Genomic DNA, 115,343 nt, shown 5'->3' on the forward strand with positions numbered 1-115,343 from the left:
TTCCAGATACGGGACGAGCCATTGCTCAAGATCCGCTTGCCAGTCTTCTTCCAATACCAGCCTCCGTCAAAGCTGGCTCCCCATGAATCACGCAATCAGCAACATGGGAATCCTAAAAATCTTACTTCTGCCAAAGTAGTGCTAGATAGGCTCTGCCCGGCGACGCAGCCAGACTGTCAGAACGAAGCAGACCGTCGCCAGCAACACACCCCACCAAAGTGAAGGCATCGAAAACAGAGCTAGAAAGTCCAGATGTCCGGTTACGATCTTATCTGTTGGCGTATGCTGTACATCAAACCCATCAGACTGGGTGGCGATGATCTTCATCTGGGCATCGTGGAAGCCAGTCCCGGGAAAATGCAAAAAGCGGTCCCATATGATGCCCGTAATATGGTTCGTACGCAGACCAATGGCTTCCACAATGTAAAGACCCGCCAGTCCCCCTAATACCCAGACCGCAGGAACGGTTCTGACACTGGCTGAGACCAGGAACAGAACGGCATAAATCGGTAACCACCACAGAGTATTCAGCACGATATAGGCAACATCATCGATCATCAGATGACCTACACTGGCTTGTTCTGCCAGACCCACCGGAGAAATTCCGTATGCCTGCGCAGTCGCGACAATAAGAACGATCGTCGCCACCCAGCTTAAAAACAGCGATAAAATAGGGCCGATCGCAAGCACAACACTCGCCTTGGCCGCCACACTTAATCGGTCCGAGACAGGCAGAGACTTCCAGAAAAGCACCGACAGGTCCTTACGTTCATTATAGAACGTACCGAGCGCATAGATGCACCCCACCGTCAGGGCTGCGACATTGGCGATCCCAAACAGCATTTCCGCCGTGATCCTGAACAACAGGGTTGGTGGAACAATTTCTGCCGTCCCTTTTATGACCTTGAGGTGGCTCGTGTGCAGCTTCAAGCAGAGAAGAACCAATGGCAGACAAACCATTACCAAAGGGCCGAGTATCAAAAACCGGTTTCCCCAAAGCTCTCGCCTGACAGACCAGACGTATTGCTTCAGCGTCCACGTCATTTTTCCATATCCGCTCATGCCCCTGCCCCTTTCCTGTTCCCACGGTTCTGTCCCATCAGCACCAGAAACAGATCGGCCAGTCGCGGCTGGCGTGTTTCGCCAAGGGGCGCCAGTTCACTGTGCGGCACACCATCGAAAAGCATGATCGGCTGCCCCATGATGAGCCTTTCACTGATCGGCCCCAGATGTCGGGCAGCGTCCGAAGTCTCCGCTCTGGGTTTCAGTTCCACGAAACGCTGCGCCAGATTTTCCATGCTGTCCTGTAGGGTGATGCGACCATCCCCGATCAGGATCACATCCGTGAGGATATCCTCGATTTCCTCGACCTGATGGGTCGTCACCAGAATGGTGCGGTCATGGTCGAAGTAATCATTAAGAAGCGTGATGTAGAATTCGCGACGATACAGCAGGTCCAGCCCCAGCGTCGGCTCATCAAGTACCAGCAGCTTGGCATCAATAGCCATGACCAGCGCCAGATGAAGCTGCGCGACCATACCCTTGGACAGATCCCGCACGCGGGAACGCTTCTGAATGTCTGTCCGGGAGAGAAAGTGCTCTGCCCGGCTCCGGTCAAACCGTGGGTGAACGCCTTCGACATAGTCCAGAACCTGCCAGACCTTCATCCAGCGCGGCAGCAAAGCCACATCGGCAATAAAGCAGACATCCTGCATCATCGCTTCGCGCTCACGCCAGGGATCACGCCCCAGAACCCTGAGAGAACCTTCATAAGGGACAAGACCAAGAATGGCATTCAGAGCCGTCGTCTTGCCTGCGCCATTAGGCCCGATCAGGCCAACAATCCGGCCTGATGGAATACTGAGGTCAATGCCCAGAACACCTTTGCCGCCGCGATGCACTTTTCGCAGACCCTGTGCTTCAATACAGATCATGCGACATCTCCCTCTTTGAGAAGATCATCCAGGCTGAGACCAAGACGACGGATTGTCCGTAGCGTTTCCGGCCATTGTTCCGTCAGGAATTTCTGACGTTCGCTCTCACCAAGACGCGCCAGTGCACCCTGCGCCACGAACAGTCCAAGACCACGACGCTTCTCGACCAGCCCTTCATCAGAAAGCTGCTGATACGCCTTCATCACGGTCAAAGGATTCACCTGACATTCGGCTGCAACCTGTCGAACCGACGGGATCGCATCACCCTCAGCGACAGCGCCGTCCAGCATCATGCCGACCACCCTGTCCCGGAGTTGCTGATAGATCGGCTGGCTCTCATTCCACGCACCATCCACAACACACCTCCTCAAATCTCTCTGCCCGGGACTCCATTTCGTACGCCTCATTTCCGTTCTAGTGATTTACATAACTATATCACCAAATCGGAAGCAAGGAGATTTCCGCACCGGCCTGCCCGCGACGTATCCAACCGCAGGTCAGGTCCTTTCAGGTTTGGACAAAAATAAAGCGCCATCTCCCAAGAGACGACGCTCTAAAAAACCTCACATCCAGCCATGCTGGCAGATCAGAACATGGCGCGATCTGGAATTGTATTTCCGTACGGTGAAATATTCTCAATTGTCTGAGAAAATTTTTCGTTCTTTTTAGAAGACTCGGAGAATCCACTACCAGAACATGCAGATATCACCAGAAATAATGGAATAAATGCCAGAGAAAATACTGGTTTTACTGCCTTGTTTTTTGTCATTTTCTCGTCCTCTTCTTGTTTTTTTCGGACCATACTCCTTAAAAAAAATATTAGAATTAGATATTTTGGATCATGAAAACATATTTATAAAAAAATTTATAAAAGAACTTGGCGCTACAAAAGCACATCTGCGTTGAAATTATTCTGTTTGTTTTCATGCCTTTAGAGGCAACAAGCGCACTTTGATAAAGACTCAGAAGGCTCTCCATCTACGCATTGAGGTACGATTTCGCGGTAAATACTCGTAGGTTGAGCGAGCAACCTTCGCATGAAAGTATTTTGCATATTATTTCTAAAATATTGGTATTTTCGGAGCGAGCGCAAAAAAAAAGCCTGCCTGAAAATCAGGCAGGCTTTAATTCTTAAACGCGGATTAGTCTGGCGGCAAAGAAGCCGTCCATTCCGCCCCGATCCCACCAGAGACCGGGATGTGTTCGGAAAAATCCTTCCGGAGTCCGGGCAATCGCCATGTCCGCCAGTTCTTCATCCGTGAACGGCACATGCTTCCAGCCCCCGCGTTCAAGCGCGGCTGCGATGCGATCCGGACCCTCTTCATCCTGAAGAGAGCAGACGGCATACATCAGCATGCCACCCGGCTTCAGCATGTCACGCGCTGCGTCAATGAAAGCGTCCTGACCTTCCGCCAATGCCGTGACATCACGCGGGCGTTTGATCCACAGCACATCCGGATGACGGCGGAACGTCCCTGTTGCTGAACACGGCGCATCCAGCAGCACCGCATCAACCGGTGCTTTCGGGCGCCATTTCAACCCATCTGCAACAATCGTCTCAGCGGTTGCGCGCATCCGGGTGATGTTCTCACGCAGGCGAACTGCGCGGGACTCTTCCTTTTCGATGGCCGTGACATCTGCGCCCGCAGCAGAAAGCTGAGCCGTCTTGCCTCCTGGGGCCGCACAAAGGTCAATCACCGTCTTCCCGGCGACATCCCCCATAAGCTTTACAGGCATGGCAGCAGCCACATCCTGTGCCCAGAACTGCCCCTCTTCGAAGCCTTCCATTGTCGCAATCCGTGTCCCAGCCGGATAACGCACAGTCCCCGTCGGCAGGACATCGCCACCTTCAGGAGCCGTTGCCCCCGGGCGCAGGCTCAAATCCAGCGGCGCCTCACGATGCAGCCCGCGGGAAATGGACCGTGCGCGATGGCCCCAGGCGCTCCACAACCACGCCGGAACATCCAGTCTGGCGTCATCGAGCCCTTCCAGAAGATCGCGCCCTTCACGCGCCACACGCCGAAGCACGGCATTCGCCAGCCCGGCGAAAGGCGCCAGACCGCGACGACGCAGCAGGTCAACAATCGTGCCTACCGCTGCATGCGGTGGCGTTTCCAGATGCAACAGCTGCGCCACCCCCAGAAGCAACGCACACCGAACAGGCTCGGGCGGTTCACGGCGCAGCATTGGCTGAAGAATTTCAGTCATGCTCCCCATGTACCGTAGCGTTGTTGCCGCCAGACGATGCGCAGAAGCACGATCCCGCGGGTCCATCGGCCCGGCACGGTCCAGCGTCGTTTCGAGCATACGGCGATGTTCGACCACACCGCAGACAATGTCGAAGGCAAGATCACGTGTCGGATCTGGACTAGGGCGGCGCTCCTGTCCCGGCTTCGGACGGCGTCCTCCCTGGCGGGACGCGGACGGGTTCTTCGGACGGCCGGAGCCGCGAGGGGGCGTATTCTGTGTCATTATCGGGCGTTGATCTCTCGCATGCTGCCGAAATCGCATCTTGCGGCGCCGGACGCAATGGAGTCTTCTGCCGCAATGTCCGATCAGATTGCAGAAAATCTCTCCGCCATCCGTAGTCGCATCATTCAGGCCTGCGAGATATCAGGCCGCCCTGCCACGGATGTGGGCCTCGTTGCCGTTAGCAAATTTCATCCGCAGGATGCCGTGGAAGCGGCCTTGAAGGCCGGTCAGCGCGTCTTTGGTGAGAACCGCGTTCAGGAAGCGGCCTCCAAATTTCCAGCGCTTCGTGAGACCTGGCCAGACCTGCGCCTGCACATCATCGGTGGCCTCCAGACCAACAAGGCCGTAGATGCCTGTCGCATCGCAGATGTGATCGAGACTCTGGATCGCCCCGCCCTTTCTGATGCGCTGGAAAAGGCTGCCGAGAAGACAGGCCGCCTTCCAGAGTTGCTCATTCAGGTCAACACAGGGAACGAGCCACAGAAATCTGGCATCCCCCGCGATGAAGCGGACGCGTTCATCAAGGCCTCAATGCTGCGCTTTGGAGCGAAGGTGCGTGGGTTGATGTGTATCCCGCCAGAAGATGAAGACCCCGCTCCGCATTTCCACTTCCTGACACAGCTTGCACAGCGCCACGGGCTCCCCGTGGTGTCCATGGGCATGTCGGCTGATTTCGAGACAGCCATTGCCGAAGGCGCCACTCTTGTAAGGGTTGGAAGTGCCATTTTTGGTTCCCGCCCCATGACCGGATCCTAACGCGCACCTTGCATCCCTGTAAGAAATCTTGTCATGAGGGGGAATAGACCACGCTTCGACACATCCCTGTGAGGCGATGGTTTCCTGCGATGCCCGTAAATGGAACCACCGATGCCAGAACACGACGGCGATCACGCTTCCCCTCCTTACCCCGGCGCCGGGGTTCCGGTGGACAGCGGCGAAGTCCTTCAGACCATCGAACAGGCGCACAAAGACGGAAACACTTCTGAACTCGGTGACACAGAGGGCTCTGGCGGCCACAAGAAGCCCGGCGGCTTTGGCGCACTTCTGGCTGTTCTGGGTGTCGTGTATGGCGATATCGGAACGAGCCCGCTCTACGCCCTTCAGTCTTCCGTCGGCATTGTAGGTTCTGCCAAGCATCCGGCAGCAGCCTGGGAAGTCATGGGGCTGGCCAGCCTGACGTTCTGGGCGCTCATGCTGATCGTGACTTTCAAATACGTCATCCTCATCATGCGGGCAGACCATGATGGTGAAGGTGGCATCATTGCCCTGATGTCCCTCGCCCAGCGCGTCTGCAAATCCCAGAAATTCCGATGGCTATTCGGTCTCGTCGGCATTGCAGGCACCTGTCTTTTCTTCGGGGACAGCATCATTACGCCGGCCGTGTCGGTGCTTTCTGCCGTTGAAGGCATCGAAATCGCCGTTCCCTCTGCCAGCCATGTCATCATCCCGATCGCGATGGTAGTTCTGGTCGCACTCTTTGCGGCGCAGGCCCTCGGAACGGGCAAAATCGGCAAGGCGTTCGGGCCGATCATGGTGCTCTGGTTCACCGTTCTGGCGATTCTCGGTGTCCGGGGCATTCTGCTTTACCCGCACATTCTGCTGGCGCTTTCGCCCACCTTTGCCCTCGAATTCATTGTCCTGCACGGATACCTGTCGTTTATCGCGCTGGGATCTGTCGTGCTGTCCGTGACGGGTGCCGAGGCACTTTATGCTGACATGGGCCATTTTGGCCGCGCCCCCATCCGCAAAGCATGGCTGTTTTTCGTTCTGCCATCCCTCACCCTGAACTATTTCGGCCAGGCGGCTTTGCTGATCCATGATCCGGCAACACTGGCCAACCCGTTCTATCATCTCGGGCCACACTGGGCGCAGATCCCGCTTCTGATCCTTGCCACCTTCGCGACCGTCATTGCGTCTCAGGCCGGGATTTCGGGAAGTTTCTCGCTTTGCCGCCAGCTCATTCAGCTCGGTTACCTGCCCCGTACCCGCATTGTGCACACCAATGCCTCAGAAGAGGCACAGATCTACCTGCCATCTTTGAACTGGATCCTCGGTTTCGGCGCACTGGTACTGGTTCTGTCCTTCCGGTCCTCCGCTGCACTGGCCGCCGCATACGGCATCGCAGTGACCGGTACGTTCCTGTGCACCTGCGTTCTGGCAATGGTCGTGTTCCGCCGCACCTTCAAGTGGAGTGCCGCTGCCGTCGGCGCTGTGTTCGGTCTGTTCTTTGTCGTGGATGCGGTGTTCTTCTCCGCCAACGTCCTGAAGATCCCGGATGGCGGCTGGGTCCCACTCGCCATCGGTATTATCAGCACCATCGTCATGACCACCTGGAAGCGCGGACGTGGCCTGATTGCTGCCAAGCAGCAGGCTGACTCCATGCCCATGGCCTCGTTTCTGGCCCGTCTGCCACAGTCCCGGACCATCCGCGTTCCGGGTCTTGCGGTCTTCCTGACAGCCAATCCGGATGTGGTCCCGAACTCGCTGCTGCATAATCTGAAGCACAACAAGGTCCTGCATGAGCACGTCATGTTCGTGACCGTGCAGAACCTTGATCAGCCAGAGGCTGAGCGTGGCCACCGCACGATCGTTCAGGAACTGGCCCCGAACATCAATCGCGTGATCGTCCGGTACGGCTTCATGGAAATGCCAAACCTGCCGCGTGCGCTCATGGAGCTGAAGGCACTTGGTGTGGCGTTTGATGCCATTCAGGCCTCGTATTTTACGTCCCATGAGCTCGTCGTTCGCTCCCGCGTTCCCAAGATGCAGCTCTGGCGGATGTGGCTGTTCCTGCTTCTCCTGCGTAATGCTGCCTCGACCACGGAATTCTTCCGTATCCCGCCTGATCGCGTGGTGGAGTTTGGCGTCCGGATTGCAATTTGACCGAACCTCTTTCTCTCTACATTCACTGGCCATTCTGTCTGGCGAAGTGCCCTTACTGCGACTTTAATTCCCACGTCCGGGATGAAATTCCGCAGAAGCGCTTCGCCGCAGCCTTGCGTCGTGAACTGGCGCATGACGCGGCCCGTCTTGGCCGCCGGCCACTCCGCTCCATTTTCTTCGGCGGCGGCACACCGTCCCTGATGGCTCCGGAAACGGTCGCAGCTCTTATCGAAGATGCGCATCAGCTTTTTGATGCCGAGCCGGATCTGGAAATTACGCTCGAAGCAAATCCGACCAGCGTCGAAGCCGGAAAATTTGCCGCTTTCCGTCAGGCAGGCGTAAACCGCGTCTCGCTCGGCGTGCAAAGCCTTCGCGACGACGCCCTGAAAATGCTCGGTCGGGAACACTCTTCAGGACAGGCTATTCGTGCACTCGAAATTGCACGCACGCTGTTTCCGCGTATTTCGTTTGATCTGATCTACGCCCGCCCCGGCCAGAGCGATGCTGATTGGCAAAATGAATTGTCTACCGCGTTGGATCTGGTGGCAGACCATCTGTCGCTCTATCAGCTCACAATTGAGCCCGGCACGAAGTTCGAAGCCCTGCACCGGCGTGGAGAACTGACGCTCCCGGATGCCGAAGACGCTGCGCGCCTTTATGACCTCACCGGTGATACGGCCGCAAAGCATGGCCTCCTCCCCTATGAAGTTTCCAACTATGCGCGACCCGGCGCGGAAAGCCGCCACAACCTGACGTACTGGCGCTACGCCGATTATATCGGCATCGGCCCCGGCGCGCATGGTCGCCTGACTTTGGATGGAGAGCTTTACGCAACCCGTCGTCACCGCGCGCCCGAACCCTGGGCGGACCGCGTTGAAAGAACGGGTTCTGGCAGTACGGACGAAACCCTTCTGTCTGCGGAAGAACGTGGCCGGGAAGCGCTTCTGATGGGGCTGCGTTTGTCTGAAGGCATCAATGAAGCCAGATTTGCCGAACGCACTGGGAGACCGATGGAAGAGTGCGTCGATACGTTCATGCTTGAGGCTTGTCTGGAAGAAAACTACCTCACCCGTGACGGCGGAATTCTAAAGGCAACGGGCGAAGGAAGACTTCGTCTTGAAGCATTACTGGCAAGATTGGTCACATGAAGGCATGATCGGGCGTTAATTAACAGGACGAGACCATGCGCCGATCCATTCTCTCTGCCCTCCTTGCTGCCTGCGCTCTGACCGGCATTGCGTCCGCTGCCCCTGTGGCTCCGGGATATTATATTCAAGATAACGACTATCTCGGCCCAGGCGGCTCAGATATCCAGTCCGTCATCCCGCTGCTCAACCGCGAAAACGTCAATCTTCTGGCTCTGACCGTGACGATCGGAGACGACTGGGAGAACGCTGAATCCGCGCATCTCCGTCGCTTCCTAGAAATTGCAAAGCAGACTCAGGTTCCCGTAGCGGATGGCGCTACCATGCCACTCGTCAACACCGTGGCGGCAACGAAGCTTCGTGAGAAGCAGTACGGCACCATTCCCTGGAAGGGCGCATGGGGTGGTCTGGGCTCCATTGACCACACTCCAGAAACACAGCCCGCACTCGGCAAGATGGCCGAAGGCACGCCACATATGGCTGTCGATCCGCTCCCCGCGGCGATGGTGCTGATCAAGGCCGTTCATGATCACCCGCATCAGGTCACGATCATCGCGGCAGGTCCTTTGACCAACCTTGCCCTTGCCATCCGTCTGGACCCCACCTTTGCCGCTACGGCCAAGCAGCTTGTCTTCATGGGTGGCCTGCTGGACTCCAGCATGATGTCCATCACAGGCAATGCGGACTTTGCCTCAGACTTCAACATGATCGGCGATCCGGAAGCAGCCCACATCACACTGACCGCGCCGTGGGCTGCCATCACATGCGTCGGCAATGTCTCCAACGACATCATGATGACGCATGAGCTGATGAACCGCATCGCGGAGAAGAAAACGCCGGTCACGGAGTATCTTCAGAAGTTCTACGGCCCGCTTCCGCTGTGGGATGAACTGACTTCTGCAATTGCTGTAGAGCCAGATCTGGTTACGAAGTCTGTCGATGCCTATATGGACATCAATACGGCACCCGGCATGGATTACGGACATGCGCATGTCTGGCCGGACGCGACTGCACCCAAGGGCATGGGCCTTCGTAAGGTGAAAATCGTCCAGTCCGTGGATACGAAGCGCTTTATCAACGAGTTCGTCGCCCAGGCTCAGAATGCCATGGGAACGCACTGACACCAGACTTTCCGGAAGGGCACCCGACATGCTGAACATCATCAAGCTGGCCGTCGGTTGCCCGACCATCGAGGTGCTGCGTGAGCGCATGCAGCACCCGCGTGTGAACGGTCATGGCGCCGTCCCCACGCGAACAATGCCCAAACGTGCAGCCGAAGTTCTGGACGGCGGCTCTCTTTACCGCGTGATGGACGGCATGATTCTATGCCGTCAGCCCATCATAGGGCTTGAGGCCTGCCGTCGCCCGGATGGGACGGAAGGAACGCTGATTGTAGTCTCAGACGACATCATTCCTGTTCAGCCCCGCACCATGCGCCCCTTTCAGGGATGGCGATATCTGGATCCGAAAGATGCGCCCCCTGATCTCGGCCAGTCGGCAGGCAGTGATGGGGTTGCTGATCTTCCGCCTCAACTCCGCAGAGAACTGGCGGAACTCGCTTTAATCTGAAAACGCTCTCTCAAAAGGGCCGATATGGAACAATACAGTCATTCAAGCGTTCAGCCTGAACGCCGAGACTGCATTGCAGGCTCTCTCCTGCCCTGAAGGAGATTTTCCTTGCCTCCGTTCCATTCAATTCCTCGCAAAAGACTGCGTCACGCGTCCCTGTTCCTGGCCGGAAGTCTGTGCCTGGGTGCGGCTCCTGCGCTTCAGGCCGCTGATGCACCTGCGACCGCCAGTGCCCCGTCAAAGGCGCAACTCCTGCCAGGCAAAATTGTGTATGCCCAACTCACAACGCCAGACCTCAAAAGCGCCAAGGCTTTTTACGGGTCGCTTCTGGGTTGGACCTTTCAGGACGTTCCCGTCTCAAAAGGGCAATATGCACAGGCGTTGGTGAACGGAGCGCCAGTCGCAGGCCTGGTCGAGCTTCCACGCATGGCACATCATGGGGACCCGCTTTGGCTCCCGTTCATTTCCGTGTCAGACGTAAAAGCAGCCGCAGAAGCAACGAAAATCTGGGGCGGCCATATTCTCTTCAAACCTCAAATGGTTGAAGGACGGGGCCACGAGACTGTCCTGGCAGATCCGCAAGGAGGCCTGTTCGCCGCACTGCATTCCAGCGCAGGTGATGAGCCGGATGTTGAGACGCCACCCGCTCAGGGAACATGGATCTGGAGCGCCCTGCTGACGAACAATCCCTACGCAGCGGCCGGATTTTACCAGAAGCTGTTTGGTTATACGGTCGAAGCAGTCCAGGACGCCAAGCGTGGCACGGCTTATTTGCTGGAATCCCAATCCTTCGCGCGCGCTACAATTAATCCGCTCCCCACTCGCCTCCCTGAAGGGGCGCATGCACGCTGGATGAACTTCGTGCAGGTGGACAGCGTGGATGCTGTGGCCCAGAAAGCCGTGACGCTTGGCGGGACAATTCTCGTACAGCCGCATCCAGACCGGCAAAACACCACCATTGCCATTGTCGCCGACCCTGCAGGCGCGGCCTTCGGGCTGATGGAGTGGCATGACCCCAACGCATCGGGGGACGCAAAATGATCAGACGTTTATCTCGCACACTGGCCCTCATGGGCGCCTTTTCCCTCGTCCCACTTCTGTCAGGCTGCGTCGGTTATGACGGCTACGACGGATATTATGGCGGGGGTGGCTACGGCGGCAGCTACTACAACACTGGCTGGGGCGGCGGTGGCTGGGGCGGCTGGGGACCGGGCTACGCTGTCGGACCGGCCGGAGGCGGCCGCTGGAGAGGTGGATACCGCGGTGGTGGCCGCCCTGGGGGTGGCTCACCACTAGGCAGACCCGGAGGGGGCGGTCGGCCAGGCGGAGGCTTCTCTGGTGGTGGCCGTCCCGGCGGCGGTGGCTTCCATGGCGGAGGTCCGGGCGGCGGAGGAGGCCCTGGAGGGGGCGGACATGGTGGGGGCGGTCACGGTGGCCCCGGTGGGGGTGGACGCCACTGACGCCCCCTTCAGGGGCCGGAGAGAACCGGTCCCTGAGCTTCTTCGCTGGCAGCGGGTCGATCAGAACGCTTCAGTGCCGCAATGCTCGACATAATCTCACCACTCTCAAGCTGCCCCGCAATTTCCGCGAGTGGCTCTCTTGCTTCAAGAGCTTCGGCCTTTTCCTTCCAGAACTGGCCGGTCTGAGGATCAGGCGCACACAGCCCGGCAGCCATATCAAACCGAAGCAGCGTGACTTCTCCGCTCAGGCTTCTGAGCGCGCGTAACAAGGCATGCATGCGCTCCGCCCCCGGCCCCACACCAGAAAGCCCACCAAGAAGCGGAAGCGAGCCACGGGCAAACTCCGCCCGTGTGGTGTCAATCCCTGCCTGACGCTGCGTGCGATCAGTAGAAACCGTATCATTGCCATTCAGCACGGCGGACAGATAACGGATGTTTCCCACAATCGCGGCGCGCAATAGACCGTCCATGTCCTGCGTCTGCCGTTGGGGAAAAAGTGCAAAAGCGCAGCCAAGGCCAATTAGGCTACCAAGCGTATTATCCAGAATACGGAGCCATGCGACACCGTCAGACGGCATCGTCATTTCCGTGACGATAATGAAATGTGCGCTCAGGAACAGAACCAGAAGCGTATAGTTGACCGCGCGCATAGCAATCGCGCCAATCACGAACAACGCAAGCGCGACCATCATTTCGGACGGCCCCGGCAGGAACGGCGTTGCCAAAAGTGCCAGAACACCCCCGCCGATTGTTCCCAGAACGCGTTCCAGAGCTCGCACCAGGGTTGTCTGGCCGGAGGGCTGGATAACAAGCAATACGGCCACAAGAGCCCAGAAGCCATAGCTCAGGCCAAGCCACTGCGTTGCCAGATAGGTCCCCAGAAGACCAACGACCATGCGGAGGGCATGACGCCAGATCACAGGCGTCAGCCGGGCAACGTGCTTGGGCGCATCAGCATCAAAAGGGAGTCGGGCTTTCTCAGCCAGACCGTCCGCGAGCGTGCCAAGCGTCCGTGCACTGGTCGCCACCAACTCTCCGATCGTGCCAGACCGCACACGAATACGATCAGCTAAACCGAGCGCCTCCCCGGAAAGACGCTTTAAGTCCGGATTGGGCGACAAAGCAGCCTCACTGGCATGCTGACAAAGCGCCGAAAATGCTGCGAGTGTTCCCCGTGCTTCAAAATCCAGTCCGCGCGTTTCAACAAGATGCTCAACAGCGAGCATCGCCGTGAAAAGACGTTCTGCGCCGGCAAGAGAGGCAATCAGGCGACCACGCATACTGTAACTGGCATGGCCTGCATCAATCTGAAGGGCAACACCCCTCGCGCGCTCAATGGCCGTGCGGATCGTCTGGCGGTGAACCGTCTCCTGAAGACGACCTGCGGCCAATTCTCCGGCCATCACGGCAAGAAGCTGATAGCAGCCCCCAACAGCCCGCCGTGCAGGCGCATAGGGATGCTGCGGCCACAGGATCAGGCACAGCACGATCGCCCATGTGCCACCGCCACCGAAGGCGAGCGCAATCGTCAGGGCGTCGTTGAATGAATGCGCCGGAAACCCGATCCCGGCGAGCATGACGCAGCCCAGCAACGCGCACAGGAGCGCCATGCTGGGGACTAAGGCACGCGCCAGCCCCGCGAACAGACCTGTCACGATCAACCAGGGAATGACACCCCAATATGGGAATGTCGCAATCAGGGACGTCACACCGCCTAGTACCGCACCCGCAACCGTGAAGATGCCGAGGATGCGCAACTGCTCACGCGGTGTGCCACCGGGTTCAATCAGGCAGCACCAGAATGCTGCAAAGGCAGCCCAGGCAAAAACAGCCTGATGAAAATAAAGAGCAGGAAGAAGGGCAACAACTGTTGCAAGGGCCGCCCGAACACCCTCAGCAGGAGCAAGTTGCTCCGGGCTGAGGGGAACGGAATGACGGGCCAGAAACTGTGACAGGAAAGTCAGATGACGGGTGCGGTTCAATGAAGCCTGTCGCGCCAGTGGATCACGCACCGTCATGTTATCGTCCTGTCAGAATACGCTCCACGAGCTGACCAACTGTAGGAACAAATCCATTCGCATAGAAAGGATCAGTTCCGAAGCGCCAGGCATTCGTGCCACCAAACATCAGGTTGTGGTCAACCACATCATCCGCATGCTCGTCATTCGGAGCATGCGCAATCGTCTGAAGCGTCTTTTGGATGCAGAAAGACCGCGGGTCAGCTTTTTGACCGTTGGTGTAGGGCTCACGCTGCATCCAGTTGGAGAACTTGCACGCCGACAGGCAGCCCATGCAGTTTGTCTGGTCAGCCAGGATTTCACGGGCACTGTCGGGAGTGACAAAAACCAGCGTGTCATCAGGCGTGCGCAGCGCCTCGGTGAAGCCCGCTGCCTCCCAACCTGCAATATGCTGACGGTCGGTTGAGGACACAAACACTTCGCGCTTGCGTGCACCGACGCCGTAAGGTGCATCCAGCTCTGCCGTGGCTTCCGGGCTGTACGCAACCTGACGCTCCGAGCGGCCTCGCAGGTCATGCATGAAGCTGTTGTTGACTGCAGAGGAATAAAAGCCAGTCGGAGAGAAGCGGTTCAGATAAACATCCCCCTTCTTCAGCGTCAAAAGACGGCGCTTCCAGGCCTCCGGAATCGGGCTTTCCTTCGTCAGCAGAGGGCGCGTTCCGAACTGGAAGGCAATCGGCCCCAGATCCGGGTTGCCGATCCAGTCCTGCCAGTCTTCCAGAGCCCAGACGCCACCGGCCATGATGATAGGCGTTTCATCCAGACCATACTGACGCATGACCCGACGAAGCTCCAGCACGCGCGGGAACGGATCTTCCGGGTGCAACGGGTTTTCCGTGTTGGAGAGACCATTATGGCCGCCTGCGCGCCACGGATCTTCATACACCACGCCACCCAGCAGTTCCGGAGCCTTGCTGTACGCACGGCGCCAGAGCGCGTTGAATGCACGCCCTGAAGACACGATCGGGTAATAGGGAATGCCGTACTTGATCGCGATATCAGACAGGCGATACGGCATGCCTGCACCACAGGTCAGGCCATTGATAACGCCCGGCGCGCCCTCAAGGATACCCTCGATGATTTCTTCGGCGCCGCCCATTTCCCAAAGGATATTGGCATGGAGGCGTCCTTTGCCACCTGAGATCTCACGGGCAATCTTCGCTTGGGCAATGCCGCCATCAATGGCGTAGCGGATCAGTTCGCGCTGCCGTTCACGGCGGGTCCGTCCGTGGTAAATCTGGGGAACAGGACGCCCCTGCTCGTCGTAGCTGTCAGCGTTGACGGCGGAAATGGTTCCAATTCCGCCGGCAGCGGCCCAATGACCTGCCGAAGTACCGGTGGAGACAGAAACACCTTTGCCCCCCTCGACGAGAGGCAGAACATCCTGACCACCAAAACGAAGGGTGTCGATCAACTTCATGGGGACTCGATGTCTCCGATACTCACACAAAAAAGGCGGGGCCTTGCGAGCCCCGCCCGAGGACTCACTCGGCGTCGCGACGGGGCGGACGGCCGGCCTTGGCCCCCACACTCTCCGTGATATCGGCACCAGTTTCCTGATCGACAACCCGCATGGACAGCTTCACCTTGCCGCGGTCATCAAAACCGATGACCTTGACCTTCACGGCATCGCCCTGCTGGACAACGTCGGACGTCTTGGCAACGCGACCCTGCGTCAGCTCGGAGATGTGCACCAGGCCATCACGCGGCCCAAGGAAGTTCACGAACGCACCGAAGTCGGCCGTCTTCACAACCTTACCATCGTAGATGCGGCCGATTTCCGGCTCAGCCACGATGCCTTCAATGCGGGCGATAGCCTTCTGGGCCTGCTCGTCATTGGACGCAGCGATCGTGATCGTGCCGTCATCCCCGATGTCCACCTTGGCACCGGAATACTCGACGATCTCGCGAATGACCTTGCCACCGGAACCGATCACATCGCGGATCTTTTCCTTCGGCACGGACATCGTCGTGATCTTCGGCGCATTGCCGGACACATCCGTACGGCCTTCCGTCAGAGCCTTGGCCATTTCGCCGAGGATGTGGATACGACCGCCACGAGCCTGCTCCAAGGCAATCTCCATGATTTCCGGCGTGATGGACGTGATCTTGATGTCCATCTGAAGGGCCGTGATGCCCTGATCCGTACCGGCAACCTTGAAGTCCATGTCACCCAGATGATCTTCATCACCCAGAATGTCGGACAGAACTGCAAAGCCACGATCTTCCTTGATCAGGCCCATTGCGATGCCAGCAACCGGGCGCGGCAGCGGAACACCGGCATCCATCAGCGCCAGGGACGTACCGCAGACGGTTGCCATGGATGAGGAGCCGTTGCTCTCCGTGATCTCGGAGACGACACGCATCGTGTACGGGAACTGCTCCTTGGACGGCAGCAGCGGATGCAGCGCGCGCCATGCCAGCTTGCCGTGACCAATCTCACGACGGCCCGGAGAACCCATACGACCACACTCGCCCACCGAATACGGAGGGAAGTTATAGTGAAGCAGGAAGTTCGAGCGGTATTCGCCTTCCAGCGCATCAATGATCTGCTCGTCCTGGCCAGTGCCAAGCGTTGCAACGACCAGAGCCTGCGTTTCACCACGGGTGAACAGGGCAGAACCATGGGCGCGCGGCAAGATACCGACTTCTGCAAGGATCGGGCGAACCGTCTTCAGGTCACGGCCGTCGATGCGAATACCGCTCTTGAGAATGGTTCCGCGAACAACCTGAGCTTCCAGCTCCTTGAGCATCGGCTTGGCCAGCTCAACGTCGAGACCTTCTTCAGCAAGGATCTCGTTGATGCGGTCCTTGGCTTCAGCAACCTTCTTGTAGCGTGCCTGCTTGACGCGCTCCTTGTAGGCATCGGCCATCAGCTTGTTGCCGACCTTTTCGACGCGCTTGCGAAGAGCAATCTCTTCCTTCGTCAGCGTCGGCAGATCCCACGGAGCCTTGGCTGCGTGTTCGGCCAGAGCGATGATGGCTTCAATCACAGGCTGGAAAGACGTGTGACCCAGGGTCACGGCTTCCAGCATGGTCTCTTCCGAAAGCTCGCTGGCTTCGGACTCAACCATCAGCACGCCTTCAGAGGTACCGGCCACAACGAGATCCAGCGTGCTGTCCTTAACTTCGGACAGCGTCGGGTTCACGACGAGCTTGCCATCGATGCGACCAATGCGAGCAGCAGCAACCGGACCGAAGAACGGAATACCAGACAGCGTCAGGGCAGCAGAGCAACCGATCAGGGAAACGATCGCCGGATCGTTTTCCATGTCATGGCTCAGAACCGTAGCTGTAACCTGAACTTCATTGCGGAAGTTGTCCGGGAACAGCGGACGGAGCGGACGGTCAATCAGGCGTGCATTCAGCACTTCTGCTTCAGACGGACGACCTTCGCGCTTGAAGAACCCACCTGGGATCTTGCCAGCGGCGTAAGCCTTTTCCTGATAGTTGACTGTCAGCGGGAAGAAGTCCTGTCCCGGCTTGACGCTCTTGGCACCAACAGCCGTACACAGAACGACCGTGTCACCATAGGTGATCATGACAGCGCCGTCAGCCTGACGGGCAATCTTGCCGGTCTCAAGAATAAGCGGGCGTCCGGCCCACTCGATTTCCTTACGGAAATAATCGAACATATCGTTCTCCTAGATTAGGAACGAGCCATCATCTGGACATCCGGCAGGTGACGGAGCAGCGTTTCGGACGGCATGGCGGTGGTGGCGGGAAGCCCCCGGCACGACACCATGTGGCCTGAAACGCCGGTCGCGCACCTCACCCCCGGAAAGACCGATGGCAGGGGTGTCCGGGGGCAAGCCCCCGGACGACGTATCAGCGACGCAGGCCGAGACGCTCGATCACGCTCTGGTAACGAGCCTGATCCTTGCGCTTCAGATAGTCCAGCATGCTACGACGCTGACCGACCATCATCAGAAGACCACGACGGGAGTGGAAGTCCTTCTTGTGGGTCTTCAGGTGCTCGGTCAGGTTAACAATGCGCTCGGTCAGGATCGCAACCTGAACTTCCGGCGAGCCCGTGTCGGTCTCGTTCTGGCGGTATTCAGCGATCAGAGCCGTGCGGCGTTCTGCAGTAATCGACATCGTGTTCTCCAAAAAACTCGTGGTTTTCCAGCATCCGTGCTGCCCTGAGCCGTCCATCGCGGATCTGACACAGGCCAATCACGTGCTCTCCGATCATCGCACGCCACAAATGGTCTCCCTCCTGTGACACGGCCGGCAGAGAATATGTGAGATCCGAAGGGTCAAGAGACTGGCCCCAGATCAATATTCTTCCCTCCGCTTCGGTAACGGCCAGCGCCGGGATGTCGACCAGCGCGGTCGCTACATCCAGCAGAGGAGCCGGAAGAGCATCGGCGTTGTCCACAGTTTGAGTCGATTTGTCCAGTGCTATCTCGTCAATCGTCATGGCATGGGACAGATCAAACGGCCCGCATTTCGTTCGACGCAGGACAGAAATATGCCCCACCGTTCCGCACGCAAGAGCGATGTCTCGCGCCAGAGACCGCATATAAACGCCCTTGCCAGACTGCACTTCAAAAACCGCAGTATCCGCATCCGGACGTTCTACCAGCGTTATCGAATCTATCCGGGCCGGGCGTGGCGGAAGCTCCGGCGGACGGCCAGCACGCGCGAGATCGTAAGCCCGTTTTCCACCAACTCTCAATGCAGAGAACACGGGAGGAATCTGCATTACGTCTCCCGTCAAAGCGGGGAGACAGGCGCGTAGATCATCATCTGTTGGACGATGAACCGACGTTGCAAGAACTTCTCCCTCGCGATCATCGGTTGTGCGGCTTTCCCCCAAAGAGAGGGTAAAGCGGTAACGCTTTGTCGCATCCATAATATAGGGAATAGTCCGCGTGGCCTTGCCAAATGCGATCGGCAGGACGCCTGAGGCCAAGGGGTCGAGCGTGCCGCCATGGCCCGCTTTTTTCGCGTCAAATTCCCAACGCAGTTTATTGACCATGTCCGTAGACGTTGGGCCAAGCGGCTTGTCGAGAATCAGCCATCCGTCAATCTCGCGTCCGCGTTTTCTTGCCACTGGTCCAGCATCCCTCACTCATGATCGGGCGCTGATAGACCAGTCTGGCCTGTAAATGCAAAAACACCCCTGACCCGAAGGCCAGAGGTGTTGTGCAAAATCAGTCTTCCAGATCTCGGCTGACTTCCGGTGAACGAAAGAGCTGATCCAGTTCCATCGCATTATCCAGCGCCGTATCTGGCTGGAAATGAATTTCCGGAACACTTCGCAGCCGAAGCACCTTGGCCAACCCGGAGCGAAGGAAGGGAGAAACCCGCTTTAAAGCAGGAAGAACTTCTTCCACATCGCTTCTGCCCAGTCGGGTCACGAACACTGTCGCGTGACCAAAGTCTGGGGAAACCCGCACTTCCGTAACTGTGATGCGAACATCCAGCAGGTCAGGATCACGAAACTCCGTGCGGGCGAAGATGTCCGCCAGAGTCCGGCGAACCTCTTCTGCCACCCGAAGCTGGCGAGTGCTCGGCCCTTGGGCAACAACGCCGGCCGGGCCTTTCAGGTCATTTCTGGAACGTGAGCTCAAGCCGGGATCACTTCCATCTCGTAGCACTCGACGACATCGCCTTCGCGCAGATCATTGTAACCTGCAAAGGAAAGACCGCACTCATACCCACGAGCCACTTCCTTGACGTCGTCTTTGAAGCGCTTGAGCTGGCTGAGTTCACCCTGATGGATGACCACGTTCTCACGCAGCAGACGCACGCCACAGCCACGCTTGACGAGGCCTTCGGTGACGTAGCAACCAGCGACCTTGCCAGTCTTCGTGATGTTGAAGACCTGACGGATCTCCGCATAGCCCAGGAACTTCTCGCGATGCTTGGGCGCAACCTTGCCCTTCACGAGCTGCTCTACGTCGTCCGCCACCTGGTAGATGATGGAGTAGTAGCGGATATCCACACCTTCACGCTGCGCCAGTTCACGAGCCTGCGTCGTCGCACGAACGTTGAACGCCACGATGATGGCATCAGAAGCCTTGGCGAACTGGATATCGCTTTCCGTGATCTGACCGACGCTTGCGTTCAGGACACGAATTGCAACTTCCTCATGAGCCAGCTTCTGGACGGTCGTTGAGATTGCTTCCGCAGAACCCTGAACGTCCGCCTTGATGAGAAGGGCAACTTCCTTCTGATCACCAGCCTGAATACGGGCAAGCATCTGATCAAGTGTGCCACGGGCAGCAACCTGCGTCGCAGCCTGCTTTTCCTTGATGGTACGCTGACGGAATTCGCTGATCTCACGAGCGCGGACGTCATTTTCAACAACAACGAACGGCTCACCTGCACCCGGAACGCCCGTAATGCCGAGGATCTCGACCGGCATGGACGGCCCTGCATCCTTGAGCTGACGTCCACGATCATCGAGAACCGCACGAACACGGCCCCACTCTGCACCAGCGACAACAATGTCACCGCGACGCAGGGTGCCCTTCTGAACAAGAACGGAAGCCACAGGGCCACGTCCACGATCCAGACGGCTTTCGATCACCGTACCTTCGGCCATACGATCCGGGTTAGCCTTCAGGTCAAGCATTTCAGCCTGCAGCAGAATAGCTTCTTCCAGCTTATCCAGACCCGTACGCTTGAGTGCCGACACTTCGACATCCTGCGTATCGCCGCCCATGTCTTCCACTACGATCTCGTGGCTCAGGAGCTCCTGGCGAACACGTGCCGGGTTAGCGCCTGGCTTGTCCATCTTGTTGATGGCCACGATGATCGGAGCGTTCGACGCCTTGGCGTGTTTGATGGCTTCGATCGTCTGAGGCATGACACCGTCATCCGCAGCAACGACCAGCACGATCACGTCCGTCACGGATGCGCCACGGGCACGCATGGACGTAAACGCCTCATGGCCCGGCGTATCGATGAAAGTGATCTTCTTACCAGACGGTGCCGTGACCTGATACGCACCAATATGCTGTGTGATGCCGCCGGCTTCGGCGCCAGCCACATCAGCAGAACGCAGGGCGTCCAGCAGGGACGTTTTACCATGGTCAACATGGCCCATCACGGTAACGACCGGAGCGCGAGGCTTCAGGTCTTCCGGACGATCTTCAACACCTTCGATACCGATCTCCACGTCGCTTTCAGCAACGCGCTTCACGCGGTGACCAAATTCTTCAACGACCAGCTCTGCCGTATCGCCATCAACACTCTGGGTTGCCGTCGCCATAACGCCCATCTTCATGAGCGACTTGATGACTTCACCCTGACGAGCCGCCATACGGTTAGCCAGTTCAGCAACCGTGATGGTTTCCGGAACGATCACGTCCCGCACAACGCGAACCTGATCAGAACGCAGACGCTCGAGCTCTGCCTGGCGACGCTCGCGATCGCGCTGACGACGAACTGAAGCGAGCGAACGGGTCTTACCGTCGTCACCTTCAATCGCTGCACGAACATCGATACGGCCGCTGCGACGATCATTGCCGCCAGGGCTCTTGCGAGGAGAAGGCTGGGTAGAACGACGCTGAGCCGGCCCACTGGGTGCACCACCGCTCCGGCGAGCAGGAGCACGACGCTCTTCTTCCCCACCGGCTGCTGCGGCCGGAGAACGCAGATGAAGCGTCTCACCCCCACGAGGCTGTGCAGGTGCTGCAGGCGCAGGACGCGCAGTCTGAACCGGGCGCTCCGGCATGATTGCACGTTCTGCGAGAGGGCGCAGACGCTGTACAGGGGCTGCAAGCTGCACACCACCTGTTGAATGTGTCCGCGGATCAAGCGGGGCAGCACGCTGCGCTTCTTCAGCTTCGCGTTCTGCCTGACGTGCAGCGCGCTGGGCTTCTTCTTCAGCGAAGATGCGCGCGTCTTCTGCGGTTTTGATCGCCTGACGATCACGCTCGATGCGCGCAGCTTCTTCAGCCTCTCTTGCCTCTGCGGCAAGGCGCTGCTCTTCCTCGGCACGACGCGCTGCTTCTGCAGCCGACATGATCTGGATCTTTTCGGCTTCGCGGCGCGCAGCCTCTTCAACCGCAGCTTTACGCTGTGCTTCCAGAACGCGCTGACGCGTTGCAAGCTCCGCAGCCGTCAGGGCGCGACCGCCAGCACCAGCACCACGACCACCACGTGCACCGCCAGCAGCCGAGCCACCCGGGCCGGAAGCTGCACGCTTGGGCTTGCGAACTTCAACCTGCACGACCTTTGAACGGCCGTGGCTGAAGCTTTGACGCACGGAGCCAGCGTCGACTGTACGACCGACCTCCTGACGTCCTGCTGGGCGTAGGGACAGGCGGCCAGTCTTGTTCTGTTCGCCGCCCTGTGATGGGGTCTGTGTTCCGTCCTGGTTGCGCTCGTTGCCGTCGCTCATAGTTCCGCCTGTTCCTTACTGACCCCTTTGGGGTCTGGGAGTGAACGTCCTGCCACTCCCGAAAATCTCTCATGTTCGGCGATCAGGCGCTGTGCCAGCGCACCCGGCGCCATCACCGCATAGACCGCCCGGTCCCGGCCGAACGCCGAAGCCAGGACGCGATCGGGAACTGTCACCACCGGCAGAGATCGCCGGCCCGACACCAGTCTGGAGAACTCGTCCAGGCTTGCACCTTCGGAACGGATCACCACCCCTGCCCTACCGGAAATGAGCCACTCCCGGCATTTCTGAAACCCGCAGACAACCTGCCCCGCTCTTCGGGCCAGACTGACAGCGTCCAACATCCTCTGCCCCAGTGCCGCCTCGACGAGATCCGCCAGACAGTCCGGTACAGACACCTGGGCCTTTGCAGCACGTGCAAAAGCCTGTCGGGTGCGGGGGCTATCTAACACATCCCGGCTGGCACTCAACCACATTCCCCGACCTGGCAGCTTTGCGGCCAGATCTGGCACAACCCGATTATCCGGGCTGACCACGAAACGGATCATGCTTTCAGGCGGCCTCTGCTCTCGGGTCACGAGGCAGCGGCGCTCTGAAGCGCGGCGCCCTAAAGCACCGCGAATGGGACCATTATCAGTATCAGAAATATCAGACGTCGGTCGACTCCCCGTCCTTCTTTTCGGCTTCAGCCGATTCGTCACCTTCAAACCAGTGGGCACGGGCTGCCATGATGACCTCGTTCGCGGCATCTTCATCCATGGCGTCTGCGCCAAGAATGTCCACGAGTTCATCACCTGCCAGATCCGCCAGATCGTCGAGCGTTTTCACACCCTTCTCACCAAGCGTCACCAGCATCTGGTTCGTGAAGACTCCGAGATCGACAACATCGTCCGTCACGCCAAGCTCTTTGCGCTTGTCGTCCAGCTCGTGTTCCTTGCCAGCCAGATACTCGTTTGCACGCAGCATCAGCTCTTCGGCAACACTCTCATCGAAGCCTTCGATGTCATGCAGTTCGCCCGGCTCCGTATAAGCCAGTTCTTCGATGGAGTGGAAGCCCTCTGTAACCAGAAGGCTGGCAATCACATCGTCCACATCCAGCGAGTCAACGAAGAGGCCAGTCCGCTTGCGGAACTCTTCCTGACGACGCTCCGATTCCTCGGCCTCCGTCAGAATATCGATGTCCCAGCGGGTCAGCTGGCTGGCCAGACGTACGTTCTGTCCGCGGCGACCGATCGCGAGCGAAAGCTGCTCATCCGGCACCACGACTTCAACACGCCCTGCTTCTTCATCCATCACCACCTTGGTGACTTCAGCAGGTGCCAGCGCATTCACAACGAATGTTGCAGCCTGCGGGCTCCAGGGAATGATGTCGATCTTCTCGCCCTGCAACTCAGCCACAACGGCCTGAACGCGCGAACCGCGCATACCAACGCAGGCACCGACCGGATCAATTGCAGCATCACGGGAAATGACAGCCATCTTGGCGCGGGACCCCGGATCACGGGCAACAGCCTTGATCTCAATGATACCGTCATAAATTTCCGGCACTTCCTGGGCGAACAGCTTGGCGAGGAATGCCGGATGCGTCCGTGACAGGAAGATCTGCGGGCCGCGCGGCTCGTCACGTACATCATAGATATACGCGCGAATACGGTCCGAATTTCGGAAAGACTCGCGGGGGATCAGCTCGTCACGACGCAGAAGGCCTTCGGCATTGCCGATTTCAACCATCATGTTGCCGTACTCGGTCCGCTTGACGGTACCGTTGACGATCTCGCCTACGCGATCCTTGAATTCATTGAACTGGCGCTTGCGTTCATATTCACGCACGCGCTGCACAATGACCTGCTTGGCCGTCTGCGCTGCAATACGACCAAAGTCGATCGGGGGCAGTGGATCAACGAGATGTTCGCCAATCTGAATTTCCGGCTGGAACTTACGAGCAATGTGAATGGGGATCTGCGTGTCCTCATTCTCCACCTGCTCGACAGCTTCCGTCCAGCGGCTGAGACGAACTTCGCCCGTCTTGCGGTCGATGGTCGCGCGAATGTCCTTCTCGTGACCATACTTGGCGCGGCCAGCCTTCTGAATGGCCTGCTCCATCGCTTCCAGCACTTCTTCGCGGTCGATGTTCTTCTCGCGCGAGACTGCGTCTGCGACCAGCAGCAGTTCAGGGCGGATAACAGATGTGTCCATCAGATCGGACCTCCAGCCAGCATGAGACGGGTCATTGTTTCTTCTTCCCCGGCTTCTTCGGATTCAGTTTCGGAACGCGAGGCGTCTCGCCGTCACTCTCCGCTTCAGGTGTGATACCCGAAAGGGCAGCACTTGCCTCAATCAGGGCATCCGTCAGGATCAGACGGGCCTTGCGAACTTCCGCCAACGGCAGCTCCGCTTCAGTCCCGTCGTCCAGACGAATCACGCCCTTGCCATCCCGCGTGCCCATCACCGTTCCAGAGAAACGACGACGGCCATTGAGCGGAACATCAAGCTCAGCCTTGGCCAGATGTCCGGCGAATCGTTCCCAGTCCTTTGCACGGGTCAAAGGGCGGTCGATTCCAGCTGATGATACTTCGAGCATCCATGCGCCTGGAATCGGGTCATCCACGTCAAGGATGGCACCGACGGCGTGACTGATCTGCTCGCAGTCCTCCACGGAGATCAGGGAGCCGTTTGCACGGTCCGCCATGATCTGAATGGTCGGGGTGTCGCGCCCGAGAACGGAAAGACGGACGAGCTCGTAGCCCAGGTCCGCCAGCGTCGGCACGATCCGCTCCGCAATGCGGGCTTCAAGGCCCGTCAGATGAGGCAGTTCGAGACCGGAAGATGTGTTCTGTTGAGACAAGACAAAAAAGGCGGCCCGTCAGGGCCACCCCCCGAAAAGAAGCGGAAGATGAATGGAATGACCTCTATCTAGGCCCTCCACCCTCGCAATGCAAGTAGAACGACAGGGATACAGCCCCATAAGCATATCGAAAGATTTGTTTACATTTATCAGTGCGGAGAATGCTTGCCTTGAACGGGTAGTCAGGGTGAGATGAGGCCCTGATGACAGCCGAACCCGAGCCTAAACCGCATCTCCTTCCGCAGCAGGATGCTCCCCGGAGCCGACCTCTCTGGGCGGGAGGTAGTCTTCTGGCCGTGGTCACCATTGGGGCCGGGGCATTTTTCTACACTCATGCCACAACGCCCAAGGCGGCAGTTCCCGCTCCTTCGCCAGACAATGCTGCCGTTGGCACAGCACCAGCGCTTCAGGCGGCGGTTCAGCTTTCCATGCTCTCCGCACAGAATGCCCCTAAAGCGCTTGCTGCCACCAGCTTCAATGCCCAACAGCGAAGCCAGATTTTAGCGGCCGTGCAGCGTGGTGATATGCGCCTTGTGGAAATGCCGGTTCTGGATGCAGCAGGCGTGACAGGGCAGACCGTTGATGTCACAGTCTCTGGATTGACCCAGCGCGTTGTTTTGACAGGAAAATTCCAGCGGCTCATTCTGCCGATTGCCGAAGCCGCACAGGTTACGATTGATCCTGTCACAATGCCGCACGCACCCGCTCTTACCATTGGCGCGATGACCGCCCTCGGCCCCGAAGCCCTGCCAAGCCTGACTGCGCTGAGTCAGCGTATCGTGCTTGGTGTGATTGTTCAGTAAAGGCCACCCCGGTGTTCAAGTCCCTCGTTCCCATGCTCAACCGGGCCATGCCAGTTATGATGGCGGCCTTCCTGATTCTGGCGGTCATTCAGGTGGCCGTCATGCTACACCTGTCTCTGGATGGTTTCTGGAGAGCTCTGAACTGGGCACGCCCTGCCTATCTCCCCCTGGCGGGGATCGGCGCCCTCCTGACCGTCATGGGTCTGGCATACGAAACCTCTGCAGAAAAACTGGCGCGTCGTGGACTGCGCCGGAGGAAAGGTCTGATCATGGATGTTCTCAGCCGGCTGACCAATCGTGGTGCGCTTGAAGAACTCATGGCCCGCGAACAGCGCGAAACCGTCATCGATGCGGAGGAGCTTGCTGCATCTCTTCGGGCCCGCGTCATCGGGCAGGACCGTGTCTGCGAAGACATCGCCCAGCAGCTCCGCCGTCGCCTCGCTCTTCAGGTTCGTGGCAAGCCCGTCGGCATTTTTCTGCTGGCAGGGCCTCCAGGGACTGGCAAAACCTATCTGGCCAAGCAGATTGCCCGACAGATGGAGCGCCCCCTGCTCCATTTCGATATGACGCAGATGTCCAGCCCCCATGCAGCCACACAGCTCTTCGGCTCCCCGAAGGGCTATGTCGGCTCAGATACTTTCGGCAAGCTAACCGGCGGTCTTAAGGATCAGCCAGATGCCGTCGTGCTACTGGATGAAATTGAAAAAGCCCATCCGGACGTGTTTAAAAAGTTCCTCACCGCATGGAACGATGGTCACGTTACGGAAGCGTCGACTGGCGAACAGGTCTCCACCACCCGCGCCATCTTCATGCTGACGTCCAACATCGCAACGGACGCTCTAACTGAGATTTCGGACCGTTTGGAGAATGAGCCCGACAAGATGCGCGCGGAGTCGGTAGAAGCTCTCAAGCGGGCGGGCTTCGCTCCTGAGGTTCTGAACCGCCTCGACAGGATCTTTGTATTCCGCGCTCTCCGCGGTCTGGATCTGGCCCGTGTCGCCGCTCTGGAAATTGAAGCCATGATTGAAAGCTATGGCCTGCACGTTGAAACAGGCGGTATTGATCCGGCCTTGCTCTTCCAGGTCATGGTCAAGCAGAAGAATCTGGGCACCGGTGCCAGCGCTCGTGATCTGGTGCGGTCCATTGAAGATATGGTGAGCGAAAGCCTGATTATCGCCCGTCAGCAGGGGGCCAAGACGGTTCGCCTGACGGCAGGAGATGCGGGTGTTGTCGCGGAAATTTCCAAGGATACCGAAGCGCAACTCGGCCGCCTGAGCCACTGATCCATGACAGCATTTGGACGACTCTGGCGCCGCGCGCCTCTCTGGCGCACAAGCCTTATCATGATGGTCGGCGGGATCGGGATGGCGTCGTTTTTCCCGACACCGGCTTTGAAGAAAGCCATGCCTTGGCTCCCAGGACATGCTCCTGGTGCAAGCCCAGCGTCTGCAGCAGGCGCGAGCGGCGCTCAAAACGCTGCTGGCGGCAATGCCCAAAACGGTGGCGTAGATCAGGTCGGTGTTCCCGATCCTGGCATCACCCTCCGGCACAGCCTGAAGATTGCCGGGCGCACTGTTCCGCTCCCGACCGGAGACTGGCACACCATCCTAACCGCTCGAAGCGGCCCTCACGGAGAAATTTCCCAGCAGGTTCTGGCGCGTACGGATAGTGGTGTTGTCTCGGCCGTGATTGTTGTCCGCGCCAGCCAGCAGACTCTTCCACAGGAAGTGACGGATGGGCTGGAAACGCCGTGCCATGATGATCGCAACTATGCATCACGTATCAGCGGAAAGCCGGGAGCATCGGAAGAGTGCACCTATATGGGGAACGCAGTTCTGGCGAATAATACAGTCAGCCCGGACCCGTTCATCACAGCGGCCTTCAACCGCATGGCAACACTCGGCTTCCCGATCCCCCCCCTCATGATCAATGTTGGATGGTATCACGCGGCCCTTCAGGGCACGCAGGGCGTTCAGGTCGAGACTGTTGAGACGCTTATCGCCCCGATTGAGCATGGGTCCCGCCAGTTGCTGGCGCCCATTAACATCTGGGGCAAAGGCACAGTTCATTCCAATCCGGATTCCTCGCGCTTCATAACGGATCTGGATCGGTGGATGCTGAAATGGGCGGACGTTCTGCGGCAAGGGTTTGACGGGACGCTTGACCCGAGTACGCTTACACCATCCATCACGAGTGATCCGTCAGCGCCCAAAGCGTCCTGACCAAAAAAAGGCTGCCTCCCAACAGAGAGGCAGCCTTTTTTAATTCATTGAACGAGGCGTCTTTCATGCCTCCCAATCAGTGATGGCCAATATTGCCGCCCATACCGCGGCCCATGCGTCGTTCTGCCATACGGGCCAATCTCACGAACGGTAGCCCAAGCAGAAGATAAGCCGCACCGACCATCAGCCCCGTTCCGAAATAGTCGTAATAGGTGGATGACAGACGCACATAGGTCTGACTGAGTTCCGTCAAGGTGATGACGGACACCAGCGAGCTGTCTTTGAGCAGCGAAATAAAGTCATTGGTCATGACCGGCACAACCGTGCGGAAGGCCTGCGGGACCACGACCAGACGAAGCGCCTGCCAGTGCGTCATATTCAGAGCGATAGCGGCTTCCATCTGGCCCCGGGGGACAGACAACAAACCCGCACGGTAATTCTCGGCTTCATAGGCGGCGTAATTAAGGCCCAGTGACAACACGCCTGCCATGAAGGGAGACAGCCGGATGCCAAAGGCTGGCAGCCCATAGAAAATGAAAAGAACCTGAATCAGCAGTGGTGTGCCGCGGACGATTTCCACATATAGCCCCGCCACAAGCCGAGGGACCGTCCCACCATAATGCCGCGCCAACGCAAGAAGCAGGCCCAGAGCGACCGCAATCACCATAGCGAGCGCTGAAACAGCCAACGTCATCAAGGCTGCCTGGCCGATCAGAGGCAGGAACCCGACATACCGGTGAACCAGAACTTTCCAGTTCCCACCCGTGGTGCTGGCCATGGCCGCCCGATAACGGTCCCATTCCACCGGAGCAATATCCGGATGGGTATGGTCCCCGGTGTAGTTCTCCATCAACGGAGTCCACAGGTTCCAGCGTGCCAAAATCTGGTGAAGTGTCCCGTCCTTGATAAGGTCTCCGAGGGCGGCATCCACCTGATCACGCAACGCGCGGCTACCAGGCGCAAACGCGATGCCATATTCCATGCTGCCGATCGGTTCGCCCACCAGCTTCATGTCATCGGAAATGCTGCCGTAATACAGGGCGATGGGCGCATCCAGCAGGATCGCGTCCAGTCTTCCGTTCCGCAGATCTGAAAAGGCATTTGTCTCTTCTTCATAAGACCGGATCGTAGAGCCACCCTGCCGGCGCAGCATTCGCTCGGCTGTGGTGTCCTTGATCGTGCCAATCTTATGCCCTTTGAGAGCCTCCAGCGTGTCGAGACCCGTTTCTTCCTTGCGAAGAATGATCCGCTCGCTTGTCACATAGTAAGGACGGGAGAACAGGACCGCTGCTTTGTGCTCCGGCGTCATTTCGATGCCGTCTGCAACCATGCTGTAAAGATCACGCGACAGGCCCGGAATCAGGCCATCCCAGTCGTTCTGAATGAAACGCGCCTTGCGGTGCATTTTCTCAGCGATGGCATTGACCAGATCGTATTCGAAACCTGTCATCCGGGATTCATGCTCGGGATCATGGAACACGTAAGGCACATTGGCCTCACCATCCGAGGCCCAGGGCAGATCGGTGTTATCCCGCGCGCCCGGCACGACCAGAGCGTCTGGCGCGGATGCGACAGTCTCGTCAGCCGCTACGGCATGAACGGAGGGTGCCAGCATGAAAGCCAGCGCCAGAAGACACGCAAAAAACTTGTTCATCACAGGAGCGTCCGCAGGAAGCGCCGTGTGCGCCCCTCTTTCGGGTTGGCGAACATCAGATCCGGGTCACCGCTTTCAACGATTGCACCAGCCTCCACATACAGCACGCGATCCGAGGCAGCACGGGCAAAGCGCATGTCATGTGTTACGACAAGCTGCGTCATCCCATCATCATCCAGATCCCGCATCACCGACAGGACTTCTTCTGAAAGTTCGGGGTCCAGTGCAGATGTCGGCTCGTCGTACAACATGACGGACGGTTTCATGGCAAGCGCACGGGCAATAGCCGCGCGCTGCTTCTGGCCGCCCGAAAGACTGTCCGGGTAGCGGTTTTTAACACCCGCCAGCCCCACTTTTTCCAAAAGCGTACAGGCCGTCGCCTGCGCCTCATCCCGTGAAACGCCCTTCACGCGCATCGGCGCCATCATGACGTTATCAATAACTGTTCTATGGGGAAAAAGATTGAAGGCCTGAAAGACCATGCCGACATGCGCCCGCAAACGATGGGCCTGTGCCTCATTGGCACGCGTCCAGCTTTTGCCAGCACAGGCAAGTGTCACATCTTCAATACGGACAGTTCCGGCGTCAGGATGCTCCAGAAAGTTGAGGCACCGCAGGAACGTGGACTTGCCACATCCTGAAGGTCCGATAATCGAGATCAGCTCGCCACGTTCAACATCAAGTGACAGACCACGAAGAATTTCGTTGCCATCAAAAGACTTGGCGATCCCGCTCGCCTGTAACACCAGATCAGTCAGTTCCAGACATCCCTTAACAAGACGTGTGATCATTATACCGTTCAGCCCTCTTAACGGACCTCGCACTGGCTATCGAGACCTTTCCTGCATGCAGGAATGAGAATTCACCAGATTGCAGCTTTTCAGACGCCCCCTTGCAGTTCCCGCGCTCAGAGGGTCTAAGCTGATGAGACCGTGAACCGGACAGAACGCTTCCCATGACGACCCAGCCGCCCGACCCGACAACACCTTCTGTGCTTCTGGATGTCAGGGATATTACGGTTTTCCGTGGAGACCGGCTCGTTCTGGATGATGTGAGCCTTTCGCTTGCTCATGGCGATGCCATGATACTCACCGGCCCGAATGGTGCGGGAAAATCTACTCTTCTCAGAACAATCGCAGGCCTTCGCAAGCCTGACGGCGGCACGATTGAGCGCTATGGGGCACTGGCATGGCTTGGCCATCAGGATGCTCTCAAGCCCGGCCTGACACTGGCGCAAAATCTTGCTCTTGCCCATCGCCTGGGCAGTGGAAGCATGGAAGACGTGTTGGAAGCCCTTGATCTGGCATTCCTGACTGACCTTCCAGCACGCCTCCTGTCCTCAGGGCAGAAACGCCGGGCGGCTTTCGCACGCGTCATGCTGTCAGGAGCACCCCTTTGGCTTCTGGACGAACCGACCGTTGGTCTGGACGTGGCGAGCATCGAACGGCTTGGAGCAATCATGGCCAAACACCGTGACAATGGGGGGGCCATGATTGTTACGACGCATGTGCCGCTCCCTCTGGATAACACGCGCTCGCACGAACTCCCTTCCCTTGCTCACGCTGAACCGTTCTGGCTGTCATGACCGCTTTCTTTGCCCTGATCGACCGCGACCTGCGACTTGCCTACCGGTTTGGGGCGGATACGCTCGCATCCCTGCTCTTCTTTATATTGTGTGGCAGCCTTTTCCCTCTGGCTCTTGGTCCCTCACCAGACCTGTTGCGTCATATGGGGCCGGGCATCATCTGGGTCTGTGCACTGCTCGCATCGCTGCTCCCGCTGGACAGACTTTTCGGCTCTGAACTGGAAGATGGCTCCCTGGATCTGCTGATGCTCACGGGCCTTCCAGCATATGCCGTTGCCTTCGCCAAAATGATTGCTCACTGGCTGACAACCGGCCTGCCCCTTCTTGTCGCAGCGATTCCACTTGGCATCATGCTGGGCGTAAAAGGGAGCGAACTCCCGCTTCTCCTGTTCGGGCTGATGCTTGGAACAATGTGCCTTTCCCTGATGGGTGGCATGGCGGCCTCAATCGTGTTGGGCGCCCGGCGTGGTGGCGTTCTTTTGCCACTCCTCGTTCTTCCTCTGGCAACGCCGGTACTGATTTTCGGTGCGGCCTCGTCATATGCCGGGCAGCTTGGCACATCATCAAGCGCCGGAATCGACCTTCTGGGAGCATGCCTGTTTGCAATGCTGCCTCTTTGCCCACTTGCAGCAGGTTACGGCCTCAAATCTGCAGTCGGTTAAAAAATCTCTCGATAAATCCACAATTTTTTCGATTTGAACGTTTCTTGCCCGGCTTGAATAAGCCGAGCAATGAGGTGTTGGTTTTTTACAAATTATTCATCTTCGTTATTTACGTTGACTGTTAGCTTTAATTGAACGAATTACGCCATCAATAGCTTTCGTTTGTCTGCAAAGGAAGGCATAGGGCAATCCCACTTCACTCTGCGAACAATACGATGCACCCCCTGCATTCTGGATTTTCATCACATCATGGCAACATCTACACCCGCTTGGACAAACGGCGATCTCTACACGTGAGTCGGCCCAACAACGGGCGGCAACTGGAGTGACGTGTCGAACTGGAGCTACAATGGCGAACCAGCAACGCACGTTCCTGATACACAGACGAACCAAGGCACGGTCACCATCCCGTCAGGCGTGACTGTTACTGTCTCAAGCGCGACATCAACGCTTTCCGGCGTCAGCATCAAGGTTGCGGGCACTCTCGACATTGCCTCGGGCACCAGTGCCCTGGCTGTCAACAATCTGGAAGTCGCTTCAGGTGGCACGGCAAACATCCAGCGCCCGCTGACGGCTAATAATGTCCTTCAGGTGGATAACGGCGGCACCGCGACGTTCTCAAACGTCTCACAGGACTGGTCTGGTTATCCGGGCCTCAAGCCATCGGTAGCAGCTGGGGGCACGCTTAATTTTGACAAATCCAACGTTACACTGGGTAGCGTCAGCGGTAGTGGAATTGCTGGAAACCTCAATATTTCCAATGGCTCGACCGTCAAAACAGCTAGCAACAGCACCACCATTACTGGCCCCATCACAGTTAACGGCACAGATACGTCCTTCACAGACAGTTCCGCGCTTCAGTCTACCCTGACGTTGAATGATGGCGCCAAAGCAATAATTACGACTTACCCGACTGACGGCACAAAGGTCATTTTCGGGACAGGCAACAACACGCTGATCCTTCCGAGTGACAAGTACGCAGCCAACAAGCTGGTTCTGGCCAACCTCAAGGAAGGCGACAGCCTCGGCGTGAATGGTCAGACCGTAAGTTCCGCCACCATGACCAGCGACAACGTGTCTCTGACCACGTCTGGCGGGACAATCAGCCCCAAAAGCGTTACTTACGACGACAGCTATAAAAACGCTCCGACCGATAGCAACCCAGTCACGGTTAACACCAGCAATGGAAACGGCGTCATCTGCTTCCTCGCAGGTTCAATGATCCGCACGCAGGATGGGGAAGTTGCTGTCGAGACCCTGCGCCTTGGCGACAGCGTGGTTGTGTATGTTGACGGCCGTGAAGACGTTCGCACTGTCACATGGGCTGGACGTCGTCACATGACGGTACGTCCAGGTCCGTTTGCAGACGAAGCAGGCTACCCGGTTCGTATTCTGAAGGACGCCATCGCACCTGGCATGCCACACACGGACCTTCTGGTGACGGCAGAACATTGCCTGTTCCTTGATGGAAAATTTGTCCCGGCCCGGATGCTGATCAATGGTCGCTCCATTCACTACGACACAAGCATCACGTCTTACGATTACTTCCACATCGAGACGGCAGATCACTCGGTCATCATGGCCAACGGCCTGTTGACGGAGAGCTTCCTCGACACGGGCAATCGCGGCGATTTCCGTCAAGACGGAAACGTTTTCAGCATCGGCGGCAGCGTCAAGAGCTGGAGCGAAGATGCAGCGGCCCCGCTCACGACGGACCGCACAACAGTCGAGCCCCTGTTCCGCGCAATCGAAGCACGGGCAGACATGGCAGGTCTGGTGTCTCAGGCTGACAGTGCAGTCCTGACGCAGGATGCTGACCTGCATCTCATGACGGAAGACGGCACCATCATCCGGAAAACGCGTGAGACCAACGGCTATGCCATGTTCATGCTGCCGGAGAAGGTTCGCTCTGTCCGTCTGATGTCCCGCACGAGCCGCCCATCCGATGTGATTGGCCCATTCGTTGATGACCGCCGCGAACTCGGTGTGCTCGTTGGCCAGATTGCCCTCTACGAGGCAGGCAGCACCACTGTGCTTCCGGCACATCTCGCTAAGGAAGAGCTGTCTGGCTGGAGTGTTCCTGAAGGAACGACCATGCGCTGGACCACAGGCCATGCCGCAATCTCGCTCCCGAGCCGGTCCTCTCACAGCATTGCCATGCTGGCTGTTCAGGTCCTGTCCAACAGCTCCTACCTGGTAGCGGCTGAAGACAAGGCCGTTGCTCTGACCGCCTGATCCAGGCTTTCACGGCAAAATACGAAGCGCCAGCCTACCCCGGGCTGGCGTTTTTTGTTTTCCCATCCTCAAAACGCACCTGCCGTCTCGACGGCGATATGAAACCGCAGCATCATCGAAGGATATTTTCATATGAGAAGTCCTTCACATCATGCGGTTTTCCCTCCGACGTTCCCTTCTCTCATGCGCGGCTCTTCTGGGGTGCACCTACGGGCTGACTGCTCAGGCTGAGCCCGGTTACTTCAGGGAGCCATCACTCACGGGGCAGACCGTTCTTTTCAGCGCGGAACAGTCAGTCTGGAGTGTGCCCCTGACGGGCGGCACAGCCCAGCGTCTGACCAGCGCGCCCCATGGCGCCAATGCTGTTGACCCGCAGCCTGTCCTCTCGCCCGATGGCAAAGAAATCGCATTTCTGGCGAATTTTGATGGGCCAACAGAGCTCTACATCATGCCAAGTTCCGGCGGCACGCCCCGACGCATGACGTTTGAAAACGCGCCGAAACTTCATATCGCAGGATGGGATGCTCATGCAGGCATCCTGTACTCCATGCCGGACGCAACTGGCCCTTACTACAGCTACAATGTCGCAGCTCTGGATCCAAAAACCGGTGCAAAGCACGTCTATCCGCTTGCCAACGTCAATGACGCTTCCATTAGCCCGGACGGTAAATGGCTGTATGCCGTGCGGTTCGGGCTTGCGGTAACAGGCGATCATATGCGGGCCTATCGTGGAGGAGCACTCTCGCAACTCTGGCGGTTTGATCTTCAGTCCGGAGCCGAGGCCGAACGTATCGGCACACGCACAGCGAACCTGATCCGTCCCATGCCGTGGCGAGATCGTCTGATCGTTATTTCCGACGAAAACGGGCGTTACAACCTCTGGAGCACCGCCACCGACGGCACAGATGCCCGACAGCTGACCCATTTTACGGATTACAGCATTCTGGAAGCATCACTCTCAGGCGACCATGTTGTGTTCCGCAAAGGGGCAGACCTCTTTTCGCTGGATCTGACCTCAGGCGAGAGCCACCAGATCCCTGTCAATTTGGTCTCGGACAATGCACCTCGTGCACCGTACTGGCTGGATCGACCGACCCGCTTCACCACGTCGGAGACCATTTCTCCCAAAGGCGATGCCGCTATCTTCACGATGCGCGGCCACACGGTCGTGGCAGCGGCTTCCCCGAGGCGTCTGATCGTCCTGCCCACCCCAGACAATGTCCGCCTGCGCCTTGCCCGCGTGACGCCGGATGGCAAGTCCGTCATTGCGTTCAGTGATGCTGGCGGAGAATCTGCGCTGTGGCGTTTTGCAGCAGATGGTAGCGGCAAGGGAGAAGCACTCAGCCAGCCATCGTCAACCGAACCTGTCGCTCTCGAAATCTCACCAGACGGAAAATACGCCGCTCATACGGATCTGCTGGGGCGCCTGTGGTTGCTCAACCTTTCGAGCAAAGCTGAGAAACTCGTTGATGATGCCACTCAGGACGGCACGAACGTTTTCGATTCCCTTTCATGGGCCGCAGACGGAAAGGCCCTCGCCTTCGTACGCACGCGCGGCCCCAATCTGCGACGTCAGATTGCCCTGTATTCTCCGGAAACAGGCCGTACGGAGTGGGTGACGAGCGATCGTTACGAATCCTATAGCCCATCCTTCTCCCCAGATGGGAAATGGTTGTGGTTCCTGTCTGATCGCACATTCTCGCTGGCTAACGGCTCTCCCTGGGGAGACCGCAATCTGGGACCGGCGTTTCCACATCGTACAGGCATCTATGCCCTCGCACTCCAGGCCGGAGAACGCTTTCCTTTCCAGGCCCCAACCGAGCTGGATCATGATGACAGCAAGGAAAAGAGCGACAAGAAAGATGAAAAGAGGGACGCTCCCAAGAAGCCTCTTCCCGCGTTTGAATGGAACGGATTGGCCGATCGTCTCTATCAGGTTCCCGTCCCTGCCGCCGATTATCACGGGCTGGCAGCTGCCACCGACTATCTTTTCACCGTGGATGGCACAGACGATGACGCCAACCCTCTGAAGTCCATCCATATCGACAATAACGAGCACAAGATCGAAACCTTCTCGCCCAAGGTTGAAGATTTCAGCCTCTCGGCAGACGGCAAAACGATCATGACCGTGGCCCCTCGCGCGAAGCAGGCACCCGAAGTTCTTCTGCTACCGGTCGGGGCCAAAAAGCCTGATGATGTTGCAGGAAAAGCAGTCAGTTTTGACGGACTACGGCTGCGCATCGACCCTGCTCAGGAATGGTCAGACGAATTTGTCGATGCCTGGCGCCTTCACCGTGATCATTATTATGACCGCGATCTGCATGGCGTAGACTGGAAAGCCGTCCGAGCCCACTTCGCGCCATTTGTGGATCGACTTGGAGACCGTGCGGATCTGGATGATCTGCTTGGCCAGATGGTTGCTGAAATTGGCGCCATGCACTCCCAGCTCCGGCCGGCACAAAGCCTCGAAGACCCGGCTGCGAACCTGATTGCCGGACTGGGTGCACAGATTACCCGCGAAGCAAAAGGCTTCCGCATCACACATATCTATAGAGGAGACCGCGATCTACCGGATCAGCAGTCTCCATTGGCTGCTTCGGGCGTTGATGCGCAGGACGGAGATCTGATTGTTGCCGTGAACGGACAATCCGCAGCCGACGAGCCCGACCTCTCTACGCTTCTGGCCAATCAGGCTGGAAAACAGGTTCTTCTGACCCTTCTGCGCAATGGCAAAGAACACAAAACAGTCGTGACAGCCGTAAGCTGGCGCAAGCAGAAGTCCTTGCGCGCACGAGACTGGGAAGTCAGCCGTGCTAATCTTGTGGATCGTGCGAGCCATGGACGCATTGGTTATCTGCATCTGCAAGCCATGGTCGGCGATGACATGGAGGCGTTCGCCCGCGAGTTCTATGCCAATATCGACAAGGATGGACTCATTGTTGACGTCCGCGGCAATAATGGCGGCAACATTGACAGCTGGGTTCTGACGCAGCTTATGCGCCGGTCCTGGATGTTCTGGAGCCGCTATGGCAACGCTCCGGCCATCGACATGCAACAGGCGTTTCAGGGCCATCTCATCGTGATTTCAGATGAAATGACCTACTCGGACGGTGAGACCTTCTCTCAAGGTATCAAGTCTCTCCACATCGCCCCGCTACTTGGGGAACGCACAGCAGGCGCCGGTGTCTGGCTTTCGGACGGTGACCGTCTGATTGACAACGGCAATGCCCGGACTGCCGAGAATCCCTATTTCGATATGAATGGCCACTGGCTGGTCGAGAACAAGGGTGTCTCACCGGATATCGAGATCGAGAACATGCCGGTCGCCACCTTCAAGGGGCAGGATCAACAGCTTGATGCGGCAATTTCGTATCTGAAGAAGCAGATGGCGGATCATCCGCGCCCTGCGCTCAAAGCTGAGCCTTTCCCGGTTCAGCAACCTGCTTCACCGCAATAAGGCAAAAGTCCACGGCCTCTGCACACATCTGCAGAGGCCTCTTGATTCAGAGCATCATATCCATGACCTGATCCCGTCGGGAAAAACGGTGCATCAGCGCCGCCACACAATGCCCGGCAATCAGAACCCCCAAAATCCAGGCAGAAAACTGGTGCATGACACCCAGGATCGGCGCGAACAGCGCGGTTTTCTGAATGAGCGCCGGCAGGTGCACCGTCCACAGCATCTGGACTGGCGCCCCGTGGGCAGAGGCCATCAGCCACCCCGTGAGAGGTGTGGTCAACATCAGAAGATAAAGACATCCCTGAAGCACGCGCGCCGCAATGCGCTGCTCTTCCGGAATAGTGTCAGGTAATGCTGGCGGCCGATGTGTTGCGCGCCAGGCCATTCTGAGAACAACCAAAATCACGATTGTCGATGCAATCTCCTTATGAAGGGAGAGCAGTTCGCCCTTCAAAGGAGAAGCCCCACGCGGCAACAGGCGCCCCGCATAGAATCCAATCATCCAGACTGGGATAATGATAGCCGCCATGCCCCAGTGAAACAGGCGGGCCAGAAGAGAGTAACGTTGGGGCACGGGGCATCCATTTTTAGAAAAGGAAGAGCTTTGTGCTTCCTTTACCCTGTTTTCCGAAGCAATGAATTTTCATTCAGTGACAGAGAAGGATAGGAAGACCGGATATTCCTCCACAGGACCAGACCGTGATCCATTCCCTCTATCGTCGCATCACCGACCTTGCCGCCTCACCCAAAGCCGTATGGTGGCTTATCATTATCGCCATGGCAGAAGCGTCGGTCTTCCCTATCCCCGTTGACCTGATGCTCGTTCCCATGATCCTGACGCGACAGGACAGGGCCTGGTTTCTAGCAACAGTCTGCACTGTCTCCAGCGTGATAGGTGGCGTGATCGGATGGCTGCTCGGCGCTTTCCTGATGAAGCATATCGGTATGCCCATCGCCCATTTCTATCATGCAGATGGGCGCATTCTGGCATTGGAAGACCTGTTCCGCCGATATGGCATATGGATCATTCTGGGCAAGGGGCTCACACCTCTCCCCTACAAATTCGTCACACTGGCAGCCGGCGCGGCACACTTCCCGCTGCTGCCGTTCATCGCTGCCAGCATCACAACGCGCGGTGCACGGTTCTTCCTGGAAGCCGCACTCCTCAAGGCCTTTGGCGAACCTGTGCGCGAGTTCATCGAAAAGCGCCTGACGGCGATCCTGCTGATTCTTCTTGTCGTGATCGTTGCGGGCGTCGCGCTTGTTGAGCTCTTCTAGAGGAATAGTCACATCAGATGATGCGTTTATGGCATATAAAATAACATAAATACTATTTGAATATAACAGAATCATGTTATCGTCCGCGAGATCGTACTCACACGGTTATCGGTGACGGCTTTCCAGCAGGCCTGCCTGCTCCGTTCTCCTCACGTCAGAATGTCCTGCGCGGATGACATGAGGAGAAAGGAACTGCCGGCCTCCGAACGACAACCCGAACGCATATTCCCGCTGTCAAAGGAGCTCGCCATGTTTAGAAAACAGCCTATCTTTAACGCTAAACGTTTTAACATCCTGCCTCCGGCATCACGCTCGGCAGGTGTGTTCAGTGGTATCGAAGCACAGTTTCTTGGACTGGCCTCCCCCGGGATCGTCACACTGCTTGGCCCTCTGGAAAGCACCGATCTGTCATCGTTGCCGTGTGAAGACACTCCATCCTCCCTTTCCTTCAGGAAGGCATGACATTCATGAGTGCCACAGAGCTTTCTCCACCCCATCGATCAGCCGTCACCAAATCCCGCATCCTCTGGGGCATGCCAGTGATGCTGCTGTGGGGTTATATCGCCGTTGCCCTGTACATGACGGGCGACGGCATCGAAGTTGCGTTTCTTGCCAAATACGTCACGCAGATTGGCTTTACGCCCAAACAGGCAGGAATGCTCTTCACCATTTACGGTGCAACAGCCGCCATTTCGAGCTGGCTGTCTGGCGTGCTGGCCGAAGTTTATGGCGCGCGCCGCATCATGGCGATCGGCACCATCTGGTGGGCACTGTGCCACGTCGCGTTCCTCGGGCTTGGCCTCGGACAGCACTCCTTCCCGATGATGATGCTGTTCTATGGTCTGCGCGGCTTTGCATACCCGCTGTTTTTCTATGCGTTCTTCTTCTGGATCGTCCAGAAAACCCCCGATCATCGTCTGGCCTCTGCCATCGGCTGGGTCTGGTCGATGTTCACGCTGGGTTACGGCATCATCGCGTCCTTCCTGCCAAGCTGGACCATCCCCGCTTTCGGCTTCATGCCGACCCTGTGGATGTCTTTGGCCTGGGTTCTGGCTGGCGGCGCACTGGCTTGCCTGACCATCCGCGAAGACCCGTCTGAGGCCAAGCCACTGGCAGCCAAGGTGTCCGTCAAGGAACAGCTGATCGAGATCAGTCGCAGCCTGACGCTGATTGTTGAGAACCGCGATATTGCATTGGCACTCATCACGCGCGTCATCTGCAATCTGTCTCTCTTCGGCTTTCCGGTCATCATGCCGCTGTTCTACACGTCTCCGGAAGTTGGCTTCACCATGCCGCAATGGCTGCGGATCTATGGTGCGTTCTTCCTGGTTCAGCCTGTGACCAACGTGGTCTGGGGCCTTATTGGAGACCGGATCGGCTGGCTGCGTCAGATGCGCTGGTTCGGCTTTGTCGGCTGTGCAATGGCAAGCCTCGCCTTCTATTTCATCCCGCACCTGATGCCCGGCAACATGTTCACCGCAATTATCGGTGCCTTGTTCCTAGCTTTAACGCTAAACGCATTTGTGCCTATGGGAGCAATTTTCCCCGCTATTGCGCCCGATCACAAAGGTGCCGCAGTTTCCGTGCAAAACCTTGGCGGTGGCCTGAGCAACTTCCTGGGCCCGGCACTGGCAACACTGTTTGTTACTGGCTACGGCACGCAGGGCGTCGTTTACATCTACGCAGCACTGTATTTGCTTGCCGCAGTCATCACCTGCTTCATCCGCTTGCAACAGCCAAAGGGAGCTTCCGCGATGGAGGTTTACTCTTCCGCCAAAGCATCTGCGGTTCATGAAGAAATGGAAGATCTGGGCATCCAGACCCAGAAAAGCTAAGCCCCAAAAACAAAAAAAGCCCGGCAACTGAGGCCGGGCGATTTTCTGAAGAGACCTCGCATCAAAATGCTGATGCGAGGTTTTTTTATTCTTAGTTCAGCGCCATCTGCTCATGAGCCAGAGCCTGCTCCGCGCCAAATGATGGCCACTCAGAATGCGTCAGCGCTTTCAGAGACGGCGAAGAGAGCCCCATCTTATGTGCATACAGCCACGTGTAGGTCAGGGCGCGATGCACATAGTCACGCGTTTCCGTGTTGGGCAGCGTTTCCATAAAGAACAGCGGATCATGCAGATCTGCCGTCTGTGCACTTTCCCAGCGGGCGATAGCGCCAGGCCCTGCGTTGTAAGACGCCAGAACCCGTACAAGATCCCCGCCCTCAGGCCGCGCCGACAAAGATGTATGGCTCGACTGGGAAGCCAGATACAGCACGTAAAGCTGACCGATTTCCAGATTAGACGACGGGTTGTGGAGGCGATTTACCATGTCAGGCGGCACGGGAATGACAGCCATTCCATGGGCATCGTATGTCTGGTGATGCAGGGTGATGAAGCTTGCTGTGATCGGCCGGATCTGCATCAGCCCATGCGCACCCGCCCCGGATGTAGCGGCAGCATCGAAATTCGATTCAACGCGCGTGAGGGCATAAACCAGAGCCGGGTTCATCCGGAAGCCATGGTTGGGCTTGAGACGAGGCATCGGCAAATCCGCACCAGCCGCTTGTGGCCGGCTCTCCCCGTTCATGATGAGCGACGCGAGCTGTTCGGACAGATCTTCAAATCCGGCAGTCTGAGCAACAAGCTGCAAGGACCGGGACCGCGCACTATCAGGCGCCACGTCCGTCCACATCCGCCGCATCAGCGCCTCGGCGCGTGCACGCTCGCCAATCTGAAGCAGGGCAAACAACTGTCGGCCCTGTGGGAGCGCACTGATGGCCTCGACGTCAATTTCCCCAAGAACCGGAACAGGATCATGGAGCGTGATTTCCGTTACGCTGTCTGGCAGGCGGGCATGGCCTTTACGTCCAAGCTCCAGTGTCTGAGCGGCGAGCATCCCATAAAATGTTTCATGATGGTTCGCTGCACGATGGAGCCAAGACACATATGCCGCCATTGCGTGACGGCGAATTTCTGCACGCGCAGCCCAGAACGCTGCGGCTGCATGAAGCTCAGGCGATGTTACTGGAGCATTCGCCGCCGATTCAAACAGCTCATATGCCGCATCAAGATGTCCCTGACGCCAGGCAGCCAGACCAGCGACATAAGCAGGAAGACCAACCTGATGGCCTCCGCGCTCGAAGCCGGCGCAACCATGACGCAGCGCGCTCTGAGCATCTCCCTGCGAAAGCAGCCCCAGAGAAATTTCTCCGTAAAGCTGCCCTGCATAGGCAGGGGTCATGCCGGGCGTGATATCCACAAGGTGCAGTGCGCTGGCTGCGCCCTTTACGCCCTGCATCACCCGCTCCTGAACCGTACGATCCAGAAGGGGATTACGCGTAAAGGCATGCGCCAATGGGTCCGCAGGGGAACTATTGGGCAGGTGAACGGTTTCAGGACGATCTTCAGGCGCCAGAGACCTCACAAAAGTCTGGACCTGAACGGAGCCTGCCGGAGCAGTCCTTACCAGAAGCCCCTGAATTGCAGGGGCGTCCGGCTGGGTTGAATAGTTTTTCAGCCAGTCGCGAAGCTGGTCCGCCCCTGGATGAGCACCAGGCGCAAGATAGCGATCTGCCAGAACATCGCCCAGTAGGACGCGATCCGTAAGCAAACGCGTCTGCTCCATGGCTTCTTGCAGGTCACCACGACGCTGCGCCTGCAGGATCAGACGATATCGACTGGCCATAGTGGCCGTCAGAGGGTGTGGCAGCGATACAATGCCGTCCCCACCGAGGCTGGGACGGGCTTCTGCAAACGCTGTTTCATCGCCAGCATGGTCTGGCTGAGGCGGCAGAGTCTGCACACCGTCAGCACGCACCGGGGAGAAAGTTCCACCGGTCAGAATCAGCACACTCACAAGCAACGCTCGCGCCGTGCCACCTGAGATGAAAGGGGTAATCCTTCGCATAGCCGCCGGGTGCTACCCGGTTTCTGGCCCGCTGGCAAGTTTTGGTTAACCAGAACAGAGCCTCGGACTAAGCGATGATATCGCCACACACTGGAACAATCCAGTGGCAAACACCTGTTTTCGAGTAGTTTTTTGCGTTTTCGCGAAGTTTTTTACAGGCCTAAATCAGGACTTGTTTAGTTCTGTATTTTCCGCACTCAATCGCTCCATCAAAACCAGAAGATCCTGCCACGCATTCCGGCGTGCAGCAGGGCTGGCAGCGAGTTGTAACGGGTGTCGCATAGGCAGCAGAGCAACCGGTGCATCCAGCTCGGGAATCCGAATTTCCGTCCATTTGCCACGCAGCCGATTCAGCATGGCCTGATCCCCCAGAAGCAGCCGCAGAGGCGTTACTCCCATCGTCACCAGAAACGGTGGCCGACACAGGGCAATCGTTTTCAACAGTAACGGACGACAGGACCGCATCTCCTGATCCGTTACACCACGCCCTCCCGGCGGCCGCCATGGAACCGCTGGTGCCATTGAGAGCACGGAGCGTTCCAGCCCTGCAGTGGCCAGCATTCGATCCAGAAGCTCACCGGCACGCCCCGCAAAAAGTTCTCCAGAGCGATCTTCATCCGCGTCCGGCGTCTCTCCGATCAGCATGAAACGCGCAGCATCGACAAAAACGGGCTTGAGCCGGTGCGTTGCCGTCCGGGCCAGAAACAGATCATCAAGCGTTTCACTCGCCCGAATCAAGGCAGGCAGATCACGTGCCTGTTCCAGCCCGGGCGATATCGGCGCAGGCGACGGCACTTCCCTGGGTAACGCTGGTCGGGCGTGTAAGGTGTCCACTCGGGCAGGCAGACTCCGAGGCACATCCGAAAGGCGGTCAATCGTCTCTTCCGAAAGAACCTCGTCCACACCCCAGTCATATTGCAGCTGTAGCGCGGCAAGCAGTTCTGCCCGGCTCGGAACAGGCTGGGGTGTCATGAAAAATCCGTTCAGGTTGGCGTATGACCACATGCGGTCTAGAATTGACCCATTATGCAGATCACGCGCGGCTGGCCCAGATCAATTCCGGTTTTTTCGCACTCGCTTCGCGCGGGTCTCTCGGCACTTCTGCTGGCGGGAACCCTCCTGCCCTCAGCATTTGCTGCCCCTCCTCCAGAAACAATGCCCGCTATTGATCCCGGGAAATCCCTGACTGGATGGCTGCTGGCGTCGAGCGTCATGATGCAACGCGGAGAGATCGACGCGGCCTATAACGCGCTCTCACATGTCCTGACGTTATCTTCCCGCGATCTGAAGCTGCGCGAAGATGCTCTGCGCTACGCTGCCATGACCGGACATGAAGATGAGGCTGTGACGTTCGCCAAAACGCTTCCCGCCAGCGATATCGCCACCCTCGTCCTTGCCCAGAACGCGGTTACTCGGAAATCCTGGACGGAAATGCGCCAGACCCTGAGCCGCAACAATCATCGAGGCCCTCTGGCCTCTGTTGCAACGCCAGTTCTTCTGGCATGGGCGCAGGCAGACGAAGGCCATGTCGAGCAGGCACTCTCCACCCTCAACGCCGCTGCGACCTTTGCCCCGACACGCCGCCTGTACCAGTTCCATGCCGCGCTCATTGCGGAGCGACTGCCTTCTCAACATCAGGCAGAACTTCTCTATCAGAAGACTGGCAACAGCCCCGATGATCCGCTGACGCTCCAGATTCTTTACGCCCAGATTTATGGTGGCTGGCTGGAAAGTCAGGGCCAGCATAAGGCGGCACTTGATGCCGTTGCTGCGCTGGGAGTGAGTTCCCCTCTCGCCTCAATGATCATTGGGCCACTTCAGCATAACCTGAAAAAACGACCGCCCCTTTCTCCATCTCAGGGTGCGGCAATTCTGAACCTGCAACTTGCCCTGATGATCACGGACGTTATTCAGCAGGAAGGCATTCCTCACGATCCGGCCATCATCGCATTGCAACAGGCCCTCTACCTTGATCCCACCCTCACGGTTGCACGCATTTTCCTTGCCGATACCTTCCGTGACGGCAATCAGATCTCGAAGGGCCTTGAGACACTCAATTCGGTTTCCAGCACGGACTCTCTGGCAGCACTGGCTGCCCAGGAGCGAGTCAATCTGGCCAGCCACTCCCACGATCTTCCACTTCAGGCCGATGCGCTTCATCGCGCGCTGACCCTGCTTCCGGGCAACCCGCAATTTCTGGTTCAACTGGCTGAAGTTCAGGATCAGATGGGCCATCATGCCGAGGCGATCGATCTTTATACGAAAGCTCTCAAGGCCTCTCCTCCTCGAAAGGAGATTGCCTGGCCGATACTTCTCGGTCGCGCCATGGCCGCCCAGGAAAACGGAGACTGGGCCATGATGCAGGAAGATATGCACCATGCGCTGGAACTCGCCCCTGACCAGCCCGAAGTTCTCAACTTCGTCGGGTATGCCAGTATCGAACACGATATTGACCAAGACCACGCCCTGCAGCTGCTTAAACGCGCGGTGGAACTCCAGCCTAACGATCCATCTATTCAGGACAGCTACGCCTGGGCGCTTCTCAAGGCCAAAGGTGACCTGAAAACCGCGCTACCCATTCTTATTCAAGCTGCAGAACATGCCTCGAGTGATGCCGAAATCGGCTATCATCTGGGCGTTGCCTATTGGTATCTCGGTCGCCACACGGAGGCGCAGGATCAATGGAACCAGTCTCTGGATGACAATCCGCAGCCTCAGGATCGCACTCTCATTCTGAATGCCCTCCAGCAGGGCGGCCCACATCTCAAATCATTCGAACAGAACAAATGACCCGTCTTCAAGATACCGCCCACGCCAAGATCAATCTCTATCTGCATGTCACGGGGCGGCGGCCTGACGGGTATCATCTGCTCGACAGCCTCGCAGTTTTCGCCGGGGCAGCTGACACAATCAGTGTGGGAGAAAAGTGCGATCGGTTTTCTCTGTCCATTGAAGGACGATTTGGCAAAGGCCTTGAAGCCGACGACAGCAATCTCGTCCTCAAGGCAGCCCGTGCGCTTCAGGCAAAAAGTGGCTCCCATGACGCCTACCGACTGACGCTGAAAAAGGATCTACCTGTCGCATCAGGTATTGGCGGCGGCTCAGCGGATGCCGCGTGCACGCTGCGCCTCCTGTCAGGCGTCTGGAACGCAACAGAGTCCGATCTTTGCGCACTTGCAGAGCCCCTTGGTGCCGACGTTCCCGTCTGCGTTCGCCAGCAAGCGACACGCATGGAGGGGATTGGAGAGATTCTGACCTCAGCACCAGACATGCCGAACGGCGGAATTCTGCTGATTAATCCAGGTGTTGGTGTGTCAACGCCCGATATCTTCCGCAGCTTTGCCGCAATGGGGGGTATCGTCCAGCGTACAAAACCGGTGCTCCCCAGCCAATGGGCGTCAATGCGGGACCTTGTGGATCTATTACTGCAAACGGCGAATGATCTTCAGGCGCCCGCGATTGCTCATGCCCCGATTATTTCTGACGTTCTCACTGCGATTCAAAGCCAGTCGGATTGCCTTCTGTCGCGTATGAGCGGATCAGGCGCTACCTGCTTTGGCCTCTTCCCTACCCCACAAAAAGCTCACGAAGCCGAAGAAGCTCTTACCCAAACCGCTACACGCTTGGGTTGGTGGACATGGAGTGGTCCATTCCATCAGAATTCTCCCGTTGGAACCCCCTGAAAAGAGGCGCTCGAGATGACTAACAACCCGCGCATGCAGGTAACCCGCTCAGAAGACGGGCAAAAGATCATTCTCTCCTTTTTGGATGGAAGCGGTCTGACCGGTGACATTTCTCTGGACGAAGCCCAGTTGAACCAGTTGATTACCAGCTTGGGGATGGCACGCACCGCGCTACTGGAAAAGCGCCCGCCAGCACCGATTGAAGGAGCGCGCTTCGCTCCCGTGTATAAAACAAACTGGGCTTTGCAGATTGATGCGCTAACCGAGGGGTCATTGCTGGCCTTTCAACACCCTGCATATGGGCCCGTCGGTTTTGTTTTTACGCCTTCAGATGCGGAGCAGCTACTACGCGGCCTCCAGAAGCATCGGACAATGGTTCACTCCCAACCTGGCGACGCTAGTCAGCCAAGCTGAGGGACACTTAAAATAGTTCTACATCCGCAACAGAGAATGGAGCGACAGGCTGCCCTTTAAGCATCCTGCGAAGATGCTCCAAAGTCACTTGTTCAATTTCGTGACTAGCAATTGTCACACGCTGTACATCAGACTGCCTCGAAAGACGCAGGGAGAGCGCACTCATTTGCTCAAACTCCTGCATCAGGACATCCAGTCCCTGCAGAGAGCCACCCGCATTTTGGCCGCAACCATCCAGCATGACGGTCTCAACATCTCTGCAGAAAGATGATGCCTGGGCCCACTGCTGCGCCATTCCTTGAAACAAAACAGCAAGTTTGATCTGATCCACAAAGTTACGCTCCACAGATGGGACCGAATACTGCCTCGATCCGTGATTTTAGCGAGCTTGTGGTAAAAGGCTTAGCCAGAAAATTGTTTACTCCGGCTGAAATAGCCTGCTGTACCAGCTCCTTATTGGCTTGCCCCGTCAACATAATGAAACCCGTTTTTCCAATCGTAGACGACGCGCGCACAGCCTTTAACAGCTCCAGACCATCCATATCTGGCATATTGAAATCTGATATGATCAGATGTGTTGGATTTGCATTCAGATGTTCAAGAGCTTCCAATCCATTACGGACGCCAGAAACTTTCACAAAGCCTAATTGAACAAGACTGTTCCTCAACAGAGAACGGATGGATGTTTGGTCATCCACAAGAAGAACAGACATGGATGAGGCCGAAATCATTGATAAGTCTCCATTTTTCTGGGATCCGCCAACCGAATAATAGCAGCGCCTATTTCAGGTAAGGGGAGCTGCGTCTCTACAGCGCCACACTCAAATGCTGCTCTGGGCATGCCGTAGATGACCGAAGTCTGTTGATCCTGCCCTATTGTTTTGGCCCCAGCTTCTCGCATAGCTAGTAGCCCGCGCGCACCATCGGCTTCCATCCCGGTCAAAATGACGCCGACAGCTTGAGAGCCGGCAGTTTGGGCGGCAGAGAGAAAAAGCGCATCCACAGAAGGTCGATGGCCGTTCACGGCCGGGCGCGGAACCAAATGGCAGATGTAAGAAGCAGCTTTTTCATCATAAGCAATTTCTGTATGCGCCTCACCTCCAGGCGCGATCAAAACTCGCCCCCGTTCGAGACGACAAAAGTCTGTCACAAGGTTAACCTGAGGGCGAGAAATTGAATTGAGCCGCCGAGAAAAATTCTCAGAAAACTGCTGCGGTATGTGCTGCACAATCACAGTAGGCGGGCAGTCAGCAGGAAAATTTTTCAGAACATCGGAAAGAGCCTCTACACCACCTGTAGACGCACCGATTACCACGATGACGTCCCTTACCTCCTTTTTTACTGAGGTCGTTGCTACTCGCGATAACGAAGCTTGAACTATAGCTTCTCCAAGTCCCTCAAAAGCATCCTCGCCTGGCAAAGCAGGTAATTTGGAGAAACAGCTTACGGCGCCCATCTGCCGAGCTTGTTCCGCAATTTCCCCGTGAGGAGACAATAAGCTGGAAACCATAACAACCGGCATCGGGCGTAAACGCATGATCTTTTCAAGAAACTGCAACCCATTCATTCCCGGCATTTCGACATCAAGAGTCAAAACATCTGGCTTCAGGCGGATAATCATATCCCGCGCCTCAAGGGGTGTAGTTGCAGTTCCCACTACCTGAACGCGTTTGTCTCGTCTCAATGAAAGCGTTATGAGCGCTCGACTTGTCAGAGAATCATCTACAATCAAGACTGATACAGATGAATTTGAGACAGAAGGACCAGAATTTGTGTAGTTCACTTGTATCATACAACTTTTTTGTAAGCACTTATTCCAATAGGTCGAAGACCCAATTCCTCAAAGTTGGTTATTCTCTCAGAGTGACCAATATAAATTTCACCCTTGATATGAAGACGACTAGTAAGCCTTCTCCACAAAATATCAGTAGTTTTTTTATCGAAATAAATTGTAACGTTTCTACAAAAAATTGCATGAAATTTCGATTGAAAAGGCCACTCATCAATAATATTAAGATTTCTAAATAAAACTAAATCGTTAATATATTGTAAAAAAGAAAATTTGTTTTCAAAAAAAATGCAGAATTTATCGAATTTTTCTGATAAATTTTTGGGAATATTATTTTTGGAATAGACACCTCCTTTAGCTCTCCTAATCATCTCTGCATCTATATCGGTCCCTAAAATTTTTATTTTTTTTAAATGACATTCACTTAGTGCCTCAGCCACAGTCATCGCGGCAGAATAAGCTTCTTCTCCACTTGAGCAGGCGGAAGACCAAATACGAATGTTCTCATCTCTCATTATTTCTGCATGAAAATCGTGACATAATAATCTTAGCAAATAATCAAAGTGATGATTTTCTCTAAAGAATGATGTAACATTTGTAGTTAGTGCCGATATTATCTCTTCTTTCTTATATTTTCCCTCGTTTGATTCTATCATTTTAAGATAATCATTTATGTTTTCAAAATCAAAGTCTTTCAAAATGCGAGAAATTTTCAAATTAGCAGAATAACTTTTGTTTTCATTCAGATGAATTCCAGATATTTTTTTTGCTATATCACGAACAATAAAAAGATCTTTTTTTCTTAATGCTTCTTTATTGTTGTTCATTTATACAACCCACCACAAAAGATTTTTCTTTTATTTTGAATATATTTCTTTCCTCTAATGAAATAATACCTTCCAAGAAAATATGACTTTCATTAAAATTTATAGGTCGTAAATCTTCCTTATGATAAGGTAGTATCTCTAAAACATCGTCGACAGAAAAAGAGATTGTTTTATTATCAACCTCAAAAACAATAATGGCTTTTTTTTGATTATTATTTGACGTAGAATTATTTTTTTTGCTAAAATTAATAAGAGGAATAACTGATCCACGGATGTTTATAATTCCCTCCAAGAAATCAGGAGAATTTGGGACAATAGTTGATTTTGTCCAATTCCTTATTTCTTTTACATATGATATATCTACAGAATACTCTTGATTATCAGATAAAAACACTAAAATTTTTGACATTTACTTAACTCCGATTTTGTGCGGTGGATCAAATAAAATTATCGATGTAGCAATCGACATCAATAATAAGAGCTACACTTCCATCTCCAAGAATACTTGAAGACGAAAATCCAGGTATTTTTTTATAATTACTTTCTATCGATTTTATAACAAATCTGGATTGCTCTATTAATTCGTCAACAATTATAGCATGTTTTATTTTTTGATCATTTTCCAGAACCAAACATATTGATGAGTCATTCTTTTTTTTAAAAGAAATAGGTATCAACTCGTTTCTATACAAATATTTCATATCAAATTCAGATATTCTGAATATTTTTTTTTCATTAAGCAAAAAAGCTTCAATAACGTTGCTTATTGGAACAATAAATTTTTGTTCTTCCATCTTAAATATTAATCCCTCAAGAACAGAAAGTGTCATCGGTAAAGAAATTAAGAATTTAGTTCCTTTTTTTTCTTCATAGGAAACTGAAATTTTTCCTCCCATTTCAAATATATTTTTCTTTACTACGTCCATTCCTACACCGCGACCGGACAAATCCGAAACAACATCAAGTGTAGAAAAGCCTGGAGAAAAAATTAAACTTTGAATTTCTTCTTTTCCAAGATGACTTCCAGGCACAATAATGCCCCTAGAAAGGGCCTTTTCATAAATTTTATCAGAATTCAGGCCGCCGCCGTCATCTTCTACTTCGATCACGAAACGGCCAGAACGAATAAAAGCTCTTAAATATAAATTTCCTTCTTTATTTTTTCCATTATCTTCTCTGACATTAGGTTCTTCTATACCATGATCTATCGCATTCCGGATTAAGTGCATTAATGGCTCAGAAAGTTTTTCCATTATTGACCGATCAATTTCTACCTCTTCACCTTCCGTATGAAACACCACATTCTTTCCAGAAAGACGCGCTGCCTCTCTCACAATTCTGTTCATACGCTGGAAAACAGCTTTAATGGGATGCGCACGCATTGCCATTACATTTTCCTGCAACTCTTGGGTAAGATGATTCAATTCAGACATTGCTATGTCAAGTGATGATCCAGGTAGAACATTACTTAATTTCATCTGAGAACGTATAGCTCCCTGATTAATAATTAATTCACTTACTAAATCTACAAGCTTGTCTACTCTACTTGTATATATACGAACTGTCGAATACTCTTTATTATTATATTGATGGTCTCGGTTCACTCCCACAGGACCGACTAAGCCATCATTAGAATTTTCATGCTTCGTGGTAGGTAGAAATTTTAATTCTAAACTATCCGTGGCAGAGGGAGATTCAATAAATTCGTAACTAAAATCCCCCCCTGACCATTCAAATATCTCTTCAATATTCTCTCTGGCTTCAGATGTTCTCAGGATTATTTTCCATTTTAGATAACATACGTCCGTCGCAAAAGACGTTAGAGACGGAATTTTAGCTGCATCCAATTCAACCGTAAGAACACCTTTTTTTTGTAAAAAAATAAATAAATTCGGTACATCGTCACCATGAGAATAAAATGATAATGTTGGGCTAATTTCAATATAAAACGTATTTTCTTCCGGTAATCCGAGATCTATCTTGACAGGATGAAATTCAAATTCATCAATCTCTTTTGTTAAATTAGATATGAATTTCGAATCTCTATCTGAAACACCTGTATCATTTAGGTAATGACAAAGATCATCAGAGATATCATTTGTTTCTATTAATTCAGAACCCGATCGATAAAAAGAAATAATTTCAGCCAGACAATCAGTTGTTTTTAGAAAAATTACGACTGCGTCTTGATCAATATTACGAAATCCTGATCGAAATTTATCAAGCACTTCTTCAAAGAGATGAGAAATACGAACTAATTTTTCCATACCAAGGGCGCCAGCTCCACCTTTAATGGAGTGAACAGCACGAAATATCGCATTTATCTTAGAAAACTTGTCTTGCGATGACTCGATGCTTCCGAGCTCTTCTTCAAGTACAGATAAATTCTCTTCACATTCCTGAAAAAAAATCTGACGAATTTCTCCCAAGCTATCTTGATCGTTCATGGTAATACTCGCTCAATAGTCTCCAGTAATCGCTCCGCATTGAATGGCTTCAACAGCCATCCCGTAGCACCAGATTCACATCCTTTTTTGCGAACCTCCGGCCCCCCTTCAGTCGTCAAAAAAAGAATTGGCAAGTATTCCGTCTTTGGTCCGGATCGCAGCTTTTTAACAAGCTCTAAGCCATCCATTCGTGGCATATTCAGATCCGTAATAATAATATTCGGATCAAATAATTTCAGCTTTTCTAGCGCGTCCAATCCATCCTCCGCAGGACAGACATTATATCCAGCTTTCTCCAATATATTTCGCAGAATATTTCGGATCGTTCTAGAATCATCAACAATCATTATATTCATTGATTATTTTCCTTCTCAAGTAGGAAGGTGCCTCCCAACAATTCGAGAGCTTTCTGAAATTCAACGGATGGATTTTGAATAGAAAAACAGGCTTGGCGCTCATGAGCTGTTTTTTGAGCTGCGAGTAAAATTTCGAAACACCGCCCCCCCAAACGTTTGACAGCGCCACCATCCAAAACAATATCTGTCGCCTGCTTTCTAAGCTGCTCCAAAAAATGCTTTGCAAACGCAGTTCCCATATCTGCCGGGAGACAAAGCACTGTCATCACCGAAACTCCTCCCAACCGTCATCAGAGGTCTGAAAATCATGCGTTGAAAATAAAGAGGTCGCGGGAACGATATTATGATCGACCTGCGCATGAACAGCTCCAAATGAGTTCCGCTCGCCTACATGAAAATGATGAACAATCTGCACCAATTCTCGCGCTTCTCTACTAAGGTTATGGCTCGCAGCCGTAGCTTGCTCGACCATTGCTGCATTCTGCTGCGTATTCTGATCCATCTGGTTTACTGCCAGGCTAATTTCAGACAGATCATTTGCCTGGCTTTGCGCAGCAGTCGCGATTTCTCCAATCAGCACGCTGATTTCACCGACATTTTCAACAATGGTTTTCATGGCAGCACCAGTTTCCTGAACAAGGACTGTGCCTTTGCTGACTTGCTGCGTACTGGACGTAATAAGATTTTTGATATCTTTCGCAGCATTGGCCGATCTCTGAGCGAGAGCTCGCACCTCTGTGGCGACAACAGCAAACCCTCGTCCAGCATCTCCAGCCCGGGCTGCCTCTACGCCAGCGTTTAACGCCAGTAGGTTTGTCTGGAACGTAATATCATCGATAAGCCCCAGAATTTGCCCAATTTGTTTGGATGATTGCTGAATATCAAGCATTGCAGCCATTGCTGCTGCCATGACATCTCGAGAACTCTCGGCGCGCTCACGCGTCTGGGTCACCACAATACTGGCATGCATTGCCGCGTCTGCGGTCTTCTTGACCGTCTCCGTCACACTTCCAACGGACTGAGTCGTCTCTTCAAGCCGACTGACTTGCTGTTCCGTCCTGTGGGCCAGGTCATCGGCGGCAGACGCAATTTCGGCAGATCCAGAAGAAATTGTTCCGACGCTATCATTCAGAGACATCAGAATTCTCTGAAGATCAGTCAGCGTCGCATTGAAATCTTGTCGAAGGCGCTCGTATTTTTCCGGGAAGGCCTCCTCCAGTTTCTGGTCAAGGCGACCTGCTTTGAGGTTCTTTAACGCCGCCCCAAGTACGTCTATCATCTCATCGCGCGAGCCAGCTTCGGCCATCGCTTCACTTTGGGAACGATTAGCTTCTTCCTGAGCGTTCTTTATGGACGCCTGCGCTTCGACAGCACGCTTTTGACTTCTCTCCAGATCAGTTTGCAGACCTAGCAAACGTTCATGCACGCCAGCGAGATCAGGAAAAGGGTTACTAGAAGAGAACACATCCTGAACTGCCAGTTGAGACAAGCCGTACGACAGCCGCTTGACTGGAAGAAACACTTTCCAAAAGATCAGAATGTCGGAGAGAATTATGCCCAGAAAAACTAAAGCATCTGGCGCAAGGCAATTTAAAATTCCGTAGCCAGACATTTCTCGTACGCGCCAGTACGCTGCTCCAAACAGCAGCATCATAGGAAACGCCAGAATTACGCACAGCAGCGGCAATGTGATGCCACTGCTCTCAGGGCGTACAGGCTCGCGCGAAAAGAACATTCCAGATCACCCTGTCAAAACAGAACCTGCCCCAAGTCCGCACGGCGCGAGAGGCATGAAGGGCTATTTTACCAGTGACTGATTTATACTCCGTTAACAGCGCTGACAGAGCATCCAGGGACTACGGCTGCGAGGCTGTACTCTGGCCCGCGTCTGCAGCAGGAATATCTTTATCATGTTGAGCGTAAAGATAATCATCCCGAGAGATCCAAACCCGGTAATGCTTCAGGAAGTCACTACCAAGAAGAACATCGCTTTCTGAAAGATCATCAACAACATCCAGTCTGATGTTTCTGAATACAATGTCCCCAATTTCCAGCGTAGAAAAGAAATGTCGGTAGATTTTTATAGGGTCTCGCGTGACCCCATATCCAGGCATGACGGGATCATTATTCAGCATAGCCTGAGTGACCCCTGCCCTTCGTGCTGCACTCATTGTCACGAGAGTTGAGGAAGCACCTGTATCCAGGATGGCCTCGGCTGGTTTGCCATTAATCTTGATCTGGAGCCTCGTTTTCAATCCATCTGTCGAAGAGTGGGTAACGGGAATTTTGTGGACTGTTCCGTCCCACCCTGGTGTCGGAAACGAACAATCTTCCGTGCGAACCAACTGGACAACATGATCAGGCACATCGACGATGGTATCATAGTTTGCCAGAAATTCCTGCCCGAACAGCCCAACGACAGGCAGACCATCAGCATGCCCCCCAAACTTCCCACCGGCAATGACCGCAAAATTCTTGGCGCTGGATGGCCCCATTTCCAGGCTCTTGATGCGAACAGCCTGAACAAGTTCGCTGCCGCCTACACCCGTCATGGTACCGACCGGCCCCATGACTTCCAGTCCAAACGGCGAGATATAGGCACTCCCGATTACAGAAGTCGTAGCCCCGGTATCGACTATAAGAGCGGCCGGATGCCCATTTATGCCAGCTCGGACAATCGGCGATCCAGACTCATTGATGATGGGCATGACGCCACTGATATACAGCTTGCAATTATGAGGCCCGGTTGGCGCGCAAGCCGATAGAACTCCTGAAAGGAGTCCAACGGCTCCCAATCGCTTCAACACCCGCATTACCGCACGTACCCAATCAAACGTTTCAAACAGTTACACTGTTCGCAGGTCACGTTTTTCCTGCAAGTTATTTTTTTTGTTCGAAAAAAGCATTTTTTTAAAAAACGCTCTTGCCACCCCCAGAGCACGCTGCTAAATCACCGCCACCGACCGAGAGGAAGCCAACACGGCCCCGAACGGACGGTCCAAAGATCGCCTAAAGCGATTTGCGGGTGTAGCTCAGTTGGTTAGAGCGCCGGCCTGTCACGCCGGAGGTCGCGGGTTCGAGCCCCGTCACTCGCGCCACTCTTCTTAAAGAGTGACCATTAAATCCCCCATCCCCAAAAAAAATCTACAGTAAAAACGGGATTTTCGTCTTTTAGCCTTTCAGTAATTAGCGTTACATTTGGCTACAAAGAGCCTTTAATTTCGTAAGAAATTCTTAACCTCTCAAGCAGAAACTCTAAGCATCCTCTCATCTTCTCAGGATGCACTTATGTCTTCCATTTCTGCTCTTGGTACCGCTTCCAATATGTCGGCGCTCTATGCCACAGCAACCGGCCAGAGCTCGAACGCGTCATCCTCCTCTTCTTCCGCCGAAGAGACAACCACAACGACAAACGCTGATGGCACTGTCACCACCACAGTTACAGATTCGTCCGGCAATATTATTTCTGAAAGCACAACAAGCAGCACGTCTGGAGCCACTGACAAAAGCAGGAGCCTGGATACGACAGCCTGAGCCAAGTCACTTAGGCTGTGAGGTAAACCTCCAGAACCTCATCCGGAGGTCCATCCATCCGGATTTTCCCATTTTCCAGCCAGATAACCCGCGTACACCATTTCCGCATAATATCTGGCTGATGGGTTGAAATCACCAAGATGTCCGCGTGCTCAACCATGGCTTCCAACCGTTCCCGTGCCTTGTTCATAAAGGCACCATCCCCGGCCAGGAACCATTCGTCCATGAGCAGAATCTGCGGCGTCATGGCTGTTGCCAAACCGAAAGCCAAGCGAACCGTCATTCCTGAACTATAGGCTTTGACGGGCATATCCATATAACTGCCCAGATCAGCAAATGCCTCAACATCCTGATCCAACTGCGCCGTCTGCTGCTTGGAAAGACCACCGTGCAGCGCAAACAGACGGATATTTTCGCGTCCTGTCAGCTCCACGTTCATGCCAAGGCTACTATCCAGCAATGTCCCGATTGAGCCTTCCAGGCGAACACGCCCGTGTACTGGCTCGTAAATACCCGCGAGCGAACGAAGAAGCGTCGTTTTGCCGGCACCGTTTCGGCCGATCAAACCAAGCCGCTCACCCGGCGCGAGACTGAAGCTGATATCTTGTAAAACGCTAACAATAGTTCTCTCACGGCCATCCTGAACAAGATGCGCTGCCGGAGAACCAGGACGAAGACTGGATAACCTGTCCCCTACATGCCGCTTCAATGAGCGACTTTGGCCATGGTACAGGGGAAAATCGATCCGAAGCTGATCAACGACAATACTTGGCATTACATCAGATCCAGTATGGAATACGGGCACGCATACGACAGAACAATGCAGCAGCGGCGGCCCAAAGAAGGATGCCCTGTCCGATAGCAGCATACCAAAGAACGGGTCTGACCTCGTACCCCATGAGTGGGCCACGCATGACTTCAATAATGGGGTAAAAGGGATCGAGCAGCAGATATTGGCGCCCGGCATAGATCAGATCGGGCTTCCAGATCACGGGTGTGACGAAAAAGAAGATCTGCAGAAGTGACGCCATGATCGGTGCAATATCCCGAAAGCGTGCCCCCAGCATACCAATCAGCAAAATGATCGAAAAACTGTCCAGAAGCCAGAGCGGGACGCTCAGAAGCAGGCTCCAGCTCTGCTTGGGCCAGATATGATAGATGCCAAACACAACGGCAATCACCACCACGTTGTGGAGCAGCATCAGCACGTTACGGACAATCAGTCGAATAACCGGCAGCGTGGCGGGAATTCTTCTGGCATGGAATAGCGACGTACTCTGAGTAAAAGCCGTTGCCGCATCATTAATGACGCCGCTGACATACCCCCACAATACAATCGAAAGCGACAGGAACGGCAGGTAATGCGGCAGATCCATATGGAAAAGATAGCCGTAGACCACCCCCATGGCTGCCGTCATGATTGCGGTCGAAAGTGTCAGCCAGAATGGCCCCAGCACTGACCCGCGATAACGGAGCTTGATGTCCAGCCAGCCAAGAGCAACAGCCAGTGGCAGCAGCCGAAAGCCGGCCTTCAGGTCATCCAATGCGGCCCGGATACGGCCGAATCCCTTCTGGGGAGCCAGATCGAGTATGGGAGTACGGGAGTTGCTGTCTTCCATGGGCTTCTCCCTACCATGAAAGACGTTTCTGCCCACCCCTGCGTGCCCTCGAAACGCCTGTCCGCAGATAAAAGAATGTTTTCCCTTGCATCTGGCCGCGTCCTCGCCGAAATGCTGCGGTCATGTCTTATGCTGTGAAGGAAATGTTCGTCACCCTCCAGGGAGAGGGTGCGCAGACGGGTCGCGCCTCGGTATTCTGCCGGTTTGCCGGGTGCAACCTGTGGTCAGGCCGAGAGCAGGACCGTGAAACGGCAGCATGCCGCTTCTGCGACACGGATTTTATTGGAACCGACGGTGAAGGAGGCGGCCGCTTTCAAGACGCTGCCACTCTGGCGGATACTATCGAACAATGTTGGCAAAGCGTCGCTGATGCTTCGGGCCGCCGTTATGTTGTGTTCACAGGAGGAGAGCCACTTCTCCAACTGAATGCGGAACTGATTGCTGCCGTTAAGGCCCGGGGGTTTGAGATTGCCGTTGAAACCAACGGAACAATCGCCGCACCGGACGGGATCGACTGGATCTGTGTCAGCCCCAAGCCGGGTGGCGCCCTGGTCCAGAAAAATGGCTCGGAACTGAAGCTCGTATATCCCCAGATCGAGCTTCCGCCCGAACTGTTCGACACGCTATCCTTCCAGCACTTCTGGTTGCAGCCAATGGATGGACCTAACCGCCTGGAAAACACGCAGGCTGCTGTTGCGTATTGTCTGGCACATCCGCGCTGGCGCCTTTCCCTGCAAACTCACAAGATGATCGGAATTCCATGAGCAACGCCGCCCTTGTCCTGTTTTCTGGCGGCCAGGATTCAGCAACCTGCCTCGCCTGGGCTCTCTCCCATTTCGACCGTGTTGAGACCGTAGGTTACGCTTACGGACAACGACATCTTGTCGAGCTTGAGTGCCGTGACACCCTGCGCGCGCAGATGGCAGCCCATTCTGCAGAATGGAAAGCAAGGCTGGGCGAAGATCATACCATTGATCTGGCATGCCTTGGCGCCCTGTCCGAGACCGCTCTGACCCGAGAAGCAGAAATTGGATTCAACGAAAGTGGCCTACCCAATACCTTTGTGCCAGGTCGCAACCTGATCTTCCTGACATTCGCAGCCGCGTTGGCTTATCGTCGCAACGTCAAGCATATCGTTACGGGCGTCTGTGAAACCGATTATTCGGGCTACCCCGACTGCCGCGACGATACGATCAAAGCGCTGCAGGTTGCCCTGAACCTGGGCATGGACCAGCGCTTCGTGCTGCACACGCCCCTGATGTGGATCGACAAAGCCCAAACCTGGGATCTGACAGAAGAACTTGGCGGAAAAGCGCTCGTAGATCTTATCAATCAGGAGAGCCACTCCTGCTATATGGGAGATCGCACACATCAGCACGCCTGGGGTTATGGCTGCGGCACATGCCCGGCCTGTCAGCTCCGTGCTGAAGGATGGCGCCGTTATTGCGAGAGCAAAGCATGACCGCAGAACTCGTCTTTACGCGCCGTTTCTGCATGGGCCACAGGCTTATTACTGGCACCAGTGAGAAGTGTGCGGTTCCCCATGGGCATAATGAATATGTGAAAGTGACACTCCGGCCTGTCGAAGAGAAACGGCTGGATGGTCACCAGAACATGATCCTGCCATTTGCAGAGGCCAAAACCCGTTGGCATGATTTCATAGACAACAGTCTCGACCATGCTTTGCAGCTATCGGAGCAAGACCCGCTGCTGACATGGTTTCGGGATCACGAGCCTGAACGCGCACGCAGGATCGTCGTCACGCCAGGCGACCCTACGACCGAAGTCATGACCGCGCTTCTGCTTGCCAAGCTGACAGCCATTCTGGCCGATCAGGGCGGAAAGCTTCGTGTTCATGAAATTGAGCTTGAAGAAACCCCGACCAACACGGTCAAGCTCAGCGGCGATCCCTCATTCTATCTTCCGCAAGTCGATCGCGCTGCCCAAGCCTGCTGGTGGAACCGGGCAGACATGAGCATATCGGATCTTTAAAGCTTTTCAGCTTCGCAGAAGAGATAGGATCTCCATGCGGGCTGCATGGTCATGCTTCCAGGTTCCACGGGCAATCATTGTAACCGTAGTGGAACCCGGCGAGCGTACACCGCGCATGCTCATGCACATATGCTCGGCTTCAATCACAACGAGAACGGCTTCCGGCGCCAGCACATCTTCCATGGCCTGCGCGACCTGATCGGTCAGGCGCTCCTGCAACTGGGGGCGTCGAGCAAAACCTTCCACAACGCGCGCCAGCTTACTAAGGCCCGTCAAACGCCCGCCTGCCGGCAGATAGGCCACATGCGCCTTACCGTGCACCGGCAGAAGGTGATGCTCACACATGGAATGGAAATGGATATCTTTGACGATAACGGCACCATGGTGCTGGTCTGCTGAGAACTGCGTCTTCAGATGATCGCGCGGGTCTTCATACAGACCTTCGAACACTTCCAGATACATCTTTGCCACGCGCTGAGGCGTGTCATGTAAGCCCTCGCGTTCCGGACTTTCCCCGATCGCTTCCAGAATTGTACGAACTGCGCCCGCAATCCGCTCCTGCGCATCGGCAGGCCGAGACAAGCCTTCGAGCGGGCGCAGATCTTCATTGCTGGCTTTTGCAGCCGTGGCGTTCCGGTCAGTCATGTCGGGTTTCAGGCTCCTTCGTTTCCCGAAGCGGCACGATCCGGGTCACGCCGGGTCACATCTCCGCTGGTTCGAGGCAGGACTGCTAGCGCGTCCGCCACCCGACGTCCACCAATCACACGCTCTGCCGCTATTTCCGCCAGAGGTTCGAGAACAAACGCCCGCTCAAACAGATGACGATGCGGCAGCGTCAAAACACGGTCAGAAATACTGCATTCATCATAATGAAGAAGATCAATATCGATGGCCCGTGCCCCCCAGCGGACACCCGGCTGCCTGCCCAACTCCCGCTCAATCCTCTTGCAAATTGCCAGCACTGCATGAGGACGCAGCGTTGTCTGACCCGTTACACACAGATTGACGAATCCCGGCTGATCGATCCCACCCCACGGTGCACTATCGTACAGGGAGGAGACGCTCAGAAGCTGCAAGCCACTCTCCAGAGACAGACAATCTGTTGCGGCTGCCAGCATTGCCTCACGGTCCCCCAGGTTAGCGCCCAGTGAGAACGCAACCTCATGAACCCGCTGGCGCTCAACTGTCGTCGCGGTTTCCGATACAGGATAGGGCACGGGTGCAGCCGGCTTACGCACGGTCACAAGAACCTGCTCAACACGCCCCAGACGCCTCAAAACCTTATCAGCAATCCGTCCCGCGAGTGCCTCTATCAGGCCCATGGGCTTTCCGGTCACGATGTCAGAAGCGATATCGCACAAAGTGCCGTAACAGACGGCCTGAAGGTAATCGTCTGTTTCGATAGCCCCTGAGAGATCTGCACGAATTTCGATATCAATGATGAAGCGTTGCCCGATCCGGTTCTCTTCCGGCAACACGCCATGATAGCCGAACAGACAAAGATCCCGAACAAAGACGGCAGTCAGCGGAGCGGTAATCATTTACAGTCCTTCAGGATCTGGCGCATTGCCAGCGCATCTGCATGCTCCCGAACGTCATGAACACGCAGAATATCAGCGCCAGCATCTGCACCGAAAAGATTGGCAGCCAGGGTTCCCGCCAGCCGTTCGTCTACAGGACGGCCCAGAAGATATCCAAACATAGACTTCCGGGAGAGCCCCAGAAGGACCGGCAGACCATACTCCTGCTTCAGAATACCAAGAGAGGCCACGGCCTGGACGTTCTGATCCTGTGTTTTTCCAAAACCAATTCCCGGGTCCAGAATCAGGAAGTCTTTCTTTACCCCGGCCTTCTCAGCCAGATTGAGTGAATGATCAAAAAACCGGCGCCAGTCCGCCAGTAGATCCAGTTGATCATCGCAATCATGCCGGTTGTGCATGAGAACCGCCGAGGCTCCCCTGTCTGCCACCACGAACGCCATATCTGGATCGGCCTGAAAGCCCCAGACATCATTGATAACTCGTGCGCCCGCCTGAAGAGATTTTCGAGCGACCACAGCTTTCGTTGTATCGACCGAGATCGGAACGCCCTCAGGCGCAAGACGGTTAATAATCGGCTCAAGCCGTGCCCATTCTTCATCGGCCGGCACTGAGCGAAAACCAGGTCGCGTTGACTCCGCCCCGATATCCAGAATGTCGGCACCATCAGTGAGCATGGACCGGGCGTGTGCCAGCGCTGTTTCCGGGGCCTGAAAATGACCGCCGTCAGAAAACGAATCCGGCGTAACATTCAGAATACCCATCAATAAGGGCTGTCTTCCTGAAGGGGAGCCAGAAATACGTGAAGCGCTATTTTCAGACGGAAACAGAGAGAACAGTTTCGATATACCTTAGTGCGAGAAGAGCCGGAGAATCCCAGCTTCTTCAACTGTAAGAGACCTGCATCGTAGTCCGTCCGCATGTGAACGGACAGTGGCGAAGTTTCCGCATTTCTACATGGAAGACGATCTTCACGAGAACGCCTCCATGTTCATATGGCACTCAATTACGGCACTAATTAGGATCCGGAATTTAAGCTTTTCACATTCCCTGCGACGGCCCTTCCGGCACCGAAGAGCTTCTCTTAAGGATTCAGGACTTTCTAGCCTGCTCCAGGAAGGCTTCCATCTGCTCTTCATTAAGAGCACCTGGAGCAACGGCAGCCGAACCGAAAATAAACGTCGGCGTCCCGTCAAGATTGATCGCACGCCCCTGATCCAGATTGGTCGTAATCAGAGCGACAGTCGCAGGTGAGCTCATATCTGCTTTCAGGCGATCGACATCAAGACCGTTTGCCTTCGCAAGCTCCGCAATCCGTTCCATGGTCGGCTTGGTGGTATCTGCCATCAAGGCCTGACGCATCACGTCATATTTCCCCTGCGCGCTGGCAGCGAAAATAGCCCGGCTATCCAGCACGCTTCCGCTTCCCAGAACTGGAATAACCTTTTCAACCAGACGGACATCTGGATGACGGGCCAGAAAACGATCAACTTCCGGCATCATGGCCCGGCAGTACGAGCAGCGCGGATCAAAGAATTCCACCACGGTAATTTTTCCGTGCGGATTACCGCGAACAGCATAGTCAGGAGCCGTCTGCAGATCATGCAGATGCGTTTTTACAGCCTCAAGAGCCGAATCCTGCTTCTGCTGCTCCGCTTTCTCTCGCAGGGAGCGGATGGCGTCCGTCAGAATGGAAGGATCTTCCTTCAGAGCCTGCCGAAGGATCTGAACCACTTCGGCACGCTGTGCAGGCGTAAAGTTTTCTGAGGGGCTTCCCGAAGCGGCCATCGCAGCATTCCCGTAGGAAGAAAGCGCAGCAAAAACGGCGAAAACCGTTGCGGACAGGCGATGTTTCACAGAAGGCTCCGGATTGCAGAAGACGCGGCACCGTAACTGTCCGCGGCCATTAATGAAAGACTGTCACAAAGAGAAGCGCCCAAGACCTCTCCCACAACAGAGGGATTACCGTTATGACTGAGCAAACTGAATGTGAGGTCTCTTCCGAATGGGGAGCATCTCACTTGCCGGACCCGAGACCAGATAGTGGAGAAACGCCAGGTGGCGCACCGTCGAAACCAGATTTCCCTCCGCGGCTCCCGTAAGGCAGGCCGCGTGTCGTTCCACCTTCTGGCTTCGGTAGCCTCAGGGCTCCTGCTGACTGCCTGCTCAAGCATTCCTGGCTTCACGTCCCTCGTGGGCACAGCTCCTGCCCCGGCTCTCACAGGCAGCATCGGCACAGTGGTCGCTGATGAACCACAGGCAGCACTTGTCGGGCACGATGTTCTGGCACGCAAAGGCAATGCTGCAGACGCCGCAGTGGCCACAGCCATTGCCCTTGGTGTGACCCTTCCCTCCCGCGCGTCTCTGGGCGGTGGAGGCGCATGCCTCATATCCCAGCCCGGCGCCTCTGCGCAGAGCATCAGTTTCCTCCCCGCTGCTGGTAGCAGTGCAGGTGGCAATCGCCCGGCGTCCACGCCTGCAACGCTTCGCGGCCTGTTCCTGATCCATCACCATTATGGCTCGGTTGAATTCAACGACCTGATCGCCCCCTCGATGAACCTTGCCAGCAACGGCATCACCGTGAGCCGGGCTCTTGCCTCTGATCTGGCGGTCGTACGCACTGCCCTTCTGGCTGACGAAAATGCACGGGCAATCTTCGGTCGTGGCGAAGCTGGAACCCTGACTTCTGGCGATACTCTGATCCAGCCTCGTCTGGCTGGCTTTCTGGAGCGTGTTCGGTCAGCAGGCGTTGGCGATTTGTATAACGGTGCCTTGGCGGACGTTTACAGCACAGCCGCTCAAAAAGCTGGTGGAGGTCTCAACACCAGCGATCTACGCAGAACGCTGCCGGTCGAGACGGTTGCTCTCACCACACAAGCAAACGGCATCAGCGCTTCGTTCCTTGCTCCACCCGCTGATGGCGGCCTTGGCGCAGCCATTCGCTATACGACCGGTTCATCTGCCCAGGGCGCTGTCAGCGCCTGGCGCGCTTCGGGCGCAACGGATGTCGCTGCCGCACAGGCAGCTCTGGATAACGGCAAGACAGGAGGTAGCGCTCTTCCTGCACTTCCAGCCTCCACATCCTTTGTCGTCACGGACCGTAATGGCATGGCCGTTGCCTGCAGCCTGAGCGAGAACAATCTGTTTGGAACAGGCCGTATCGCTGGCAGCACGGGCATCGTGCTTGGTGCATCTCCCGCCGCGACACCTCGCCCCCTCCTCGCGGCGGCAATTCTGAGAGACCGTCGCGGATTGAAGGCTGCGATTGCGGCGTCTGGCCAGAATGACGCTGCGGATGCTGTGGGCGATGCGGCACGAGCTGCAACTCAGGGGGCAGAAATTGCCCATTCCGGCGCAGGTCGCGTCAACGCAGTAACGTGCACTGACGGCAATAACTGCCACGGAAACACCGATCCGCGCGGCGCAGGCCTTGCCGCCGGAACAACGAACTGATTACCCGGTAAAGCTTCTTACAAGGCTCCCCGCCACCAGTGACCAGCCATCGACGATCACAAAGAAGATCAGTTTGAAGGGCAAAGACACTGTGCTGGGGGGGAGCATCATCATGCCAAGGCTCATCAAGACACTCGAAACAACGAGATCGATGACGAGGAATGGCAGATACAGCAGAAATCCCATTTCAAAACCGCGCCGCAGCTCTCCAATCATGAAAGCCGGCACCAGAACACGCCACGGTGTGTCCTCAATTTTTTGAGGCGGCTTTTCATGGGCAATGTCCAGAAAGGTTGAAATGTCTGCAGGCCGTGCCGTAGCAGCCATGAAATCATGAAAAGGCTGCGCAGACCGGCTTAACCCTTCCATCTCACCAACCTGCCCCGCCATCATGGGAGCAATGCCTGTATCCCAGGATTTCTGAAGCGTTGGCTGCATCACAAATAACGTCAGAAAAAGCGCCAACCCGATCAGAACGGTGTTCGGCGGCGTGCCCTGCGCGCCGAGTGCGCTTCTCAGCAACGACAACACAATCACGATCCGCGTAAAGGCTGTCACCATCACCAGAAGACTGGGGGCAAGCGACAAAACGGTGATGAGAGCACTGAGCTGCACCAGCCTGCTGGTCGTTCCAGCCCCGCCGGACTGCCCCAGATCAATGCTGACGGCCTGAGCATATGCCAGATGCGGGCACAACAGACAGAGCAGGAGTGCAAAAAGGAGAAGGCAGGACTTCACGAGGCCTCCTCCAGCGCTGCAGCAAAACTGGCTCTGTCACCATGCCATTCAAGCAGCACATCCTGACTGCCACCAGTCAAAACCAGAACTTCGCGGCTACCGTACCGTATGACTGAAAGTCGCCGGGTGCGATCCAAGGCCATCTGTCCCACAAGAGACAACCCGGCACCGGACTTTCCATACCCTCCCTGGCGGGAGCGGACGGCCTTCAGCAAAGGCTTCAGACCGACAAGAAGCACTATTATGAACATTAACGCCGAACAGGCAGTTAAACCGTCATGGAGGGTCATGGCACCGTATTTCCTTCACTTTGGAAAAGAGTGCCGGACAAAGATTAATAGACGCCTAATAGCGGCTGGAATTCTGCTCATCACGCGCCCGATTATCATCGGAAGCCAGAGAATCATGGATGCTATCAACCATTCATTAAGCACTTTCCGCCATGATCAACTCTATCGGGCCGAAACAGGGTTCTGCATGGAGGGAAACTGCAGCAATGCGCAACACGGACACCACAGCGACCAGTGGCACAAACCTGTTTGCCCTTGGTCAGGACCGTCTGAACTGGCTTCAGGCGCGTCAGCAGGTTCTTGCAGGTAACATCGCCAATGCAGATACCCCTGATTACACGCCCAAGGATGTCTCCCCTTTTGAAGCGGCATTAAGCCAGTTCGAGATCACACCCACGGCGACGCAGCCTCAACATATCGGCTCATCAGCCTCCGTCACGCATGTGCAAGACGTTGAAACCGAGCAGTCTCTGGATGGCAACCAGGTTTCCCTCGATCAGCAGATGGAACAGGTAGCAGACGTGAGCGACCAGCAGCATCTCGCAGTCAATATCTACGGAAAATACATGAGCATGTTTCAGACAGTTCTCGGCAAATAAGGGGAGCGACCCATGAACCTCTCCAACACCATCGGCATTTCTGCCAGCGGGATGGATGCTCAGGCCCAGCGTCTGCGGATTGTGGCAGAAAACCTTGCCAACCAAGACACGACAGGCTCCACACCCGGCGCGGATCCTTACCGACGAAAAACCATTACTTTCGCAGAACACGTGGACAATGACACTGATCTTTCCACAGTCGATGTACAGGAAATCGGCCGGGACATGTCTGATTTCCAGACGAAGTATGACCCGTCTCATCCAGCGGCCAATGCACAGGGCTATGTGAAAATTTCCAACGTGGATTCAATGGTGGAGATGATGGACATGCGCGAAGCTGAACGCTCGTACGAAGCCAACCTCAACACCATGCAAAGCACCCGTACCATGCTGTCCCGCACACTGGACCTGTTGAAATAACTCATGATCACGTCTCTTTCCCAAGCGCATAGCGCATATGCCCAAAGCCTTCAGAGCCGCTTTCAGACAGGAGTGACGGACGACGTTCCTGATGGCACGGCTGCCTCGGGCGATTTCGGCTCTGTCATGTCGCAGGCGGTCAGCAGCGTCATCAACACTGGCCATGATGCAGAAGCACAGTCTGCTGCCGGACTGCATGGCGGCGGGGACATGACCCAGATCGTCACAGCCGTATCCAACGCCCAGCTCGCGCTTCAGACGTCCACGGTCCTTCGAGACCGAATGGTGCAGGCGTACCAGGACGTTATGAAAATGACGATCTGACCAATGCAGGCAATCGATCTGGGCGCGATTCTGGAGCAGACCTTCATTGTCGCCCTCAAACTGAGCGCTCCGGCTCTCCTCACTGCGCTGGCCGTTGGCCTGTTGGTGTCACTCTTTCAAGCCGTCACGCAGCTGAATGAGAGCACATTGTCCTTTGTCCCCAAAGTGATCGCCATCGGTGTTGTCATGATGATGGCAGGCTCCTTCATGACGGCAACCCTGCTGACGTTCACGCGACATCTGTTTGATCAGCTCATTCTCGTCGGAACAACGTGACATCGTTTCCTTTTCCAACGGATCTGTCCGGACAGGCTCTGACAGAATGGGCCTTGGCGTTTGTGCTGGTTCTTTGCCGAACGGGTGCAACGGTCATGGTGATGCCAGGGCTGGGGGAACAGTCACTCCCCATGATGATCAGAGCAGGAATTGCCCTGACGCTTACCTTCCTGATCCTTCCCTTGGTCCTCCCTTTGCTGAACACTTCGCAGCTCGACACGCTCGGCCCGATAGCGCTCGCAGGAATGATATCTGTGGAGCTCTTCGCTGGCCTTCTGATCGGATGGATTGCACGCCTGATTACGATGGCGCTCCCTATTGCTGGTCAGATGATCGCCATGTTCATTGGTATTTCCAGCGTGCTCCAGCCAGACCCCGACCTTGGCTCCAGTAGCTCAGCGCCCGCACGCTTCATGAATCTGCTCGCCCCTCTGATCCTGTTGATCACCGGTGCCTACCTTTTGCCAATTCACGCAGTAATTGGCAGCTACAGCCTCATTCCGCCGGGAGGGGCGCTCATGAACCATGCTGCAGTTCCACACTGGCCCATTCTGGGAGATGCGGCGCGCAGTATTATTCAGATGACGGGTAAGGCATTTTCCCTTGGGCTAGAGCTTAGCGCTCCATTTCTGATCCTGTCGCTCGTCTGGGAAATGATGCTCGGGATCATGACGAGGCTGCTCCCAAATCTGCAAATTTATAATGCCGCCAACCCTTTACAAATGTTGGGAGGCATTGCGCTCCTGGGGTTAACACTTCAGGCTATGCTGACAGTCTGGCAAGGACAGGCTTTCGATGTGCTCCGCGCACTGCCAGGGCTTTGACGCGTGGCAGACGCAGAAGACAGAACAGAAGCCCCTTCGCAACAAAGGCTCCAGAAAGCCCGAGACGACGGACAAATCGTTCTTTCTCGGGAAGCCATGAGCTTTACTGTCCTGCTCGGCGGCCTCCTGGGTATTTTCGCGCTTCTTCCGTTTTTGGTGCCCAACTTTGTGCACAGCATGAAAAGTCTCATGGACAATGCCGGAACCATTTCGATGGTACAGGGCGGCCTTCTTTCCACAACGCAACACACCATCACCGCAGGGCTTGCACTCGCCCTTCCCGTAGCAGGGCTCATCACGGCACTCACGCTAGGTGTGGGCTTCCTGCAAACCGGCTTTCTGATTCATCCCGGATCATTACTCCCCAAGATGTCCCGCGCCTCTCCTATGGGAGGTCTTAAAAGGATTTTGGGCGGCGGCACCTTGCCGGATACATGCAAAGCCCTCGTCAAACTGCTGATTTTCGTAACCGTACTCTGGCACCTGGCGAAAGGCATTATCCCTGACGCCCGGAGTATGACAGGCCTCAACGCAAGCGCCATTCTGACGACTGTTATTCGTCTGGGGCTCAGTGGCGCCACAGGCATGATTTTGGCTCAACTTATGATTGCTGGAGGCGACATCTTCTGGATGCGCTTTCGGCACACAGCCAAACTCAAAATGAGCCGGGAAGAGCTCAAGGAAGAATACCGAAATACTGAAGGCGATCCGCACGTTAAAGGCAAATTGAAAGCCATGCGCGCCAAGGTGGCCAGGCAGCGCATGATGGACGCCGTAAAAACCGCCACGGTCATTGTGACCAATCCAACGCACTATGCCGTCGCACTCGTTTATGAAAAGGGCGCATCAAGTGCCCCTAAGATCGTTGCCAAAGGTGTTGACGACGTAGCCGCGCGCATTCGAGAGCTAGCACAGGACCACCGCGTACCCATCGTAGCGAATCCTCCTTTGGCCCGCGCTCTTTATCCCTTGCCTCTCGAAAGTGAAATTCCGGCAGAGCATTTCAAGGTCGTGGCCGCAGTCATTGCTTATGTATGGAAACTCAGAAGGCCAGCCGGCAACCATTCTCCGATCCGATAAAAAGAATCTTCTTTTTTCTAATGCTACCCCCTTGGCGAAGCCTCTTGTTCTCATGATATGGTGACCAGAACATTTGTGAACACGACACCTCAGAACACGATGAAATTCTCTCCGGTGAGAGGTGCCCTCCTATGCGGGGGGCGTAGCAAGGTCTATCGTGTTCCTACCCACCAGCCATGAACGATTACGAGGATTGAATGGACAAGACCAAGGCGCTTGAAGGCGCTCTCAGCCAGATCGAGCGTGCGTTCGGCAAAGGGTCGATCATGCGGATGGGCCAGCGCCCGAAAGAGCAGGCTGACGTTATTTCAACCGGTTCCCTGGGGCTTGATATCGCTCTCGGAATTGGCGGCATGCCCCGCGGCCGCGTTGTCGAAATTTACGGGCCGGAAAGCTCGGGCAAAACCACGCTGGCACTGCATGTTCTGGCTGAAGCACAGAAAAAGGGCGGTACAGTCGCCTTTATTGACGCGGAACATGCGCTTGACCCTGGATATGCCAAGAAGCTCGGCGTTAACGTCGATGACCTTCTGCTGAGCCAGCCGGATGCCGGTGAGCAGGCGCTGGAAATCGTCGATACTCTGGTTCGTTCCGGCGCCATTGATGTTCTGGTTGTGGACTCAGTGGCCGCGCTGGTCCCCCGGGCAGAACTCGAAGGCGATATGGGCGACAGCCACGTCGGCCTTCATGCCCGCCTCATGAGTCAGGCCCTGCGCAAGCTGACCGGAACCGTCTCACGGTCGAACACACTGGTCATCTTCCTCAACCAGATCCGCATGAAAATTGGCGTGATGTTCGGCAACCCGGAGACCACAACCGGCGGTAACGCGCTGAAGTTCTACGCTTCCGTTCGTCTTGATATCCGGCGCATCGGCTCCATCAAGGACAAAGATGAAGTCGTTGGCAACCAGACGCGCGTCAAAGTGGTCAAGAACAAGATGGCCCCGCCGTTCCGTCAGGTTGAGTTCGACATCATGTACGGTGAAGGCATCAGTAAGGTCGGTGAGCTTCTTGATCTGGGCGTGAAAGCGAACATCGTCGAGAAATCCGGCGCATGGTTCTCTTTCGACAGCCAGCGCATTGGTCAGGGACGTGAAAACGCCAAACAGTTCCTGCGAGACCATCCTGAAATGGCGCAGGAAATCGAGCGTCGCGTACGTTCTGAAGCCGGGGTCGTGGCAGAAGCCATGATGACAGGCCCAGAGAGTGACGACGACGCATCAACTGAAGATTGATTTCAGCAAAAAGAGGCTCCGACAAGGGGCCTCTTTTTTTGTCTGTTGGAATACAGAAAAGCCAATATCAGATTTAAGAAACGCTTTCTTGCCCTGTCTTCAGCCCAAAGCCTTACAAGGCATAGACCTGATAGCTATGGGCCCTCCGGCAGATTAAAGACCTGAAACAGGGCATAAAAAAAGGATCAGGCGAACCTGATCCTTTTGGTCTTCCGAAGTTCCAAAAATTATTTCACGAGGCAGACTTCGCGGGGCATAGCTTGCTGCGTAGACATGCCCATGTCTTTGCTCCTTTGATAATCGCTCTCGCAATGGCCGGAGTGGTTGTGGGCCGAAGCAACCGCGGATCATAGCCCGCAAAGCGGCGGTCATTCTCATCAAGGCAGAGCTGCATCAGGTCAGGAACATTGACGTCCATATTCGTCATGTCCTTGGCCCCGGTGACCGTAAAATTATTGTCCTGCGTGTACTCTTCACCGCTCTCGTCGATGCTGCGCGCCAAGCCCATGCGCTCATACGCCAGGAAGATCCAGACGCCGATAACACGCGCTTCAAACCATGGGCGCTTCCAGAACGGCATTGTTGCCCGATGCCAGGCCAGCCAGTTCGCAAACAGCAGAATGTGCCGGCATTCTTCCTGCATCACAGGCTCAAATGTCTCGATCAGTTCCGGCGGGAAAAGCCCTGCGCGCTCAGCCAGGGCAAACAGGCCAAAGGCAAAGAAACTGTCCACACATTCAGAGAAGCCCGTCACCAGGTAGGCCCATTCCGTGTCTTTCGGCTCCACATAGGGAGGCTCAGGCGCCATCGGAATTTTGTAGGCTTCAACCAGCTTGGTCAGAACTTCCTTATGGCGATTTTCTTCCCAGGCATTGCGGGACAGAGCGTCCTTCATGTCCGGGTCATCAATCATCGCCGCATAGGCGGCCATACGGAGGCGTGCCTTGCCTTCGGTCTGAACAGCAATATCCCAGATTGGCAGGGACGTGATGCGATGCAGCGTTTCCGGATCAAGTTCCGGCCAGTCAATGACTGAGGGCTTGTACGGATTGAACGTGTCGCGGAACATCTGCGCGACAGCCTTCTTGTGCTCTTCCGTTCCCGGCTTGAGAGGCCCCTTGATTGGGCTGCTCCAGTGGCGCGCTTCATAATCGACGCGCTCAAGCGTCTTCTCCGACGGTGCGTCGGGAAGGTGGGAATAGATTTCGGCCAGGCTTTTCATGATAGTCTTCGCGGCGTGCCCTGCGGCACGCCGTGCCCCTTGGAGCTTGTAGTTTTACTTCAGGTCGGTCGCGGAATGGATGATACGGTGAACAAGCCCGTAGTCGATCGCTTCCTTCGCGGACATCCAGTAGTTGCGGTCCGTATCCTTGGCGACCTTCTCGTACGTCTGTCCCGTTTCCTTGGCGAAAATCCGGTTCAGACGCTCACGCATCTTGATGATCTCACGGGCTTCAATGTCGATATCCGTTGCCGGACCGCGCACACCGCCCATCGGCTGATGAAGCAGGAACCGCGTATTCGGCAGGCAGACGCGACGCTCCGGGCGCCCCGCTGCATAGATCAGCGCACCAGCGGAGGCGACCCAGCCAGTACCAATCATATTGATGGGCGCAATCGAATCCACGAAGCGGATCATGTCATGGATGGTGTCGCCACTCTCCACATGTCCACCCGGGGAATTCACATAGACGTCGATCGGCTTGTCGGACGAACCGGCCAGCGCCAGAAGGCGCCCCGTCACGTCACGGGCGATCTTGTCGTTGATCCCACCAAAGATCAGAACCTTGCGCTGGTCGAACAGGCGGCTTTCGAGTTCGCTGATCGGGCTGTTCAGCGTCTTGTTGTCGTCTTCCGGGGCCTCTGGGGCATCGGGCTCGTCGTCCAGACGGGTAAGGGTCATTCTGGTGATGTCCATGTCGTTTCCAGATCCATCGTGCGTCTTCATCCCCCTATCCTGCTCTTCGTTTGCCTTCATGCCAAGTCCGGGAAAGACGAAGTCTCGCCATCCCGATCACGAACGGCTAGTCTCCGCCCTGTTCAGAGATTTGGCGAAGGCAGGAACGGCACAGTGGGTTCAGGGAACATGACGCATCCCGGGAAAGCGGTAACGCGCAGAAATGCGGGAAAGATCCCGTTCATGCTGCTGCTGGCCACTCCCCTCTTTGCCGGCTGCCAGCATCAGGACCCTGTCGATACGACCGCCGGGTGGTGGCATAGCTTCGAAGGCGGAGAAATTGCCAAGCTGCGTCCGCCTCCGCCGGGCCAGAACGAGCCCTACCCACATGTAGGGCGCACCCCCACGAAACTGCCGGAAATGCCGTCCCCGGAAGCCCGCATCAACCTCACGATGCAGCTTGAGGCTCAGCGCAATCTTGCCCAGCGTGAAACCGCAGCACGCGGCACGTTGCCGGTAGCGCCACCACCACCTCCCCGGACAGCCCCTTCCGCCGTTAATCCAACGGGCACGGACTCAGACGAACAAAACAGCCTGACCATGACCTCTGCCGGGCAACCTGCTCAGGATGCCGCCGCAACAGATACGGCGACAAGCACGCCCGTAACACCCGCCAAGGCGCCCGCACCGGTGAAGATTGTAAAGTCTGACCAGCAGAAGCAGCCAGAAGCAGAGCTTCCTCCCGTCATCGCCAAATCGATCCCGCCGACACCTCCCGGGGAATATCCGCAGATTGGCGCATTACCGCCACCGCCACCCCAGTTCCCTGGCTTTGATATTCCAATGGACGCCAATCTGAGCGGCCCGCTTCGCCCGGATATTGATAGCTCCACGCCCGAAGGAACGCTGATCCGCTTTCAGCCTTCCACAGATCATGTGGTGGGCGACCCGTCTGGAGATTACCAGCGCCTGCTATCCCATCGCGGCAAGCAGAAGGTGACGATTCTGGGCTTTGGGGCAGCCATGAGTGCGGATGCGGGGCTCTCCGCCGCAGATCAGGCGAGAGAAATCTCTCTGGGCCTTCTGCGTGCCCGGACCGTAGCTGATGCTCTTGTCAAAAGAGGTGTTCCGGCGTCTGACATCAGCATTCATGCGGAAGCCATTGGGGACGGTGTCCGCGTACGGATTGGAGGCTGAGCCCTTCTCTGCGCCATACCCCCGTAAAGGACTGTTCCTCTTACGGAAAAACCTGTCTATCGTGCCTCCTCCCTTAATCTTCTCATCCTGAGCTGGTCATGACCGAAGAGTTCCACCGCATCCGCCGCCTGCCGCCCTACGTGTTCGCTGAAGTGAACAAGGCCAAGGCTACCGCGCGAGCGGCCGGTGAGGACATCATTGATCTTGGCATGGGCAATCCGGACAGTGCTCCGCCGGCTCATGTCGTGCAGAAGCTGGTCGAAACCGTGGGTGACCCGCGCGCGCATGGCTATTCTGTGAGCCGCGGTATTCCCGGTCTGCGCCGCGCCATGGCGAACTACTATGAGCGGCGCTTCAACGTTTCTGTTGACCCGGAAACGGAAGTCATCGCAACGCTGGGATCCAAGGAAGGTCTGGCCAATCTGGCCGCCGCCATCACCAGCCCCGGTGACACGATCCTCGTGCCGAACCCGTCCTATCCTATCCATCAGTTCGGGTTCATCATCGCAGGCGCGTCCGTCCGCTCCATTCCAGCCACACCGGATGAGGACATGCTGCGCGCGCTGGACCGCGCCGTGCGTCACTCCGTTCCGAAGCCGACCGCGCTGATCGTCAACTTCCCGTCCAACCCGACGGCATTCGTCGCTAATCTCGATTTCTACAAGGAAATCGTGGCCTTCGCGCGCCGGGAAAACATCTGGATCCTGTCGGACCTCGCCTATAGCGAGATCTATTTCAACGCAGATGAACCGCCGCCATCTTTGCTGGCCGTACCAGGCGCGAAGGATGTGGCCGTGGAGTTCACCTCCATGTCCAAGACGTATTCCATGGCGGGCTGGCGCATGGGCTTTGCCGTTGGCAATCCGAAGCTGATTCAGGCCCTGACACGCATTAAATCGTATCTGGACTACGGTGCTTTCACGCCAATTCAGGTGGCATCTGTAGCGGCTCTAAATGGCCCACAGGATTACGTGTCGGACATCCGTGCCATGTATAAAGATCGCCGAGACGTTCTGCTGCGCGGCCTGAGCGCTGCTGGCTGGGACGTTCCTGCCCCCGCCGGATCCATGTTCGCATGGGCCCCTATTCCCCCCGCTTTCGCTGACATGGGGAGCGTGGAATTTTCCAAGCTCCTGCTGAAAGAAGCTGGCGTGGCCGTCGCACCCGGCCTGGGCTTTGGCGAATATGGCGAAGGGTTCGTCCGGATCGGACTTGTTGAAAATACTCAGCGGCTGCGTCAGGCGACGCGGGCCATCAAGAGCTTCATGAGCCGGCACGGTGCCGGCGCATCGACCGCTGACCTTCTTGGAGCTGCATCATCGTGAAACCACTGCGGATCGGACTGGCCGGACTTGGGACTGTCGGTGTCGGCGTCATTCGTCTCCTGCGGGAGAACGCTGAAACGATCACCGCCCGCGCTGGCCGCCCGATCGAAGTTGTGGCGGTTACAGCGCGCAGCAAAAGCAAGGATCGCGGCGTCGATCTGTCTACCACCCGCTGGCATGACGACGCCGTATCCGTTGCTCAGGACCCGGAGATCGACGTTGTTGTCGAACTGATCGGCGGCTCTGAAGGCCCGGCGCATGACATGGTAGAAACGGCACTCACGCGTGGTTTGCCTGTTGTGACCGCCAACAAGGCTCTGGTCGCCCTGCATGGTTCCGCACTGACACGCCTTTCAGCCGAAAATAGTGCGCCTCTCCTGTTCGAAGCCGCTGTTGCTGGAGGCATTCCCGCCATCAAACTTGTGCGTGAAGGTCTGGCTGCAGATCGTCTCCACAGCGTGGGTGGCATCCTGAACGGCACCTGCAACTATATCCTCACGGAAATGCGCACGACTGGCCGGGATTTCGGAGATGTTCTGACCGAAGCTCAGGCCAAAGGCTATGCGGAAGCTGAGCCTTCCACGGATGTGGACGGATGGGACACGGCTCACAAGCTGGCCATCCTCGCCGGCATCGCGTTTCAGCCCATCGCATTTGACACTCTTCCTGTCCACGGTATCCGAGATGTGACAGCGGCGGATCTGACGTTCGCCAACGAACTGGGATACCGTATCAAACTGCTCGGCATGGCTCGTGCCAGCAAAGACAGCGGGATCGAGGCGTGGGTTCGCCCATGTCTGGTCCCCGCCAAGGCAGCCATCGCCGCCGTGGAAGGGGTATTCAATGCCGTCACCACACAAGGCCCGTTCAGTGGTCCTATCACCATTTCCGGCCGGGGAGCGGGCGAAGGCCCGACAGCCAGCGCCGTGGTAGCAGACCTGATCGATCTGGCCCGTGGTGCAGACCTTCCGGTCTGGGGCGTCAGGAACACACCAGCCCCCGTTGCCTGCACCAGCCTCGGGGAACTGAAGAGCGCCTTCTATATTCGTCTGGATGTGGAAGATCGCTCGGGTGTCATGGCTGATCTGACATCGGTTCTCCGGGACCATGATGTTTCCGTGCACTTTGTCTCGCAACATGATGCTGCAGCGGGACGTGCATATCTGGCCCTGGTGACTCATCAGGCCCCAGAAAAGGCTATTTCTGCAGCTATCACAGCACTTTCCGCGCTCCCTGTTGTTAAGGGAGCTCCCCTGGTGCTCAAGATCGAGGATTCTCTCCAGTGATCGATCCTACAAATGTTCTTCCCTACCGCGTAACTGACCGCAACCTGGCGCTGGAGCTTGTCCGCGTCACGGAAGCGGCCGCCATTGCCTCTGACCGCTGGACAGGCCGCGGCCTGAAGAACGACGCCGATGGTGCGGCTGTTCAGGCCATGCGCGCCGCCTTTGATACGGTTGCCATTGATGGCGTCGTCACCATTGGCGAAGGCGAGATGGACGAAGCACCGATGCTTTACATCGGTGAGAAGGTCGGCTCCGGCGGCCCAGCCATGGACATCGCGGTCGATCCGCTTGAGGGCACGAACCTGTGTGCCAAGAGCCTGCCGAATGCCATTACGGTGGTCGCCCTCGCCGAGCGCGGCAAGTTCCTGCACGCCCCAGACATCTATATGGAAAAGATTGTCGTCGGGCCGGACCTGCCGGACGATGTCGTCAATCTGGACTCTTCCATCGAAGAAAACCTGCGTAACCTTGCGAAAGCCAAGAAGCGCGACGTATCAGACCTCGTTCTCTGTACGCTGGACCGTGAACGCCATGAAGAACTGATTGCCCGTGCCCGTCAGGCTGGTGCCCGCGTTCAGCTTCTCAGCGACGGTGACGTTGCTGCGGCGATCGCTACCTGTATCGATGGCGGTGGTGTGGATCTGTACGCTGGTTCCGGCGGTGCTCCTGAGGGTGTTCTGGCAGCAGCCGCAATCCGTTGCATGAATGGTCAGATGCAGGGGCGCCTCCTGTTTGAAGACGATGCACAGCGTGAACGCGCCCGCGAGATGGCTGACGGCAAAGACCCAACGCGTCTTCTTGGTTTGCACGACATGGCCGCCGGTCACGTTTTGTTTAGCGCTACAGGCGTCACCACCGGCTCTCTGCTGAGGGGTGTGGAACGGGTCAGCCCAACCCGCGCCAAGACGCATTCGATCGTTATGCGTTCAAAATCTGGCACAGTTCGCTATATTGAGAGCCATCACGACTTCAGCCTGAAGACAAATCGACCATCCTGAATGGAGTAGCATGTTAGAAGACGATACGGGCCTGGTACTCGGCGTATCCCGCAGCGCAGGCAACCGTCGGTGGATCTGGCGCGATCCACGTCTGGCAGAGGCGGATAACCGCCTTGCCCTTGGAATGGCTCAAAGAGCAGCCATTCCGGAACTTCTGGCCCGTATCCTGACTGCCCGTGGTGTCACAGCCACGGAAGCAGCCTCCTTTCTGGACCCGCGCCTGCGGGATCTTATGCCCGACCCTTCCTGCCTGCAGGATATGGACAAAGCTGCTGACAGACTTGCTCAAGCCGTCCGCAAGCGTGAACATATCGGCCTCTTTGGCGACTACGATGTGGATGGAGCCTGCGGCACAGCGCTCATCTGTGACACCCTCCGGGAACTTGGCTGTACCGTCAGCACACACATCCCAGACCGCATGACCGAGGGCTACGGCCCCAACACGCCAGCACTCGAAAAACTGGTCTCCGAGGGCGCAACCCTGCTCGTCTGCATTGATTGCGGCACAGCTGCGATCGACATTCTGAACGGCTTTCACGGCCAAACGGACGTCATTGTCCTTGATCATCACAAGCCGGATGGCTCGATCCTGCCGAACGGCATTGTCGTTAACCCGAACCGCCTCGACTGCACTTCTGGTCTTGGCGCAATCTGCGCAACCGCTGTCGCTTTCCTGACCATGGTCGCCACCGTACGTCTTCTTCGGCGAGACGGCTGGTTTACGGATGGACGCGTTGCCCCTGACCTTCTTAAGCGTCTGGATCTCGCGGCCCTTGCCACGATCTGTGACGTCATGCCTCTTACCGGGCTGAACCGTGCACTCGTCATGCAGGGTTTGCGCGTCATGGCGCGTGGAGAGCGCCTGGGATTAGCCACACTGTCTTCTGTGGCGGGCGTGAAGGAAGAAGCCAGCGCGATGGCTTGTGGCTTCGCTCTGGGGCCACGCATCAACGCGGGAGGCCGCATTGCCAAGGCCAATCTTGGTTTGCGACTTCTGCTCTCCGAAGACGTCGTGGAGGCTCGTGCTCTTGCGGATGAGCTGGATAACGTAAACCGGCAACGTCAGAGCGTCGAAGCTGGCATTCTTGCTCAGGCTATGGAGCAGGCTGAACAGCAGATCGAAGCCAATCATGCGGTGATCTTTCTGCATGGTGAAACCTGGCACCCAGGTGTTGTGGGCATTGTTGCGGGGCGGCTGAAAGAACGTTTCAATCGTCCGGCTTTGGTCGGCGCTCTCGCGGACGGAATTATTAAAGGATCTGCCCGCTCGGTTCCTGGACTGGATATCGGTGCTGCAATCATCGCGGCCAGACAGTCCGGGCTTCTTCTGACCGGTGGTGGCCATGCCATGGCTGCCGGCTTCTCGCTGGAAGCAGACAATGCTGCCACATTCCATGAACTACTGGATAACACGCTTTCCGAAGCACGCGCTCTTCCGGTTCAGGACGCATTAAGGATCGATGGCCTCACCACACTCAGAGGAGCCTCGCTTGAAGTCGCTGCTCAGCTTGCGCGGTTGGCTCCTTTTGGACCCGGCAATGAAGAGCCCGTTCTGGCAATCAGCAATGTGCGATGCGTCAAGACTGATCGCATTGGCAAGGACGGAAACACCCTGCGCGTGATGTTCCAGGGGGAAGACGGCGGGACACGCCTGAAGGCACTTGTCTTCCGTGCGGGAGACAAACCATTTGTCCCGTTGCTGGAAGATCGGACGATGCCGCTGTTGCATCTGGCAGGGCATTTGAGGGTGGAAACCTGGCAGGAACGACAAAATCTAACTTTTTTCATTTCTGACGTTTCAAGTGCTTGACGGCACAAATGAACCCCCTTATACACCCGCTCACGCCTCCAGTCCCGTTCGTCTAGAGGCCTAGGACACTGCCCTTTCACGGCGGCAACACGGGTTCGAATCCCGTACGGGACACCAAGCTTTTCAAAAGCTTACAGGCACATTTCTCAACATGAAATGACACGGATATCCAGCTTTGACCGTATTTTGTACGGTCTCAGAGCTGGAATTTTCTGTTTGTGCCCAGCGTTTTGAACGAAGCTGAATGTTCAGACATTCCAATCTTATACATCCCCCCAAATTTTGCTGCGGCTCTGGATTTTCCATGAGTCTGAAACCTTTTTTAACTCTTGAGATCACGATTCCGTGTCATAGATCAGACATCTTTTGACATGGAGAACGTAGTTGTCCCGTTTCCCTCTGCGCATGGCCTGCAGCACTGTTTTTTCTATCCGCAGGCTCCTGATGATGAGCACAGCGTTCGGTCTGCTCGCAGTACATTCACAGGCACACGCAGATGACGATGTGATGTCTCGCATGGAAAAGGAGATGCACCGCCTTCAGGAAGCGCAGGCCCATGTTCAGCAGGAACAGGAAGAGATCAATCGCGATCTTGTCATGCTGCGCTCAGAGATGGCCAAGCATCATCACACGGCTCAGCCCGCAGACAAGACGACGACGAACACGACAATGGTCGCTCGCGGCACGCCTTCGAAGTCCGCCATTCATGGAGTTGCACCTCACGCGCCACAACTCCATTCGTCCCCGCACCCAACAGAACTTGCTTCAGAAGCAACATTCGCATCCAACGCCAACTCGCCTGAAGGACACGCTTCCCGCGCTCTCCCCTCATCAGACTCAAGAGACCGTGTTGCACGAGATCGTCGCGACCACGGGGTGACTGAGTCTGGCGCCGGATCTGAACTGGCCGTGGTCGGGAAACGGACAGAAGATGTCATGGTACGCTTCGCTGAAAATGGTGTTGGCCCACATCCGCGTGAAACAATCGGCGCGCAGGCCGCAGGCGCCGTAGGCGACCATGGCGTGTTTCACCTTGGCCCTGTCACGCTCATGCTGGGTGGCTTTGTGGACATGGCGGCCGTTCTTGAGAACCGCCATATCGCGTCTGGCACATTCAATTATTGGCAGGACATGCCGTATCCGAATGAACCGCGGTATCACACCAACAATTTCGAAGGGAGCGCTCGGTATAGCCGCCTCTCTCTTCTGGCACGCGGCAACATCAATTCCGAAGCAACCATTTCGGGCTTCTTTGAATCCGATTTTGGCGCCGGTGCAGTTACGACGGATCCATATGAAAGCAACAGCTATGCGTTCCGGATGCGTCAGGCCTATCTGGCCTATGATGATAACAAAGCTGGCTGGCATTTCCTCGGCGGTCAGGCCTGGAGCCTTCTGACGCCCGGCCGTATTGGTATCGTGGCCCGTCAGGAGAGCCTTCCGGAAACCATCGAAGCATCCATGCTGGCGGGTCAGACATGGGCTCGCCAATGGCAGGTGCGCGTCGTCAAGGATTTCATGGACCATCGCCTCTGGGCAGGTTTCTCCATCGAAAACCCGGCAACCCTGTATGACACCACCGGCTTCACGAAAACCAACGGCACGGTGTCCCTTCCAAACGGCAACACGGCCACGATTGGCGAAAACGGCGTTGGTCTGACGAATGACACAGCAAACTTCTCAAACGAAATCGCACCAGACCTGATTGGCAAACTGGCTTACGATCCAAGCTGGGGCCATTACGAAGTCGAAGGCATCCTGCATTTCCCGCATGATCGCGTGACCATCAATCATACAGGCCACAACAACACCGCCATTGCGGGTGGCGCAGGAGGATCGCTGATCCTGCCAATCATTTCAGGCAAGCTGGAGTTCCGCGCGGCTGGCCTCGCGGGATGGGGCATCAACCGCTACGGTTCAGTGCTGCTTCCGGATGCAACACTGAATGCCAAGGGCGACCCGGTGCCCCTCTTCGGCCTTCAAGCCCAGGCAGGCCTGATTGCACATCCCAACCCGCATATTGATGTGTATGGATATTTTGGCACACAGCGCGTGGGACACGCCTATTTCAATAGCGATGGCTCGTCCTACGGCTACGGCAACCCCCTGTATTCGAATGCTGGCTGCCTACAGGAGCTTTCGTCCCTCACCTGCTCCGCCAATACACGCGGCGTTTCAGAGGCGACGATCGGTGCCTGGTGGCGGTTCTTCAAAGGTCGTTTTGGCACTGTTGAAGGCGGCACCCAGCTTGCCTACGCACGACGGGATATCTGGAAAGGCATCGGCGGTGATCCGCATACCAGTATGAGCCAGATCTTCTTCGACTTCCGCTATCTGCCCTTCCAGTAAAACGCGCCTGCCCTAAAAGCCGCCTGCTCAACACACGCGGCTTTTTTTCATTTTCAGCCCTTCGTCCAGTACCCAGACGCCTTGATCCACTGCGGCGAAATTCCACGCTCGTTTTCCAGAACACTTCGGATAGAGCGTGCAACGGATGCTTCAGCCGCAACCCAGATGAATGTCTGCGGCACGATCTGAATGGTTTTCAGGGCGCGTAAGAACGGCTCGGCCTGATGCGCCTGTTCGCTTGGACGATGAACCCAGACAGGTGTGTAGGACGCCTTCGTTTCGAAGGACTGTTCCTCTGAAGCATCTGTCACCGCAGCCAGTGTGGTGACAGGCGTTCCGGCATCCAGTTCCTCGACGCGCCTGCCAATAGCGGGAAGTGCGGTTTCATCCCCGATCAGAAGCCAGTTACGAATATCACCCGTAATGACGCGCGATCCTTTGGGGCCACCAATTGCCAGATGATCGCCGGGCTTGGCGCTCCGAGCCCAGTCCGCCGCCGGTCCGCCATCATGGTCCACAAAATCCAGAACCAGCGCCCCAGCAGCGCGGTCAAACACGCGCGGCGTGTAATCCCGACGGGCCATGTCCCCATCACCCTGTGGAACAAAGATCTTGATGTGATCATCCGGTGACAGGCTGGGAAAATCCCGAAGGCTCTCATCCTGAAGCGTGATGCGGATCATGTGTGGCGTCACACGCCCGACGTCCACAACGGTCAGGTCTCGGCGCTTCAACTCGTGCATGACACGACGGATTTCCGGGGGAGCAATAATTGTGGTGTCAGTAACGGTCATCTTCTCATCCTTGAATTACCCCTGAGCAACGGGTCTGAGGACTGCATGACGACAGACGCACAGGCCCGGCACAGCACAGGGGCTGTTCGGTTCTGTGCGTTGATTGACGTTAACGCTTACGGAAACTGGAGACGCCCAGCCTCGATGTCATCTCCAGCCACGATCTGACTGGAGCATTCCTTCAGCTTTTCCCTTTACTGGTCCTCGACCGAAAATTCGATAGGAACAGTGAGAGAAACTGTCGCCCCTGCAATCTCTTCCGGCGGCGGCGGGAACGGTTCTGCACGCCGGACAACCGCCAGTGTTTCTTCGTCCAGCAATGCAAAACCACCACTTTTCCGGATTTTTGCAGACAAAACATGTCCACGCCGATCCATGACGAAGAATAGCACAGGAGTTCCCTCCTGATGCTGCGCCAAAGCGTCTGCCGGGTAACGCTTGAAACGTTCCAGACGCGCCAAAATATCGCCCTGCCAGGTCACGGGCGCGTTGCTGGAGTGACTCGCGTGAGAGGCAGACGCCGCGCTGCTACTCTGGGAGGGCGCACTATCGGCAGCAGGCGGCGCCGTCATCCTGTCGGCAACAGGAGCCTGCATCGGGATCGGCTTCACCGGCTGAGGCGGGCTCTTGGCTGTTTTCTTGTGAACCTTGACCTTCTCCACCTTTGGAACAGGCACAGGCGGATGCGGCGCGGGAGACGGCGGGGCATCGACCTGCTGAGGCGTATCCGGCTGCGGTTCCGGCGGCGTGACCATCTGCTGCGGCCCGGGATCAACCTCTTGTGGAGGAGCCGGCGCAGGTGTCGGCATGGGGGACATGTCAATCGCGATAGCAGGCGGGGGAGCTGCACTTGGGGCCACAACCTGTGACGGCGCATGTGTCACGGCCCACCAGAGTGCGATACCTGTCAGAATAGTCATAGCGGCACCAGACAGACCCCAGACACGGACACTGCGCTGGTCTTCGGTCTGCTGATACCACTGATACCAGTCCCGAAAGGTCGTGGGGAGAGACGCGTGTGAAGAACTCACGGCCCTTCCCCAGCCTCCTGCCCCTGAAGCGTGACAAGTGCGACCTTGAGGAAACCGGCCTTCCGAAGCTGCCCCATCACATCCATGAGCGTTCCATAATCGACGGTCTTGTCCGCCCGCAGGAAAATACGCTCTTCCTTGTTTCCCTTACTGGCTTTGCCGAGTGCATCAATAAGCTGATCCGAACTGACGGCATCTTCGCCCAGAGCCAGCGTATGGTCAGCCTTGACGGTCAAGAAAACCGGCTCATCCGGGCGGGGAGCAGGCGTTTCGGTTGAAGATGGCAGATCAACCGGGACGTTGACCGTCGTCAGAGGTGCAGCAACCATGAAGATCACGAGCAGAACGAGCATGACGTCGATAAACGGCGTCACATTGATTTCATGCGCTTCCAGCACCGCCTCATCGGCATGACGAATGTGAATAGCCATGCCTGCGATTACTCCGCAGCAGCCATAAAGCGGACGACATTGCCACTTGCTGCAAGCGCCGCGCGGGCCAGATCACGGGAGACCAGACGCATCACAAGTGACGTCAGATCCGCGACGCAGGCACGGCAGGCCGCCGTCTGGCGGGCCAGATGATTGTATATCACAACAGCAGGAATAGCCGCGACCAGACCAAGCGCCGTGGCCAGAAGGGCCTCTGCAATACCAGGAGCAACAACGGCCAGACTGGTCGCATGAGCGGCGGCAATGCCCGTGAAGGACGACATGATGCCCCATACCGTTCCGAACAGGCCAATGAAGGGAGACGTCGCACCAATTGTGGCGAGCACGCCGGTCCCTCTCATTAGGCGACGGCCTTCAGCAGCTTCCAGACGCTCAAGATGCAGAACAATCCGCTCCTTGATGCCGTCACGATCGGCAGGAATATCTTCCGAGCGGCGGCGCTCCGCTTCTGCGGCCAGCACCATGGCGTGAGCGATACCCGCACCATCGCGCGTCCATTCTTCTCCCAGATGCAGTGTGTCTGCGTCTTCCAGCGCCGTTTCTGATTTTTTGAGCTGCGCCCGCAAACGGATCAGCTCAACAGTTTTGGCAATGAAGATCGTCCATGTGACGACGGATGCCGCCGCCAGAAGCGTCATGACGCAGCGGACAACCGGCCCGGCGCCAAGAAACATCTGCCAGGGGGAGAAGGTAAGAGACATTACTGTGCCTGTCGGGGCGACACGCTGCGCCCTCCTGTCTCGGGGTTGAAACACGATGTCCTTGCAACAAACCGACAGTCGCCGCGCACAGTCCGGGCGACACGCGCCACATGGATTGCACTAGTCTGCAAAGAGCTTTAAAGAACGATAATGAGAGTCATTCTTAATTACAAGCAGGATTCTCATCCGCTTTGAAAAAAGCCCCAAGACCCGTCTTAGGAAGACCACACCCATGCTGATCCACATTCCGAATATCCTGTCTCCTGAAGAGGTACGCTATTGCCGCGACCAACTTGAGACGGCGCAGTGGACAGATGGGCGTGTTACAGCGGGAGAACAGTCTGCAAAGGCAAAGTTAAACCTTCAGATTCCGCAGGATTCAGATGTGTGCCGTGAACTTGGAGAAATTGTTCTGAGAGCTTTAGGGCGCAACCCAACTTTTAATAGCGCGGCCCTGCCCCTGAGAGTTTATCCACCACTTTTCAACCGATACGACACCGGAATGCATTTCAACGCACATGTTGATAATGCTATTCGGCCTATTCCGGGCGCAGGCTTCCGTATCCGGACGGACGTTTCCTCCACACTATTTCTGTCTTCCCCAGAAGATTACGACGGCGGAGAACTCGTCATTCAGGACACGTACGGCAATCAGAACGTCAAACTCCCTGCGGGCGACATGGTGGTCTATCCGTCTACCAGCCTGCACAGCGTTAACCGCATTACGCGCGGTAGCCGATGGGCGTCGTTCTTCTGGTCGCAATCCATGATCCGCGACGATACAAAACGCGCTCTTATGTACGATTTTGACTGCTCCATCATCGAGACCCGCAAGGCACTTCCCGACGATCACCCAGCAGTTCTGGGTCTGACCTCAACCTACCACAACCTTCTGCGGCAATGGGCTGAGCTTTAAGCTGGATTGCCCCGTTTCCTGAACGGGGTAATCCGGCGTTTATCAATGCCCGTGATGGTCGTGTTCTGATGGGCCATGCTGATGTCCATGGCCGCCACTCTGAAACGCCATGGCCAAAACGTCGTTGGTATTCTTGCCATTCGCTTCAGCAATCTGCGCAATCGACTGGTCTTCAGATGTCACCGCCAGGCCATGCGCAGAGAGCTTATGGGCCAGCATTCCCCCATCCATATGCGCGAGGGGAGCGACCTGAGACAGGGGAGCCTGTGTCACCAGCGGTATCAGCATGAAGGCAACCTGCTTGTTGCCAGCATGACCGGACGACGATTGCGGCAGGAAGAAATAGGCTGTTGAAGCCAGTGCCACCAGAAGCGGAACATAGAGTGTTCCGCGCCGGGCGTAATTGACGAGTGACGTCCAGTTCTTGATCAGATGCAGCGCGAACGGCACGAGCAGGACCATGCTCAGCCATTCATGCATCGGATGGAAAGCTCCGGGACCCCAGTGGAAGAAAAGTGCCACCCCGGTAATGGCCGAGATCAGGAAAAATCCTGTCGTCAGTGGGGTTCCGTAACGGTTCATGAAAGTTCTGAACATTGAGCTTTCCAGAAAAGGACGCACACGCCCTGTTAGAGAATGAAAAATTCAGCCGGGCAGAAAACGGCTGACTTCCAGCCCTGTCCCGACGGAGAGCGGCACACTCAGAACACCAGGACGGGAGCGAACGAATTCCTGATAGCGCCGGGCATCTTCACCGCCCGGAATAATCATATTGTCCGCAACCAGAACGGCGCCCGGCCGCAGATGCGGCATCAGGGCTTCAAGGCAAGGCACATAGAGATCCTTCCAGAGATCCAGGAGGACGAAATCAATGCCATCCTTCAACTCTGAAATCATCTCAACCGCATCCCCGATACGATACTCAATGTGCTCTTCCACACCGGCACGCACTGCCATGTCTCTGGCGAAAGCAACCTTCTCTCGCTCCAGCTCCATGGTGATGACCCGACCGCCCGTTCGCCGTGCCGCTTCCGCAAGCCACAGGGTGGAATAGCCAAAGGACGTTCCCAGTTCGAGGATCGTCGGCGCTTTGAGATTGCGCGCCAGAATGTTGATCAGTTGCCCGGTCTGCGGGCCTACAGCCATAAAACGCTCGGACGCAGGACGGGAAACCCCGTCCGCATGGTCCTGCCGTTCTTTCAGGATCCGCTCATAATAGAAATCCAAAACAGCATTCAGTTTATCATCCATGAGTATGCTCCAGTACGGCCAGCTTCCCGTCACGCACCGTGTAATCCTTCTGATTATCGGGCCCGATCAGGGAGGTGGAATAACTGTCAAACGTCATTGGCAGGACGACAGATGTCTTCACAGGATGGTAATTCGCAGCGGAATTCACATCGCCATGCCCCGTATAGCGGGCGATAAACGGATAAGGATAAACCGGCCGACTGGCGATAGCTGCGCCGTTGGGACTGGCATAAGGCTGACTGGGCACGACCGCCGCATGGATCTGACCGCCCCCAATTTTCCCTGCACCTCCCGGCTTCCGTCCCGGCGCCCCCATAGGCAGATCGGACTGTGCGGTTCTTTCCGTCAGGAGCGCGTTTGGCGCAGTTCCGTTTTCCGTCCATGCCATCAGCGGAGACAGAAAATCCACCTGCGGGAAACCATCACCGTTTCCACAATGTCCGACACCCGGCAGCAGATAGAAACGCAGGAAACGATCCGTCAGGGTACGTCCCATTTCCTTCTGCACGCCCTGGTAATAGGCAATCGTGTTGACGGGAGAAATCGACTGATCGGCCAGTCCATGCCAGAGGATCAGATGGCCGCCCCGGCGCTGAAACGGATGAAGGTTCGTATTCTCGGCATTATAGAGCGGTGCCAGTTCGTTCATGGCGTCGAACGTCGCCTGATCGAACTGGAACAACGTCAGATCCGCAGCCTTTTCGTTCACTTCCTGTGAAATGACATAGGCAATGGCAGACGCGGCAATTCCATTACTCATGCTTTCGCCGGTTGGCGACGAAGGCAGCGCCCACTGCGTTTCAGAACCGGGGAATGGCCCGTGCAGAATATAGGACCGTCCGGAAGCGTCGGTTGCACCACTATAGATCCGGAGGGCTGCCTGTGTTTCCTCTGCTGTCAGGCACTCAGACGTATTGGTCTGACCAGCCGGACACTGCACCCACGCAGGATCGAAATGACAGGCTCTCGGCTCTTCCAGAATACCGTCAGCAACTCCGGACAGTGTCGGGCAGTGCCGAACAACCGCGTCATGCAGAATGGAAACACGATCCTGTAGCAGGATATTCGTGCCATCAGCGCGCTGGTTCCCGCGGACATTCCAGGCGTGGTAAAATGAGTTCTGCACCGTAAAGAGTGCGGCCGGAGCGCCTGCGGAAATACCGTCAAAATCATCTGGGAAACGCTGGGCCTCCATAAGCGCCTCGCGTCCACCGTCCGAACAGCCCACAAAATAGGAATATTTTGGAGCCTGTCCGTAAAACGCTTTCGTCAGTGCTTTGGCGGCGAGTGTTGTCAGATGATTGGCACGATATGCAAAATCGATCCGCTTCTGTGGATCTTTACCAAAGAAGCCCTGCTGTAATCCCATCATGGAACCGATGTGACCCAGATCATCACCGGCCATGACAAATTCACCGTTCAGGGCAGGAGCACAGGCACCCGCATTGCTGACACCAACGCGCGTCATGCCACATAAACCACCGCAACCGCCCAGCAGAAAGCGCTGCGTCCAGTGCTCCATAGGGAGGTCCACTTCAAAGGAAATAGTCGGAGCGATCTGTCCGGTAACCTTGCAGAATTTGCCCTTAGGGGTTTCCAGAACGACTGAGACCTGATGGTCAACAGATGCACCGACAAAGGATACCAGATCCGTTTTCCCAAGCATCTCACACGATATGACAGGCATAGCCGCAGGCAGGCCAGCAATAGCGGCAGCCTTTGCAGACTGCACGATCCCCAGAGCCAGCATGACCGGAAATATTGCAGCCAAAAGGCTCCACACCCGGCGTCGACAGTATTGGAAAACAGACCTCAAGACGCACCTCTCCATGAACAAGGTTTCGATAGTCCGATCATATGACATTGCTTGCCAGTCACGCGGTGCGACAGAAGTGTATGAATTTGTAAATCCGACGCAGACGCTGCTACTCCGCACATAATCTCTCGCCGGACGAAAGCTGAGCCAATGTGGTGAAGACAATGCGGGGCGGCTCTTTCCGTGCAAGATGCCGGATGGCTTGTGCTTTCACTGCATGGAAAGCAGGATCTTCACAAAATCCGATAAGATCAATGATAGCCCGGGCAACATCCGGAAAACTGGTTTTCAGAGCTTTCTGCAGACAATACACAGCTACCGAGACATCCTGCTGTGCCAGCGCAAGACGTGCGAGATTAAGGTCTGCCCAGCAGTCCCCTCCTTCCGATGCGGCCTGAAAGAAGACTTTCGCGCCTTCCGGATCAGGCGATCCGCTGACGCCGTCTTCGTGCAAAAGCCCCAACATATTAAGAGCTTTCACATTGCCTTTTTCAGCAGACGATACATAGAGCCGGTAGGCGCGTGCCCGGTTCTTTGGAACTCCGTCTCCCAGCAACAGAAGATCCGCCAGATTGAACATGGCCCATGCCTCTCCAAGGGCTGCAGCTACCTCAAAATAAGCGGCGGCCTGAGCCGGGTTACGGGAGACACCCCACCCTCTTTCATACGCACGACCTAGCATATTCACCGCAACCGGATGACCACTTCGTGCAGCCGCTTCAAAATATGGAAAAGCCTCATTCAGCCATCCCCTATCCACATGCATCTGACCCAACAGAAGTTGGGCCTGCACCTGCGGAGGGCAGCTCATAACTGGTCTTTCTTGTTCAGACGCTGGACCGAGGGGCTGTCCGCACGAAGCCATGATTTTCACCGATACTCACCCGAAAAGCCCTTCCGGCCTATGACCGGAAGGGCTGCAAACAGTTCTTTCTGAAGAGGGCTTCAGAAATTGAGGCCAAAGCTTCCCATGAATGTCCGCCCTGACATCGGAACAGCGCGGCTTGAGCTGAACGCTGAACCATAATTCAGATGGTTGGTCAGATTATTGGCATTAAACTGCACATGATAACGGCCGTAATCGTAGGACACGATGCCGTTCAGCGAAAAGTTGTAAGGCATGCGCGCCGTATTGGCCTCGTTAGCCCAATAGCCGGAGCTATACTGTGCACCGCCGCCAGCCTTCAGCGTACCCTGCCCTGCTCTCAGCACCAGATGCGACAGGTTGTAGGTGCTCCAGACCGAGAACGTATTGTGCGGAAGCTGAGGCGCCTGATTACCATACATCGTAGCGCTGTTCGTCACTTTACCGCCCATATATGCGTAGGTGGCATAGATATCCCAGGCCTGCGTGATCTTGCCGGTCGCACTCAGTTCAACACCGCGGATCCGGCGGCCTGTTCCAGCATCCTGGAAACCCGTGATGATGCTGCCATCGTCATCATACGTGTAAGAGTTGTTCTGGTTGATCTGGAACAGGGCCCCCGTCACACCAAGGCGCTTGTTGAAGAAATCCAGCTTGCTTCCAACTTCAAACAGATCACTGCGCTGCGGCTTCAGATCACGACCGTTGACCGCAACATCGCCGACGCTGGCCTGATTGGTGATCTGGGAAGACACATCCGTTCCGACAGGCTTGTAAGAGCGGGCAAACGTGAAATAGACGGTCGCGTCTTTGGTGACGTCATACATGATGCTGGCAGACGGACTGAACTTGTTGGAGCTCTGCGCCTGTGTGCCAGAAGAGGCAGCCGCAGCACTCCAGTACGTGCTCTTATAGCTATCCCAGCGGAACGTTCCGAAAATGGACAGTTTCTTGGTGAGGTGAATTTTATCAGCCAGGAACAGGCCCAGATCACGGAAATCTGCGGTCCGATGCCCGCTGGATGGCCAGGTGATATATGTGCCCGGCGAAGAGTAATACGGGTTGCGGATGGTCTGGTTGTTCGTCCGGTTTACGTACGTGCCCATGATCCGGTCGTCCTTGGTGTAGTTGATATCCACACCAGCCCGCAGATCATGCTTCAGGAACCACGTGTCAAATTTCGAACGCGTCATCATAACGTTCTGAATGCCCCAACCATCCTGCTGGTAAGCAGCACCACCGCCTGCGCCGTAGGCCAAAGACGGGTTTCCTCCGGCAAGGAAACTGGAAGCACAGGTGCCGGAACAGGCACTGGGATTGGTCGCTGCGTAATCACGATGATAATGGCTGAAACGCGTGTCGTTGCTAAGTGTCAGCCACTTCGCAATTTCAGTTGCGAATTTCGACGTGACCATGTGGATATTGGAATTATCCCGGTCAAAGCTACGCGTATATGTCGTGTTTCGGTTCAATCCGTGTTCGGTAATTGGCGTGTACATATTGCCAATCTGGATCATCGGCACACCGTAATCTGGCGTTCCGCGACTTCCGAGCCACTGGTAGTTCAGGTGATAAGTCGTCTTCGTTCCCAAACCAAAACCAAGATCCGCCGCTACACCATAGCGATCGGAGCGAACGTTGTTCCGGTCTGTCACGTCCTGCTTGTTGTACATGCCGTTCACGCGAAGAGCAGTATGTTTGCCAAGCTGGTAATTGACGTCTGCGGACCCGCGATACTGCATCCCGCTTCCGATGGACTGATCGAGCGCGTAGTGATTTCCAAGATGCGCCTTTTTCAGCGTCTGGTTGATCACACCGCCCACGTTGCCCGCACCGAAATACTCGCCGCTTGGGCCTTTGACCACTTCAACACTTTCTGTGTTGAACGTGTCACGCACATAGGTGCCGAAATCCCGCAAACCATCTTCGTAAATGTCGCCGCGGGCCTGCTGGCCACGAATACGGAACTGATCGCCATTCAGGCCGCCGTTCCCCTCACCGGTAGACATAGTAATGCCCGGAACATTCGCCAGAGCCTGATCCAGCGTGAACAGACGCTGCTGTTCAATCAGCGCTTTGGGAACAACACTGATGATCTGAGGCGTTTCCCGAACGGTGTCCGGCATACGTCCGATATCGAGTGTAGTGTTGTTCGTATTGGTTGGTTCCGGTGCAGCCGTGTCTGTCTGTCCGTGAACCTTGACAGCAGGAAGACTGACGGAAGCCGCATCGTTGGCAGCCCCGGCATCCTGGGCGTCTGCTTCTCCGGTTTCCGTCACGCCCAGCCCAGCCCCCAGAGCCAGAAGCGCCAGTTTCTGCCATTTGACGGTGGAGGATTGACCTGCCTCGGTGGAAATCAGGCTATCCGTCAGAGATCGCGGGCTGAGATGTTCGTTTTTCGAAGGCATGAAACCACCTGAACTGATTGGCCGACAGCATACAGACGAAACAGTCGCCAGCCTTGATCACCCGGAACGATCCCGTCGCCATCACCGCATTCAAGCGGACGGCTTATTCGGAAAATGCATTCCTACAAGGCCATGCACATCACATCTGCATGCCGAAACTGGCGCTATCTTCCTCAGAACGAGTGCGAATGCAAATGATTCTCAACAATAATATAAAATATTCTTCAAACACATCTCATATAGTGCGAATTCGCCACAGTTCCTGCCGCACGGCATGATGCACTGTTTCACGCAGCCAGCGGTGCAACTGGTCCGTGTCAACGCGTGGATGCCAAGCCTGAAAAGGCCGAACGGGCGGCAGTTCGAAAGGAAATTCGAAGCTGTCCAACCCCATGCGTTCAAGCGGGAAACGCTCAATAACCGTTCTAGGCAAAGGCAGAATGAGATCAGTTTCGCCAATGGCCGCGATCAGAGAATGATAGGTCGGCACAACCATCGCAATCCGACGTGACAACCCGTAGCGTTCCTTCAGAACCGCATCGATCGGTCCGTTCGAGCGGCCTTTTCTGGACACACTCACATGGTCGTACGCGGCCAGAGACTGGGGCGTTATTTTATCCTTCAGGATAGGATGCCCTTTCCGGACCAGCGCACTAAACGACGTTTCAAACAGGGTTTGCCGCATGATTTCCGGGCTCAGCTCATCCGTCGCGCCAATATAAAGATCAATCTTGTTCGCCCGCAGGGCTTCGCTGGCCGTTCCTTCGGATTCCGGCGAGAACACGATCCGGCAGTCAGGGCACTCTTTTTGCAGCGCTTGAAGAATGGGCCGACCGAATGCTCCCACCACAATATCATTCGCCCGAATAGTGAACTTCGGGGACATGGCTTTCAGGTTCAGCGTAGCGCCATCATTGAGAAGGTCATCCGCTTCCCGAACGAGCGTCTGCACACGATCCCGGATACGGTTCGCAAAGGCCGTCGCCACCATACGTCGCCCGGACATGACAAGGATCGGATCCCCGAACACGGTCCGTAAACGCGCAAGATGTCGGCTCATGGCGGGCTCACTCACCTTGAGACGCCGCGCCGCAAGGGAGACGCTCTGCTCTTCCACCAGCACCTGCAGGTAACGCAGGAGATCCAGATCATAACGGCGTCCGAGAGACTGCTTGTCTGACATGCGACATCCTTCCTGCGTGTAACAGCAAACGTTCCTGTGAGCATAAACAGGAACCATGCGGTCCAACATACAGAAATGAAAGACTTCTCACTCACCCTTCCGGAAAATGGAATCCTCACTTACCTGAAGTGAGGGTTTTCTGCGGCCGCCATGCCTCGATAGATGCGCTCAGACACCAAGAGAGCAGCTGATGGCATTACCTTCACAAACCGCAGCGCCACCCGCGCAACCGTCTTACATGCCGCCCTTCGGGATGCGCACCCTGATTGGGTGCCTTGGTATGTTGCTGGCCGTTCATGTTGCGGGTTTCAACGAACACATCACCGAAATCGGCCTGTCGGACATTCGTGGCGCCATGCATATCGGCCATGATGAAGGCACCTGGTTCATCTCGACCTACGAGGCCTTCAACATTGCCGCCATGGCTTTTACGCCATGGTTTTACATGACGTTCTCGATCTATCGTTTCTCGATCTTCATGACGGCGGTTCTGGCTCTTCTGGCCATTCCTCTGCCCTTCATGCCGGACATGATTTCCCTGTGCTTCCTTCGTGCCGCACAGGGATTGAGCGCCGGATGCCTCCCCCCCGTCCTCATGACAGTAATGCTCAAATACCTGCCGCCACCCATCAAGGTGTTTGGCGTAGGTGGATACGCCATGAGTGCGACATTCGGCCCCAATCTTGGCGGCCCTCTGGAAGCCTTGTGGTTCGAGCATTTCGGCTGGCACTGGCTCTACTGGGAGGTCATTCCCCTCAGTGCCATTGCCATTGCGATGATGGCCTACGGTCTCCCCAAAGACCCAGTGCATCTCGAACGGTTCACGAAGTTCAACTGGCGCGGCTTTTTCATTGGTGTGCCATCCATTCTCTGCGTGGTCACAGTCCTTTATCAGGGCGACCGTCTGGACTGGTTCCGCTCTCCAATCATTTCTCATCTGACGTTCTGGGGCGGTGCGCTGTTTGTGGGGTTTCTATTCCACGAATGGCATCATCACAGCCCGTTCTTCCGACTTCAGTACTGGAAGAACCGGAACATTGCGATGGCCATGCTGACCCTTGTGGGCGTTCTGGTCATCTGCGGTCTGATGATGGAAATTCCGTCCACCTATCTGGCGGAAGTCCGTGGATACCGTCCATCCCAGACGGCGCCCATCGCGCTGATGGTGGCTCTGCCACAACTCATCATGCTTCCCTTGACGGCAGCCCTCTGTAACATGCGCTCGGTGGACTGCCGTTATCTGCTCGGCATTGGTATGAGCTGCCTTGGGCTGGCTGCGTTTCTTGGAACCTGGCTGACACCGGACTGGGTGCGGGACAATTTCTATCTTCTGCAGGGCCTTCAGATTGTGGGGCAGCCCATGGTGGTCATTCCCGTCCTGATGCTGGCCACGATGTCTCTCGGACCGGCGGATGGACCGTTTATTTCCGGCATGGTGAATATGCTCAAGGGCATGGCGAACGCTGTTGCTGCAGCCCTTTTCGAAGTCTTGCTTCGCCGGCGCGAGCAGTATCATTCCAACATGCTGCTGGACCGTTCCGGTAATAACGCGACGTCTCTGTCAGGCATGGGAAACCCGATTGAAAACGCGATCCAGAACACATCTCCAGATACGACGCACGTCTCCCGGAATGCGTTGGAAATCTTTCATGACTATCTGCATGAGCAATCTGTCGTGCTCGCTCTGGCCGATATCTATCTCGTCGTTGCGGTGGTGTGCGCAGCCTACGTCGTTCTGGCCATCATTCTGCCAAAACGCGTCTATCCACCCGGCAAAGGTCCGGCGCCCAAACCCGCTCCTGTTTCTACTCCTGTTCCGGCGGCTCCCCTTTCCGCCCCCGCACATTAAGATCCGGATCTCCCAAACATGATATATGGAAAGCCTCTTCTTCTCGCCGGCTGTGCAGTCGTGGTTCTGACCGGACTGGCCTGGAGTGCCGATCGTTTCTTCGTGGGTGACGGCGTTCATCAGAAAACCAATGACGCATATGTCACGGCTGACTTCACGACCGTTGCGCCCAAGGTTTCGGGCCGGATCGATCGTGTTCTGGCAGAAGACAACGAAAACGTTCACGCTGGCGAAGAACTCGCCCATATTGAAGACGACGACTATCGCGCAGCCCTTGCTGCCGCCAAAGGCGACGTGGCGGCCGCAGAAGGCGATGTAAGCAACCTTCAGGCCATGCTGGCTCGCCAGGACAGCCTGATTGCGGCCGCTTCGGATACTGTTAAAGCCGACGAAGCCAGTCTGGCCTTCGCCCAGCAGAACGCCACCCGCTATCACAATCTTTCCGCAGGTGGAGCCAGCACGCTCGAGCAGCAGCAGGGCGCGGATGCCCATCTTCGGGAAGCGATGGCCACTCTCGCCCGAGACAAAGCTGGTGTTGATAGTGCTCAACAGCAAATTCCGGTTCTTCAGGCTCAGATCCAGCGTGCACAGGGCGCCTTGCTCAAAGCGCAAAGTGCAGAGCATCAGGCAGAGCTGAACCTGTCTTACTGCACCATTCCAGCACCGGTAGACGGCATTGTTGGTGAGCGTGGCGTGCGCGTCGGTGCATACGTGCATCCGGGCACAGGTCTACTGGCCGTGGTTCCCGTTCAGAAAGCCTATGTACTGGCCAATTTTCAGGAAACCCAACTAACGAAGATGCAAACTGGTCAGCGGGCAACCGTCTGGGTTGATACCTTCCCCGGCCATCCGCTCCACGCACATGTGGATAGTCTGGCCCCAGCAACCGGCGTCGCCTTCGCTGCGATTCAGCCGGATAATGCCACGGGCAACTTCACGAAGGTGGTCCAGCGAGTGCCCGTTAAACTGACATTCGATGCAGGTCAGCCTCTGGCGGCCAAGGTTCGTGTCGGCATGTCTGTTGAAGCGGAAGTGGATACGGCTTCACAGCCGGAAGGCCCGCATGCCCGTGACAACCGTTACGCCTGGCAGTGAGACATCCCATGCGCCTTTCTCTTTTCTCCCGGGCCACAGCTCTGCTGACCGTCACGGCCCTGACTGCGTGTACGGTCGGACCGGATTACCACGCCCCACCAGATCACGCGCCCGCGCAATATCATCAGAGCGTCACACCAGCCGCGGATCATCCGACGCAGGCTGCACTCGATCCACAATGGTGGCGTCTCTACAACGACCCGGTGCTGACACAGCTTGAAGCTGACGTGGCTCGCAACAACCTTGATCTGCGAACAGCAGCCCTGAATCTGGCTGAAAGCACCGCAGAACGACGGATTGCCAGTGCCGCGCAAATGCCCCGCCTGGATGGAGCAGCGTCCTACGCACGGGAGCGCGCCAGCACCAACGGTATCCTTGGACTTCTGGGAACAACCGAGCAGGCCAGTCCCGGCGATATTGCCAGTGGCGCGCAGGGATTTGGCCCAGCCGCCGCTGATGGCGCGAAGGGCAATCCCTCTTTCAACCTTCCCCAATACGGTCTGAGTGCCTCTTGGGAAGTTGATTTCTGGGGGCATGTCAGGCGGCAGGTTGAAGCCGCCACAGCGGCCATGCATGCAACGGAAGACATGCAGCGCAACGTGCTTGTCTCCCTCATGGCGGAGACCGCACAGGACTATATTGCGCTCCGCAATGTGCAGGCACAGATCGCCATTACCCAGCAGAGCATCGAGATTGCCCATCACAGCGTGGACCTGACAACGCTGCGCTTTACACAGGGAACTGCCACCAAACTGGATGTCGCCTATTCCCGTGGACAGATGCACAGCTTCGAAGCGCGTCTACCCCCTCTGAAAAGCCAGAGCGTGCATCTGATCAATGCACTCAGTTTCCTTGTGGCACGTGAACCCGGTGCCTTGGCCAGCACACTGAACAAACCGGGCATTATTCCGCCCGTCCCAACCAACATTCCAACGGGCCTGCCATCTCAACTCGCGGACCGGAGACCGGATATTCGCGCGGCCAAAGAACGTCTTCATGCTGCAACGGCGAGTATCGGTGTGGCGATTGCAGACTTCTACCCGCGCATCACATTGTCCGGCAGCTTGGATATTCAGGCACTCCAGTTCAGCGGACTTGGATCATGGGCCTCGCGTCAGTACGGCTTTGGCCCAACCATGACATTGCCCCTCTTTGAGGGCGGCCGTCTGACAGGACAGTTGCACCTTCGCAAGGCCCAGCAGAAAGAAGCCGCCATTGCTCTGCAGCGCACAATCCTCCGCGCATGGGAGGAAATTGACGATGCCATGACGGACCTCAGTACAGCTCAGGACCGCCAGAAACGGCTTGAAGAAAGCGTTATCGAGAACGAAACAGCCGTTCACATTGCCCAGCTACAATACAGTCAGGGTGCGGGCGACTTCCTGAACGTTCTCACCGCGCAAAACGCGCTTCTTGCAACACGCAGCGCCCTTTCCGAAGCCAGAGCAGGTGTCTCTGTTTCAATGACACACCTTTACCGCGCTCTGGGGGGCGGTTGGGAAGGCTCTCTTTAAACCGCTCCGGGTATTCCCAAGACACTCTGTCGTTTGGCGCAACACCAGCCGGACGACAGATATGCCCCTTTTCGGGGTTTCCTGTGCTCAGGAGAAATTCAGCAAATCCATGAAATACCGTGCTCTCAGGCCCTTCTGTATTTCCCAGACAGCTATTTCTGGCGAACAGAACGGTTTTGCCTTAACGCTTATGAGATGAAAAAAGGTCTTTTTGTGATATTATCTTTCAGATATACCCACGCAAAAGCACCTTGTTAGTATTTTTTTAGTGTTTTCTCGCGACACTCGGATTTATGGTCAAGCGGGACAGGCTTAGTGAACACCTTTCAGGAACAGAATTTCGGAACTTATCTTGAATCACTTCAGGCATGGTCCGAAAGTTCTCACGATTCCTTTGTTCTCCATGCTCTTGATTGCTCGGCTATTGTTGCCGTAACGAATACTAAAGGAAAAATTCTTTCCGTTAATGAAAAATTTGTCGAAATCAGTGGCTATTCCAGGGCTGAACTGATTGGACAAGACCATCGAATGCTTCATTCTGGCGTTCATGATTCCAGTTTCTTCCAGAAAATGTACCGGACCATTGCGCAGGGTGGTGTCTGGCATGGTGAAATCTGCAACAGGAAGAAAAACGGAAAACTATACTGGGTTGATACGACGATTGTTCCCCGATGCAATGAAAAAGGGAAAGTCATCAATTATGTGGCTATCCGCTTTGACATCACTGCTCGAAAACGTGCCGAACAACGCCTGACAGCCAACCGGCTGAAATTGCAGGAAGCCGTTAACACTGACTTCCTCACCAACATTTCCAATCGCACATCATTCTCACAATACCTGAAAGTGCTCTTCGCCCAGGAACATCCGGACGATCGACATTTCTGCCTGTGCCTGCTCGATATCGATACGTTCAAGATTATCAATGATACATCAGGCCATGAATCCGGTGACCGGCTGCTCAAAAAAATTGCAGGTCGTCTGAAGACCTTTCAATCTACCGACTGTTTCATTGCACGGATTGGTGGCGACGAATTTGCCATCATCATGGTCTCAAATGAGCCAGAGATATTTGAAATCAAGCTCCATAAAATTCTTGAAGCCATGCGATTTCGGTTTCGTAGCGGAAGTTTGACGCATTTATGCAGCGCCAGTCTGGGATATGCCGTTTCAAAACTGAATGACAGTCGAAAACGCGAAATTCTACGCTGTGCAGACCTTGCACTTTATGAAGCCAAAGCAGACGGCCGCAATAGAATCAAAAAATATGCTCCTTCCATGAAAGAAAAAACGGAGCGTCGGTCGCGGCTACGGACAGCCATGCAGGCCGCGTTAAAAAAGAAACAGTTCAAACTTTTCTATCAGCTTGTCCTCCCTTTAAATCAGGAACGCCCTCCCTCTTTCGAGGCTCTCTTACGGTGGGATCATCCAGAGCGCGGTCTTCTCAGCCCGCAATATTTTTATGATGCTTTCGACGATGCCGAGCTCAGTATTGCAATTGGGAATTTCGTGCTGCGACAGGCTCTCACGGACATCCGGTATCTGCTGCAACACAAGATTCCTTTTGACCGCATTTCCATCAACGTAACGTCAGATGATTTTCGGGATCATAATTTTACGGAACGGCTTTTCCGTGAAATGAAGAAATATGCTGTTCCGGCTGAAAAACTGACAATCGAGATTACGGAAAAAATTCTTTTCGGCCAGCACAACCAGCATATTCTGGATGAACTCAAGAAACTCAATCGCGCAGGCGTCCAGATTTCACTGGATGACTTCGGAACCGGATTTGCGTCTCTGACCCATCTCCGAACCGTGACGTTCGATCATATCAAGATCGACCGCGTCTTTACCTCAGGCGTCACAGAACGCGGTATCGATACAGCCATTATCCAAGGCGTTATCGATATTGTTCACAGCATGAACCGTGTTGTTGTGGCTGAAGGCGTAGAAACAGCTGAGCAAGCAGAAGAGCTGCGTCTGATGGGATGTGACTTCCTGCAAGGCTGGCATTTTTCAAAAGCCGTTCCCTTGTCTCAAATCCCACACGTTCTGAACATGGATGGCCCACCCTGGATCAGAAGTGAATCGATCGTCCCTGAAATGGACGTTGCAGAATAGGCCTTTTCAGCCGCTTTCCATACAAAAACGGAGGCAAACTGCTTTCGCAGCTGCCCCCGTTTTCAACTCTGGATAGCTCAGACGATCAGAACCGCTGATCAATACCGGTCAGGATTGTACGGCGCAGACCATACTGTGGCGCACCAACACCAATTCCACTGCCATCACGCAGAAGATACGTCTTGTCGAACAGGTTCGTCACATCCAGACGAACCTGCGTCTGCTTCAGGAACGGAACGTGGAACAGATCCTTGAAAGACTGGACCAGCGACAGATTGAACGTCGCATACTGCGGGACAGAAGCACCATTCGGCGTCGCTCCATCCGCTCTCAGACCGCTTCCATAAACCATCGTTGCTGACAGACGCAGCGGATGACCCGTTCTGTAGAAAGCCGTGTAGCTCGTCCCCGCAGAAGCCGTCCAACGCTGGTCATGATCAAGGTGAACCCAGTGTTTCTTGATGTATGAGAGATCGTCCGGATCGAAGTTCCATTCACCAGACACCACATCCTTGCCGATGGCGCGCGACCAGGAGAAGTTGCCGTAAACACTGAAAGCACCACGTGTGTAGTCTGTGGAGAACTCGTACCCGTGGACCTGGCCACGACGATAGTTAAACACAGACAGAATAACCGGGGAGCCGAACTGCCCTTCATCGATCATGTTCTTCGCCAGCTTGACGTAGGCATCAAACGATGCGTGCCAGCCCGGTAGAATTGTCTGGGAGAAACCAGCGTCAAAGTAATGGTCGCGCTCAGCCTTGACCGTGCTGTTTTTGTAGTTCGCAGGCTGTGCGGAGGTGCCGGTATATTTGTACAGGGACGTTCCGGTCACGAGTTCAAACGGCGGCGGTGTGAAGTAACGGGAATAGCCCGCATGGAAGGTTCCACCATGCCACGGCTTATAAACGATGTTGATACGCGGGCTGACCTGCTTCGAATGGGTGTATTCATCTACGCCATCAAAACGCAGGCCGTAATTGATGGTCAGATTCTTGATGGGGCGCCATTCATCCTGCGCGTACAGGCCATACATCCAGCCAGTCCGGCCAGAACCATCATGAATGTTGGCAGTATCGCCGGAGTAAACGGCATTGCCGTCTTCATCTTCACCCGTCTGCGTATAAACGGTTGAGTCAGACTTGGACGTATTCCGCTCGACATAGATCTGATAGCCGAAACGGACAGTATGGTTCTTCGCGGCCTGCCAGGTTGCATCCGTCTGGTTTCCGGTTGAGAAAACCGAGCGCGCTGCGCGCTGTGCAATGCCATTATAAACCAGATCGCCCAGTGGATCAGGCGAATAACGCAAGGAACTATACCGCAGCACGGCAGACGTCTGGAAGCTCAGACGTCCCATGTCCTTCTGAAGGGACAACATACCGAAATCCGTGATTTCCTTCTGATGCTCACTCAGGCTGCTACTGTCACCGTTACCATACTGGTTCTGGGATAGAGTACTGCCAAGATAGGACGGATTAGCAAACTGACGCTGCTGGCCCGGATTGTTCGGGAGCTGGTATTCAGCGTTAGACACACCGGCCGTCAGGCTGATCCGGGTATTTTCGTCGACCGTGTAACGGGCATGACCAAGGAAATGATACTGATTGGTCAGATCGTGGATCGCATTGAAGCTGGGGGTCGTATTTTCAATACCAACACGGTTGTGAACATAGTCAGCCGTAGCGAACCAGTCCCACTTCCCCTTGTGACCACCATATTGCAGAGACGGGAAGAAATAGTCGCGCGCACCACCGTAGATGGAAATGCTGCCACCGGGATCGGAATAGCCGTTCTTGGTGTTGATATCGATCACACCGGCCTGAAGAAATCCGTACTCGCTGGGGAGCGCACCCGTCGTCAGGGACATGGAATGTGCGAAGCGGGTCATCAGCGCCTGACCGAAAACACTCATGCCTTCCGGTAGGGCAACGCCATCCAGACGGAACTGAACTTCGTTATGGTCGCCACGAACATGGATCTGGCCATAACTATCCTGCGCAACACCCGGAGCCTGAAGCAGAACGGAGGTAAGCGGGGCATTGTCACCGCCCGGATTGGTCTCAATATCCTGACGGCTAAAATGGTAGGTCGTGGCACCCGTGGAAGACTGGAGCGCATCGCGGGCACGTTCCAGATGGGCATTGACGACAATATTGTCTTCACCCTGACGGCTCGTTTCCGTCACGGTTGTGCCGTGCTGGTCGTCAGAATGACCGAAGCTGGAACGGGACGTTTCCGTATCGGTTGTCGTGCCTGTCGTTGCGTCCTGAGCATATGCCGTACCACACAGGGCAGTCGTGCACCCAAGCAGCAGAATAAAAGATCGAGCAGACACAAAAGGCAGCATGTTGTCCTCAGAAGGCGAAGAAGGTTCTAAGTGCGACTCCTTATTATGTTATATCATAACAAATCAAGCAGAACTGGACCTTTTCCCTCCTGATTGTTGGCTCTGCAGATCACGTGCGGTATAAAAGCCACAATTTCCCATTCTTCCGCTCCCGGAGACCAGTGTCCCCATGTCGTTCCGCAGGGTTCTTCTTCTCGGAGCCAGTCTTGCTGGCCTCCCATCAGCCCTGTGGGCAGCGCCTGCCGCACAACAGCACGACAAGACACCCCGCCACACACACCCGAAATCGGTTAATGCGCAGGCTGATGAGACGATCAAAGTCAGCGTCAAACGAACGGATTTTGCCTTCCAGGCCGCACAGAAACAGCCGGATGCAGACACGCGCCTGACTGCCGAGCGACTGATCGAACGTGGCGTTGTCACGTTACGGGATATTGAACGCGTGGCCCCCAACCTGACGATCCAGTCCATTAACGGCACGGCTTCCACAAATTTCTACCTTCGCGGCGTCGGCTTCAACGATTTCACGCAAAACAACATCCCGACCGTTCTAACCTATTTCGATGACGTGCCTTTCGCGTTTTCAACCATGGCCAGTGGCCTGATGTTCGATCTGGCAGATGCAACTGTCACACCCGGCCCCGTCGGCACCATGCATGGGCAGTCCGACACAGGCGGTGAAGTCCGTTTTCGGACAGCGGACCCGACGAGCACATGGCATTATGGCGCCAGCGAAGACATTGCGTCCTATGCCCGCAGCAGGAGCGAAGCCTATGTGTCCGGCCCCTTGGCAAAAGGACTGGATTTCCGTCTTGCTGGTCAGACGCGACAGGGTGGTGGCTGGCAGACCAATCCTCTCACGGGCGCACATCTGGGGGACGCAGATTCCTGGGCCCTGCGCGGCAAGCTCCGCTGGCGCCCCGATAGCCGCACGACCATCATGCTATCCAGTCATTTCGTGCAGGATAACAGCGAAGTCGTCACCGGCGTTCCGGTCTATCGCCTGATCGGCTCACAGGGCCTGCCCTCACTGGGACGACAGCAAGCTGAATGGTCTCTCAAGCCACAGTTCGCCGCTCTGATCGGCCGCCCCCGCAGCCTCAAACCCAGCGAGCACAACCAGTTCTGGGGTTTTGACCTGCATATGGACCGTGATCTCGGCTTTGCCAAAATCACGTCCATCAGCGCTTTCGAAACGGAACGCCAAGGGGAATATACGGATCAGGACGGCACATCTGCGTCACAGGCGGATACGTACAGAACGATCAGTGCGAACGCATTTACGCAGGAGTTGCGCTTGTCTTCAAACGATCCGAACAGCCGTTTGCAATGGGTTGTCGGAGCATTTTATCAGCGCAGCCGCATGAAACAGCGCTTCCTGTTCGATTACACAGACTACTCGGCCCGTGGCTATATGATGTCCACCAATTTTGGAATGAACCAGGAAAGTACGTCCGAGTTTGGTCACATCAGCTATCGTCTGCCGCATAATGTCACGCTGTTTGGCGGCCTACTACACGAAATCGACGACCGCTCTCTGACAGGTCTGAAATCAGAAATTTTTGGTGGCTCGACACATATTTTCCAGCCTGAAAGCACTGCCTCGGCTCAGTTCGCAGGACAGGTCGGTGTGTCTTGGCAGATGTTGCCGAGTACGATGGTGTATTACAAGCTGAGCAAAGGTTTCAAACCTGGTGGGTTCAGCGCCAATAATACCCAGATTCAGGCCCAGCTCGATCCGTTCGGCCCGGAAACAGTTCTAACCCACGAGGTTGGCTTCAAAAGTGATCCAATCCCGGGAAAGCTCCGCCTGAATGGCGCGGCCTTCTATAATGATTTCCACGGACAGCAGGTTGTCGGGACCGTGATGATCCCGAATTACGGCCCACTCAGCGAAATCACCAATGTCCCAAAGTCCGAGAGCTGGGGCTTTGAAGGCACGGTGGAAATGCATCCGGTCCGACATATCTTTGTCACGCAGAACATTGGCTGGCAGCGTGGCAATTATCAGGATTTTCCGAACGTCAATCGTGCTGCCACAAACGCCTATTATGCCAAGACCGGTGTCTGGAAGGCCATTAACAATAACTTCGCTGGGGTTGATAACGGCCAGCCAAAACTCACCCTGAACGGACAGGCAGAGTGGCGGCAGGCACTGACTGACCATCTGGGACTGGATATTGGCCCGGATTGGTCTTATCGCGGCAGCCAGGCCATTGCCGTAGGAGGCACAGGCTTTTATCGCCTGCCTCCCTATTTCCTACTCGGCGCCCATGCGACCCTGCGCCCCTCATCCGGGCACTGGGAAGCAACGATTTACGCCTCGAACATTCTGAACCGCCAGTATTTCGAAAGCGGAGGAATGGCGACAACAACGTATTTCTACATTCCCGGCACACCACGTTTCATCGGCGGCCGCGTCTCCTGCGGCTTCTGAAACACACCCCTATTGGCGCGTCCCAATCAGGCAGCGGGTCAGAGCCTTGAGGTCACGGATGTTGACTTCCGTTTCGATGCTCTTGTTCCACAGCGTATCCATGGCACGGAAGTGGATGGTGCTGAGAATGACATCCAGAACCGTATCCGCCGGATAGCAGAAAGCCTCTTCGTCTCGCTTCTTTGCGCGCTCAAGAAAGCGATGCATCTGCTGTCGGGCTGGCTCAATACTCACTTCGCGGAGCACAGTACCGAACTCCGGGTTATGCACGGCTTCACCCAGGAGCGTACCATATGTGCGGCCCAGCGGAGTTGCCAGGAAGCGAATACGCGCTTCGATCAGTTGGTCGACGTCTCCCAAAAAGCTGCCTGTATCAATTTCAGGTGTCAGGCTGAACTTCCACTGACGGATGGCATCAAAGAACATGGCCTGCTTGGTAGGCCAACGGCGATAGACCGTCGCGGTAGACACACCTGCCTGCTTGGCAACTTTTCCGATCGTAAGGCCCTGATAGCCCTCTTCCGTCAGGACCGTGGCAATCGCTGAAAGAATCGTATCCTTCAGCAGAAGATTGATAGGCCTGCCCGGTGAGCGACTGACCCTCATATCTGCCAGATGCGGCGGAAAAGCTTCCTTTACCGCTAAAGATGATGACTGGGACATGCCCTGCCTCCCTGATTGAATAAGGTCTTGCATCTAGCCTTAACGAAACCGAGAGGCTTTCCACAAGCCTTAAGATTGGTGCGTTTCTCCTAAAAAACACCCCTCATGAAATTGTGAGCAGTGAACGGTAAAGTTCGGGGCCGCTCATTTCTGCCCATTGGGGACGGGATAGCGAAGTGGGTCCAATCTCTTTAATATATTTCTGTGAACGCGAGCCGGACCCTGCGATCAGACTGATGATCTGTCTGCTCGACAATCCTGGGAACATTGGGAAGAGTAAAACATGGCTATCGTGCGGGTTGTGATGATGCAGCGTGATGAGGGCACTGCACTGGCGCGATGGATCACGCATTACGCCTGGCTCTTCGGGTTCGAAAACCTCACCATTCTCGATAACGGCTCAGTCGACCCACAGACAATCTCCATTCTCGAAGCCGTCGAAAAACAAGGTGTCACGGTTCGCCGGGATTTGAACCAACCACATGATTTTCACCGCAAAGGCGGGCATCTTACCCGTATCATTCAGGACTGGGACCAAAATTACGAATATGATTTTGCCTTACCTGTCGATTGCGACGAGCTTCTGGCCGTCTTTACCCATGAGGGCATCACTTTAGACAAAACCGCAATTCATGATGCTTTCGATGCCTTGAAAGGTACGGATTGCGCGCTCAGAATTGATACATCCCTTTTCAACGTTCCGGGCCAACCCGGCTGGTATGCTCCCGTCCGGCACTTCCACAAGGGGTTTGTACCCGCAAAGACAATCTCCATCTGTGATGACGGGCAACATGAGCCACGCTCAGCGATCCGCGATGAGTTCAAGAGTACCGTTTTCACTTATCTGCATGATCATCACCTTCCCTATGCGGCCTGGAGAGATCGTCTGAAAAACAAGGTCACGGGGCTTGTCGATGCTGATGATGAGAACGCTCTTCGCGCATACCTGACCAAACCTCATGCTGAAGGCGCTCATGCTGTTCAGGCGCTTCTGGTGACAGCCGAAGAGTACACGCATTTGTATGACGACAGCGTGCGCGTCTTTATAGGGGCTGGCTCGACAGAGCTCGCTTTCGTTGAGGGGCCCGGCCTGGCAACGACATTATGGAACAGTGACGCCTATCTTGCTGCCCACCGCGATGTAAGGCGCCATTACACAATAGGCCCGCTCCAGCATTATCTACGCGACGGCTTTAGGGAGAAGCGCGCTCTGACTGCCTAGAGTCATTAGCGCTGCGGCGTTTTCAAAACGTCGGCGGCGTACACGAACTGATCACTTCGCAGGCTTCGTCGCTGATACAGCGAAAGCGATGAGGCTTACGACTGTCAAAGTAATAAGCGTCTCCCGGCCCAAGAATATGGGACTGGTTCTCCACCGTCACCTCCATCTGGCCGCGAATGACAACGCCAGCCTCTTCACCGTCATGCGCATACGCGACACCGGTATCAGCCCCAGGATCGTAACGCTCGTGCAGGACCTGGAGAGCGCGACCAAAAAGGTTCCCGCCAATCTGCCGCAGAGAGATACCACTCTGCCCAATTTCAGTTAAATCATCAGCCAGATAGAAGTATTTTTCCTGCCCTTCTGTCTCGAAACTGAAGAAATCGCCAAGTGTGACGGGAATGCCGTCCAGAACACGCTTCAAGGTGCCGATTGAGGGATTCATATCCCCCGACTCAATCAAGGAAATTGTGGAATTGGTGACACCGGTGCGCTTGGCCAACTCACGCTGGGAAAGATTTTTTGCAACACGAACGAGCCGCAACCGCTGACCAACATCCGTCACCATTCATTCTCCCAATCGTCTGACCATCACATCTCAGTATGTCATAACGATTGAGGAATGGAACATGAAAAAAGCCCGATACACCAATGAGATGCTGGCAAATTACTTTTCCGGTAGCCTCGTTTTGATAGATGCGCTCAAAAACCCCTCACAGGTTTCTTTCAGCTCTCCTTGAAGCATAGTATTTCTTGCCTGAAATGAGATAATTAATTTAATTATGAATGCATCAATGCCACATCACGGCTTATGGACGTAGCCAGAAATCCAATATGCAAATTCAAAGGGCAGTAAGACTCCGCCAGATCATATAGGTAGCCACCACAAAGATCACACATGCAAAGAACGTGGTCAGCGTACCCCCGGCTCCCGCCAAGCGTCGGGCTGCTGAGGTCCCAAGCGTACTGCCCACCACACCGCCAAGAACAAAAAGTGCGCCCATCGTCCAGTCAATGTACCCAGACAGCATGTAGCTGAGAGCAGTACTGGCCCCAAAAGCGGCGACGGCGACCAAAGACGTCCCTATTGCATTCAGAATGGACATCCTCGTGCAGGCAACCAGCGAGGGCACAATAAGAAACCCACCACCAATGCCAAAGAAGCCCGACAAAAGCCCTGTGGCCGTTCCGCTGGCCATGACCTTGGGCATATTGTCGCGATTACAGGCAGCGCCTGCGATGCCAGGGTTCCGACGTCCCCTAAGCATCAGAATACCGACGACAATCATCAGAACTGCAAAGCAAAGCAGCAGTTTCTGCCCGTCAACAGCCTTACCTAGCGCAGCGCCCACCAAGGCGCCGACAACACCAAAAGGCGCAAAAACCGCGGCACACCGCCATTTGACGGTTTTCTGTCGCGCATGACTGACAAGCCCCGCCAGTGCGTTGACGGCAACAGCCATGGCGCTTGTCCCGATCGCAACATGGGGATTTTTTACCCCCACGACATAGACCATCAGCGGAACAGCCAAGATTGATCCGCCACCGCCAATCAACCCCAGCGTAAAACCAATAATGACACCACAGAACAGCTCAAGCGCGATTTGCATCAGTCTGGCCGATACTTATTTCTTACCAGACTTCAGGGACTTAGGCGCAACGAAGAGCTCATGCCCCTTGAGCATTCCCTTCCAGTAAAGGGCCGGCATGACGTATTTTTTGAGCCACCAAGCGAGGCGGGTCGCCTTTTGGCCATTGAGCAGCCACTTCGGGAGTGTCGGCGCCAATTTCCCACCGTAGGCGAACTCTGCAAGAACAATCTTTCCATTTTCGACCGTCAACGGGCATGCGCCGTATCCGTCGTATCCAGAGACCGGGGTCTTGCGCTCCAAGAATGCCAGAACATTCGTTGCAACGACGGGAGCTTGCACACGCACGGCTGCCGCCGTCTTGGCGCAGGATGCTCCAATTACGTCACCGAGGGCGAAGATCTGCGGATACCGGACATGCTGGAGCGTCTCCGGATTGACTTCAACAAAACCGTCCGAGCCGGCAATGGCGCTTTCCCTGACAACCTTGGGAGAAACCTGAGGTGGCACGACATGCAGCATGTCAAACGTGCTCTCCACACGCTCCACGCCTGCGTCCGTCTTCCGCTCAAAAACAGCAGTCCGAGCAGGACCATTCACCTCGACCAGCTTTGATCCCAGATGGAGGGCGATACCGTAGTCCCGCACATAATCCATCAGAGGGGGAACAAACTCTTTCACCCCAAACAGACCCGGCGTGGCTGTATTGAATTCGACGGAAATATTCTTCAGAACGCCCCGACGACGCCAGGCATCACTGGCCAGATACATGGCTTTCTGTGGAGCACCGGCGCATTTGATGGGCATAGGCGGCTGCGTGAAAATAGCTTTACCGCCCTTAAGCTTCTCGACCAGCTGCCATGTGTAAGGCGCCAGATCAAAGCGATAGTTGGACGTCACCCCGTTCTTGCCCAGCGTTTCACTCAGGCCGGGAATAGCATCCCAGTTCAGGGAAATGCCTGTCGCTACAATCAGCGCATCATAGGACAGAACCGTGCCATCCTTCAGGACGACCTCACGCGCCTCAGGCCGAAAAAGTTCAACAGACGTTTTCAGCCAGACAGCGCCTTTTGGAATCAGGTCCTGTTCCCGACAACGTGTCTGAGATGCCTTGAAAACACCGCCCCCGACGAGGGTCCAGCCCGGCTGATAGAAATGCTCTTCTGAGGGTTCAACAATCCCCAGAGCCAGGGCAGGATTACGCTTGAGCAGACTGGCGGAAGCGGAAAGGCCACCCGCACCGCCGCCGATAACCAGCACCTGAAAATGCCGCGCGCCTTCACGTGCAGCCATGGTCGGAGCAGGCACAGCATCCATCCGCGATTTCAACCCACCCAGATCAATACCGGCGCGCGCAGTATCTGCGAGAATTTCCGAAGCAGGACGCGTGCCAGCTTCTGCGAGAGCCCAGATCTGGGCAGCCCGCGTTCCTGAGCGACAATACCCGACAACCGGAGCAGGAAGAGATGCCAGCGCCTCTCTGGCCTGCAACACCTGAGCGTCACTCGGCACCGTTCCCGCCTTCACAGGAATTGCGATAAACGCCAGTCCTTCTGCCTTCGCTGCAGCTTCTACGGCTGCTGCATCCGGCTGATTCGGTGCTTCACCATCCGGACGAAATGAAATGATGCTTCGAAAACCTTCGGCCTTGATATCCGCAACATCTTGCGGCGTGACCTGAGGGGAAACAGCGTAGCGATCCGTTAAAGATGTGGTTGGCATGACGTGCTCTCCGACAAAAATATCTTGGTGGATCAACCTGCTCAGAGGCGATTAACGGGTATCTTGATATAGCTGATGCCGTCAGCTTCCGGCTCCGGCATGTGACCGCCGCGCATATTGACCTGCACTGAGGGCATCAGGAGTTTTGGCATGGCAAGAGTTGCGTCCCGCGTTGTGCGCATTGCCACGAAATCTTCCTCTCTCACGCCATCATGAACATGAATATTGTGCTCACGTTCCAGGGCCACAGTGGTCAGCCATGCGTACTCGTCTCGCTCCGGCGCCTTATAGTCGTGACAAAGAAATAAACGTGTTTGCAGGGGGAGCGACAGCAAGCGGCGGATGGAATGGTAAAGCTGTCGCGCATCCCCTCCCGGGAAATCTGCACGAGCCGTCCCAAAATCTGGCATGAAGATCGTATCGCCCACAAAGGCGCAGTTTCCGATCACGAACGCCATATCTGCTGGCGTATGGCCTGGCACATGCAAGACCGTGACCGGTAGGTCACCAATGGAAAAGGTCTCACCATCATGGAAAAGGTGGTCGAACTGAGATCCATCCCGCGCAAACCGGGTGCCTGCGTTGAAGATCTTTCCAAACACATCCTGGACACGCACAATGTTCGCGCCAATTCCCAGCTTGCCGCCCAACTGCTCCTGTAGCCATGGAGCCGCGGACAAATGATCGGCGTGCGCATGGGTTTCCAGCTGCCATTCAACAGATAGCCCCTCCCCACGCACATAATCCACAATCGCCTGCGCAGAACCATTGGAGGTCCGCCCCGCAGCTGCGTCATAATCCAGTACGCTATCGAGGATCGCAGCGCGTTTGGTAATCGGGCAGTGAACAACGTGACTGGCTGTATTTGTCGCTTCATCAAAGAACGTGCAAACTACAGGAGATGGAACCTCACCACTCTGCACACGTCCGATCTGGGCAGTTGCAGCTTCAATGGCAGCATCAGGCATGACGTTTTCACCTCTGGAGTTCACAGTTTCCAAGAAAACAATTATGTGTTTAATAAAGTCATAAACTATCAACAGTCAAGACCCGGACAGGCTGGATACAGCATCATGACAGGCCCCCTCACTGACGACTCCGCATTTTTTCCCCTTCGGATTGGCGATGAAGCCCCCGACTTTACTGCCCGAACGACCCACGGTGAATTCGTACTAAGCTCACTCAGAGGGCGGTGGGTGATGCTATTTGCACACCCTGCGGATTTTACTCCTGTATGCACCAGCGAGTTTATTGCTTTTGCAAAGGTAGAAACTTTTTTCCGAGAGCGGAACTGCGTTCTCCTCGGGCTATCCGCAGATAGTCTTCCCGCTCATCTGGCGTGGATTACGGCCATTGAAGAGCGTTTCAATGTCCGCATTCCTTTCCCAATCGTTGAAGATCCCTCCATGGAAGTCGCACGCGCTTATGGAATGATGGATCTGGAAGCACAGGACAGCGCCACCGTACGGTCCGTCTTTTTCATTGATCCAACAGGAATCATTCGCGCCATCCTGAGCTATCCTGCCAGCGTTGGTCGATCAGTGGCCGAGCTGCAGCGCATGCTTTCCGCCTTGCAGGAAGTTGATCGCTCCAACGTCCTGACTCCTGAAGGCTGGCAGCCAGGGCAAGCTGCCATTGCGCCCCCTCTGCAGACCCAGGAAGCAGTTCAGAAAGCAGGTCCGAACTGGTTCCTTCAGCCGAAAAAGCCGCGTCCATGACTCTTCTTGCCCTTGAAGAAAGCCGAAATCTTGCCGAATGGCTGCGCCTTCTCGCCCAGCCTCAGCGCCTTATGATCTTATCCGCCCTGCTCGATGGCTCCCACGCTGTCAGTGAAATCGAGACCATGACAGGCATTGGCCAACCGACACTGAGTCAACATCTCGGTACACTCCGGCGGAGTGGGTTGATTGAGTCTCAGCGAGAGTCCCGCGCCATCAGTTACTGCATGGCTGATACGCCTGATGCCGCCCGCGCCAGAATGCTCATCATGACACTGCGCCCTGACGGACTGGCAGTCTCACCAACAGCTACAGCCCCTTCACGCAAACCCGGTGCCCAACGCTCCTCCCTGGAAGGCGCAAGGTTTGCGCGCATCGTCCGTCCGCTCTCCCGATGACCAGAACCCGGCTTGCACCGCACCCTGTTTCACCGTGCGAGCCAACGGAAACTGTCCTGCTTATCAAACGCTTTTAGATGGAAAAAGGAGAAGGTCCATGACCCGCTATCTGATGCTTCTGGCCTGCCTGACCGGTTTTGCCGCACTGTCTGGCACGGGATCAGCCGCGACACGCGATGAGCAGAAACAGGCTTGCCAAGGTGATGCCATCCGCCTGTGCACGTTTGCCATTCCTAACGAAGCCAAGATTACAGCCTGTATGAGAAAGAAGATGGATCAGCTCAGCCCGAAATGCCGGGCGATGTTTGAACCTGCTCCGCAGAAAAATACTGCAACAACAAAGCCAAAAAACTGAGACGTTTACCCTCTTGTCGTAATCGTGAAGATGGGCAGACGACGTTCAGACCAGCATTTACCTGAGACACCTGCATATTAGGTGCCTTCACGTTCTTCCGTCAGGATTGCACGAAGGCAGCGTTTTCATTATTGGATAACATATGAAAACAACCCGTCAGTACGGTCGTCGCAAGGTTACGCTCAAGGATGTAGCGGCACAGGTCGGGGTGTCCCATACGACAGTCTCGAATGCCTATATCCGGCCGGGCCAACTCTCGGCTGCGCTGAGGGAAAAGATTTTCGCGGCAGCTCAGGAACTTGGATACACAGGCCCTGATCCAGCAGCGAAACAGCTTGCGACCGGGCATTCCGGGGCACTGGGCTTTCTCTTCAGTGAAGATCTTCCATACGCATTCTCTGATCCTGCCGTTCTCGCCGTCCTGAACGGCGTCGCGAAAAGCTGCGATGAAATGGAAACGGATCTGGCCCTGATTTCAGCAGGCAGCAGCCTCCGCAACATGAACACACCTGTTTCGCTCGGCAATGCTGCGGTCGACGGGTACATCCTCTACTCCGTGGCCCCCGATAGCCGGTGCGTTTTGATGGCGCAGCAGCGGAACGTTCCGCTCGTTGTGGTGGATCAGCCTCGTTTGGACAACGTGCCATATGTCGGCATTGATGACCGGGGGGCAGCCTACAACGCGGCAAAAACCCTGCTTGAGCTTGGACACCGTCGCTTCGGTATCCTGTCCCTCAAAACAGCCCATGATGACTATTTTGGCATCCTGACAGCCAAGCGTCGCGCCAATATTGCACACAGCACGATTGCCATGCGTCTGGAAGGGTATCTAACAGCCCTTCAGGAAGCAGGCATTGCCCCCGAAAACGTACCGGCCTGGGAAATTCCGATCAATTCTGAAGAGTCCGGTGCTGAAGGCGCGCGCTTTCTGCTGAACCGACAGAATGCACCGACAGCAATTCTGGCAATGAGTGACCGCGTTGCAATTGGCGCTATGCAAACAATCCGTGCGGCGGGTCTCAGCATTCCTGAAGACGTGTCGATTTTTGGATTTGATGACATTCCTGCCGCTGCCCTGTCGGACCTCAGCACAATCCGCCAGCCTCATGAGCGCAAAGGCATGGAGGCAGTCCGTCTTCTGACCCAGCAGGACGGCCGCCAGAACAAGAACGTCATTCTGGAAACAGAACTCGTCGCTCGCGGCAGCATTGGTCCAGCCCCAAAGGGCTGAACCACACTGTATTAGCGAGCGACGTTCAGAAGCCCGGCAATACTGTCGATCTGAAAATCCGGCTTCAGGTCAATGCACTGCGTTGCAGACCCGTGCCCATAACTCGCCCAGCAGGATGCAATGCCACTATTGCGGGCAAATCCAAGATCTGCCGCCGTGTCGCCAACCATCAGAAAATCCGATGCGGGGACTTCCGGGAACAACGGCCGCACACGGTCCGTCATGACCCGGGGATCCGGCTTGTGCGGGTAGTCTGGTTCGGACGCGATCACATTGCTGATCCACCCACCAAGGCCGAAGCGCTCGATGCTGGCATGAACCGTTGGAGCATGCTTGTTGCTGAGGATTACCAGCGTTGCCCCGTCAGCCTTAAGATCATCGAGTACTGACTTCACCCCGTCAAACAGAACGGTCTCTTCCTGATCGGCTTTAGGGTAATACGCCCGATAGTGACGAACAAAAGCCTGTGCATCATCAACGTCACTGTCGGGAACGATCGCCTGAAACAGCGTCTGAAGCGTCCCACCCTTTGACAACTGATGCTTCAGGGCGTCTGATGAAGGGCCCTTGTAGCCGCTGGCTTCAAAGGCTTCCTTCAGGCTGCGAAGAATGGCCGGCTGCGTTTCCGCCAGAGTACCATCGTAGTCGAGAAGAACGATCGGGAATCTTGTCATTCCCTTTTGTCACCCCGTTTACGCAGGAAATCCAGCCCTCTCCGCTTCAGATCGGACGTCGCCCAAGAAGGCGGCAAAGGGCTGATGCTGTATCTGCATGATTCAACGTATAGAAATGGAATTGCTCCACCCCTTCAGCTTTCAGTGTCTGACAAAGCCGGTCGGCAATCGTGGCCGCGACAAACGCCCGCGCCTGAGGCGTTTCATCCAATCCATCGAACAGGTCGCGCATCCACTTCGGCACGTTTGCACCACACATATCGGCAAATTTCCAGGCCTGCGCAGCACTTCCAACCGGAAGAATACCCGGCACGATCGGCCGCTCGATTCCAATGCCCGCAGCACGGTCCCGGAAGCGTAGAAATGTGTCCGCTTCGAAGAAGAACTGCGTCAAAGCCCGGTCCGCACCCGCATCAATCTTCGCTCGCAGATGCTCCAGATCCGACTGCGGGCTAAGCGCGGCAGGATGCGTTTCCGGATACGCCGCAACGGAGATTTCGAACGGCGCAATCTCCTTTAATCCGCGCACCAGATCCACAGCCCCCGCGTAGCCTTCCGGATGGGGCTCATAGACGCCCCCGGCTGACGGTGGCGGATCACCACGCAGGGCCACAATGTGCTTCACACCAGCGTCCCAGTACGCCTGCGCCACAGCATTGACGTCTTCTTTGGAGGCTCCCACGCAGGTCAGATGCCCAGCCATTGGCGCGCCAGTTTCCCGAACCATGTCTTTCAGGGTAGCCAGGGTGCGGTCCCGTGTTGACCCACCTGCCCCATACGTCACGGACATGAACTGCGGACCAAAAGCAGCTAGCGTTTTTGCGTTTTCCAGCAGCGTGGCGGCTGCCTTTTCCGACTTTGCAGGGAAAAACTCGAACGAAATTGCGGGCAGAGGCCCTGTCTGTGCGGGCATCGCGCCAGCTCCTTATTCAATAATTCAGCTTAGTTGGGGCGTTGGCCGAGCCAGAGTTTCACAGTCAGCTCGCCTTCAAGAGCCACTGGCTCTGCGGGAACCAGACCGGCTGCGCGAAACCACGTCGCCATCTGCGCATCAGTAAACCCAAGCCGAACATGCGCATCCCGTGTGCGAAGTTCTTCGCGGCTATGGGAGGCAAAATCGATAATCAGTAATCGACCATTGGCATCCAGAATCCGCGCGGCCTCCGCAATTACAGCAGCCGGATGCTGTGCATAGTGCAGAACCTGATGCATGACTGCGACATCGGCTGAATGCTCCGGCAACGGAAGGGCCTGAAAGTCTCCCTGCCGCAGATCAGCCTGCTCCAGACCAGCTTCCGCAAGCTTGGTTCGCGCCAATCGCAGCATGGCGGGACTGCGATCAAACCCGATGACTGTCTGGGCGCCGCTTCCCAGCAGCTCCATCATACGACCAGTCCCAGTGCCTATATCCACAAGGCGCCCGATCGGAGATGCTGAGAGCGTCTTTACGATCGCTGCTTCGACCTCCTGTTCGGACACATGCAAGGAACGCAACGCGTCCCATTCTGCCGCGTGGGTTTCAAACCAGTCTTCCGCCGCGAGCGCACGAACATCTCGAATGGCCTGCAAGCGAATACGATCCGCACGGATTTCCGCCGGCTCCCGCGCAGTCCATCGATCCAGCGCCATAAAGACAGGCTCCAGACGTTCCGGAACACCCAAAGTCAAAAAGACCCAGCTTCCTTCCTTGCGGCGCTCAATCAATCCCGCATCTGCCAGGATCTTTACATGCCGTGACACGCGGGGCTGGCTTTGCCCGAGCACCTGCGCCACCTCTCCGATGGACAGTTCCATCTCGCGCAGAAGGGCCAGAGTCCGCAGACGGGTCATGTCTGCCAGTGCCTGGAAAATAATGAGGGCGTGTTCCATACGAATTTACATATAAGGAGTTCTTTATATGAGCAAGAGCTATTGACTCGTTTTCAGGACATGCGGCAGTCATAAGGCTTGTCATGGTTCCGCGCCGGATGTTCACGCATCCGGCGTGGCTAAGAGGGAAGCCGGTGCAAAGCCGGCGCTGCCCCCGCAACTGTCAGCGGCGAGTGCCGATTCCACACAGGCCACTGGGCGAAAGTCCGGGAAGGCGGAATCAGCGCGAAGACCCGTAAGCCAGGAGACCTGCCACGGCACATAACATCCTCCGGCGGGGCGTTCCGGACGGGTCACGCATGTCTCCACGCCGCACATTTCCTGTTCGGGGCGTGAACGAT

Annotated in this window: 107 protein-coding genes, 2 tRNA genes and 1 riboswitch; of the genes, 50 read left to right on the forward strand and 59 right to left on the reverse strand. The window is 55.8% G+C overall.

The window, feature by feature from the left end; all coding sequences use genetic code 11:
* Positions 1-141 precede the first annotated feature (141 nt).
* The 5 genes from KP705_RS06880 to KP705_RS06900 all read right to left on the reverse strand — a co-directional run bounded on the left by KP705_RS06880 (position 142) and on the right by KP705_RS06900 (position 4,406).
* Positions 142-1,062, reverse strand: coding sequence for an ABC transporter permease (locus KP705_RS06880; RefSeq protein ID WP_046900012.1), 921 nt, complete (start codon positions 1,060-1,062; stop codon positions 142-144).
* Positions 1,059-1,934 (reverse strand): ABC transporter ATP-binding protein, encoded by an 876-nt coding sequence (locus KP705_RS06885; protein ID WP_046900013.1) that lies wholly within the window; start codon positions 1,932-1,934, stop codon positions 1,059-1,061. Before KP705_RS06885 ends, KP705_RS06880 begins: the two co-directional genes overlap by 4 nt.
* Positions 1,931-2,290 carry a GntR family transcriptional regulator gene (locus tag KP705_RS06890; RefSeq protein ID WP_080951414.1) on the reverse strand — a complete coding sequence of 120 codons (360 nt, stop codon included), beginning with the start codon at positions 2,288-2,290 and terminating at the stop codon, positions 1,931-1,933. Before KP705_RS06890 ends, KP705_RS06885 begins: the two co-directional genes overlap by 4 nt.
* A gap of 230 nt (positions 2,291-2,520) precedes the next feature.
* Positions 2,521-2,703: a hypothetical protein gene (locus KP705_RS06895; RefSeq protein WP_152659209.1), complete on the reverse strand. Its 183-nt coding sequence runs from the start codon at positions 2,701-2,703 to the stop codon at positions 2,521-2,523.
* Between the two features lie 362 nt (positions 2,704-3,065).
* The gene (locus KP705_RS06900; RefSeq protein ID WP_046900016.1) at positions 3,066-4,406 is read right to left on the reverse strand and encodes an RsmB/NOP family class I SAM-dependent RNA methyltransferase; all 1,341 of its coding nucleotides are present in this window, start codon (positions 4,404-4,406) and stop codon (positions 3,066-3,068) included.
* 21 nt (positions 4,407-4,427) lie between these two features.
* On the opposite strand from KP705_RS06900, the gene KP705_RS06905 reads away from it, so the two are divergent.
* From KP705_RS06905 to KP705_RS06935, 7 genes are all read left to right on the forward strand, one after another.
* Positions 4,428-5,162, forward strand: coding sequence for a YggS family pyridoxal phosphate-dependent enzyme (locus tag KP705_RS06905; protein WP_046900017.1), 735 nt, complete (start codon positions 4,428-4,430; stop codon positions 5,160-5,162).
* Between the two features lie 99 nt (positions 5,163-5,261).
* Positions 5,262-7,289 (forward strand): potassium transporter Kup, encoded by a 2,028-nt coding sequence (locus KP705_RS06910; protein ID WP_046900018.1) that lies wholly within the window; start codon positions 5,262-5,264, stop codon positions 7,287-7,289.
* Entirely contained in the window at positions 7,286-8,437 is a 1,152-nt protein-coding gene (hemW, locus tag KP705_RS06915; RefSeq protein ID WP_203548352.1) for a radical SAM family heme chaperone HemW, read from the forward strand. Before KP705_RS06910 ends, hemW begins: the two co-directional genes overlap by 4 nt.
* Before the next feature lie 35 nt (positions 8,438-8,472).
* Positions 8,473-9,555: a nucleoside hydrolase gene (locus KP705_RS06920; RefSeq protein WP_046900020.1), complete on the forward strand. Its 1,083-nt coding sequence runs from the start codon at positions 8,473-8,475 to the stop codon at positions 9,553-9,555.
* A 28-nt stretch (positions 9,556-9,583) separates the two neighbouring features.
* A complete protein-coding gene (locus tag KP705_RS06925; protein WP_046900021.1) occupies positions 9,584-10,003 on the forward strand; it encodes a DUF1489 family protein in 420 nt (139 codons plus the stop codon).
* A gap of 108 nt (positions 10,004-10,111) precedes the next feature.
* Positions 10,112-11,044 carry a VOC family protein gene (locus tag KP705_RS06930; RefSeq protein WP_252348276.1) on the forward strand — a complete coding sequence of 311 codons (933 nt, stop codon included), beginning with the start codon at positions 10,112-10,114 and terminating at the stop codon, positions 11,042-11,044.
* Entirely contained in the window at positions 11,041-11,463 is a 423-nt protein-coding gene (locus KP705_RS06935) for a hypothetical protein (RefSeq protein ID WP_215764224.1), read from the forward strand. The genes KP705_RS06930 and KP705_RS06935 overlap by 4 nt, the downstream gene beginning before the upstream one ends.
* A gap of 8 nt (positions 11,464-11,471) precedes the next feature.
* Here KP705_RS06935 and KP705_RS06940 read toward each other — a convergent pair whose 3' ends face one another.
* The 10 genes from KP705_RS06940 to rimP form a co-directional block, all read right to left on the reverse strand.
* On the reverse strand, positions 11,472-13,481 hold the full coding sequence (locus KP705_RS06940) for an FUSC family protein (protein WP_215764225.1): 2,010 nt from the start codon (positions 13,479-13,481) through the stop codon (positions 11,472-11,474).
* 1 nt (position 13,482) lies between these two features.
* Complete coding sequence (locus KP705_RS06945; RefSeq protein ID WP_046900024.1) at positions 13,483-14,901, reverse strand: nitronate monooxygenase family protein; 1,419 nt, start codon at positions 14,899-14,901, stop codon at positions 13,483-13,485.
* 64 nt (positions 14,902-14,965) lie between these two features.
* On the reverse strand, positions 14,966-17,116 hold the full coding sequence (pnp, locus tag KP705_RS06950) for a polyribonucleotide nucleotidyltransferase (RefSeq protein ID WP_211507283.1): 2,151 nt from the start codon (positions 17,114-17,116) through the stop codon (positions 14,966-14,968).
* A 193-nt stretch (positions 17,117-17,309) separates the two neighbouring features.
* Positions 17,310-17,579 carry a 30S ribosomal protein S15 gene (rpsO, locus tag KP705_RS06955; protein WP_007283842.1) on the reverse strand — a complete coding sequence of 90 codons (270 nt, stop codon included), beginning with the start codon at positions 17,577-17,579 and terminating at the stop codon, positions 17,310-17,312.
* On the reverse strand, positions 17,539-18,540 hold the full coding sequence (gene truB, locus KP705_RS06960) for a tRNA pseudouridine(55) synthase TruB (RefSeq protein WP_202206348.1): 1,002 nt from the start codon (positions 18,538-18,540) through the stop codon (positions 17,539-17,541). The genes rpsO and truB overlap by 41 nt, the downstream gene beginning before the upstream one ends.
* A gap of 100 nt (positions 18,541-18,640) precedes the next feature.
* On the reverse strand, positions 18,641-19,060 hold the full coding sequence (gene rbfA / locus KP705_RS06965) for a 30S ribosome-binding factor RbfA (protein ID WP_046900027.1): 420 nt from the start codon (positions 19,058-19,060) through the stop codon (positions 18,641-18,643).
* The gene (gene infB, locus KP705_RS06970) at positions 19,057-21,840 is read right to left on the reverse strand and encodes a translation initiation factor IF-2 (RefSeq protein WP_046900028.1); all 2,784 of its coding nucleotides are present in this window, start codon (positions 21,838-21,840) and stop codon (positions 19,057-19,059) included. Before infB ends, rbfA begins: the two co-directional genes overlap by 4 nt.
* Positions 21,837-22,559, reverse strand: coding sequence for an RNA-binding protein (locus KP705_RS06975; protein WP_374195556.1), 723 nt, complete (start codon positions 22,557-22,559; stop codon positions 21,837-21,839). The genes infB and KP705_RS06975 overlap by 4 nt, the downstream gene beginning before the upstream one ends.
* Positions 22,489-24,036, reverse strand: coding sequence for a transcription termination factor NusA (nusA, locus tag KP705_RS06980; protein ID WP_046900030.1), 1,548 nt, complete (start codon positions 24,034-24,036; stop codon positions 22,489-22,491). The genes KP705_RS06975 and nusA overlap by 71 nt, the downstream gene beginning before the upstream one ends.
* A 31-nt stretch (positions 24,037-24,067) precedes the next feature.
* Positions 24,068-24,685 carry a ribosome maturation factor RimP gene (rimP, locus tag KP705_RS06985; protein WP_046900031.1) on the reverse strand — a complete coding sequence of 206 codons (618 nt, stop codon included), beginning with the start codon at positions 24,683-24,685 and terminating at the stop codon, positions 24,068-24,070.
* Positions 24,686-24,888: 203 nt separating this feature from the next.
* On the opposite strand from rimP, the gene KP705_RS06990 reads away from it, so the two are divergent.
* The 3 genes from KP705_RS06990 to KP705_RS07000 are packed head-to-tail and all read left to right on the forward strand — an operon-like array spanning position 24,889 to position 27,710.
* Positions 24,889-25,488, forward strand: a complete 600-nt coding sequence (locus KP705_RS06990) for a hypothetical protein (RefSeq protein WP_046900032.1) — start codon at positions 24,889-24,891, stop codon at positions 25,486-25,488.
* A 32-nt stretch (positions 25,489-25,520) separates the two neighbouring features.
* Positions 25,521-26,771 carry an AAA family ATPase gene (locus tag KP705_RS06995; RefSeq protein ID WP_046900892.1) on the forward strand — a complete coding sequence of 417 codons (1,251 nt, stop codon included), beginning with the start codon at positions 25,521-25,523 and terminating at the stop codon, positions 26,769-26,771.
* A 3-nt stretch (positions 26,772-26,774) separates the two neighbouring features.
* Entirely contained in the window at positions 26,775-27,710 is a 936-nt protein-coding gene (locus KP705_RS07000) for a hypothetical protein (protein WP_046900033.1), read from the forward strand.
* 76 nt (positions 27,711-27,786) lie between these two features.
* Here KP705_RS07000 and KP705_RS07005 read toward each other — a convergent pair whose 3' ends face one another.
* Positions 27,787-29,364, reverse strand: a complete 1,578-nt coding sequence (locus tag KP705_RS07005) for an ABC transporter substrate-binding protein/permease (protein WP_046900034.1) — start codon at positions 29,362-29,364, stop codon at positions 27,787-27,789.
* On the reverse strand, positions 29,364-30,155 hold the full coding sequence (locus tag KP705_RS07010; RefSeq protein ID WP_252348277.1) for an amino acid ABC transporter ATP-binding protein: 792 nt from the start codon (positions 30,153-30,155) through the stop codon (positions 29,364-29,366). Before KP705_RS07010 ends, KP705_RS07005 begins: the two co-directional genes overlap by 1 nt.
* Before the next feature lie 164 nt (positions 30,156-30,319).
* On the opposite strand from KP705_RS07010, the gene ccmA reads away from it, so the two are divergent.
* The 4 genes from ccmA (at position 30,320) to KP705_RS07030 (ending at position 37,303) form a co-directional block, all read left to right on the forward strand.
* Positions 30,320-30,949, forward strand: a complete 630-nt coding sequence (ccmA, locus tag KP705_RS07015) for a heme ABC exporter ATP-binding protein CcmA (RefSeq protein WP_046900036.1) — start codon at positions 30,320-30,322, stop codon at positions 30,947-30,949.
* Positions 30,946-31,611 (forward strand): heme exporter protein CcmB, encoded by a 666-nt coding sequence (gene ccmB, locus KP705_RS07020; RefSeq protein WP_046900037.1) that lies wholly within the window; start codon positions 30,946-30,948, stop codon positions 31,609-31,611. The genes ccmA and ccmB overlap by 4 nt, the downstream gene beginning before the upstream one ends.
* Positions 31,612-31,941: 330 nt before the next feature.
* Positions 31,942-33,846: a Hint domain-containing protein gene (locus tag KP705_RS21110; RefSeq protein WP_215764226.1), complete on the forward strand. Its 1,905-nt coding sequence runs from the start codon at positions 31,942-31,944 to the stop codon at positions 33,844-33,846.
* 151 nt (positions 33,847-33,997) lie between these two features.
* Positions 33,998-37,303: a S41 family peptidase gene (locus KP705_RS07030; protein WP_215764227.1), complete on the forward strand. Its 3,306-nt coding sequence runs from the start codon at positions 33,998-34,000 to the stop codon at positions 37,301-37,303.
* Between the two features lie 46 nt (positions 37,304-37,349).
* Here the strand turns inward: KP705_RS07030 and KP705_RS07035 are convergent, their stop codons facing one another.
* The gene (locus KP705_RS07035) at positions 37,350-37,880 is read right to left on the reverse strand and encodes a cytochrome b (RefSeq protein ID WP_215764228.1); all 531 of its coding nucleotides are present in this window, start codon (positions 37,878-37,880) and stop codon (positions 37,350-37,352) included.
* Positions 37,881-38,005: 125 nt separating this feature from the next.
* On the opposite strand from KP705_RS07035, the gene KP705_RS07040 reads away from it, so the two are divergent.
* Together KP705_RS07040 and KP705_RS07045 are read left to right on the forward strand one after the other, a co-directional pair.
* A complete protein-coding gene (locus KP705_RS07040) occupies positions 38,006-38,584 on the forward strand; it encodes a YqaA family protein (RefSeq protein ID WP_215764229.1) in 579 nt (192 codons plus the stop codon).
* 467 nt (positions 38,585-39,051) lie between these two features.
* Positions 39,052-40,419: an MFS transporter gene (locus tag KP705_RS07045; RefSeq protein ID WP_064274160.1), complete on the forward strand. Its 1,368-nt coding sequence runs from the start codon at positions 39,052-39,054 to the stop codon at positions 40,417-40,419.
* A gap of 91 nt (positions 40,420-40,510) precedes the next feature.
* On the opposite strand, the gene KP705_RS07050 is transcribed toward KP705_RS07045, so the two are convergent.
* Both KP705_RS07050 and KP705_RS07055 read right to left on the reverse strand, forming a co-directional pair.
* Positions 40,511-42,436, reverse strand: coding sequence for a transglycosylase SLT domain-containing protein (locus KP705_RS07050; RefSeq protein WP_211496054.1), 1,926 nt, complete (start codon positions 42,434-42,436; stop codon positions 40,511-40,513).
* Positions 42,437-42,646: 210 nt separating this feature from the next.
* Entirely contained in the window at positions 42,647-43,453 is an 807-nt protein-coding gene (locus KP705_RS07055) for a uracil-DNA glycosylase family protein (RefSeq protein WP_200898316.1), read from the reverse strand.
* 54 nt (positions 43,454-43,507) lie between these two features.
* Here KP705_RS07055 and KP705_RS07060 point away from each other — a divergent pair, with 54 nt between their 5' ends.
* Genes KP705_RS07060 through KP705_RS07070 form a run of 3 tightly spaced genes read left to right on the forward strand, consistent with a single transcriptional unit; the run spans position 43,508 to position 46,578 of the window.
* Positions 43,508-45,271: a tetratricopeptide repeat protein gene (locus KP705_RS07060; protein ID WP_046900044.1), complete on the forward strand. Its 1,764-nt coding sequence runs from the start codon at positions 43,508-43,510 to the stop codon at positions 45,269-45,271.
* Entirely contained in the window at positions 45,268-46,164 is an 897-nt protein-coding gene (locus tag KP705_RS07065; RefSeq protein ID WP_046900045.1) for a 4-(cytidine 5'-diphospho)-2-C-methyl-D-erythritol kinase, read from the forward strand. The genes KP705_RS07060 and KP705_RS07065 overlap by 4 nt, the downstream gene beginning before the upstream one ends.
* 15 nt (positions 46,165-46,179) lie before the next feature.
* A complete protein-coding gene (locus KP705_RS07070) occupies positions 46,180-46,578 on the forward strand; it encodes a hypothetical protein (protein WP_232309090.1) in 399 nt (132 codons plus the stop codon).
* A gap of 7 nt (positions 46,579-46,585) precedes the next feature.
* Here KP705_RS07070 and KP705_RS07075 read toward each other — a convergent pair whose 3' ends face one another.
* The 10 genes from KP705_RS07075 to KP705_RS07120 all read right to left on the reverse strand — a co-directional run bounded on the left by KP705_RS07075 (position 46,586) and on the right by KP705_RS07120 (position 54,705).
* Positions 46,586-46,909, reverse strand: coding sequence for a hypothetical protein (locus KP705_RS07075; protein WP_046900047.1), 324 nt, complete (start codon positions 46,907-46,909; stop codon positions 46,586-46,588).
* Between the two features lie 4 nt (positions 46,910-46,913).
* Positions 46,914-47,309, reverse strand: coding sequence for a response regulator (locus tag KP705_RS07080; protein ID WP_046900048.1), 396 nt, complete (start codon positions 47,307-47,309; stop codon positions 46,914-46,916).
* A complete protein-coding gene (cheB, locus tag KP705_RS07085; RefSeq protein ID WP_046900049.1) occupies positions 47,306-48,370 on the reverse strand; it encodes a chemotaxis-specific protein-glutamate methyltransferase CheB in 1,065 nt (354 codons plus the stop codon). Before cheB ends, KP705_RS07080 begins: the two co-directional genes overlap by 4 nt.
* Positions 48,367-49,194 (reverse strand): protein-glutamate O-methyltransferase CheR, encoded by an 828-nt coding sequence (locus KP705_RS07090; RefSeq protein WP_046900050.1) that lies wholly within the window; start codon positions 49,192-49,194, stop codon positions 48,367-48,369. The genes cheB and KP705_RS07090 overlap by 4 nt, the downstream gene beginning before the upstream one ends.
* The gene (locus tag KP705_RS07095; protein WP_080951415.1) at positions 49,181-49,603 is read right to left on the reverse strand and encodes a chemotaxis protein CheW; all 423 of its coding nucleotides are present in this window, start codon (positions 49,601-49,603) and stop codon (positions 49,181-49,183) included. The genes KP705_RS07090 and KP705_RS07095 overlap by 14 nt, the downstream gene beginning before the upstream one ends.
* Positions 49,604-49,631: 28 nt before the next feature.
* The gene (locus KP705_RS07100) at positions 49,632-51,641 is read right to left on the reverse strand and encodes a chemotaxis protein CheA (RefSeq protein ID WP_215764230.1); all 2,010 of its coding nucleotides are present in this window, start codon (positions 51,639-51,641) and stop codon (positions 49,632-49,634) included.
* Entirely contained in the window at positions 51,638-51,997 is a 360-nt protein-coding gene (locus tag KP705_RS07105) for a response regulator (RefSeq protein ID WP_046900052.1), read from the reverse strand. The genes KP705_RS07100 and KP705_RS07105 overlap by 4 nt, the downstream gene beginning before the upstream one ends.
* The gene (locus tag KP705_RS07110) at positions 51,994-52,263 is read right to left on the reverse strand and encodes an STAS domain-containing protein (RefSeq protein ID WP_046900053.1); all 270 of its coding nucleotides are present in this window, start codon (positions 52,261-52,263) and stop codon (positions 51,994-51,996) included. The genes KP705_RS07105 and KP705_RS07110 overlap by 4 nt, the downstream gene beginning before the upstream one ends.
* Entirely contained in the window at positions 52,263-53,732 is a 1,470-nt protein-coding gene (locus tag KP705_RS07115) for a methyl-accepting chemotaxis protein (RefSeq protein ID WP_235271720.1), read from the reverse strand. Before KP705_RS07115 ends, KP705_RS07110 begins: the two co-directional genes overlap by 1 nt.
* A 121-nt stretch (positions 53,733-53,853) precedes the next feature.
* Positions 53,854-54,705, reverse strand: a complete 852-nt coding sequence (locus KP705_RS07120; protein WP_235271721.1) for a retroviral-like aspartic protease family protein — start codon at positions 54,703-54,705, stop codon at positions 53,854-53,856.
* Positions 54,706-55,018: 313 nt separating this feature from the next.
* Between KP705_RS07120 and KP705_RS07125 the strand changes: the two genes are divergently transcribed.
* Positions 55,019-55,095, forward strand: a tRNA-Asp gene (locus KP705_RS07125).
* A 190-nt stretch (positions 55,096-55,285) separates the two neighbouring features.
* Positions 55,286-55,531 carry a hypothetical protein gene (locus tag KP705_RS07130; protein WP_046900055.1) on the forward strand — a complete coding sequence of 82 codons (246 nt, stop codon included), beginning with the start codon at positions 55,286-55,288 and terminating at the stop codon, positions 55,529-55,531.
* 10 nt (positions 55,532-55,541) lie between these two features.
* Here the strand turns inward: KP705_RS07130 and KP705_RS07135 are convergent, their stop codons facing one another.
* Both KP705_RS07135 and KP705_RS07140 read right to left on the reverse strand, forming a co-directional pair.
* Positions 55,542-56,306 carry an ABC transporter ATP-binding protein gene (locus tag KP705_RS07135; RefSeq protein ID WP_046900056.1) on the reverse strand — a complete coding sequence of 255 codons (765 nt, stop codon included), beginning with the start codon at positions 56,304-56,306 and terminating at the stop codon, positions 55,542-55,544.
* 4 nt (positions 56,307-56,310) lie between these two features.
* The gene (locus KP705_RS07140; protein WP_046900057.1) at positions 56,311-57,150 is read right to left on the reverse strand and encodes an ABC transporter permease; all 840 of its coding nucleotides are present in this window, start codon (positions 57,148-57,150) and stop codon (positions 56,311-56,313) included.
* A 122-nt stretch (positions 57,151-57,272) separates the two neighbouring features.
* On the opposite strand from KP705_RS07140, the gene queE reads away from it, so the two are divergent.
* The 3 genes from queE to KP705_RS07155 are packed head-to-tail and all read left to right on the forward strand — an operon-like array spanning position 57,273 to position 59,142.
* Positions 57,273-57,914, forward strand: a complete 642-nt coding sequence (queE, locus tag KP705_RS07145) for a 7-carboxy-7-deazaguanine synthase (RefSeq protein WP_046900058.1) — start codon at positions 57,273-57,275, stop codon at positions 57,912-57,914.
* Entirely contained in the window at positions 57,911-58,612 is a 702-nt protein-coding gene (gene queC, locus KP705_RS07150; RefSeq protein ID WP_046900059.1) for a 7-cyano-7-deazaguanine synthase QueC, read from the forward strand. Before queE ends, queC begins: the two co-directional genes overlap by 4 nt.
* Positions 58,609-59,142 (forward strand): 6-carboxytetrahydropterin synthase, encoded by a 534-nt coding sequence (locus tag KP705_RS07155; protein ID WP_046900060.1) that lies wholly within the window; start codon positions 58,609-58,611, stop codon positions 59,140-59,142. Before queC ends, KP705_RS07155 begins: the two co-directional genes overlap by 4 nt.
* 6 nt (positions 59,143-59,148) lie before the next feature.
* On the opposite strand, the gene folE is transcribed toward KP705_RS07155, so the two are convergent.
* From folE to KP705_RS07175, 4 genes are all read right to left on the reverse strand, one after another.
* A complete protein-coding gene (folE, locus tag KP705_RS07160) occupies positions 59,149-59,787 on the reverse strand; it encodes a GTP cyclohydrolase I FolE (protein ID WP_211514056.1) in 639 nt (212 codons plus the stop codon).
* Between the two features lie 8 nt (positions 59,788-59,795).
* Positions 59,796-60,683: a 2-amino-4-hydroxy-6-hydroxymethyldihydropteridine diphosphokinase gene (gene folK, locus KP705_RS07165; protein WP_215764231.1), complete on the reverse strand. Its 888-nt coding sequence runs from the start codon at positions 60,681-60,683 to the stop codon at positions 59,796-59,798.
* Positions 60,680-61,444, reverse strand: coding sequence for a dihydropteroate synthase (gene folP / locus KP705_RS07170; protein ID WP_211498838.1), 765 nt, complete (start codon positions 61,442-61,444; stop codon positions 60,680-60,682). Before folP ends, folK begins: the two co-directional genes overlap by 4 nt.
* A gap of 328 nt (positions 61,445-61,772) precedes the next feature.
* Positions 61,773-62,537, reverse strand: a complete 765-nt coding sequence (locus KP705_RS07175) for a DsbA family protein (protein ID WP_046900064.1) — start codon at positions 62,535-62,537, stop codon at positions 61,773-61,775.
* A 201-nt stretch (positions 62,538-62,738) separates the two neighbouring features.
* Between KP705_RS07175 and KP705_RS07180 the strand changes: the two genes are divergently transcribed.
* Entirely contained in the window at positions 62,739-64,133 is a 1,395-nt protein-coding gene (locus KP705_RS07180) for a gamma-glutamyltransferase (protein WP_211516343.1), read from the forward strand.
* Here KP705_RS07180 and fliP read toward each other — a convergent pair whose 3' ends face one another.
* Positions 64,134-64,871, reverse strand: a complete 738-nt coding sequence (gene fliP / locus KP705_RS07185; protein ID WP_211499886.1) for a flagellar type III secretion system pore protein FliP — start codon at positions 64,869-64,871, stop codon at positions 64,134-64,136.
* Positions 64,868-65,161, reverse strand: coding sequence for a flagellar biosynthetic protein FliO (locus KP705_RS07190; protein WP_064273702.1), 294 nt, complete (start codon positions 65,159-65,161; stop codon positions 64,868-64,870). The genes fliP and KP705_RS07190 overlap by 4 nt, the downstream gene beginning before the upstream one ends.
* 206 nt (positions 65,162-65,367) lie before the next feature.
* On the opposite strand from KP705_RS07190, the gene flgB reads away from it, so the two are divergent.
* From flgB to recA, 7 genes are all read left to right on the forward strand, one after another.
* Positions 65,368-65,760 (forward strand): flagellar basal body rod protein FlgB, encoded by a 393-nt coding sequence (gene flgB / locus KP705_RS07195; RefSeq protein WP_046900068.1) that lies wholly within the window; start codon positions 65,368-65,370, stop codon positions 65,758-65,760.
* A gap of 12 nt (positions 65,761-65,772) precedes the next feature.
* Positions 65,773-66,180: a flagellar basal body rod protein FlgC gene (gene flgC / locus KP705_RS07200; protein WP_215764232.1), complete on the forward strand. Its 408-nt coding sequence runs from the start codon at positions 65,773-65,775 to the stop codon at positions 66,178-66,180.
* A 3-nt stretch (positions 66,181-66,183) separates the two neighbouring features.
* Complete coding sequence (locus tag KP705_RS07205) at positions 66,184-66,504, forward strand: flagellar hook-basal body complex protein FliE (RefSeq protein WP_046900070.1); 321 nt, start codon at positions 66,184-66,186, stop codon at positions 66,502-66,504.
* Positions 66,505-66,507: 3 nt separating this feature from the next.
* Positions 66,508-66,780, forward strand: a complete 273-nt coding sequence (locus tag KP705_RS07210) for a flagellar biosynthetic protein FliQ (RefSeq protein ID WP_046900071.1) — start codon at positions 66,508-66,510, stop codon at positions 66,778-66,780.
* On the forward strand, positions 66,777-67,604 hold the full coding sequence (locus KP705_RS07215) for a flagellar biosynthetic protein FliR (protein ID WP_211504156.1): 828 nt from the start codon (positions 66,777-66,779) through the stop codon (positions 67,602-67,604). The genes KP705_RS07210 and KP705_RS07215 overlap by 4 nt, the downstream gene beginning before the upstream one ends.
* A gap of 3 nt (positions 67,605-67,607) precedes the next feature.
* Positions 67,608-68,684 carry a flagellar biosynthesis protein FlhB gene (locus tag KP705_RS07220; protein WP_215764233.1) on the forward strand — a complete coding sequence of 359 codons (1,077 nt, stop codon included), beginning with the start codon at positions 67,608-67,610 and terminating at the stop codon, positions 68,682-68,684.
* Positions 68,685-68,881: 197 nt separating this feature from the next.
* On the forward strand, positions 68,882-69,919 hold the full coding sequence (recA, locus tag KP705_RS07225) for a recombinase RecA (protein ID WP_046900074.1): 1,038 nt from the start codon (positions 68,882-68,884) through the stop codon (positions 69,917-69,919).
* A 232-nt stretch (positions 69,920-70,151) separates the two neighbouring features.
* On the opposite strand, the gene KP705_RS07230 is transcribed toward recA, so the two are convergent.
* Both KP705_RS07230 and KP705_RS07235 read right to left on the reverse strand, forming a co-directional pair.
* The gene (locus KP705_RS07230; protein ID WP_215764234.1) at positions 70,152-71,141 is read right to left on the reverse strand and encodes a ferritin-like domain-containing protein; all 990 of its coding nucleotides are present in this window, start codon (positions 71,139-71,141) and stop codon (positions 70,152-70,154) included.
* Between the two features lie 54 nt (positions 71,142-71,195).
* Entirely contained in the window at positions 71,196-71,837 is a 642-nt protein-coding gene (locus KP705_RS07235; protein ID WP_046900896.1) for an ATP-dependent Clp protease proteolytic subunit, read from the reverse strand.
* 168 nt (positions 71,838-72,005) lie between these two features.
* Here KP705_RS07235 and KP705_RS07240 point away from each other — a divergent pair, with 168 nt between their 5' ends.
* The 7 genes from KP705_RS07240 to KP705_RS07270 all read left to right on the forward strand — a co-directional run bounded on the left by KP705_RS07240 (position 72,006) and on the right by KP705_RS07270 (position 80,781).
* Positions 72,006-73,013: a hypothetical protein gene (locus KP705_RS07240; RefSeq protein WP_046900076.1), complete on the forward strand. Its 1,008-nt coding sequence runs from the start codon at positions 72,006-72,008 to the stop codon at positions 73,011-73,013.
* 98 nt (positions 73,014-73,111) lie between these two features.
* On the forward strand, positions 73,112-74,338 hold the full coding sequence (locus KP705_RS07245; RefSeq protein WP_215764235.1) for an LL-diaminopimelate aminotransferase: 1,227 nt from the start codon (positions 73,112-73,114) through the stop codon (positions 74,336-74,338).
* Positions 74,335-75,624, forward strand: coding sequence for a homoserine dehydrogenase (locus KP705_RS07250; protein ID WP_215764236.1), 1,290 nt, complete (start codon positions 74,335-74,337; stop codon positions 75,622-75,624). Before KP705_RS07245 ends, KP705_RS07250 begins: the two co-directional genes overlap by 4 nt.
* Positions 75,621-76,622: a class II fructose-bisphosphatase gene (glpX, locus tag KP705_RS07255; protein WP_215764237.1), complete on the forward strand. Its 1,002-nt coding sequence runs from the start codon at positions 75,621-75,623 to the stop codon at positions 76,620-76,622. The genes KP705_RS07250 and glpX overlap by 4 nt, the downstream gene beginning before the upstream one ends.
* 10 nt (positions 76,623-76,632) lie before the next feature.
* Positions 76,633-78,432, forward strand: a complete 1,800-nt coding sequence (gene recJ, locus KP705_RS07260) for a single-stranded-DNA-specific exonuclease RecJ (RefSeq protein ID WP_215764238.1) — start codon at positions 76,633-76,635, stop codon at positions 78,430-78,432.
* 41 nt (positions 78,433-78,473) lie between these two features.
* Positions 78,474-78,549, forward strand: a tRNA-Glu gene (locus KP705_RS07265).
* 267 nt (positions 78,550-78,816) lie between these two features.
* A complete protein-coding gene (locus KP705_RS07270) occupies positions 78,817-80,781 on the forward strand; it encodes a hypothetical protein (protein WP_374195557.1) in 1,965 nt (654 codons plus the stop codon).
* Positions 80,782-80,834: 53 nt separating this feature from the next.
* Here KP705_RS07270 and KP705_RS07275 read toward each other — a convergent pair whose 3' ends face one another.
* The 4 genes from KP705_RS07275 to exbB all read right to left on the reverse strand — a co-directional run bounded on the left by KP705_RS07275 (position 80,835) and on the right by exbB (position 83,759).
* A complete protein-coding gene (locus KP705_RS07275) occupies positions 80,835-81,575 on the reverse strand; it encodes a siderophore-interacting protein (protein WP_046900082.1) in 741 nt (246 codons plus the stop codon).
* Between the two features lie 194 nt (positions 81,576-81,769).
* The gene (locus KP705_RS21115; protein WP_215764239.1) at positions 81,770-82,606 is read right to left on the reverse strand and encodes an energy transducer TonB; all 837 of its coding nucleotides are present in this window, start codon (positions 82,604-82,606) and stop codon (positions 81,770-81,772) included.
* Positions 82,603-83,037 carry a TonB system transport protein ExbD gene (gene exbD / locus KP705_RS07285; RefSeq protein ID WP_046900084.1) on the reverse strand — a complete coding sequence of 145 codons (435 nt, stop codon included), beginning with the start codon at positions 83,035-83,037 and terminating at the stop codon, positions 82,603-82,605. The genes KP705_RS21115 and exbD overlap by 4 nt, the downstream gene beginning before the upstream one ends.
* Before the next feature lie 8 nt (positions 83,038-83,045).
* Positions 83,046-83,759 (reverse strand): tonB-system energizer ExbB, encoded by a 714-nt coding sequence (gene exbB / locus KP705_RS07290; RefSeq protein ID WP_046900085.1) that lies wholly within the window; start codon positions 83,757-83,759, stop codon positions 83,046-83,048.
* Positions 83,760-83,991: 232 nt separating this feature from the next.
* Between exbB and KP705_RS07295 the strand changes: the two genes are divergently transcribed.
* Positions 83,992-84,675, forward strand: coding sequence for a Fe2+-dependent dioxygenase (locus KP705_RS07295; RefSeq protein ID WP_046900086.1), 684 nt, complete (start codon positions 83,992-83,994; stop codon positions 84,673-84,675).
* A gap of 42 nt (positions 84,676-84,717) precedes the next feature.
* Here the strand turns inward: KP705_RS07295 and KP705_RS07300 are convergent, their stop codons facing one another.
* From KP705_RS07300 to KP705_RS07325, 6 genes are all read right to left on the reverse strand, one after another.
* Positions 84,718-85,272, reverse strand: a complete 555-nt coding sequence (locus KP705_RS07300) for a hypothetical protein (RefSeq protein WP_046900087.1) — start codon at positions 85,270-85,272, stop codon at positions 84,718-84,720.
* Between the two features lie 48 nt (positions 85,273-85,320).
* Entirely contained in the window at positions 85,321-85,926 is a 606-nt protein-coding gene (locus tag KP705_RS07305) for an O-methyltransferase (RefSeq protein ID WP_046900088.1), read from the reverse strand.
* The gene (locus tag KP705_RS07310; protein WP_252348278.1) at positions 85,919-87,697 is read right to left on the reverse strand and encodes a tannase/feruloyl esterase family alpha/beta hydrolase; all 1,779 of its coding nucleotides are present in this window, start codon (positions 87,695-87,697) and stop codon (positions 85,919-85,921) included. Before KP705_RS07310 ends, KP705_RS07305 begins: the two co-directional genes overlap by 8 nt.
* A 154-nt stretch (positions 87,698-87,851) precedes the next feature.
* Entirely contained in the window at positions 87,852-88,553 is a 702-nt protein-coding gene (locus KP705_RS07315) for a tetratricopeptide repeat protein (RefSeq protein ID WP_252348279.1), read from the reverse strand.
* Between the two features lie 134 nt (positions 88,554-88,687).
* On the reverse strand, positions 88,688-91,015 hold the full coding sequence (locus KP705_RS07320) for a TonB-dependent siderophore receptor (RefSeq protein ID WP_215764241.1): 2,328 nt from the start codon (positions 91,013-91,015) through the stop codon (positions 88,688-88,690).
* A 235-nt stretch (positions 91,016-91,250) separates the two neighbouring features.
* Positions 91,251-92,198, reverse strand: a complete 948-nt coding sequence (locus tag KP705_RS07325) for a LysR substrate-binding domain-containing protein (protein WP_046900090.1) — start codon at positions 92,196-92,198, stop codon at positions 91,251-91,253.
* 190 nt (positions 92,199-92,388) lie between these two features.
* Between KP705_RS07325 and KP705_RS07330 the strand changes: the two genes are divergently transcribed.
* The 4 genes from KP705_RS07330 to KP705_RS21120 all read left to right on the forward strand — a co-directional run bounded on the left by KP705_RS07330 (position 92,389) and on the right by KP705_RS21120 (position 98,774).
* Complete coding sequence (locus tag KP705_RS07330) at positions 92,389-94,047, forward strand: MFS transporter (RefSeq protein WP_046900091.1); 1,659 nt, start codon at positions 92,389-92,391, stop codon at positions 94,045-94,047.
* An 18-nt stretch (positions 94,048-94,065) separates the two neighbouring features.
* The gene (locus KP705_RS07335) at positions 94,066-95,142 is read left to right on the forward strand and encodes an HlyD family secretion protein (protein ID WP_046900092.1); all 1,077 of its coding nucleotides are present in this window, start codon (positions 94,066-94,068) and stop codon (positions 95,140-95,142) included.
* Positions 95,143-95,150: 8 nt separating this feature from the next.
* On the forward strand, positions 95,151-96,656 hold the full coding sequence (locus tag KP705_RS07340; RefSeq protein ID WP_046900093.1) for an efflux transporter outer membrane subunit: 1,506 nt from the start codon (positions 95,151-95,153) through the stop codon (positions 96,654-96,656).
* Positions 96,657-96,971: 315 nt separating this feature from the next.
* Positions 96,972-98,774: a GGDEF domain-containing phosphodiesterase gene (locus tag KP705_RS21120; protein ID WP_046900094.1), complete on the forward strand. Its 1,803-nt coding sequence runs from the start codon at positions 96,972-96,974 to the stop codon at positions 98,772-98,774.
* 85 nt (positions 98,775-98,859) lie between these two features.
* Here KP705_RS21120 and KP705_RS07350 read toward each other — a convergent pair whose 3' ends face one another.
* Positions 98,860-101,124 carry a TonB-dependent receptor gene (locus KP705_RS07350; protein ID WP_064273657.1) on the reverse strand — a complete coding sequence of 755 codons (2,265 nt, stop codon included), beginning with the start codon at positions 101,122-101,124 and terminating at the stop codon, positions 98,860-98,862.
* A gap of 169 nt (positions 101,125-101,293) precedes the next feature.
* On the opposite strand from KP705_RS07350, the gene KP705_RS07355 reads away from it, so the two are divergent.
* Positions 101,294-103,561 (forward strand): TonB-dependent receptor, encoded by a 2,268-nt coding sequence (locus KP705_RS07355; RefSeq protein WP_215764242.1) that lies wholly within the window; start codon positions 101,294-101,296, stop codon positions 103,559-103,561.
* A gap of 9 nt (positions 103,562-103,570) precedes the next feature.
* On the opposite strand, the gene KP705_RS07360 is transcribed toward KP705_RS07355, so the two are convergent.
* On the reverse strand, positions 103,571-104,224 hold the full coding sequence (locus KP705_RS07360; protein ID WP_046900097.1) for a TetR/AcrR family transcriptional regulator: 654 nt from the start codon (positions 104,222-104,224) through the stop codon (positions 103,571-103,573).
* Between the two features lie 283 nt (positions 104,225-104,507).
* Here KP705_RS07360 and KP705_RS07365 point away from each other — a divergent pair, with 283 nt between their 5' ends.
* Complete coding sequence (locus tag KP705_RS07365; protein ID WP_046900098.1) at positions 104,508-105,446, forward strand: glycosyltransferase family 2 protein; 939 nt, start codon at positions 104,508-104,510, stop codon at positions 105,444-105,446.
* 22 nt (positions 105,447-105,468) lie between these two features.
* Here KP705_RS07365 and KP705_RS07370 read toward each other — a convergent pair whose 3' ends face one another.
* From KP705_RS07370 to KP705_RS07385, 4 genes are all read right to left on the reverse strand, one after another.
* A complete protein-coding gene (locus KP705_RS07370; RefSeq protein ID WP_046900099.1) occupies positions 105,469-106,014 on the reverse strand; it encodes a cupin domain-containing protein in 546 nt (181 codons plus the stop codon).
* 274 nt (positions 106,015-106,288) lie between these two features.
* Positions 106,289-107,056 (reverse strand): sulfite exporter TauE/SafE family protein, encoded by a 768-nt coding sequence (locus KP705_RS07375; RefSeq protein WP_215764243.1) that lies wholly within the window; start codon positions 107,054-107,056, stop codon positions 106,289-106,291.
* A gap of 15 nt (positions 107,057-107,071) precedes the next feature.
* Positions 107,072-108,757 (reverse strand): bifunctional protein tyrosine phosphatase family protein/NAD(P)/FAD-dependent oxidoreductase, encoded by a 1,686-nt coding sequence (locus KP705_RS07380; protein WP_046900101.1) that lies wholly within the window; start codon positions 108,755-108,757, stop codon positions 107,072-107,074.
* Between the two features lie 41 nt (positions 108,758-108,798).
* Complete coding sequence (locus KP705_RS07385; RefSeq protein WP_215764244.1) at positions 108,799-109,725, reverse strand: MBL fold metallo-hydrolase; 927 nt, start codon at positions 109,723-109,725, stop codon at positions 108,799-108,801.
* 105 nt (positions 109,726-109,830) lie between these two features.
* Here KP705_RS07385 and KP705_RS07390 point away from each other — a divergent pair, with 105 nt between their 5' ends.
* The 4 genes from KP705_RS07390 (at position 109,831) to KP705_RS07405 (ending at position 112,459) form a co-directional block, all read left to right on the forward strand.
* Complete coding sequence (locus KP705_RS07390; RefSeq protein ID WP_046900103.1) at positions 109,831-110,475, forward strand: peroxiredoxin; 645 nt, start codon at positions 109,831-109,833, stop codon at positions 110,473-110,475.
* Positions 110,472-110,873, forward strand: coding sequence for a helix-turn-helix transcriptional regulator (locus KP705_RS07395; RefSeq protein WP_046900104.1), 402 nt, complete (start codon positions 110,472-110,474; stop codon positions 110,871-110,873). The genes KP705_RS07390 and KP705_RS07395 overlap by 4 nt, the downstream gene beginning before the upstream one ends.
* 97 nt (positions 110,874-110,970) lie before the next feature.
* Complete coding sequence (locus KP705_RS07400; protein ID WP_052750024.1) at positions 110,971-111,228, forward strand: hypothetical protein; 258 nt, start codon at positions 110,971-110,973, stop codon at positions 111,226-111,228.
* Between the two features lie 142 nt (positions 111,229-111,370).
* Positions 111,371-112,459 (forward strand): LacI family DNA-binding transcriptional regulator, encoded by a 1,089-nt coding sequence (locus KP705_RS07405; protein WP_046900105.1) that lies wholly within the window; start codon positions 111,371-111,373, stop codon positions 112,457-112,459.
* A gap of 11 nt (positions 112,460-112,470) precedes the next feature.
* Here KP705_RS07405 and KP705_RS07410 read toward each other — a convergent pair whose 3' ends face one another.
* The 3 genes from KP705_RS07410 to KP705_RS07420 are packed head-to-tail and all read right to left on the reverse strand — an operon-like array spanning position 112,471 to position 115,002.
* Positions 112,471-113,133 carry an HAD family hydrolase gene (locus tag KP705_RS07410; protein WP_046900106.1) on the reverse strand — a complete coding sequence of 221 codons (663 nt, stop codon included), beginning with the start codon at positions 113,131-113,133 and terminating at the stop codon, positions 112,471-112,473.
* 46 nt (positions 113,134-113,179) lie between these two features.
* On the reverse strand, positions 113,180-114,046 hold the full coding sequence (gene metF, locus KP705_RS07415) for a methylenetetrahydrofolate reductase [NAD(P)H] (RefSeq protein WP_215764245.1): 867 nt from the start codon (positions 114,044-114,046) through the stop codon (positions 113,180-113,182).
* Between the two features lie 29 nt (positions 114,047-114,075).
* Positions 114,076-115,002: a metalloregulator ArsR/SmtB family transcription factor gene (locus KP705_RS07420; protein WP_215764246.1), complete on the reverse strand. Its 927-nt coding sequence runs from the start codon at positions 115,000-115,002 to the stop codon at positions 114,076-114,078.
* Positions 115,003-115,069: 67 nt separating this feature from the next.
* A riboswitch (cobalamin riboswitch) is annotated at positions 115,070-115,274 on the forward strand.
* The last annotated feature ends 69 nt before the right edge of the window (positions 115,275-115,343 follow it).

This window comes from Gluconobacter sp. P1D12_c, from assembly GCF_018812105.1.
Lineage (GTDB): Bacteria > Pseudomonadota > Alphaproteobacteria > Acetobacterales > Acetobacteraceae > Gluconobacter > Gluconobacter oxydans_A.

Bases quoted from the DNA above. Each gene is read 5' to 3' on its own strand.
- KP705_RS06880 (WP_046900012.1), bottom strand. From the start codon at position 1,062: ATGAGCGGATATGGAAAAATGACGTGGACGCTGAAGCAATACGTCTGG.
- KP705_RS06885 (WP_046900013.1), bottom strand. From the start codon at position 1,934: ATGATCTGTATTGAAGCACAGGGTCTGCGAAAAGTGCATCGCGGCGGC.
- KP705_RS06895 (WP_152659209.1), bottom strand. From the start codon at position 2,703: ATGACAAAAAACAAGGCAGTAAAACCAGTATTTTCTCTGGCATTTATT.
- KP705_RS06900 (WP_046900016.1), bottom strand. From the start codon at position 4,406: ATGACACAGAATACGCCCCCTCGCGGCTCCGGCCGTCCGAAGAACCCG.
- KP705_RS06905 (WP_046900017.1), top strand. From the start codon at position 4,428: ATGCTGCCGAAATCGCATCTTGCGGCGCCGGACGCAATGGAGTCTTCT.
- KP705_RS06910 (WP_046900018.1), top strand. From the start codon at position 5,262: ATGGAACCACCGATGCCAGAACACGACGGCGATCACGCTTCCCCTCCT.
- KP705_RS06920 (WP_046900020.1), top strand. From the start codon at position 8,473: ATGCGCCGATCCATTCTCTCTGCCCTCCTTGCTGCCTGCGCTCTGACC.
- KP705_RS06925 (WP_046900021.1), top strand. From the start codon at position 9,584: ATGCTGAACATCATCAAGCTGGCCGTCGGTTGCCCGACCATCGAGGTG.
- KP705_RS06935 (WP_215764224.1), top strand. From the start codon at position 11,041: ATGATCAGACGTTTATCTCGCACACTGGCCCTCATGGGCGCCTTTTCC.
- KP705_RS06940 (WP_215764225.1), bottom strand. From the start codon at position 13,481: ATGACGGTGCGTGATCCACTGGCGCGACAGGCTTCATTGAACCGCACC.
- KP705_RS06945 (WP_046900024.1), bottom strand. From the start codon at position 14,901: ATGAAGTTGATCGACACCCTTCGTTTTGGTGGTCAGGATGTTCTGCCT.
- pnp (WP_211507283.1), bottom strand. From the start codon at position 17,116: ATGTTCGATTATTTCCGTAAGGAAATCGAGTGGGCCGGACGCCCGCTT.
- rpsO (WP_007283842.1), bottom strand. From the start codon at position 17,579: ATGTCGATTACTGCAGAACGCCGCACGGCTCTGATCGCTGAATACCGC.
- infB (WP_046900028.1), bottom strand. From the start codon at position 21,840: ATGAGCGACGGCAACGAGCGCAACCAGGACGGAACACAGACCCCATCA.
- nusA (WP_046900030.1), bottom strand. From the start codon at position 24,036: ATGGACACATCTGTTATCCGCCCTGAACTGCTGCTGGTCGCAGACGCA.
- KP705_RS06990 (WP_046900032.1), top strand. From the start codon at position 24,889: ATGACAGCCGAACCCGAGCCTAAACCGCATCTCCTTCCGCAGCAGGAT.
- KP705_RS06995 (WP_046900892.1), top strand. From the start codon at position 25,521: ATGCTCAACCGGGCCATGCCAGTTATGATGGCGGCCTTCCTGATTCTG.
- KP705_RS07000 (WP_046900033.1), top strand. From the start codon at position 26,775: ATGACAGCATTTGGACGACTCTGGCGCCGCGCGCCTCTCTGGCGCACA.
- KP705_RS07005 (WP_046900034.1), bottom strand. From the start codon at position 29,364: ATGAACAAGTTTTTTGCGTGTCTTCTGGCGCTGGCTTTCATGCTGGCA.
- KP705_RS07010 (WP_252348277.1), bottom strand. From the start codon at position 30,155: ATGATCACACGTCTTGTTAAGGGATGTCTGGAACTGACTGATCTGGTG.
- ccmA (WP_046900036.1), top strand. From the start codon at position 30,320: ATGACGACCCAGCCGCCCGACCCGACAACACCTTCTGTGCTTCTGGAT.
- ccmB (WP_046900037.1), top strand. From the start codon at position 30,946: ATGACCGCTTTCTTTGCCCTGATCGACCGCGACCTGCGACTTGCCTAC.
- KP705_RS07030 (WP_215764227.1), top strand. From the start codon at position 33,998: ATGCGGTTTTCCCTCCGACGTTCCCTTCTCTCATGCGCGGCTCTTCTG.
- KP705_RS07045 (WP_064274160.1), top strand. From the start codon at position 39,052: ATGAGTGCCACAGAGCTTTCTCCACCCCATCGATCAGCCGTCACCAAA.
- KP705_RS07055 (WP_200898316.1), bottom strand. From the start codon at position 43,453: ATGACACCCCAGCCTGTTCCGAGCCGGGCAGAACTGCTTGCCGCGCTA.
- KP705_RS07060 (WP_046900044.1), top strand. From the start codon at position 43,508: ATGCAGATCACGCGCGGCTGGCCCAGATCAATTCCGGTTTTTTCGCAC.
- KP705_RS07065 (WP_046900045.1), top strand. From the start codon at position 45,268: ATGACCCGTCTTCAAGATACCGCCCACGCCAAGATCAATCTCTATCTG.
- KP705_RS07070 (WP_232309090.1), top strand. From the start codon at position 46,180: ATGACTAACAACCCGCGCATGCAGGTAACCCGCTCAGAAGACGGGCAA.
- KP705_RS07080 (WP_046900048.1), bottom strand. From the start codon at position 47,309: ATGATTTCGGCCTCATCCATGTCTGTTCTTCTTGTGGATGACCAAACA.
- cheB (WP_046900049.1), bottom strand. From the start codon at position 48,370: ATGATACAAGTGAACTACACAAATTCTGGTCCTTCTGTCTCAAATTCA.
- KP705_RS07090 (WP_046900050.1), bottom strand. From the start codon at position 49,194: ATGAACAACAATAAAGAAGCATTAAGAAAAAAAGATCTTTTTATTGTT.
- KP705_RS07095 (WP_080951415.1), bottom strand. From the start codon at position 49,603: ATGTCAAAAATTTTAGTGTTTTTATCTGATAATCAAGAGTATTCTGTA.
- KP705_RS07100 (WP_215764230.1), bottom strand. From the start codon at position 51,641: ATGAACGATCAAGATAGCTTGGGAGAAATTCGTCAGATTTTTTTTCAG.
- KP705_RS07105 (WP_046900052.1), bottom strand. From the start codon at position 51,997: ATGAATATAATGATTGTTGATGATTCTAGAACGATCCGAAATATTCTG.
- KP705_RS07110 (WP_046900053.1), bottom strand. From the start codon at position 52,263: ATGACAGTGCTTTGTCTCCCGGCAGATATGGGAACTGCGTTTGCAAAG.
- KP705_RS07115 (WP_235271720.1), bottom strand. From the start codon at position 53,732: ATGTTCTTTTCGCGCGAGCCTGTACGCCCTGAGAGCAGTGGCATCACA.
- KP705_RS07120 (WP_235271721.1), bottom strand. From the start codon at position 54,705: ATGCCCATCATCAATGAGTCTGGATCGCCGATTGTCCGAGCTGGCATA.
- KP705_RS07130 (WP_046900055.1), top strand. From the start codon at position 55,286: ATGTCTTCCATTTCTGCTCTTGGTACCGCTTCCAATATGTCGGCGCTC.
- KP705_RS07135 (WP_046900056.1), bottom strand. From the start codon at position 56,306: ATGCCAAGTATTGTCGTTGATCAGCTTCGGATCGATTTTCCCCTGTAC.
- KP705_RS07140 (WP_046900057.1), bottom strand. From the start codon at position 57,150: ATGGAAGACAGCAACTCCCGTACTCCCATACTCGATCTGGCTCCCCAG.
- queE (WP_046900058.1), top strand. From the start codon at position 57,273: ATGTCTTATGCTGTGAAGGAAATGTTCGTCACCCTCCAGGGAGAGGGT.
- queC (WP_046900059.1), top strand. From the start codon at position 57,911: ATGAGCAACGCCGCCCTTGTCCTGTTTTCTGGCGGCCAGGATTCAGCA.
- KP705_RS07155 (WP_046900060.1), top strand. From the start codon at position 58,609: ATGACCGCAGAACTCGTCTTTACGCGCCGTTTCTGCATGGGCCACAGG.
- folE (WP_211514056.1), bottom strand. From the start codon at position 59,787: ATGACTGACCGGAACGCCACGGCTGCAAAAGCCAGCAATGAAGATCTG.
- folK (WP_215764231.1), bottom strand. From the start codon at position 60,683: ATGATTACCGCTCCGCTGACTGCCGTCTTTGTTCGGGATCTTTGTCTG.
- folP (WP_211498838.1), bottom strand. From the start codon at position 61,444: ATGGGTATTCTGAATGTTACGCCGGATTCGTTTTCTGACGGCGGTCAT.
- KP705_RS07190 (WP_064273702.1), bottom strand. From the start codon at position 65,161: ATGACCCTCCATGACGGTTTAACTGCCTGTTCGGCGTTAATGTTCATA.
- flgB (WP_046900068.1), top strand. From the start codon at position 65,368: ATGCGCAACACGGACACCACAGCGACCAGTGGCACAAACCTGTTTGCC.
- flgC (WP_215764232.1), top strand. From the start codon at position 65,773: ATGAACCTCTCCAACACCATCGGCATTTCTGCCAGCGGGATGGATGCT.
- KP705_RS07205 (WP_046900070.1), top strand. From the start codon at position 66,184: ATGATCACGTCTCTTTCCCAAGCGCATAGCGCATATGCCCAAAGCCTT.
- KP705_RS07210 (WP_046900071.1), top strand. From the start codon at position 66,508: ATGCAGGCAATCGATCTGGGCGCGATTCTGGAGCAGACCTTCATTGTC.
- recA (WP_046900074.1), top strand. From the start codon at position 68,882: ATGGACAAGACCAAGGCGCTTGAAGGCGCTCTCAGCCAGATCGAGCGT.
- KP705_RS07230 (WP_215764234.1), bottom strand. From the start codon at position 71,141: ATGAAAAGCCTGGCCGAAATCTATTCCCACCTTCCCGACGCACCGTCG.
- KP705_RS07235 (WP_046900896.1), bottom strand. From the start codon at position 71,837: ATGGACATCACCAGAATGACCCTTACCCGTCTGGACGACGAGCCCGAT.
- KP705_RS07240 (WP_046900076.1), top strand. From the start codon at position 72,006: ATGACGCATCCCGGGAAAGCGGTAACGCGCAGAAATGCGGGAAAGATC.
- KP705_RS07245 (WP_215764235.1), top strand. From the start codon at position 73,112: ATGACCGAAGAGTTCCACCGCATCCGCCGCCTGCCGCCCTACGTGTTC.
- recJ (WP_215764238.1), top strand. From the start codon at position 76,633: ATGTTAGAAGACGATACGGGCCTGGTACTCGGCGTATCCCGCAGCGCA.
- KP705_RS07275 (WP_046900082.1), bottom strand. From the start codon at position 81,575: ATGACCGTTACTGACACCACAATTATTGCTCCCCCGGAAATCCGTCGT.
- exbD (WP_046900084.1), bottom strand. From the start codon at position 83,037: ATGGCTATTCACATTCGTCATGCCGATGAGGCGGTGCTGGAAGCGCAT.
- exbB (WP_046900085.1), bottom strand. From the start codon at position 83,759: ATGTCTCTTACCTTCTCCCCCTGGCAGATGTTTCTTGGCGCCGGGCCG.
- KP705_RS07295 (WP_046900086.1), top strand. From the start codon at position 83,992: ATGCTGATCCACATTCCGAATATCCTGTCTCCTGAAGAGGTACGCTAT.
- KP705_RS07300 (WP_046900087.1), bottom strand. From the start codon at position 85,272: ATGTTCAGAACTTTCATGAACCGTTACGGAACCCCACTGACGACAGGA.
- KP705_RS07305 (WP_046900088.1), bottom strand. From the start codon at position 85,926: ATGGATGATAAACTGAATGCTGTTTTGGATTTCTATTATGAGCGGATC.
- KP705_RS07315 (WP_252348279.1), bottom strand. From the start codon at position 88,553: ATGAGCTGCCCTCCGCAGGTGCAGGCCCAACTTCTGTTGGGTCAGATG.
- KP705_RS07320 (WP_215764241.1), bottom strand. From the start codon at position 91,015: ATGCCTTCGAAAAACGAACATCTCAGCCCGCGATCTCTGACGGATAGC.
- KP705_RS07325 (WP_046900090.1), bottom strand. From the start codon at position 92,198: ATGTCAGACAAGCAGTCTCTCGGACGCCGTTATGATCTGGATCTCCTG.
- KP705_RS07330 (WP_046900091.1), top strand. From the start codon at position 92,389: ATGGCATTACCTTCACAAACCGCAGCGCCACCCGCGCAACCGTCTTAC.
- KP705_RS07335 (WP_046900092.1), top strand. From the start codon at position 94,066: ATGATATATGGAAAGCCTCTTCTTCTCGCCGGCTGTGCAGTCGTGGTT.
- KP705_RS07340 (WP_046900093.1), top strand. From the start codon at position 95,151: ATGCGCCTTTCTCTTTTCTCCCGGGCCACAGCTCTGCTGACCGTCACG.
- KP705_RS07350 (WP_064273657.1), bottom strand. From the start codon at position 101,124: ATGCTGCCTTTTGTGTCTGCTCGATCTTTTATTCTGCTGCTTGGGTGC.
- KP705_RS07355 (WP_215764242.1), top strand. From the start codon at position 101,294: ATGTCGTTCCGCAGGGTTCTTCTTCTCGGAGCCAGTCTTGCTGGCCTC.
- KP705_RS07360 (WP_046900097.1), bottom strand. From the start codon at position 104,224: ATGTCCCAGTCATCATCTTTAGCGGTAAAGGAAGCTTTTCCGCCGCAT.
- KP705_RS07365 (WP_046900098.1), top strand. From the start codon at position 104,508: ATGGCTATCGTGCGGGTTGTGATGATGCAGCGTGATGAGGGCACTGCA.
- KP705_RS07370 (WP_046900099.1), bottom strand. From the start codon at position 106,014: ATGGTGACGGATGTTGGTCAGCGGTTGCGGCTCGTTCGTGTTGCAAAA.
- KP705_RS07375 (WP_215764243.1), bottom strand. From the start codon at position 107,056: ATGCAAATCGCGCTTGAGCTGTTCTGTGGTGTCATTATTGGTTTTACG.
- KP705_RS07380 (WP_046900101.1), bottom strand. From the start codon at position 108,757: ATGCCAACCACATCTTTAACGGATCGCTACGCTGTTTCCCCTCAGGTC.
- KP705_RS07385 (WP_215764244.1), bottom strand. From the start codon at position 109,725: ATGCCTGATGCTGCCATTGAAGCTGCAACTGCCCAGATCGGACGTGTG.
- KP705_RS07390 (WP_046900103.1), top strand. From the start codon at position 109,831: ATGACAGGCCCCCTCACTGACGACTCCGCATTTTTTCCCCTTCGGATT.
- KP705_RS07395 (WP_046900104.1), top strand. From the start codon at position 110,472: ATGACTCTTCTTGCCCTTGAAGAAAGCCGAAATCTTGCCGAATGGCTG.
- KP705_RS07400 (WP_052750024.1), top strand. From the start codon at position 110,971: ATGACCCGCTATCTGATGCTTCTGGCCTGCCTGACCGGTTTTGCCGCA.
- KP705_RS07405 (WP_046900105.1), top strand. From the start codon at position 111,371: ATGAAAACAACCCGTCAGTACGGTCGTCGCAAGGTTACGCTCAAGGAT.
- KP705_RS07410 (WP_046900106.1), bottom strand. From the start codon at position 113,133: ATGACAAGATTCCCGATCGTTCTTCTCGACTACGATGGTACTCTGGCG.
- metF (WP_215764245.1), bottom strand. From the start codon at position 114,046: ATGCCCGCACAGACAGGGCCTCTGCCCGCAATTTCGTTCGAGTTTTTC.
- KP705_RS07420 (WP_215764246.1), bottom strand. From the start codon at position 115,002: ATGGAACACGCCCTCATTATTTTCCAGGCACTGGCAGACATGACCCGT.